This window comes from Sinomicrobium oceani (assembly GCF_900119185.1).
Lineage (GTDB): Bacteria > Bacteroidota > Bacteroidia > Flavobacteriales > Flavobacteriaceae > Sinomicrobium > Sinomicrobium oceani.
This window is the reverse complement of sequence record NZ_FPJE01000002.1, coordinates 197,659-313,001: the sequence shown is the minus strand read 5'-3', so window position 1 is coordinate 313,001 and position 115,343 is coordinate 197,659. Positions and strand designations below refer to the sequence as shown.

The 115,343-nt window shown below is 43.7% G+C and carries 104 protein-coding genes and 1 tRNA gene (1 of these 105 running past the window's edge); 77 read left to right on the top strand and 28 right to left on the bottom strand.

What is annotated here, in order from left to right; translation table 11 throughout:
- From BT112_RS02975 to BT112_RS02930, 12 genes are all read left to right on the top strand, one after another.
- Positions 1-340: the 3' portion of a hypothetical protein gene (locus tag BT112_RS02975; RefSeq protein WP_139275960.1), read on the top strand. It extends 923 nt beyond the left edge of the window; 340 of the gene's 1,263 nt are visible here — the last part of the coding sequence; its start codon lies beyond the left edge, outside the window; the stop codon is at positions 338-340.
- Between the two features lie 150 nt (positions 341-490).
- Positions 491-1,072, top strand: coding sequence for a YceI family protein (locus BT112_RS21560; protein WP_139275958.1), 582 nt, complete (start codon positions 491-493; stop codon positions 1,070-1,072).
- A 74-nt stretch (positions 1,073-1,146) separates the two neighbouring features.
- Complete coding sequence (locus BT112_RS02960) at positions 1,147-2,445, top strand: acetyl-CoA hydrolase/transferase family protein (protein ID WP_072315868.1); 1,299 nt, start codon at positions 1,147-1,149, stop codon at positions 2,443-2,445.
- Between the two features lie 217 nt (positions 2,446-2,662).
- A complete protein-coding gene (locus BT112_RS02955; protein WP_317039569.1) occupies positions 2,663-3,904 on the top strand; it encodes a PAS domain-containing sensor histidine kinase in 1,242 nt (413 codons plus the stop codon).
- Positions 3,882-4,940: a response regulator gene (locus tag BT112_RS02950; protein WP_072315867.1), complete on the top strand. Its 1,059-nt coding sequence runs from the start codon at positions 3,882-3,884 to the stop codon at positions 4,938-4,940. Before BT112_RS02955 ends, BT112_RS02950 begins: the two co-directional genes overlap by 23 nt.
- A 126-nt stretch (positions 4,941-5,066) precedes the next feature.
- Complete coding sequence (locus BT112_RS02945) at positions 5,067-5,909, top strand: universal stress protein (RefSeq protein ID WP_072315866.1); 843 nt, start codon at positions 5,067-5,069, stop codon at positions 5,907-5,909.
- A gap of 77 nt (positions 5,910-5,986) precedes the next feature.
- Positions 5,987-7,198 (top strand): GTP-binding protein, encoded by a 1,212-nt coding sequence (locus BT112_RS02940; RefSeq protein WP_245776969.1) that lies wholly within the window; start codon positions 5,987-5,989, stop codon positions 7,196-7,198.
- A gap of 22 nt (positions 7,199-7,220) precedes the next feature.
- Complete coding sequence (locus BT112_RS02935; protein WP_072315913.1) at positions 7,221-7,886, top strand: superoxide dismutase; 666 nt, start codon at positions 7,221-7,223, stop codon at positions 7,884-7,886.
- Positions 7,887-8,134: 248 nt separating this feature from the next.
- A complete protein-coding gene (locus tag BT112_RS21755; RefSeq protein ID WP_175545734.1) occupies positions 8,135-8,308 on the top strand; it encodes a hypothetical protein in 174 nt (57 codons plus the stop codon).
- A 170-nt stretch (positions 8,309-8,478) separates the two neighbouring features.
- Positions 8,479-8,652, top strand: coding sequence for a hypothetical protein (locus BT112_RS21750; protein WP_175545733.1), 174 nt, complete (start codon positions 8,479-8,481; stop codon positions 8,650-8,652).
- A 173-nt stretch (positions 8,653-8,825) separates the two neighbouring features.
- Positions 8,826-9,002: a hypothetical protein gene (locus BT112_RS21745; RefSeq protein ID WP_175545732.1), complete on the top strand. Its 177-nt coding sequence runs from the start codon at positions 8,826-8,828 to the stop codon at positions 9,000-9,002.
- A gap of 142 nt (positions 9,003-9,144) precedes the next feature.
- Positions 9,145-10,437, top strand: coding sequence for a lanthionine synthetase C family protein (locus BT112_RS02930; RefSeq protein ID WP_072315865.1), 1,293 nt, complete (start codon positions 9,145-9,147; stop codon positions 10,435-10,437).
- On the opposite strand, the gene BT112_RS02925 is transcribed toward BT112_RS02930, so the two are convergent.
- The 3 genes from BT112_RS02925 to BT112_RS02915 form a co-directional block, all read right to left on the bottom strand.
- Positions 10,431-11,507, bottom strand: a complete 1,077-nt coding sequence (locus BT112_RS02925) for a hypothetical protein (protein ID WP_072315864.1) — start codon at positions 11,505-11,507, stop codon at positions 10,431-10,433. The genes BT112_RS02930 and BT112_RS02925 overlap by 7 nt on opposite strands.
- Before the next feature lie 285 nt (positions 11,508-11,792).
- Entirely contained in the window at positions 11,793-12,335 is a 543-nt protein-coding gene (locus tag BT112_RS02920) for a hypothetical protein (protein ID WP_072315863.1), read from the bottom strand.
- Positions 12,336-12,434: 99 nt separating this feature from the next.
- Positions 12,435-13,043 carry a superoxide dismutase gene (locus BT112_RS02915; RefSeq protein ID WP_072315862.1) on the bottom strand — a complete coding sequence of 203 codons (609 nt, stop codon included), beginning with the start codon at positions 13,041-13,043 and terminating at the stop codon, positions 12,435-12,437.
- An 89-nt stretch (positions 13,044-13,132) separates the two neighbouring features.
- Between BT112_RS02915 and BT112_RS02910 the strand changes: the two genes are divergently transcribed.
- Positions 13,133-13,771 (top strand): helix-turn-helix transcriptional regulator, encoded by a 639-nt coding sequence (locus BT112_RS02910; RefSeq protein WP_072315912.1) that lies wholly within the window; start codon positions 13,133-13,135, stop codon positions 13,769-13,771.
- Positions 13,772-13,777: 6 nt separating this feature from the next.
- On the opposite strand, the gene BT112_RS02905 is transcribed toward BT112_RS02910, so the two are convergent.
- Positions 13,778-14,479, bottom strand: a complete 702-nt coding sequence (locus BT112_RS02905) for a Crp/Fnr family transcriptional regulator (RefSeq protein WP_072315861.1) — start codon at positions 14,477-14,479, stop codon at positions 13,778-13,780.
- A gap of 103 nt (positions 14,480-14,582) precedes the next feature.
- On the opposite strand from BT112_RS02905, the gene BT112_RS02900 reads away from it, so the two are divergent.
- From BT112_RS02900 to BT112_RS02855, 9 genes are all read left to right on the top strand, one after another.
- Positions 14,583-16,967 (top strand): heavy metal translocating P-type ATPase, encoded by a 2,385-nt coding sequence (locus BT112_RS02900; protein ID WP_072315860.1) that lies wholly within the window; start codon positions 14,583-14,585, stop codon positions 16,965-16,967.
- 71 nt (positions 16,968-17,038) lie between these two features.
- The gene (gene ccoS / locus BT112_RS02895) at positions 17,039-17,245 is read left to right on the top strand and encodes a cbb3-type cytochrome oxidase assembly protein CcoS (protein ID WP_072315859.1); all 207 of its coding nucleotides are present in this window, start codon (positions 17,039-17,041) and stop codon (positions 17,243-17,245) included.
- Between the two features lie 2 nt (positions 17,246-17,247).
- Complete coding sequence (gene ccoN, locus BT112_RS02890; protein ID WP_072315858.1) at positions 17,248-19,446, top strand: cytochrome-c oxidase, cbb3-type subunit I; 2,199 nt, start codon at positions 17,248-17,250, stop codon at positions 19,444-19,446.
- A 2-nt stretch (positions 19,447-19,448) separates the two neighbouring features.
- Positions 19,449-19,634, top strand: a complete 186-nt coding sequence (locus BT112_RS02885) for a cytochrome C oxidase subunit IV (RefSeq protein WP_072315857.1) — start codon at positions 19,449-19,451, stop codon at positions 19,632-19,634.
- On the top strand, positions 19,631-20,491 hold the full coding sequence (locus BT112_RS02880) for a cbb3-type cytochrome c oxidase N-terminal domain-containing protein (RefSeq protein ID WP_072315856.1): 861 nt from the start codon (positions 19,631-19,633) through the stop codon (positions 20,489-20,491). Before BT112_RS02885 ends, BT112_RS02880 begins: the two co-directional genes overlap by 4 nt.
- Before the next feature lie 129 nt (positions 20,492-20,620).
- Complete coding sequence (gene ccoG / locus BT112_RS02875) at positions 20,621-22,039, top strand: cytochrome c oxidase accessory protein CcoG (protein WP_072315855.1); 1,419 nt, start codon at positions 20,621-20,623, stop codon at positions 22,037-22,039.
- 475 nt (positions 22,040-22,514) lie between these two features.
- Complete coding sequence (locus tag BT112_RS02865) at positions 22,515-22,973, top strand: FixH family protein (protein ID WP_245776968.1); 459 nt, start codon at positions 22,515-22,517, stop codon at positions 22,971-22,973.
- A gap of 54 nt (positions 22,974-23,027) precedes the next feature.
- Positions 23,028-23,729, top strand: a complete 702-nt coding sequence (locus tag BT112_RS02860; RefSeq protein WP_072315853.1) for a sulfite exporter TauE/SafE family protein — start codon at positions 23,028-23,030, stop codon at positions 23,727-23,729.
- Between the two features lie 69 nt (positions 23,730-23,798).
- Positions 23,799-24,179 carry a group III truncated hemoglobin gene (locus BT112_RS02855; RefSeq protein WP_072315852.1) on the top strand — a complete coding sequence of 127 codons (381 nt, stop codon included), beginning with the start codon at positions 23,799-23,801 and terminating at the stop codon, positions 24,177-24,179.
- Positions 24,180-24,250: 71 nt separating this feature from the next.
- Here the strand turns inward: BT112_RS02855 and hemN are convergent, their stop codons facing one another.
- Positions 24,251-25,615 carry an oxygen-independent coproporphyrinogen III oxidase gene (gene hemN, locus BT112_RS02850; RefSeq protein WP_072315851.1) on the bottom strand — a complete coding sequence of 455 codons (1,365 nt, stop codon included), beginning with the start codon at positions 25,613-25,615 and terminating at the stop codon, positions 24,251-24,253.
- 294 nt (positions 25,616-25,909) lie between these two features.
- On the opposite strand from hemN, the gene BT112_RS21990 reads away from it, so the two are divergent.
- The 7 genes from BT112_RS21990 (at position 25,910) to BT112_RS02815 (ending at position 37,414) form a co-directional block, all read left to right on the top strand.
- Positions 25,910-26,119 carry a hypothetical protein gene (locus BT112_RS21990; RefSeq protein ID WP_217652324.1) on the top strand — a complete coding sequence of 70 codons (210 nt, stop codon included), beginning with the start codon at positions 25,910-25,912 and terminating at the stop codon, positions 26,117-26,119.
- Positions 26,094-27,458 carry a M16 family metallopeptidase gene (locus tag BT112_RS02840; RefSeq protein WP_245776967.1) on the top strand — a complete coding sequence of 455 codons (1,365 nt, stop codon included), beginning with the start codon at positions 26,094-26,096 and terminating at the stop codon, positions 27,456-27,458. Before BT112_RS21990 ends, BT112_RS02840 begins: the two co-directional genes overlap by 26 nt.
- Before the next feature lie 40 nt (positions 27,459-27,498).
- Complete coding sequence (locus BT112_RS02835) at positions 27,499-28,887, top strand: M16 family metallopeptidase (protein ID WP_072315848.1); 1,389 nt, start codon at positions 27,499-27,501, stop codon at positions 28,885-28,887.
- Between the two features lie 740 nt (positions 28,888-29,627).
- Complete coding sequence (locus tag BT112_RS02830; RefSeq protein ID WP_083564752.1) at positions 29,628-30,083, top strand: protein-disulfide reductase DsbD domain-containing protein; 456 nt, start codon at positions 29,628-29,630, stop codon at positions 30,081-30,083.
- A 938-nt stretch (positions 30,084-31,021) separates the two neighbouring features.
- Positions 31,022-34,357: a SusC/RagA family TonB-linked outer membrane protein gene (locus tag BT112_RS02825; protein ID WP_072315846.1), complete on the top strand. Its 3,336-nt coding sequence runs from the start codon at positions 31,022-31,024 to the stop codon at positions 34,355-34,357.
- 16 nt (positions 34,358-34,373) lie between these two features.
- Entirely contained in the window at positions 34,374-35,786 is a 1,413-nt protein-coding gene (locus tag BT112_RS02820) for a RagB/SusD family nutrient uptake outer membrane protein (protein WP_083564751.1), read from the top strand.
- A 62-nt stretch (positions 35,787-35,848) separates the two neighbouring features.
- On the top strand, positions 35,849-37,414 hold the full coding sequence (locus BT112_RS02815; RefSeq protein ID WP_083564750.1) for a TlpA family protein disulfide reductase: 1,566 nt from the start codon (positions 35,849-35,851) through the stop codon (positions 37,412-37,414).
- 174 nt (positions 37,415-37,588) lie between these two features.
- Here the strand turns inward: BT112_RS02815 and BT112_RS02810 are convergent, their stop codons facing one another.
- From BT112_RS02810 to BT112_RS02790, 4 genes are all read right to left on the bottom strand, one after another.
- On the bottom strand, positions 37,589-38,638 hold the full coding sequence (locus BT112_RS02810; RefSeq protein WP_072315844.1) for a hypothetical protein: 1,050 nt from the start codon (positions 38,636-38,638) through the stop codon (positions 37,589-37,591).
- 120 nt (positions 38,639-38,758) lie between these two features.
- The gene (locus tag BT112_RS02805; RefSeq protein WP_072315843.1) at positions 38,759-39,004 is read right to left on the bottom strand and encodes a DUF6520 family protein; all 246 of its coding nucleotides are present in this window, start codon (positions 39,002-39,004) and stop codon (positions 38,759-38,761) included.
- 165 nt (positions 39,005-39,169) lie between these two features.
- A complete protein-coding gene (locus BT112_RS02800; RefSeq protein ID WP_072315842.1) occupies positions 39,170-39,664 on the bottom strand; it encodes a MauE/DoxX family redox-associated membrane protein in 495 nt (164 codons plus the stop codon).
- A gap of 407 nt (positions 39,665-40,071) precedes the next feature.
- Positions 40,072-41,010, bottom strand: coding sequence for a helix-turn-helix domain-containing protein (locus BT112_RS02790; RefSeq protein ID WP_072315840.1), 939 nt, complete (start codon positions 41,008-41,010; stop codon positions 40,072-40,074).
- A 276-nt stretch (positions 41,011-41,286) separates the two neighbouring features.
- On the opposite strand from BT112_RS02790, the gene msrA reads away from it, so the two are divergent.
- The 7 genes from msrA to BT112_RS02755 all read left to right on the top strand — a co-directional run bounded on the left by msrA (position 41,287) and on the right by BT112_RS02755 (position 48,109).
- Positions 41,287-41,955, top strand: a complete 669-nt coding sequence (gene msrA / locus BT112_RS02785) for a peptide-methionine (S)-S-oxide reductase MsrA (protein WP_072315839.1) — start codon at positions 41,287-41,289, stop codon at positions 41,953-41,955.
- Between the two features lie 156 nt (positions 41,956-42,111).
- Positions 42,112-42,564, top strand: coding sequence for a peptide-methionine (R)-S-oxide reductase MsrB (gene msrB, locus BT112_RS02780; RefSeq protein WP_083564761.1), 453 nt, complete (start codon positions 42,112-42,114; stop codon positions 42,562-42,564).
- Between the two features lie 334 nt (positions 42,565-42,898).
- A complete protein-coding gene (gene pdxH, locus BT112_RS02775) occupies positions 42,899-43,546 on the top strand; it encodes a pyridoxamine 5'-phosphate oxidase (protein ID WP_072315837.1) in 648 nt (215 codons plus the stop codon).
- 77 nt (positions 43,547-43,623) lie between these two features.
- Positions 43,624-44,109, top strand: coding sequence for a SixA phosphatase family protein (locus tag BT112_RS02770; protein WP_072315836.1), 486 nt, complete (start codon positions 43,624-43,626; stop codon positions 44,107-44,109).
- An 8-nt stretch (positions 44,110-44,117) separates the two neighbouring features.
- Positions 44,118-46,214 (top strand): polyphosphate kinase 1, encoded by a 2,097-nt coding sequence (ppk1, locus tag BT112_RS02765; protein WP_072315835.1) that lies wholly within the window; start codon positions 44,118-44,120, stop codon positions 46,212-46,214.
- Positions 46,215-46,327: 113 nt separating this feature from the next.
- A complete protein-coding gene (locus tag BT112_RS02760; protein WP_072315834.1) occupies positions 46,328-47,233 on the top strand; it encodes a Ppx/GppA phosphatase family protein in 906 nt (301 codons plus the stop codon).
- Positions 47,234-47,266: 33 nt separating this feature from the next.
- The gene (locus BT112_RS02755; RefSeq protein ID WP_072315833.1) at positions 47,267-48,109 is read left to right on the top strand and encodes an alpha/beta hydrolase; all 843 of its coding nucleotides are present in this window, start codon (positions 47,267-47,269) and stop codon (positions 48,107-48,109) included.
- A 24-nt stretch (positions 48,110-48,133) separates the two neighbouring features.
- Here the strand turns inward: BT112_RS02755 and BT112_RS02750 are convergent, their stop codons facing one another.
- Together BT112_RS02750 and BT112_RS02745 are read right to left on the bottom strand one after the other, a co-directional pair.
- On the bottom strand, positions 48,134-48,451 hold the full coding sequence (locus BT112_RS02750) for an RNA polymerase sigma factor (RefSeq protein WP_072315832.1): 318 nt from the start codon (positions 48,449-48,451) through the stop codon (positions 48,134-48,136).
- A 352-nt stretch (positions 48,452-48,803) separates the two neighbouring features.
- Positions 48,804-49,634, bottom strand: coding sequence for a UDP-2,3-diacylglucosamine diphosphatase (locus tag BT112_RS02745; protein WP_072315831.1), 831 nt, complete (start codon positions 49,632-49,634; stop codon positions 48,804-48,806).
- A gap of 313 nt (positions 49,635-49,947) precedes the next feature.
- Between BT112_RS02745 and aroC the strand changes: the two genes are divergently transcribed.
- From aroC to BT112_RS02730, 3 genes are all read left to right on the top strand, one after another.
- Positions 49,948-51,012, top strand: a complete 1,065-nt coding sequence (gene aroC / locus BT112_RS02740; protein ID WP_072315830.1) for a chorismate synthase — start codon at positions 49,948-49,950, stop codon at positions 51,010-51,012.
- Between the two features lie 82 nt (positions 51,013-51,094).
- The gene (locus tag BT112_RS02735) at positions 51,095-52,633 is read left to right on the top strand and encodes a dicarboxylate/amino acid:cation symporter (protein WP_072315829.1); all 1,539 of its coding nucleotides are present in this window, start codon (positions 51,095-51,097) and stop codon (positions 52,631-52,633) included.
- Positions 52,634-52,691: 58 nt separating this feature from the next.
- Entirely contained in the window at positions 52,692-53,657 is a 966-nt protein-coding gene (locus BT112_RS02730) for a YpdA family putative bacillithiol disulfide reductase (RefSeq protein WP_072315828.1), read from the top strand.
- A 15-nt stretch (positions 53,658-53,672) separates the two neighbouring features.
- Here the strand turns inward: BT112_RS02730 and BT112_RS02725 are convergent, their stop codons facing one another.
- From BT112_RS02725 to BT112_RS02710, 4 genes are all read right to left on the bottom strand, one after another.
- On the bottom strand, positions 53,673-54,050 hold the full coding sequence (locus BT112_RS02725; RefSeq protein WP_072315827.1) for a hypothetical protein: 378 nt from the start codon (positions 54,048-54,050) through the stop codon (positions 53,673-53,675).
- 42 nt (positions 54,051-54,092) lie between these two features.
- Complete coding sequence (locus BT112_RS02720; protein ID WP_072315826.1) at positions 54,093-55,292, bottom strand: alanine dehydrogenase; 1,200 nt, start codon at positions 55,290-55,292, stop codon at positions 54,093-54,095.
- Between the two features lie 35 nt (positions 55,293-55,327).
- Positions 55,328-55,594, bottom strand: a complete 267-nt coding sequence (locus tag BT112_RS22040) for a hypothetical protein (RefSeq protein WP_245776966.1) — start codon at positions 55,592-55,594, stop codon at positions 55,328-55,330.
- Positions 55,595-55,991: 397 nt separating this feature from the next.
- The gene (locus tag BT112_RS02710; protein ID WP_072315824.1) at positions 55,992-56,276 is read right to left on the bottom strand and encodes a hypothetical protein; all 285 of its coding nucleotides are present in this window, start codon (positions 56,274-56,276) and stop codon (positions 55,992-55,994) included.
- 370 nt (positions 56,277-56,646) lie between these two features.
- On the opposite strand from BT112_RS02710, the gene BT112_RS02705 reads away from it, so the two are divergent.
- Complete coding sequence (locus BT112_RS02705) at positions 56,647-59,061, top strand: outer membrane beta-barrel family protein (RefSeq protein WP_072315909.1); 2,415 nt, start codon at positions 56,647-56,649, stop codon at positions 59,059-59,061.
- 12 nt (positions 59,062-59,073) lie between these two features.
- Here BT112_RS02705 and BT112_RS02700 read toward each other — a convergent pair whose 3' ends face one another.
- Complete coding sequence (locus tag BT112_RS02700) at positions 59,074-60,195, bottom strand: C1 family peptidase (RefSeq protein WP_072315823.1); 1,122 nt, start codon at positions 60,193-60,195, stop codon at positions 59,074-59,076.
- Positions 60,196-60,254: 59 nt separating this feature from the next.
- On the opposite strand from BT112_RS02700, the gene BT112_RS02695 reads away from it, so the two are divergent.
- From BT112_RS02695 to BT112_RS02665, 7 genes are all read left to right on the top strand, one after another.
- On the top strand, positions 60,255-61,097 hold the full coding sequence (locus BT112_RS02695) for a 1,4-dihydroxy-2-naphthoyl-CoA synthase (protein WP_072315822.1): 843 nt from the start codon (positions 60,255-60,257) through the stop codon (positions 61,095-61,097).
- Positions 61,098-61,255: 158 nt separating this feature from the next.
- The gene (locus tag BT112_RS02690; protein ID WP_072315821.1) at positions 61,256-62,158 is read left to right on the top strand and encodes a 1,4-dihydroxy-2-naphthoate polyprenyltransferase; all 903 of its coding nucleotides are present in this window, start codon (positions 61,256-61,258) and stop codon (positions 62,156-62,158) included.
- A gap of 28 nt (positions 62,159-62,186) precedes the next feature.
- A complete protein-coding gene (locus BT112_RS02685; protein ID WP_072315820.1) occupies positions 62,187-62,864 on the top strand; it encodes a metal-dependent hydrolase in 678 nt (225 codons plus the stop codon).
- 1 nt (position 62,865) lies between these two features.
- Positions 62,866-63,915, top strand: a complete 1,050-nt coding sequence (locus tag BT112_RS02680; protein WP_072315819.1) for an o-succinylbenzoate synthase — start codon at positions 62,866-62,868, stop codon at positions 63,913-63,915.
- Positions 63,916-63,919: 4 nt separating this feature from the next.
- Positions 63,920-64,873 (top strand): CPBP family intramembrane glutamic endopeptidase, encoded by a 954-nt coding sequence (locus BT112_RS02675; RefSeq protein WP_072315818.1) that lies wholly within the window; start codon positions 63,920-63,922, stop codon positions 64,871-64,873.
- Positions 64,874-64,895: 22 nt separating this feature from the next.
- Positions 64,896-65,990, top strand: a complete 1,095-nt coding sequence (locus BT112_RS02670) for an AMP-binding protein (RefSeq protein ID WP_072315908.1) — start codon at positions 64,896-64,898, stop codon at positions 65,988-65,990.
- Between the two features lie 138 nt (positions 65,991-66,128).
- Positions 66,129-66,202, top strand: a tRNA-Arg gene (locus tag BT112_RS02665).
- Positions 66,203-66,467: 265 nt separating this feature from the next.
- On the opposite strand, the gene BT112_RS02660 is transcribed toward BT112_RS02665, so the two are convergent.
- From BT112_RS02660 to BT112_RS02645, 4 genes are all read right to left on the bottom strand, one after another.
- Positions 66,468-66,875: a Fic family protein gene (locus BT112_RS02660; protein ID WP_072315817.1), complete on the bottom strand. Its 408-nt coding sequence runs from the start codon at positions 66,873-66,875 to the stop codon at positions 66,468-66,470.
- Positions 66,876-66,936: 61 nt separating this feature from the next.
- Positions 66,937-67,143 (bottom strand): hypothetical protein, encoded by a 207-nt coding sequence (locus BT112_RS02655; RefSeq protein WP_072315816.1) that lies wholly within the window; start codon positions 67,141-67,143, stop codon positions 66,937-66,939.
- A 516-nt stretch (positions 67,144-67,659) separates the two neighbouring features.
- Positions 67,660-67,998 (bottom strand): transposase family protein, encoded by a 339-nt coding sequence (locus BT112_RS22170; RefSeq protein ID WP_394333345.1) that lies wholly within the window; start codon positions 67,996-67,998, stop codon positions 67,660-67,662.
- Positions 67,999-68,150: 152 nt separating this feature from the next.
- The gene (locus tag BT112_RS02645; protein ID WP_394333344.1) at positions 68,151-68,387 is read right to left on the bottom strand and encodes an integrase core domain-containing protein; all 237 of its coding nucleotides are present in this window, start codon (positions 68,385-68,387) and stop codon (positions 68,151-68,153) included.
- A 344-nt stretch (positions 68,388-68,731) separates the two neighbouring features.
- Between BT112_RS02645 and BT112_RS02640 the strand changes: the two genes are divergently transcribed.
- From BT112_RS02640 to BT112_RS02550, 19 genes are all read left to right on the top strand, one after another.
- Positions 68,732-69,271 (top strand): RNA polymerase sigma-70 factor, encoded by a 540-nt coding sequence (locus tag BT112_RS02640; protein WP_072315813.1) that lies wholly within the window; start codon positions 68,732-68,734, stop codon positions 69,269-69,271.
- Positions 69,272-69,363: 92 nt separating this feature from the next.
- Positions 69,364-70,329 (top strand): FecR family protein, encoded by a 966-nt coding sequence (locus tag BT112_RS02635; RefSeq protein WP_072315812.1) that lies wholly within the window; start codon positions 69,364-69,366, stop codon positions 70,327-70,329.
- A 77-nt stretch (positions 70,330-70,406) separates the two neighbouring features.
- Positions 70,407-73,451 (top strand): TonB-dependent receptor, encoded by a 3,045-nt coding sequence (locus BT112_RS02630; protein WP_072315811.1) that lies wholly within the window; start codon positions 70,407-70,409, stop codon positions 73,449-73,451.
- Positions 73,452-73,463: 12 nt separating this feature from the next.
- Positions 73,464-74,819, top strand: coding sequence for a purple acid phosphatase family protein (locus BT112_RS02625; protein ID WP_072315810.1), 1,356 nt, complete (start codon positions 73,464-73,466; stop codon positions 74,817-74,819).
- 393 nt (positions 74,820-75,212) lie between these two features.
- Positions 75,213-75,827: an RNA polymerase sigma factor gene (locus BT112_RS02620; protein ID WP_072315809.1), complete on the top strand. Its 615-nt coding sequence runs from the start codon at positions 75,213-75,215 to the stop codon at positions 75,825-75,827.
- A 131-nt stretch (positions 75,828-75,958) separates the two neighbouring features.
- Positions 75,959-76,957 (top strand): FecR family protein, encoded by a 999-nt coding sequence (locus BT112_RS02615; RefSeq protein ID WP_072315808.1) that lies wholly within the window; start codon positions 75,959-75,961, stop codon positions 76,955-76,957.
- A 149-nt stretch (positions 76,958-77,106) separates the two neighbouring features.
- Positions 77,107-80,592: a SusC/RagA family TonB-linked outer membrane protein gene (locus tag BT112_RS02610; RefSeq protein ID WP_083564747.1), complete on the top strand. Its 3,486-nt coding sequence runs from the start codon at positions 77,107-77,109 to the stop codon at positions 80,590-80,592.
- 11 nt (positions 80,593-80,603) lie between these two features.
- Positions 80,604-82,091, top strand: a complete 1,488-nt coding sequence (locus tag BT112_RS02605; RefSeq protein WP_072315807.1) for a SusD/RagB family nutrient-binding outer membrane lipoprotein — start codon at positions 80,604-80,606, stop codon at positions 82,089-82,091.
- Positions 82,092-82,108: 17 nt separating this feature from the next.
- Positions 82,109-83,521, top strand: a complete 1,413-nt coding sequence (locus BT112_RS02600; protein WP_072315806.1) for a purple acid phosphatase family protein — start codon at positions 82,109-82,111, stop codon at positions 83,519-83,521.
- Positions 83,518-85,083 (top strand): hypothetical protein, encoded by a 1,566-nt coding sequence (locus BT112_RS02595; protein ID WP_072315805.1) that lies wholly within the window; start codon positions 83,518-83,520, stop codon positions 85,081-85,083. The genes BT112_RS02600 and BT112_RS02595 overlap by 4 nt, the downstream gene beginning before the upstream one ends.
- Entirely contained in the window at positions 85,080-85,943 is an 864-nt protein-coding gene (locus tag BT112_RS02590) for a glycerophosphodiester phosphodiesterase family protein (RefSeq protein WP_072315804.1), read from the top strand. The genes BT112_RS02595 and BT112_RS02590 overlap by 4 nt, the downstream gene beginning before the upstream one ends.
- Complete coding sequence (locus tag BT112_RS02585; protein ID WP_072315803.1) at positions 85,940-87,844, top strand: metallophosphoesterase; 1,905 nt, start codon at positions 85,940-85,942, stop codon at positions 87,842-87,844. Before BT112_RS02590 ends, BT112_RS02585 begins: the two co-directional genes overlap by 4 nt.
- Before the next feature lie 92 nt (positions 87,845-87,936).
- Entirely contained in the window at positions 87,937-88,506 is a 570-nt protein-coding gene (locus BT112_RS02580) for an RNA polymerase sigma factor (RefSeq protein WP_175545730.1), read from the top strand.
- 57 nt (positions 88,507-88,563) lie between these two features.
- Entirely contained in the window at positions 88,564-89,526 is a 963-nt protein-coding gene (locus tag BT112_RS02575) for a FecR family protein (RefSeq protein ID WP_072315801.1), read from the top strand.
- A 70-nt stretch (positions 89,527-89,596) separates the two neighbouring features.
- Positions 89,597-93,049 (top strand): SusC/RagA family TonB-linked outer membrane protein, encoded by a 3,453-nt coding sequence (locus BT112_RS02570; protein ID WP_083564744.1) that lies wholly within the window; start codon positions 89,597-89,599, stop codon positions 93,047-93,049.
- 21 nt (positions 93,050-93,070) lie between these two features.
- A complete protein-coding gene (locus BT112_RS02565) occupies positions 93,071-94,456 on the top strand; it encodes a RagB/SusD family nutrient uptake outer membrane protein (RefSeq protein WP_072315800.1) in 1,386 nt (461 codons plus the stop codon).
- Positions 94,457-94,481: 25 nt separating this feature from the next.
- Positions 94,482-95,438 carry a glycerophosphodiester phosphodiesterase family protein gene (locus tag BT112_RS02560; protein WP_072315905.1) on the top strand — a complete coding sequence of 319 codons (957 nt, stop codon included), beginning with the start codon at positions 94,482-94,484 and terminating at the stop codon, positions 95,436-95,438.
- Positions 95,439-95,529: 91 nt separating this feature from the next.
- The gene (locus BT112_RS02555) at positions 95,530-96,456 is read left to right on the top strand and encodes a glycerophosphodiester phosphodiesterase family protein (protein ID WP_072315799.1); all 927 of its coding nucleotides are present in this window, start codon (positions 95,530-95,532) and stop codon (positions 96,454-96,456) included.
- 716 nt (positions 96,457-97,172) lie between these two features.
- Positions 97,173-97,412, top strand: a complete 240-nt coding sequence (locus BT112_RS02550; RefSeq protein WP_072315798.1) for a sigma factor — start codon at positions 97,173-97,175, stop codon at positions 97,410-97,412.
- Positions 97,413-97,803: 391 nt separating this feature from the next.
- On the opposite strand, the gene BT112_RS02545 is transcribed toward BT112_RS02550, so the two are convergent.
- Positions 97,804-98,763 carry an aldo/keto reductase gene (locus BT112_RS02545; protein WP_072315797.1) on the bottom strand — a complete coding sequence of 320 codons (960 nt, stop codon included), beginning with the start codon at positions 98,761-98,763 and terminating at the stop codon, positions 97,804-97,806.
- A gap of 107 nt (positions 98,764-98,870) precedes the next feature.
- Here BT112_RS02545 and BT112_RS02540 point away from each other — a divergent pair, with 107 nt between their 5' ends.
- Positions 98,871-99,218 (top strand): winged helix-turn-helix transcriptional regulator, encoded by a 348-nt coding sequence (locus BT112_RS02540; RefSeq protein ID WP_072315796.1) that lies wholly within the window; start codon positions 98,871-98,873, stop codon positions 99,216-99,218.
- Between the two features lie 244 nt (positions 99,219-99,462).
- Here the strand turns inward: BT112_RS02540 and BT112_RS02535 are convergent, their stop codons facing one another.
- Positions 99,463-99,924: an Lrp/AsnC family transcriptional regulator gene (locus BT112_RS02535; RefSeq protein WP_072315795.1), complete on the bottom strand. Its 462-nt coding sequence runs from the start codon at positions 99,922-99,924 to the stop codon at positions 99,463-99,465.
- Between the two features lie 195 nt (positions 99,925-100,119).
- Between BT112_RS02535 and BT112_RS02530 the strand changes: the two genes are divergently transcribed.
- The 4 genes from BT112_RS02530 to BT112_RS02515 all read left to right on the top strand — a co-directional run bounded on the left by BT112_RS02530 (position 100,120) and on the right by BT112_RS02515 (position 104,428).
- Entirely contained in the window at positions 100,120-101,133 is a 1,014-nt protein-coding gene (locus BT112_RS02530; RefSeq protein WP_217652319.1) for a DUF1852 domain-containing protein, read from the top strand.
- A 29-nt stretch (positions 101,134-101,162) separates the two neighbouring features.
- Positions 101,163-102,191, top strand: a complete 1,029-nt coding sequence (locus BT112_RS02525; protein ID WP_072315793.1) for a methionine synthase — start codon at positions 101,163-101,165, stop codon at positions 102,189-102,191.
- Positions 102,192-102,212: 21 nt separating this feature from the next.
- On the top strand, positions 102,213-103,205 hold the full coding sequence (locus BT112_RS02520; protein ID WP_072315792.1) for a bile acid:sodium symporter family protein: 993 nt from the start codon (positions 102,213-102,215) through the stop codon (positions 103,203-103,205).
- Between the two features lie 140 nt (positions 103,206-103,345).
- Positions 103,346-104,428, top strand: coding sequence for an alkene reductase (locus BT112_RS02515; protein WP_072315791.1), 1,083 nt, complete (start codon positions 103,346-103,348; stop codon positions 104,426-104,428).
- A 117-nt stretch (positions 104,429-104,545) separates the two neighbouring features.
- Here the strand turns inward: BT112_RS02515 and BT112_RS02510 are convergent, their stop codons facing one another.
- The 4 genes from BT112_RS02510 to BT112_RS02495 all read right to left on the bottom strand — a co-directional run bounded on the left by BT112_RS02510 (position 104,546) and on the right by BT112_RS02495 (position 106,294).
- On the bottom strand, positions 104,546-104,734 hold the full coding sequence (locus BT112_RS02510) for a hypothetical protein (RefSeq protein WP_072315790.1): 189 nt from the start codon (positions 104,732-104,734) through the stop codon (positions 104,546-104,548).
- Between the two features lie 91 nt (positions 104,735-104,825).
- Positions 104,826-105,764 (bottom strand): HipA domain-containing protein, encoded by a 939-nt coding sequence (locus BT112_RS02505; RefSeq protein WP_072315789.1) that lies wholly within the window; start codon positions 105,762-105,764, stop codon positions 104,826-104,828.
- The gene (locus BT112_RS02500) at positions 105,754-106,089 is read right to left on the bottom strand and encodes a HipA N-terminal domain-containing protein (protein WP_072315788.1); all 336 of its coding nucleotides are present in this window, start codon (positions 106,087-106,089) and stop codon (positions 105,754-105,756) included. The genes BT112_RS02505 and BT112_RS02500 overlap by 11 nt, the downstream gene beginning before the upstream one ends.
- Positions 106,076-106,294, bottom strand: a complete 219-nt coding sequence (locus tag BT112_RS02495; RefSeq protein ID WP_072315787.1) for a type II toxin-antitoxin system Y4mF family antitoxin — start codon at positions 106,292-106,294, stop codon at positions 106,076-106,078. Before BT112_RS02495 ends, BT112_RS02500 begins: the two co-directional genes overlap by 14 nt.
- A 967-nt stretch (positions 106,295-107,261) precedes the next feature.
- On the opposite strand from BT112_RS02495, the gene BT112_RS02480 reads away from it, so the two are divergent.
- The 6 genes from BT112_RS02480 (at position 107,262) to BT112_RS02455 (ending at position 112,685) form a co-directional block, all read left to right on the top strand.
- Positions 107,262-107,705, top strand: coding sequence for a carboxymuconolactone decarboxylase family protein (locus BT112_RS02480; protein ID WP_072315785.1), 444 nt, complete (start codon positions 107,262-107,264; stop codon positions 107,703-107,705).
- Positions 107,706-107,715: 10 nt separating this feature from the next.
- Positions 107,716-108,471: an SDR family oxidoreductase gene (locus BT112_RS02475; RefSeq protein WP_072315784.1), complete on the top strand. Its 756-nt coding sequence runs from the start codon at positions 107,716-107,718 to the stop codon at positions 108,469-108,471.
- Positions 108,472-108,571: 100 nt separating this feature from the next.
- Positions 108,572-109,885, top strand: a complete 1,314-nt coding sequence (locus BT112_RS02470) for an NAD(P)/FAD-dependent oxidoreductase (RefSeq protein WP_083564742.1) — start codon at positions 108,572-108,574, stop codon at positions 109,883-109,885.
- A gap of 104 nt (positions 109,886-109,989) precedes the next feature.
- Positions 109,990-110,898: an oxidoreductase gene (locus BT112_RS02465; RefSeq protein ID WP_072315783.1), complete on the top strand. Its 909-nt coding sequence runs from the start codon at positions 109,990-109,992 to the stop codon at positions 110,896-110,898.
- Positions 110,899-110,910: 12 nt separating this feature from the next.
- The gene (locus BT112_RS02460) at positions 110,911-111,864 is read left to right on the top strand and encodes an SDR family oxidoreductase (protein WP_072315782.1); all 954 of its coding nucleotides are present in this window, start codon (positions 110,911-110,913) and stop codon (positions 111,862-111,864) included.
- A gap of 35 nt (positions 111,865-111,899) precedes the next feature.
- Positions 111,900-112,685, top strand: coding sequence for a helix-turn-helix domain-containing protein (locus tag BT112_RS02455; RefSeq protein WP_072315781.1), 786 nt, complete (start codon positions 111,900-111,902; stop codon positions 112,683-112,685).
- Between the two features lie 304 nt (positions 112,686-112,989).
- Here BT112_RS02455 and BT112_RS02450 read toward each other — a convergent pair whose 3' ends face one another.
- Positions 112,990-114,672 (bottom strand): S41 family peptidase, encoded by a 1,683-nt coding sequence (locus BT112_RS02450; RefSeq protein ID WP_072315780.1) that lies wholly within the window; start codon positions 114,670-114,672, stop codon positions 112,990-112,992.
- A gap of 155 nt (positions 114,673-114,827) precedes the next feature.
- On the bottom strand, positions 114,828-114,968 hold the full coding sequence (locus tag BT112_RS21735; RefSeq protein ID WP_175545729.1) for a hypothetical protein: 141 nt from the start codon (positions 114,966-114,968) through the stop codon (positions 114,828-114,830).
- Positions 114,969-115,343 lie beyond the last annotated feature (375 nt).

The following is a 115,343-nucleotide window of genomic DNA, read 5'->3' as shown; positions in this document are numbered from 1 at the left end:
CGAATTCTTCGGGATGTATGAGAGATCTTCAGGAAAAGCTGCCGGAGAAGCCGATACCAGGGTGTGGAACCAATACGGTGCAGAATTGTTATACCGCTTCGGGAATACAGAGAACTTCTACATAGGAGGGCGTTATAACCTGGCTTCCGGAGAAGAAGCACTGACCAACAATGATGTGGATATTACACGGTTCCAGCTCGGAGGTGGATGGTTTATGACCAAAAATATCCTTGCTAAACTGGAATATGTAAATCAGAAATACGACGGATTTGACTCCGGCAGTATTCTGAACGACGGAAAGTTTGACGGATTGATGGTCGAAGCCGTCATCAGCTTCTAAGAAAATTCCACGGGCTGATTACGGTACCTGCAAGGTGCCGGTACCGAATAAGAAGAGAGTTTGATTGAACCTGAGTTACCTCCGGATACCGCAATGTCACCGGTGTCCGACAGACCGGCACTCCGGGGGTAACTTTTAATCGCCGAAAATATGGAAATAATTTCACGTATAAGCCTGATCTTGGTATTCGTCCTGTTTTTTTCCGGCAGTCCTTTTTCCGAAAGAAAATGTGTGGTACGGATAGACCGCGGAAGCGAATTATACCTGAAAGGTTCTGCCAACGTCAAGGATTTTACCTGTAGGTACGACCAGCAACTCCTGGAAACATCCGTTCCGATCGTCTTTCGCAAAAAAGAAGGACGGATGATCTTTGATAAAGCCCTGATCCGCCTGGAAAACCGCGGGTTCGGATGCGGAGGGAGAGGGATCAATAAAGATTTTCACAGTCTGCTGCAAACCGAATCTCATCCGTATATCGATTTGAGGCTGCGGGAGGTTATACAGGAACCGGGCGAACTCAAAGCAAAAATTTCCATCACTATTGCCGGCGAACAGGGGGATTATGAGATCCCCGTGAAATTGCAGACCGAAGGGGTACTGAAATGCTCCGGTGTGCTGTCGCTGGACATCCGGGATTTCGGTTTAGAACCCCCGAAAAAAATGCTGGGACTTATTGTGGTCGATGAAAAGATAGCCATATACTTCGACCTGTCTCTCCGTATCGGATCTTAAGATGATATGCCATTGCTATCCGGATTTCAGGACATTTTAAAAAAAGAACAGACCGTTTTAAAACCTATATACACATGTTACATTACACTACAGCAGAAGAAGCCGTTGCACTGGTTACCTCCGGAAGCCGTATGTTTTTTCAGGGAGCCGCAATGACCCCCAACAAACTGATACGTGCTCTTTGCAACCGGTACAACGAACTGGAAAATATAGAGATCGTACAAATGCATACCGAGGGAGAGGCGCTTTATACCCAACCTCCGTATTGCGAAACTTTCCGGATCAACAGCTTTTTTGTAGGGGGTAATGTCCGTCCCGCAGTGAACTCCAGCTACGGCGATTACATTCCTGTGTTCCTGAGTGAAATACACCTTTTTTTCCGGCGGAATATTTTGCCGGTAGACGTAGCCTTTATCCAGGTTTCTCCACCGGACCAACACGGGTACTGCTCGCTGGGTACTTCCGTAGATGTCACACTACCAGCCCTGAGTGTCGCCAAAAAGGTTATAGCACAGGTCAACCCTAATGTACCTAAAACACATGGGGACGGCATTATCCATATCAATCAGATCGATGCCGCTATCTTTGCGGACGAACCCATACATTGTACGGAACTTACAGAGCCTTCTGCCATAGAAAAACGTATAGGGTATCACGTAGCTGGTCTCGTAGAAGACGGTGCTACATTGCAAATGGGAATAGGAGGAATCCCGAATGGGGTACTCAGCCAGTTGGGAAATCACAAAAGGCTGGGCGTACATACCGAGATGTTTTCGGATGGTATTCTTCCCCTGGTAGAATCGGGGGTGATTACCGGTGAAGAAAAAAACATAAAACGCGGAAAACTGGTAACCTGTTTTGCCGTAGGATCACCTGCACTGTACCGGTTTCTCGACGATAACCCGGTAGTGCATTTCAAAGAGGCCGCTTATACCAATGATACGGCCATCATCCGTAAAAACCCTAAGGTAACCGCTATTAACAGCGCTATCGAGATCGACCTTACCGGGCAGGTATGTGCCGATACTATCGGTGCCAGGCAGTATTCGGGGGTGGGAGGACAGATGGATTTTATCCGGGGAGCTTCCCTGTCCGAAGGCGGAAAAGCCATTATAGCATTACCTTCGATGACCGCAAAAAATATATCCAAGATCGTACCCTACTTAAAACAGGGTGCCGGAGTAACGACCACCAGGGCGCACGTACACTATGTCGCTACCGAATACGGGGTGGTAGACCTCTTCGGGAAAAACCTTAAGGAAAGAGCAAAAAGCCTCATATCCATAGCACATCCCGATCACAGGGAAGAACTGGAAAAAGCAGCTTTCGAAAGATTCGGCAGCAATGTGGTCGCATGTACCCGAAATACATAATGTGAATTTTTTAGATTAGTTTTATTACGTATTACCTGTAAACGGAGCGGGAGCAGACGCGTGTTTCTCCTGCTCCGTTTTTTTTGTGTAAAAAAGACATTCGGTTTTTGAATGTGCTTTAAATCCTTATCTTTGAAATCCCCCGAAAAGAATGGGACGGATAGTATATTTTATAAGTATCCGGTAAGCGTTTGTCTATTTTTAATACAGGTTAATTGTGATTAGATTTTTCCAGCAGGAAGAAGATATTTTCAGTATTCTTCTCGAAACCATTTCGGAAGGTATCCTGGTGGTCGATGGGGAGAAAAATATCGTAGCTGTCAACTCGACCCTCGAAAATATGTTTCATTATAAAAAGGATGAGTTGATCGGCCGGAAGCTGGATATCCTGATCCCGACAAATTACAGGCCGAATCACGATCAGCATTTTCACCATTATTACGACAAATCCAGTAAAAGAAAAATGGCTGCCGGGCGTAACCTCTGGGGAGTCCGTAAGGATCATACGCAGATACCGGTGGAAATAGGGCTCAACCCTTTTACTGTAAACGACAAGAAGTTTATAGTGGCTCTTGTGATGGACGTCACCGTAAGCCGGGAAGCCGAGAACAGGATCAGGCAACTCAATGAGGAGCTGGAAGAAAAGGTAGAAAACCGGACCAGCGAACTCCGGGACTCCATATTGCTGCTGGAAAAGGAAGTAAAACGCCGGACGGAAGCCGAAAACAAGATCAAAAATGCGCTGCAAAAAGAAAAGGAACTGAACGAACTGAAAACCAAGTTCCTTTCCCTGGTTTCTCATGAATTTAAAACCCCGCTGAGCAGTATACTGGTTTCGGCTACGCTTATCGGCAAATATACCGAGACGGGACAGCAGGAGAAAAGAGAAAAACACCTGGAAACCATAAAGAACAAGGTACGGTATCTCAACAATATACTCAACGATTTCCTTTCGGTAGAACGCATAGACTCCGGAAAGGAAAAATACAACTTTACATCGTTTCACATGACCAGGGTCTTTAACGAGGTGATCTATGATGCCAATATGCTGCTCAAAACGGGACAGCGGATTAATTTTCCGGATGATATCGATGATTATGTCATTTATCAGGACGAAAAGATACTCGAGCTCATACTGTCCAACCTGGTCCGCAATGCGGTTAAATATTCTCCCGAACATACCGAAATCGATATTTCCGTAGCACAACAGGGCGAATTTTTTATTTTCCGGATCAGGGATCACGGTATAGGGATTCCCCCGGAAGAACAGAAACATATCTTCAGCCGGTATTTCCGTGCCAGTAATGCGGTGATCGATCAGGGAACGGGAATAGGCCTTAATATTGTGAAAAGCCACCTGGAGAATCTCGGCGGAGAGATCAGCTTTGTCAGTGAAGAAGGAAAAGGAACAACATTTACGGTTAAACTACCAAATCATGAAGAAAATATTGCTCATTGAAGATGACCCGGTACTGCGGGAAAACACCGCAGAGCTGTTGGAATTATCCGGATATGAAATGATCACGGCCCCTAATGGAAAAAAAGGTGTGGTTCTTGCATCGGAAGCCCATCCGGATATTATTGTCTGTGACATTATGATGCCCGAACTGGATGGCTACGGCGTACTGGAGACGCTTTCGGCCAATCCCGAGACCCGTAAGATCCCCTTTATTTTCCTTTCCGCCAAGACAGAGCGTAAAGAAGTACGAAAAGGAATGGACCTCGGTGCTGATGATTATCTTACCAAACCTTTCGAGGAAGAAGAACTGTTGAGCGCCATAGAAAGCAGATTGGCCAAGGTATCACTCCTCAAAGAAAAAGATTTGTCCAGGTCTGCCGAAACCGGTGCCGACGATGATGAAGACGAGATCCGGGATATCCATGAACTCAAAAACTTTTTTACCGATGAAGGGGAATATTTTACCTTTGAAGAAGGCGAAACCATTTACACCGAAGGAAATCATGCCAACTATATTTACCTCATAGAAAAAGGGATGGTAAAAACCCATCGTATCGAAGAACTCGGTAAAGAACTGATTACCGATATCAGCAGGGACGATGACTTTTTCGGATATTATTCCTTTACGCAGAATATTCCCTACGAAGAGTCGGCTACCGCACTCCGGCAAACTTCGCTCTACGGTATCCGTAAAGATACCTTTGCCGAAATACTGAAAACCAATCATAAACTGGCAGTGGAGCTGATAGAATTTCTGGCAGGCGACCTTTCGGGTGTTAAGGAAAAGCTGTTGCAGATGGCCTACGGATCGGTTCGTAAAAAAACAGCCAATACCATTTTGCGTTTCGTAGAAAAACTACAGCATCAGTCCGATCGGGAGATCCGTATCTCGCGTAATGACCTGGCCAGTGTGGCCGGGATAGCTCCCGAGAGTTTTATCCGTACCCTGTCCGAACTCAAAAAAGAAGGCCTCATCGCTATAGAGGGCAGAAATATCAGGGTGCTGAATGTCGAAGGTCTTGAAAAAATGCGTTAAACCATACGGCAATTCCCGGGGATTGCTCCCCGGGAATCCCGAACTTCAAAATTACCGCAGTTGATATTTATCATATTTTATTCCTGTCTGTCCTGCTACTTTTGCTCGTGATAGATAAGAAATGCGATGAAAAATATCCTTATCCCTACGGATTTTTCCGATAATTCGTGGAATGCCGTAAAATATGCCATGCTTTTGTTCGGTACTTCCGAATGTCATTTTTACCTGTGTAATGTCGTAGAGCCCTACGTATATGCAGGTGGTGGTATGCCTTTGGTCGCTTTTCCGGAGGACTACGATACGGATGTCAGGGAGAGGTCGAGGATCAGCCTGGAAAAGATGGCAGCGTGGATGAAAGGGAAGTTTCCGGAGCATAATACAGACTTTACCGTGCTCTCCGAATACGAGTTTTTTATAGAATCGATACGGAAACAGGTTAAAGAAAAAAATATAGATCTTATTATCATGGGGACCAAAGGAGCTTCAGGTCTGAAAGAAATGACCGTAGGAAGCAATACCGGAGACGTGATTACCAAAGTAAAATGTCCCGTATTGGTGGTTCCCGAAGATGCGGATTTCCGTTTTCCCAAAGAAATCGTGTTCCCGACAGACTATAGCATTCCGTATTCTCCCCGGGTTCTTGATACCATGTTTTTCCTGGCCGACAAGTTTGCTGCCGGTATACGGGTATTGCACGTGGTGAAAAGCGAGCATGAAGTCCTTGGTGAAGAACAGAAGATCAATAAAAAATACCTCGAAGATTACCTCAGTGAACGCGAATACAGTTTTCATAAGCTGACACATAAAAACCTGGGAGAGGCCATAGAAGCATTTACCGATACGATGGATATCGACTGGATAGCCATGATGGCCAAAAAACTCAATTTCTTTCAGCAAGCGTTATTCCGGCCCACTGTGGCTAAAATCAGCTATCATACCCGTATGCCTTTTCTGGTACTGCACGAATAATAAGGTTGAATATTTTAATGCAACCATGTAGCATATTTTAGTGTAAAAGCATACATTTGCAATAAAGTTGCATTTGTATGAAAAATCAGATGACCGGAAAATTACCTGTTACCGTACTCAGCGGTTTTCTCGGCGCGGGAAAAACAACACTGCTCAATCACCTGCTTCATAACAAGGAGGGGCTTAGGGTTGCTGTTATTGTCAATGATATGAGCGAGGTAAATGTCGATGCCCGACTGGTTGAAAATGAGCATGTACTGTCGAGAACCGAAGAAAAGCTTGTAGAAATGAGCAATGGCTGTATCTGCTGCACACTCCGGGAAGACCTGATGGTGGAGGTGGAGCGCCTGGCCAGGGAGGGGAGATTTGATTACCTGCTTATAGAAAGCACCGGAATAAGCGAACCGGTTCCGGTAGCCCAGACGTTTTCGTATGCCGATCCGGAAAACGGAATTGACCTTTCGGCATTCAGCTACATAGATACTATGGTTACTGTGGTGGACAGCTATAATTTCCTGAGAGATTTCGGCACGGACGAGTTGCTTGCAGATCGCGAACTTACGGATATGGAGGGCGATTACCGCACGATTGTGAATCTGCTGACCGACCAGGTAGAGTTTGCCAATGTCATTATTCTCAATAAAAGCGATCTTGCCGGAGAAGAAACTGTGGGTCTGCTCCGGGCGGCTGTTGCCAGGCTCAACCCGGCAGCAAAAATTATCGAGACTTCTTTCGGACGTGTAAATCCGGCCGAGCTCCTGAATACCGGGCGGTTCGATTTCGAAGAAGCCCAGGTCTCGGCGGGCTGGCAAAAAGAACTGCAGCAGGACCATATTCCGGAAACGGAAGAATATGGGATCGGTTCTTTTGTATTCCGCGACCAGCGGCCGTTCCACCCACAACGTTTATGGCAATACCTTCAGGAAGAATATCCGGGAAACATCATCAGGGCCAAAGGACTGTTCTGGCTCGCATCCCGGCCCGATGAAGCCCTGACGTTCTCTCAGGCAGGCGGATCGTCGAGACTGGAACACGCCGGGGTATGGTGGTGTAGTATGCCCTTTTCCGATCGTATCGCTTACCCGGCTTACCTGGATAACAGGGACCGTATAGAAGAGCGATGGAGCAAACAATGGGGAGACCGTATCAATGAGCTCGTTTTTATCGGGCAGCATATAGACCATCACAAAATTACAGCCGATCTCCGGCAGTGCCTGCTTTCTGACGAAGAACAATGCCACCTTGAAAAAGGAGTTCCTTTCTCCGATCCTTTTACCGCATATCTTTAAAATCATAAATCCTGATATCATGATGAAAATCGTAAACACTTTTCTCGTTATTCTGCTCGCCCTTGTATATCATCAGGCCGAAGCCCAGTTTCAACAGGCCCCTTTACCGTATGCGTATGATGCCCTGGAACCTTATATAGATGCCCGTACCATGGAGATCCATTACAGCAAACATCACGCAGGTTATGTGGCCAAGCTCAACAAGGCCCTGGAAAAATCCGGAAAGTCACCCGCATCACTCGAGGCGATCTTTAAAGATATAACTGCTTATGATGCAGCTGTGCGTAATAATGCCGGGGGACATTACAACCATACGCTGTTCTGGTCTGTGCTTACCCCGTCCCGAACAAAACCTTCGAAAGCTTTACGGGCTGCCGTAGAACGCGATTTCGGGGGAATGGACAAACTCCGGGAAGCATTCCTCGGCGCAGCTTCGGGAAGATTCGGTTCCGGATGGGCATGGGTCATCGTCACCCCGGAGAAAACACTGGCTGTGACCTCCACACCCAACCAGGACAACCCGCTGATGCAGGATGTCCGCGAAAGAGGAACTCCTGTTCTCGGGGCAGATGTATGGGAGCATGCCTATTATCTGAACTATCAGAACAAGCGCGGAGATTATCTCGAAGCACTGTGGAATATCATCAATTGGGATGAAGTAAGCCGAAGGTATGAGGAATCCTTGTAAAAATCGCAGTTTGCTATAATCATTCACTGCTATGAATTTTAAGAAAAATCCCTGATTTCAGGGATTTTTTTTTGATGAGTAATTCGCTAAGTTTGAAAGCCTTCAAAAAATAAACACAGATTAATTAAAATAACCTGCTATGCAAATGGTCTCTTTCCGGATACGTAGATCTTTTGCCTTACGACAAAAAGGGGAAGCCGAAAACCTTTAACCGATCAGAGTAGGCATAACTTCAAAAATCACTTACCATGAAAAAATCGCTGAAAAACTTACAGCTGAAAAAAGAGATCGTGAGCAACCTGAACACCAAAGGTGTTAAAGGCGGCGCAGCTACGAACGGACCCCTTTGCGAAGACACCTATTTCTGTCCCACCAATGGTCCGCTGAATACTTGTCCTCCTCCGGGAATGCAATGTTATTAATAGATAATAGTAGACTGTAAATAGGGCTGTGTCCTTGTTTTTGCAAGGTACAGCCCTGTTTTTTTCAGGGGACCATGTGCTTGTTTTTACAAGCGATGTTGTTACCTGTACGGAAGGGAAAAGCCGGGCCCTTTCTCAAGTAAAAGACATAACTCCAAAAATTACCTACCATGAAAAAATCACTCCAAAATCTGAAATTGAAAAAAGAGATCGTAAGCAACCTGAACACCAAGGGTGTTAAAGGAGGCGCAGCTACGAACGGACCGCTTTGTGAAGACACCTATTACTGCCCCACCAACGGACCGTTAAATTCCTGTCCTCCTCCCGGAATAGATTGCTATTAACCGGTTGCAGGGCACTGTAACATGGCCTGTAACGGGTATAAAATGCGTTCAGGGCCCTGAACTAACAGTGGACGTTAAGGAGCAGAATATTTTGCTGCTGCCGGATCGCTGTAATCAAGGGGCCGCCGAAAACCTTTTGAAAAGAGTAGGCACCACTCCAAAAACAACGTACCATGAAAAAATCATTGCACAATCTGCGGCTTCGTAAGGAAGTAGTAAGTAATCTCAGTGGCAAACAGCTTAAAGGAGGAGCTCTTACGGATGGGCCTGCATGCGAGGATACTTATTTTTGTCCTACCAACGGTCCGATGAATACCTGTCCTCCTCCGGGGATGCATTGTTACGGATGATAACATGATGAGGCTGTCTCAAAAGTCAAGGCAGCCTCCTTTTTTTAGGGGAGATATCTGAGAAAAAATCAAATACGCAAATCTCCGAAGGTTACACATACTTTTCGGACCCTCTCTTCTTTTCATACCTAAAAGCTCAACCATGCCTTTACATCATAAATCCGGAGCCTCAGGTCCGGGATCAGAAAACTCAAAAGCAGCCGGTCCTCTGATAAATTCTGCGGAGTTTATCGATGAAAAACTTAAAGAAATAGCTGCCGTACTTGAAAAAGAATACACAACCGTAGCAGATATCGGAGTCCTTAACGGCCTCTCCGGGATAGCCCTTTTCCATTTCTACTACGCCCGGTACTCCGGGCAGGAATACCAGGCCGATCTCGGTACGGAGATTACAGGACGTATTTTTGACATCATCAACGAAGGTTATCTCATGCCTACCTATTGTTCCGGGATGGCGGGAGCCCTCTGGACCATAGAACATCTTCGCGAACAAAATTTTATCACCATACATTCGGACACCCTTTTACCTCCGCTGGAAGATTATCTCGGGTTGTGTATGGACGAGTACACCGATCCCAATTTTTACGACTTTTTACACGGTATGACAGGGATAGGATATTATTTCCTGATCCGTTACAGAATGACCGGTTCCGGCGTATTAAAAACCCGCTATGCCATAGTGCTCCGTAAAGTTATAGACCGCCTTAGAGACGAAGCTCATATATCCGGAGATCATGGCAAATGGGAATCCTGGTTGATCCGGGAAGAGAAACTGCTGGGATACAACCTCAGTCTGGCCCATGGGATGTCCGGTGTGATCAATTTTCTGTCCAGGCTGGTTGTTTTCCCGGAATTCGAATATGCCCGCCCGCTCCTGAAACAGGCCGTACATTATATCATGCAATGGGAGCACAGTATACCGGGAACTTCCGTATTCCCTGCCTGGATAACCAAAAACGGGGATAAAAGCCGGACGAACCGCCTGGGATGGTGTTACGGAGACCCTGGTATCGGGATTTCGCTCTGGCATGCAGGTAAAGTGCTGGGTGAAGCGGAGCTTTGCCGGAGAGCCGTCAGGACCCTCGAATATTCTGCCTTACGTAAAAATCCGGAAGAGGCGGAGATCCGCGATGCAGGATTGTGCCACGGAGCATTCGGGTTGATGCACATGTACCGGGTTATGGCCCGTGAAACCGGGAACAGGAAATTAGACCAGGCTGCCGCATTCTGGAGGGAAAAAGGAATGCAGATGGGCGTACATCCCAAAGGGTATGCCGGTTATATGCAGTGGCGTGGCGGAAATAAGCAGTCGTTCCAGGCAGAAGCCGGAGTACTGGAAGGTGTTGCAGGGATAGGGCTTGCCCTCATGGCCGAAACATCCCCTCGCTTTGCATGGTGGAACGAATGTATGCTTATCGGAGCCCCCGTTCAGTAAAGGGCTACACGATATACTGTGGCATGCGATGGCGTATGCCAGTTTCCTTCCAGGCGATACAGGCCGTTGTATTTTAACCGGAATATTCCCGTAACGGTTTTTTGGTCCGGACCTATTTCCCGGAACTCATAGGAGCCGTCCGGTTTTCTTTCGGTCTGCAGGTCTACCCGTCCCGTTCCCTCGTTGTAATAGCAAAAAGCCCGTACCGAATCGTCATTGTAGACTTTTTCTATAAAGATCCGCACAGGTTGTCCGTCCCGGATACCCTGGTATACACCGATGCGGATATGTTTTCCGGGCTCCGGGGCATATTGCGGTGTGGCTTCCGGTAAAAAAAGATACCTCCCATAAGCGCTCAACCAGGGTTTGAGGGTTTCAAAACCAAAGTCGTTTTCCAGATCGCCGAGTACATCCCCGGTGTTTTCGGTTCCGGAAGAACAGCTGTTCCGGATGAGCCGCAGTGAATTTCCCGTGAGCAGAATCCTATCCTGTAGCAGGTCGTCATTTTTAACGGAAGCCAGGCAGCCGGTATACCGGTGATATTGATCTGCATTGTCGTATGCTGTAGTATCGAGAGTTTTCAGAAAGCCCTCTAAAAGCGCCGTACGCTGCTGCACGGTCTGTTGCTGTAATTTTTTCAATCCCTGCACGGTAAAAAGGTCCTCCAGGGCAATCGGGCGTCCGCTGTGTGCGTCGAAGTTGTGGATTACCGAAAAAGGAGCACGGTATATCCCGGAATATTCCCCGCTTACGTCGAGAGAAAAATAACGATCGTTATTGGCATAGACCAGATATCCCAGTCTCACTACGCCCTGTCGTGATGTTCCCGCAGGCCAGATCCGCTCAAAAGGGGAGTATTCGAACTTTCCCGGAAGGGTTTCCAGCAGGGTGCCGTGAAGCCAGGTATTGATCCTGCCTGCGGCATCACTACTATCGGCAAGGTAAGGAAAACTGAAAAGCTCCCGGCTCCCGGGATGCACATCTTTCAGGGGGTTCAGCGTAAAATGCTGGGCGGGAAGCGATGTGAGGGTAAGACAGCAACCCAGCAAAAGGAGTAATCGTTTTTTCATGACCGGTGTATTTTGGTTAGTTGTCTATGAGCTGAAAACCATATATCAGTATATCCTGCGGTGACAGGGCACAGTATGGTCCCGTAGAAAACGAAGGCGGTGATAACGATATTACGGCTTCCGTTTTCAATCCATGTTCCGAAAAGAGATAAGGGGAATACGAATATACGAAATTCCGGCCGGATATCATTACGGTTTTTCGTAGTACGGATAGTGCACCGGAGAACTTTTTGACAAAAACGAAGAGCTCCGTAAGAAGGAAGCCGTATGGTGCCGTAGGCTGTGTCAGACCATCAGGGGGAGCAAAGTTTCGTCATGGGTCAGAAGCAGGTCGGTATAGAGATCTTCCGGTTTTTGTTCTGCCGGATCGTATAACCAGCCGAATATATTCACCAGGCTTTTGTCCTGGTATGCATTGTGGATCTCCTGTAGGGCACAGAGCTCCAGGACTTTTTGCATGACGCGAAGTTTCCCCCGGACTTTAGGGAGATACGATAGTGCTTCGGAATTGAAATACAGATCGGAATATGCCTGTTTAAGGCTTTCGCCCCATCCGGAAAATGTAAAATGAAGCGGGGAAATCAAAGGGGCATCCGAATGCGGAGACCAGGTATAGGTAACAATGATATAAGGTACCGGAAGAAATTCCCTTATCGTATCCGGACCGTTATAAGGAAAGAGCTGTCCGCGATGAAAGAGGGTATTGTTCCCGATATCGAGAAGAAGCACCTTATCCGGAATCATGGGGTACAGATCTTCGGGAAAAGACAATATGGCGCGACTGCAGTCGCGGACAATCCGGTCAAATAGATTTCGGTAGTATTCCATGGCAGAAATTGTGATGCGCAGATGGTAAAGTTGTTGTTTTACAAGGAGCAGGGGACCGGCAGGCGGAAAAGGCCGGTCCCCGTGAACAAGCAGCGCAGATCAGGAATGATTCCCGAATCGCTTCTCCACTTCGCTCCAATTGATAATGTGCCAGAAAGCCTCGATATATTCCGGCCTTTTGTTCTGGTATTTCAGATAATAGGCATGTTCCCATACATCCAGGCCGAGCAGTGGCAGTCCACGGACTTCGGCGACATCCATCAGGGGATTGTCCTGGTTGGGCGTAGAGGTTACCTTGAGTTTTTGATCCGATGTGAGAATAAGCCAGGCCCAGCCCGATCCGAAACGCGATGCGGCAGCCGTGCGGAAAGCTTCCTGAAATGCTCCGAACGATCCGAAATCGCGATCGATAGCTTCGGCAAGAGCCCCGGAAGGTTTTCCTCCGCCTTCGGGAGAAAGGACCGACCAGAATAAGCTGTGGTTGTAATGCCCCCCCGCATTGTTACGAATACCCGCCGAATATCCCGAAATACCGGTAAGCAGTTTTTCCAGACTTTGGGGCTGGATATTTTCTTCTTTGAGTGCGGCATTCAGTTTACTGACATAACCGGCGTGATGTTTGGTGTGATGGATTTGCATGGTCTCCGCATCGATATAGGGAAACAAGGCATCGTATCCGTACGGTAATTCTTTTAATTCGTATGACATGATTTTTCCGTATTTAAAATAAATAAACGTTCTTTACATGACAAATGTACTATATTTGTACAATAAACCAAATAAATACTTTGTTTATTATGATAAATGAAGCTGAAGTATATGACAAAGCCATTTGGATACTTAAAAATCAAGGACCTAAGAGTCTCAAAGAACTGGCGTCGGAGTTGGAAATCACCACTGAGGGCGCCCGTTTTCAACTGTTAAAGCTCTCCGGGGAAGGCCTGGTCACTTCCCGCAGCGTTTCCAGGGGGCGTGGCCGGCCGCAGCAGATATGGTCGCTTACCGGAAAGGGGCATGCCAAATTTCCGGATTCGCATCCCGGTCTGACGGTAAAACTTATTCAGCAGATCAGGGAAAGCCTGGGAGAAGAAGCCCTGGATAAGATCGTCGCGGCTACCGGTGAAGACAACCGGAAACGGTATGAGAAGCTTATGGATACACATACGACACTCGAAGACCGTATCCGTAAACTTGCTGCTATCCGTAGCGAAGAAGGCTATATGGCCCATTATGAAAAAACAGACAAGGGGTATCTTTTCCTGGAAAATCACTGCCCGATATGTGAAGCTGCCAAAGCGTGTCAGAAATTCTGCAGTACTGAATTAAAGACCTTTCAATCCGTGCTGGGCGACCAGGTCGTCGTACGGCGTATAGATCATATCCTGGCAGGTGCCCGGAGATGTGCATACCACATCGGTGCGGAGACTGTGGATTAACGCAGATCAGGAGGTGATGCCTTCCTGACCGTTAGATATCTTTTCGAGTCCCGGTACCGTAGCAGGTTTTATTTTCTTTCCTTCCGTTTGTATAAGGCCGTCCCGGGTGAAACCCGAAAGCATACGTATCAGCGATTCTGTAGCCGTGCCTACCAGTCCGGCAAGTTCCTCCCGGGTAAGCTGTGCCCGTAGAAAGCCATGTTCGTCGACACCAAAAGTACGATAGAGGTAGAGGAGGGTATCGGCAAGGCGCTGTTTTACCGTTTTCTGAGCCATATTTACCGTAGAATTGTTGGCATTTTTAAGATCGTGGCATACGTCCCGTATCATCTCGGAAGAAAACTCCCGATTGGTCTCCATAGATCTCAGGATCTCTTCCCTGGGCAACAGGCAGATCTCCATATCGGTAACGGCAATAGCACTGAGGTTAACTTTTTCGTTACTCATAATACTGCGCTGGCCGAGCAGGTCTCCCCGGGTGATCAGTTTTACGATCTGCTCCCTGCCGTTGGCACTCAGTTTGGTGAGCTTGCATATACCATTTTTAATGCAATATACGCCCTTGAGGAACTCGCCTTCGGTAAAAAGGACCTGTCCTTTTTTAACACTTTCCGATGTGCGACAGACGGTCATCTGCATCAGTTCATCTTTCGTGAGTGCATTCAGCGCACTAAACTGGCGTACTATACATTGCTCGCACCTATCCATAACCTTCACTTGAAATAGGGTGTAAAATTACAAAATATAAGCTGACAAATATCATGTTATTTCCGATAGCGGTTTTTCACTTTTGTGATCAAATCAGACGGATATGGAACATGACGAAAAAAACTGTTTTCACTGCGGTACACCCTGTGAAGGAGTAGAGATTACGCAGGACGACAAGAATTTCTGTTGTACGGGATGTAAAACCGTATATTCCATACTCGCGGGGAATGGTCTGGAAAGTTACTACGAACTGGAGAACACTCCCGGATCGCGTCCTAAAGAAATAAATTCCAGGTATGACTTTCTCGATACCCCGGAGATCGCCGGTAAATTCCTGGAGTTCGACGAGGGGACCATACATATTACGCAACTTTATATCCCCGGAATACACTGCAGTTCCTGTATATGGATCCTTGAAAACCTGAAAAAACTGCATGGAGGTATCCGGGAATCCCAGGTAGATTTCCCGAAGAAAAGCATCCGGATTACATTTGACAGTCAGGCTGTTTCGCTCAAGGAAATCGTGGTATTACTGGCTTCTATCGGATATGAACCGAATATCAATCTGCAGCATCTCGAATCGGGAAAATCGGGTAGCGATAAAACCCTGCTGTATAAATTGGGGATAGCCGGTTTTGCTTTCGGTAACGTCATGCTCCTGTCCTTTCCGGAATATTTCGAAATGGAAGAGTTCTGGCTGGAACAGTACAAGCCGTTTTTCCGGTGGCTGATGTTTGCGTTATCGCTTCCTGCCGTGTTTTACGCCGCCTGGGATTATTTTGTGTCTTCCTGTAAAAGCATACGATCGGGAATGCTGAATATCGATGTGCCTATAGCTTTGGGGATAGCAGTAATGTTCATCCGGAGTGTTGCAGATATAGCCTTCGGGTACGGTTCCGGTTTTTTTGACAGTCTCACCGGGCTGATCTTTTTTATGACCATAGGGAAATACCTGCAACAGAAAACGTACGATTTCCTTTCGTTCGAGCGCGATTACAAATCTTATTTTCCGGTTGCAGTAACCAGGATATCCGGCTCCAGGGAAGAAACCGTGCAGGTCAACGACCTTAAAAAAGGCGATCATTTCCTGGTTCGTAACGAAGAGCTCATCCCGGTGGATGGCCGATTGCTCAGAGGTCATGCCCTTATCGACTACAGTTTTGTAACCGGCGAGGCCGATCCGGTAGTAAAATCTGCCGGCGATAAACTGTTTGCCGGAGGAAGGCAGTTATCCGGTTTGCTCGAGATCGAAGCCACGAGCTCGGTATCCAAAAGCTACCTCACCCGGTTGTGGTCGGACCGCACTTTCGGAGAGAAAAAAGAAGATCGCTACAAGAGTCTGACCAACACCGTAAGCCATTATTTCACCCCGGTAATCCTCCTTATCGCCATACTGTCTTTTGCCTACTGGTTTTTTACCGGGTATACCGATGTGGCATTCAACGCTTTTACGGCCGTACTTATCATAGCATGTCCTTGTGCGCTGGCCCTGGCGGCTCCGTTTGCCCTGGGAAATCTCGTGCGGATATTCGGCAATACGAAATTTTACCTGAAGAATGCCTCTGTCCTGGAGAGACTGGCTCATATAGACACGGTCATATTCGATAAAACAGGAACAATTACCCGGGGCAATACATCGGCTATTGCCTACGAAGGCAACACGCTCGATGCGGATGAAGAGCGTATGCTGAAAAGTACGTTGCGAAACTCATCGCATCCGTTGAGCAGACAACTCTATGCCATACTGGACAGCCATGGTATCCTCACCCCCGACGCTTTCGAAGAGCACAAAGGAGAGGGCATAGAAGCTTCCTATACCGAGAAACACATCCGCATCGGTTCTGCGCGCTTTGCCGGAAAAGAAGAAGATCCCGATGCGGACCGGCATACCAGTGTACACATCACTACCGATCATGGGTACCGCGGAAAATTCACGTTCGGGAATATGTACAGAGAAGGCGTCTCACTGCTTTTCGACAGGCTTTCCCGTCAGTATCGCCTGGCCATACTGAGCGGTGATAACGACAGTGAAAAAGGAAAGCTGGAAAAACTGTTGCCTCCCGGGGTGCAGATGCTTTTTAACCGTAAGCCTCAGGACAAGCTCAACGATGTGAGGCGGTACAGGGACGCGGGCGCCCGGGTAATGATGATAGGAGACGGACTTAACGATGCCGGTGCCTTGCAGCAAAGCGATGTCGGCGTGGTCATTGCCGAAGATACCAATGCCTTTTCTCCGGCCTGTGACGCCATACTCGATGCGTCCCGCTTCCGGGATATCCCCGAGTTTATAACCGTGGCACGTAAAGGTATAAGAGTATTGAAAGTAAGTTTTGTGCTGTCCTTCCTGTACAATATCGCAGGGCTCTCTTTTGCGGTCACCGGAAGATTGTCGCCCGTAGTGGCCGCCATACTGATGCCGCTGAGTTCCGTGACTATTGTAGTCTTTGTTACACTGCTTACCAATTTTATAAGCAGGAAGCTAAAATAAGGCGAACATGACTTTTATCATGTTTTGAGCGGGGACAGGACAGTAATTTTGACGACATAAACAAACCCCCGATGAGTGTTATATATATCCTGATAACGGTGAGTATCATAGTGGCCATAGTATTCCTGGCGGCCTTTATCACTGCGGTAAAAAGCGGGCAGTACCAGGACAGTTACACACCTTCGGTACGGATGCTTTTTGAGGATGAGGTGGTCAGGGACGAGAAGAAACGGGAAAAAGAAAAAGAAGAGCTTACAACAGTTAATAAACAATCATAAATATGGAAATAGAGCAATTTTACTACGATAACAAAATTGTGCGCAGGTTCTTGCTGGCTACGATGTTCTGGGGCATCATCGGGATGGTCGTCGGACTGTTACTCGCATTTTTGTTTTTGTTCCCCAACCTCACCGAGGGCATTTCCTGGTTGAGTTTCGGGCGTTTAAGGCCATTGCACACCAATGCCGTTATCTTTGCATTTGTTGGGAATGCTATTTTTGCCGGGGTATATTATTCCCTGCAACGCTTGCTCAAGGCGCGTATGTACAGCGATTTTCTGAGCAATTTCAATTTTTGGGGATGGCAGCTGATCATAGTTGCCGCGGCGATAACACTTCCGCTCGGATACACAACTTCCAAGGAATACGCCGAGCTCGAATGGCCTATTGATATTGCCATAGCACTGGTATGGGTCGCTTTCGGGGCCAATATGATCGGAACTATTCTCAAACGTCGTCAGCGCCACCTTTATGTGGCCGTGTGGTTTTACCTGGCTACCTTTGTCACCGTAGCGGTGCTCCATATTTTTAACAGCCTCGAAATCCCGGTAAGCGCCCTGAAGAGTTATTCGGTCTACGCCGGCGTGCAGGATGCCCTCGTACAGTGGTGGTACGGACACAATGCCGTAGCCTTCTTTCTCACTACGCCGTTCCTGGGCTTAATGTACTACTTTGTGCCCAAAGCAGCCAACAGACCCGTATATTCCTATAAATTATCTATAGTGCATTTCTGGTCCCTGATCTTTATTTATATCTGGGCCGGTCCGCACCACTTGTTGTATTCTTCCCTGCCCGACTGGGCACAGAACCTGGGGGTTGTGTTTTCCGTGATGCTCATCGCACCTTCATGGGGTGGTATGATCAACGGTTTGCTCACCCTGCGCGGTGCATGGGATAAAGTCCGTACCGATCCTGTGCTGAAATTTATGGTGGTAGCCATTACCGGATACGGTATGGCGACCTTCGAAGGCCCCATGCTGTCCCTGAAAAATGTCAATGCCATAGCACACTTTACCGACTGGGTTATCGCGCACGTCCACGTAGGGGCACTGGCATGGAACGGGTTCCTGACCTTTGGTATGATCTATTGGCTGGTACCGCGAATGTTCAAGACCAAACTGTATTCCAATACCCTGGCGAATTTCCACTTCTGGATAGGAACACTCGGGATCGTTCTTTATACCCTTCCGATGTATGTAGCCGGATTTGCACAGGCTTCGATGTGGAAACAGTTCAATCCGGACGGAACGCTCCTTTACGGGAACTTCCTGGAAACCGTTACACAGATCATCCCGATGTACTGGATGCGTGCCATCGGTGGGTCCCTGTATATTCTCGGAGCCCTGGTCGGGGTGTATAATGTACTGGTAACGATGCGCAAGGGAAGCCAGGTTACCGACGAACTGGCCGAAGCCCCGGCCCTGCAAAGGGTGTCCAAAGGAAAAGTCGCCGGAGAAGGTTTTCATACCTGGCTGGAGCGTCGCCCCGTGCAGCTCACCATACTCGCTACCATAGCCGTGCTTATCGGTGGTATCGTAGAGATTGTTCCGACACTGATGGTAAAATCGAACATTCCCACGATAAGCAGTGTAAAACCGTACACCCCGCTCGAACTGGAGGGAAGGGATATCTATATCAGGGAAGGCTGCGTAAGCTGTCATTCACAAATGATCCGTCCTTTCCGAAGCGAAGTAGAACGCTATGGCGAATATTCCAGATCGGGAGAATACGTCTATGATCACCCGTTCCTTTGGGGAAGTAAACGTACCGGCCCGGATTTGTTTCGGGTAGGAGGAAAATATTCGGACAACTGGCACTTCAATCACATGTGGGACCCGCAAAGTACTTCATCCGGTTCTATAATGCCGAGTTATAAATGGCTTATCCTGAGTAAACACGATCGCAGTGCTACCGAAAGTAAGATGGAAGCCATGGTATCGCTCGGAGTTCCTTATACCGAAGAGGATATTGCAGGAGCACAGCAGAGCATGAAAGCACAGGCCCGGGCGATAGAACAGAACCTGTACAACGATCCGGACTTCGTAAAGTCTTATGAAGAAGACAAAAAGTTTGCCGAAGAACGCGGCGAAACGTTCGTAGAAATGCAGGATCGCGAGATCGTAGCCCTGATCGCTTACTTACAGCGACTGGGAACCGATATCAAGATCAAAGACCCGGGTATCACCGCTAAAAACGAATAGACATGTTAAAATTCATCAAAGATCACCTGGCCACTATAGATGGTGTTCAGATATATCCCATCATATCGCTGTCCATTTTCTTTCTGTTCTTCCTCGGTTTGTTCTGGTGGGTGTTCACAGCAAAGAAAGCGTATATAGAATCCGTAAAACAGATTCCTTTCGAATCTAAAGAAAACGAAGCATTATGAGGTCATTTTCATCCTATCTCCGAATTATTGTCATTGTCGCCCTTGTTTTCGGCGCTGCGGAATATTTTATCGATTCCGGCGACAAGCCTGCCTTTATCGAATATCCGGCAGTACTGTTATTCCTGCTGACCTTTACCATAATTCTGGTTGCGGTAGAAGCTGTTCTTTCCGCTTTGCGAAGATTGACAGAGGTTATGATGACCGAGGAACAACGACAAGCCGAGGAAGCCAAAGTACCCTGGCATAAGGTATGGCTCAAAAAACTCACGAAAACCAAACCGCTGGAACAGGAAGGGGAGATCTTACTGGATCACAATTATGACGGTATTCGCGAGCTCGACAATTCCTTACCGCCATGGTGGCTTTACGGTTTTTACCTCACCATAATCTTTGCTGCGCTTTATCTGGTTCGTTTTGAAATTATGGACGGTCCGGACCAGGAAGAGGAATATCGTACCGAGGTGGCACAGGCCGAAGAAGCTATAGCCAGATACAGGGAGACAGCCAAAGACCTGGTCGATGCCAATACGGTAACGCTGCTCACCGAAGCAGATGACCTGGAAGCCGGAAAAGCGATTTTTCAGACCAACTGTGTGGCTTGTCACATGGCCGATGGCGGGGGTGGTATAGGACCTAACCTTACCGATCCGTACTGGATACTCGGGGGCGGTATTAAAAACGTCTTTCACACCATCTCCGAAGGTGGACGGTCCGGAAAAGGGATGATCGCGTGGAAACAATCGCTGCGTCCCCTGGAAATACAGCAGGTGGCGAGTTATGTGCTTTCGATGGAAGGAACTACGCCTGCCAACCCCAAGGAACCTCAGGGCGATCTCTGGGAAGCTAAAGAAGAATAAAGAAATGGGCTGCCCGGGGGTTTTGTTAGTTATGGCGCCTACAGGTTGCGCCGTATATTCCTGAATTGCTATTTATAATCAGGGCAGCCCATTATCATATCACCTTATAGGAGGTAAAAACAGAAACAGATGACACCGCAAAACGAAAATTTCAGGGATTCTATCGGGACGATCAATGAAGAGGGAAAGAGGGCCTGGGTTTTTCCGAAAAAGCCTTCGGGGCGATATTATAAGCAGAGAACCGTAGTCAGTTATATCCTCCTGATATTTCTGTTCCTGGCCCCCTTTATAAAAATAAACGGTAACCAGCTCCTGTTGTTTAATATCCTGGAGCGGCGGTTTCATATTTTCGGGCTCCCTTTCTGGCCTCAGGATTTCTATCTCTTCGTACTTTCTATGATTATAGGAGTGGTTTTCCTGGCCCTGTTTACCGTGGCTTTCGGAAGGATATTCTGCGGATGGATCTGCCCGCAGACCATTTTCATGGAAATGGTATTCCGGAAGATAGAATACTGGATAGAAGGAGACCGCGGTGCGCAGATGCGGTTAGACAGGCAGGAATGGAACGGGGAGAAAATACGTAAAAGAATACTGAAATGGAGTGTGTTTCTGGTGGTGTCCTTTCTCATAGCCAATGTATTCCTGGCCTATCTTACAGGAAGTGATGTATTGATCAGTGATATCAAGGATGGTCCTTTATCACATCTGGGAACTTTTATTCCGTTACTTATTTTTACGGCGGTATTCTATTTTATATTCGCCTGGTTCCGCGAACAGGTTTGTATCATAGCCTGTCCTTACGGAAGATTGCAGGGGGTACTGCTCGATGAAAAATCGATTGTGGTGGCCTATGATTATAAAAGAGGAGAAGGGGAGCAGGGAAGGAAGAAAGTCCGTAAGAACGAAGACCGGAAAGCCCTGGGATACGGGGATTGTATTGACTGCCTGCAATGTGTACAGGTTTGTCCTACGGGAATAGATATTCGTAACGGTACCCAGCTGGAATGTGTAAACTGTACGGCCTGCATCGATGCCTGTGACCACATGATGGAGAAAGTGAACTTCCCGAAAGGGCTTATCCGCTATACCAATGAGGAAAATATCAGGACGAAGGCCCCGTTCCGGATGACCCTGCGAATGAAAGGTTATGCTGCGGTGTTGGTCATCCTTACCGGGATCCTTACCGGCTTACTGCTGATGCGAAGCGAAGTGGAAGCCACCTTGTTGCGCGTACCCGGGCAACTGTACCACAGGGAAGAAGGAAATATCATAAGTAACGTATATACTTTTAAAGCCGTAAACAAGACCAGCAGTACCCTGGATAGTGTCAGTTTCAGGCTGCTTTCGCACGACGGAAGTATAGAACAGGTGTCCGGGCCCTTGTTTACGATACCCGGACAGGGATTTGCGGAAGGTACGCTGTTTATCCGGTTGCCGTTGTCCCGGCTGGAAGGAGAAAAAACGATACTCCGGGTCGGGTTGTTCCGGAAGGATAAACAGATAGAGACCGAAAAGGTCAGTTTCCAGGGACCCGCACATTATCGTTAACATACTCGTAGTATAAAGATTGCAGTTGGTTTGTTTTTTTGGTCATCTCATTCGAAGTTAACCTTATGGACTTCGAATACATACGGAGTGATTTAGTAGTTACGCCGCTGTTCCGGATACCCGGATAGGTTTATGGTCTGAAAATTTGATCTGTTTGAGGGGAACAGCGGTTTTTTTAATGAAGGTGCAGTCTGGTAAGTAAACTACCCCGGTGCAAGCACACGAGGCATTCATACCAAACAAAATTTTAATTTCGAGGCAAGCCTCGGGGTATAAAACCTTTTGGCGGCGCCAATAAAAGGTAAAAAACAAGTAAAAAAGAACAGATGAAACCCTCATAGAGGGATTTAATATGGCCAAGGTAAATACCTCCACATAAGGAGATGAATAAAGTAAACGTTTTTTAAGGAATGGTGATTCCTTTTGTGGTTGTGTAATTACTTAAAAAACAAATGTTTAATTTGATTTTATTCGCATGAAACGTATAAAAATACATTGGGGTACGGCTATAGTTTTAGCCTTTATGGGGTTTATAGCCTTTATTCTCTCTTTTGTCATCCGGATGAATACCCAGAAAAAATATGACCATGAACTGGTCACGGAAGCCTATTATGCCAAAGAGCTGTCTTTCCAGCGGGATATGGACAGAGAGAAGTTTACTGTCGATACCGGGATGGAGCCTCGTATAGAAGCTACAAGGGGCGGGATATTCATTTATTTTCCGGAAGGCATCGACCCGGCAAAAGTATCCGGAAAAATAGGGTTGTACCGCCCTTCGGACCGAACTATGGACTTCGAAGTACCGGTACAAATGACCACATCGCCCGTAGTCCTGATCCCTTCGGAAGCCCTGCTTCCCGGACGCTGGAATGTAGAGGTCGACTGGCAATACGGGGACGATACATACCTGTCGCATCGTAAACTCGTTTACTGATCGTTTTCACCCCGTCATCACGAAGATAATGATCGTTAAAAAACAACAGAAACCATGTGGATAGCTGCCGTTATATTGGGAATAGCCGGAGGATTTCACTGTGTGGGCATGTGCGGACCTATAGCGTTGATGCTACCCGTAGACCGCGACAATGAAATAAAGAAGGCCTTGCAACTGGGAAGTTATCACCTGGGACGTATCCTGACCTATACCCTGATCGGGTTGCTTTTCGGGGTGCTCGGACTGGGATTTCGACTGTTCGGCATCCAGCAGCAGTTATCGATAGCTATCGGGGCGGTGATGATCCTTCTGGTCCTGCTGCCCGGTATAAAACTTCCTTCGGGCGTGCTGACACGTTGGTACATGAAGGGCATTACCCGGGCAAAGAACCGGCTGGGGCGTGCCATGCGAAAAAAATCGCCGGGAACGTTCCTGGCAGCCGGACTGCTCAACGGGATGCTTCCCTGCGGGATGGTCTATATGGCCGTATTGGCTGCTATGACCGCCGATGAGGTCTGGCAAAGCGGTTTGTATATGGCTTTTTTCGGACTGGGAACCATGCCTTTGATGACGGCTTTTATCTACCTCGGAACGATCATGAAGCAAAAAGCCCGTACCCGGTTGCAAAAGCTCATTCCCCTTTTTGTAGTGCTGATGGGCTGTCTTTTTATACTGCGCGGACTCGGGTTGCATATTCCTTATCTTTCCCCGGGGCCCGTACTGCATGAAGCCTCGTACCAGGTGCAATGTCATTAACAGGGTTTTGTGGGATATGCATGATGACCATCTCGCTAATGATCTTAATTTTGCAGATAAGAACTAACTATGGAAGATATAAAAAACCGTGAAGATATAGCCAGGCTCGTTGTTGCGTTTTATGAAGAAGTCCGTAACAACACGGAAATAGGTCCGTTTTTTAACCGGGTTATCACCGACTGGGAGGAGCATTACAAGCAACTGACCGATTTCTGGGAGTCCAACCTCTTTCATCGCGGGACGTACAAGGGGAATCCTGCCATGGCCCACAGTGGTATGGATAAAGCATCCGGACACACGGTAGAAATGAAACATTTCGGAACGTGGATGCGGTTGTGGATAACCACTATAGACGAAAAGTTTAGCGGGGAACTTGCGGAACGGGCCAAAAATAATGCACGCAAAATGTCTACCTACCTGTTCCTGGCTATTTACAGGGGCCGCTCCTGAAAAAAATGGCCGGGAGTACTCAGAACAGTGAGAAGTACTCCCGGCCAGGAAACAGAAAACTGCAAAAATACTCAGACGGTAGAACTGAACAACCGGGTTCCCGGTTTATTTCGCTGCAATCTCAGGTCGAACGCCATACAGATATTCCGTATAAACGGACGTCCTTCAGGGGTGACTGTGATGGCTTGGTCCGTACGATGTATAAGACCATCCTGCAAGGGTTCTTCAAGCTTTTTCAGGACTTCGCTGATACCGTCAAACTGCATATCCGGGTTTTTCCATGAGGTATGGAACCCGCACATCAGGTTGAGGATATGCCGGCGGATAACAAGGTCCTCGGTGTCGAGGATGTGACCCCGGTGTATGGGGAGTATGTCGTTTTGAAGAAGACCGGTATATTCTTCCACGCTTTTTACGTTCTGTGCAAAACCGTACCAGCTATCGCTGATCGCAGATACGCCCAGACCGATCATCAGGCTGGTCGCTGTAGTCGTGTACCCCATAAAATTGCGGTGCAGCCTTCCGTTGTCCATAGCTTCGGAAAGCGGATCGGAAGGCCATGCGAAATGGTCCATACCGATTTCGGTATACCCGGCTTCTTCCAGGCGCTTGCGTGCGGTCTCGTAGAGCTTTCGCTTCGCTTTACCCGTAGGCAGATCTTCTTCCCGGAACCCCCGCTGTCCGTTACCGCCCATCCATGGTACGTGGGCATAACTGTAGAGCGCGATACGATCGGGTTTCAGGAAAATAGTCTTTGCTATAGTGTCCGAAACGTCATCCTGCGTCTGGAAAGGAAGCCCGAAAACCAGGTCGTGCGAAACGGAGGTGTACCCGGTACCCCGTGCCGCTTCGGTGACATCCCTGACGTTTTCGAAAGGTTGTACCCGGTGTATGGCCCGCTGCACGTGGGGTGCATAGTCCTGTATACCAAAACTTACCCTGCGGAACCCGAGGCCGTACAGGGTTTCGAGGTGCCTGGTCGTTGTATTGTTCGGATGTCCCTCAAAGCTGAATTCGAAAGTTTCCGTACGTTCGGCGTACTTAAAAATACCATCGATGAGCATTTTCAGGTGCTCCGGAGTAAAGAATGTCGGCGTTCCCCCGCCGAGATGGATCTCCCGGATACGGGGCACATGCGAAAGGGTACGGGCATACAGTTTCCACTCCTGCAGTACCGATCGTATATAAGGTTCCTCTACTTCATGTCTTTTCGTAATGCGTTTATGACAGGCGCAGAAGGTGCAAAGACTTTCGCAGAAGGGAAGGTGGATGTAGAGACTTATTTCCTTGGGCGAATCTCCATGCGAAAAAGCACGCTTAACGGTACGTATCCAGCCTTCCGAAGAAAAGCTCCCGAGGTCCCAGTAGGGCACCGTAGGATAGCTGGTGTACCGCGGTCCGGCCACGTCGTATTTTCCGATCAGGGAATCATTCATGTTCACTTGTTTTGTCGCAAAGCTACGGCAGCCTTACATGTTGAGGGATGATATTTGTCATGAACCTGTTATTTCTCCCGGAAATAGGCGTAACGAAGAGGTACAGGCCGGTCGGCGTACAGCATATAAAGCAACAGGTGCCGGATCACCGTAAGCATACCCTCCCGCACAAAGCATATGTAGCGTTAAAATATGTAACATTTAACTTTTTCGGACGTCTTTTATGTGAGGAGCTTTTCCAGGCATATAGGATCTTTTTCCTATATTAGTGAGTGTGAAATGATTGGGTGCCGTATGGCATTGAAAAATGAAGGTTGCAGCGATACCGGTGTCATTTCTCGTAGCGCGCTTACCGGTAGCGGGAGATGGGACGGACTCCAACGGAGCAGGAGGTTATACGATGATTATTCGGATACAGCATACACCAAGTTGAACTTTAATATTATTCTTTATGAAGCTAAGCCTTACGTTTTTATTGATGTGCTTATTTTTTATTTCCTGTAAAAAGAGCACGGAAACCCCGGAAGAAAAAGCCCCTGAGGCTTTTAAGGTCCCGGTAGAATACTACAAACTGGATAACGGACTCAAGGTTATTCTCTCCCCGGACAACACGTCGCCCACTGCTATTATTGCGGTGTACTACAACATCGGTTTTCGTATCGAGCCGAAAGACCGTACGGGGTTTGCCCACCTGTTCGAACACATGATGTTCCAGGGGTCTGAGAACCTGGGGAAAATGGAATTTATCAATCTCGTACAGAAAAACGGTGGCGTGCTCAACGGTTCCACCCGTTTCGATTTTACCAATTATTTCGAGATCGTTCCGTCCAACAAACTCGAAACCATGCTCTGGGCCGAAGCCGACCGGATGAAAGGACTGGACATCACCCAGGATAACCTGACCAACCAGCAGGGGGTGGTCAAGAACGAGGTCAAAGTCAATGTGCTCAACCAGCCTTACGGAGGCTTCCCGTGGCTCGATATGCCACAGTATGCTAATGAAAACTGGTATAATGCCCATAATTTTTACGGGGACCTGGAAGACCTGGATGCAGCCAACCTCCGGGATGTGGAAGACTTCTTTAAAACCTATTACGCTCCTAATAACGCAGCACTTGCGGTGGTGGGCGATTTCGATAAGGCAGAGACCAAAGCCTGGATCGAGAAGTATTTCGGCGGAATCCCGGCAGTAGAGCTCCCGGCACAACCCGATATTACGGAACCCGTGCAGCAAAAGGAGAAACGGTTTGTAAAAGATGATCCGCTGGCCAATAAATCCGCTATAGCCATAGCCTATAAAATGCCCGAAAGAAATACTCCCGAATACTATGCGATGGGATTGCTCGACCAGATCCTGGCACAAGGCGATAACGCGTTGCTCAAACAGAAACTGGTAAACGAAAAGGGATATACTTCCGGTATCAGCGGGGGCATCAATTACCTGGGTAATATGTTCAATTATAAAGGCCCTATGATCTGGATGTTCAACTTTACCTACGACAACGAAACGACCGAAGACGAGGTGGTAGGTGCCGTAGACCAGGTGATGGATAGTGTCCGGGCAGGGATAACCCAAAAAATGCTCGACGGGGCTATCGTAAAAATGCGCTCCGGGCTGTATGACGAACTCGGGGGAACTTTCGGACTGGGAAGGGCCGACCTGTTATGTAGCTTTGCCTTGTTTGACGATAACCCCGCACGGATCAATACGCTGGAAGACGAGTTTAAAAAAGTGACGCCGGAACTGATGAACAAGACTATAGCAAATTACCTGAAACCTGCCAACAGGACGATACTCCGTGTGAACCCGCTATTGGCCGGCGACAAAGAATCCGGAAAGTAAAACGGGCATGACCATAGAACAATACTAAAAAATAATACAGATGAAAAAATATATTCTCCATATCATAGCAGCAGTCTTTGTACTTACGGCCTATGCCCAGGAAAAAGAGCAGCCCCCGAAAGGAGGAGCACCCAAAGATTTTACGTTGCCCGAAAAACAGGAAGTAACACTGGATAACGGGCTGAAGCTCGTTATGATCCCTTACGGAGCTATTCCCAAAGCCACGATTAATATCATGGTAAAGACCGGAAATATCCACGAAAAGGAAAATGAAATATGGCTCAGTGATCTTTTGGGCAATCTTATGCAGGAGGGAAGCACGTCCAGAAATGCCCTTGCCGTGTCCGAAGCCATGGCTTCTATGGGTGGCGACCTGGGAATTTCGGTATCCAGCCATGCCACGACATTGCGTACGGCGGTCTTGTCTGAATTTGCTCCCGAAGCCATCGCTACTATGGCCGATGTATTGCTACACCCCGCCTGGCCGGAAGCGGAACTTCCCCGACTGAAAAACGATATGAAGCGCAACCTCAGTGTGCGTATGTCCAGGCCCCAGGCCCAGGTGACCAAAGCATTTTACGGCGCCCTCTATCCCGATCATCCTTACGGCAGGGTATATCCCACGGATGATATGATCGATAGCTATACCATAGACGGAATTAAGAAGTTTTACAGTGAAAACTTCGGAGCCGGACGTACGGTGATCTACGTTGTCGGAAAGTTTGATACCGGGGCGGTGGAAAAAGCGGTAAAAGATGCTTTCAGCTCCTGGACAGCCGGGCCGGAAGTCTCCTATCCCGAAGCACAGGCCGTTACCGGGCATTCCGTAAAGATTATCGATCGTCCCGGCGCCCCGCAGTCTACGATAATGTATGGCTTGCCTTCGGTAGATCCCTCCAATCCGGATTACCTCGCTATGGATATTACCAACTCGCTCCTGGGCGGTTCTTTCGGATCGCGGATTACGAGCAATATCCGGGAAGATAAAGGGTATACCTATTCGCCATACAGCAACCTGGACAGCCGTTATAAAACAGGAGTGTGGTACGAATCTGCCGATGTTACCTCCGAATTTACGGGGCCTTCCATTGGCGAGATCAGGAAAGAGATCGAAAAGCTGCAGAACGAAGCGCCGACCGAAGAAGAACTGGAGGGAATCAAAAACTACGAATCCGGGCTCTTTGTATTACAAAACTCCACTCCCGGGGGAATGATCAGCCAACTCAGTTTCCTCGACCTGCACGAACTTCCCGAGTCCTGGCTCCAAGAGAAGGTAAAGAACATCTATGCCATTACCCCGGAAAAGGTACGGGAAATGACCAAAAAATATATCAGACCGGAGGATATGACCCTGATTGTAGTGGGCGATAAGGAAAAGATCAAAGACCAGGTGGAAGAGACCATAGCCCCGGAGAAACTCAAAAAATAAGAACAGGACCCGTTGTGCATGATAGTTCGAAAGGCGTCATCCTGAGCCCGGTCGAAGAATCTTAACTGACAGAAAAAGATGTTTCGACTGCAACATGACGTAAACAATGACTTTTATTCATAAGGCACAACAGCTTAGTAGAATATTCCGGTATTTGACGGAAAACCATAAAGCAGGGAGGACATCCCTGCTTTTTTTATGGGGTAGTGCAGTGCCGGTCTCCGGTACATTCTGTATGCCCGGCCCTGAGGTATGTATCTGATCTCCGCTCCGGGTATGACAATCCGGTAAATTTTATGTTAAGAATTAAAAGGTTTTACGTATCCCGAAAGAAAAGCTTAAAAAAAAGCCAAAAAAACTGTCTTTTTCAAACGGATAATTATTGTGTAGATAAATGGCTGTAAAAAAAAGAGATAAGTGTCTTTTGATTTTGTCATTAAACGCGGAAACAGTCTGTTTTTCGGTGTCTCGCCCGGGTTATCCTGTCAACAATTCAACCCCGGTGTTATCTTAGGGTTAAATGATCGTTGTCATAATTGTGAAGCTTTTTTCAAAGATATAACAAGCGTATATGATCATTTTTTTACTCCTCATGGTAGTAAAGGTTATTTGAGTTAGAATTGTGTTAAGGCGTAAGTGAGGTCATGTCCTTACGCCTTTTAACTCACCGTTATTACTGCAGGGAGACAAAGTCGGGCAGGCTTATAATCTAATTTTATCAATTACATAAAAACAAACCGATGAGAAAGTATATCTGTCTTTGGTGTATGATGTGCTGCTGTGCCATAATGGTTTCGGCCCAGGGGAACGATCCGGTAGCATGGGAATTCTCTTCCAGGAAGATTGCGGATCAGAGGTATGAAGTGCATATTTCCGCCCTGGTCGAATATCCGTGGCGTATTTATTCACAACATACCGATGAAGGCGGACCGCTGCCTACCGTGATCGCTTTCGAGGACAATAAGGCGGTAGAACTGCAGGGCGTGGTCGAGGAAGAAGGAAGTCTTATCGAAAAATACGAGGAGATATTTATGGTCGATGCCCGCTATTACCAGGGAAAAGTGGATTTTGTGCAGCAGGTAAAAGTCGATAAAGAAATCCCACAGGACCTGGCAGGGAGTGTGACGTTTATGGCGTGTTCCGATGCGCAGTGCCTGACACCGCAGGAGATCAGGTTTAAGGTGAGATTACATTAGGCTTCGGTACGATTTTCTTCGAAAATCACTCGGCCTGCATAAAAATGATATAAACGAAACCGATAATTCATAAAATCCTGAAACCAAAAAGAACACACCAACACCAATACTATAGTTGCCGGAAGACCTTGACATCATGCCGGAAGTTGTTGAGGTCTTTCTTCTGAATGACACCCACCGATTGCTCCTTTTCACTTGACATTCCTACACGTTATGGTATGGGCTGAGAAAGCTTTGATGAAAAGTCATGCTCAGTGCGGATCATAATCACCCCGCTATAATAGACTTCAGGCAACCCACCCCTTGAGAAGTAAACTACCTCTGTGCAAGCACACGAGGTATTCATACGAAACTGAATTTAAATTTCGAGGCAAGCCTCGGGGTATTAAACCCTTTGGCGGGCCAATAAAAATTAAAAACGACGAACTAAAAGCCAACAAACCAAACAAGGACTAAAGTAAAGCCCCCGAAGGCATTACCATACCCTGCAATTGCTGTGCAAAACGGTTTTGAAGAGGAGGTCATAACCACAATGATCTCAAGCGACCAGCCTCCTAAGAACCACAAACTAAAAAACTAAAAACTAACAAACTAAGAACTAACAAACTAAAATGCGAAACACTACAGTGACTTAAACAAAAAGCCCCGGCGGTATCGCTACCATATCCAACTGTGCTACGGTTTTGAAGAGGAGGTCATAACCACAATGATCTCAAGTGACAAGCCTCCTAAGAACCACAAACTAAAAACTAACAAACTAAGAACTAACAACTAACAAACCAAAATGCGAAACACTACAGCGACTTAAACGAAAGCCCCAAAAATCATGATCATCTGCTATGGTGCATAAGAAAAGGGAAAGTACGGCCTTCCACAACGCATAACTTCCCCTTCTTAGGATTCATTAGTTAATTACGAACCAACGAATACACAAATATATGAAAATTAAGCAAATAAACTTAAAGTTTTCCTGGTATGGAAAAACAATACTTTTTGTGATGAGGGCTTTTATAGGTTTGTTCTGTATGGTTGCATTCGGATTTTCGTCAAAACATGGTCTTTCCCAAACCACCGTAGTTATTGATGTCGATACCACGATGACCGTATACCAGGTATTCAGCCTGATCAAGAAGCAGACGGGGAGCACCTTTCTCTACGATTACGAAATGTTTAAGGGCGCTCCGGCGATCCGCCTGCAAAAGGGCAGGATCAGGACCGGGGACCTATTGGATAAGATCAAAGGAACCGGAGATTTCCGGTATGCCTATACCGAAGACAAGACAGTGATCTTTTCCAGAGCCAAAAAGAAGATGCCCACAGCAGTTACAGAGACTACCCCTGATGCCCAGCAACTCCGGGTAAGCGGAACAATTACCGATCCCAATGGTATGCCCTTGCCCGGAGTTAATATTATCGTCAAAGACGCCAAAAGAGGAACCATGTCGGACCCCGACGGAAAATACGACATCCGGGTAAACCCTTCGGATGTGCTGGTGTTTTCGTATGTCGGGTTTAAGAAGCAGGAACAGGCGGTAAACGGACAGGAAGTCCTCGATGTGGTGATGGAGGAAGATGTGAGTGCCCTGGATGAGGTGGTGGTGAATGCGGGGTATTATACGGTGAAGGAAAAGGAAAAAACGGGTAGTATAAGTAAAATAACATCTCAAGATATAGAGACTCAGCCAGTAACTAATGTTTTGGAGGCAGCAATAGGTCGTATGCCCGGAGTGCAAATTACACAAAATACCGGAGTACCTGGTGGAGGATTTACCGTACAAATTAGAGGCCAAAACAGTTTAAGGACGGACGATGGAGCTAACCAACCCTTATATATTGTGGATGGGGTTCCTTTTTCGGCCACTTTTGTAGGAGGAGCTTTAAGTAATATGATAGGTGGGTCCAACCCTTTAAACAGTATCAACCCGTCAGATATAGAAAGTATCGAGGTATTAAAAGATGCTGATGCTACAGCTATCTATGGTTCGCGGGGTGCTAACGGAGTAGTGCTCATTACTACTAAACAGGGATATGGAAAGGAAGGCAAAACGAGGATAGATATCGATATACAATCCGGGATAGGAAAAGTGGCCGATTTTTTGGATATGTTGAATACAGAACAATACCTGGAAATGCGTAGGGAAGCTTTTGCCAATGACAAGATGGAGCCGACAGAATCCAATGCCCCGGAACTCCTGGTTTGGGATCAAAATCGTGATAACGACTGGCAAAAAGAATTAATAGGAGGAACAGCATATATTACCAACCTACAAACGTCAGTTTCGGGAGGTAATGATCAAACCTCTTTTCGCCTTGGGGGTGGGCTTTATAAGGAAACTACCGTGTATCCGGGAGATTTTGGTTATAAAAGAATATCTGGATCGCTTAACCTGAATCATTGGTCTAAAGACCGTAAGTTTCAGATGATGTTTTCTATAAATTATGTTTCGGGTAATAACGAGCTGTCTTATAATGATGTGACTCGCTATGCTATACTACTTCCCCCAAATACCCCTGAGTTTTTAGATGATAACAACGAATTGGTTTGGCCGGAGGCGATGACATATAATCCGTATGCGTTTTTAAGGCAGAAATATAATGCAAACACGAATAATTTAGTTAGTAATCTTCAGCTTAACTACCAGCTTATTCCGGACCTATATCTGAAGACACGATTGGGCTATACGAAGCTTGACCAAGATGAAATTTATATTAATCCTAAAAGTACATTTTACCCAGCCTCTACTGCTCAATCAAGTTCGCAATTTAACGATACCAAGATCAAGACCTGGATCATAGAGCCCCAAATAGAATACATTAAAGATTTTGGCAACAGCAAGCTAAGTATTTTAGGTGGGGCGACTTTTCAGGAAGATTTAAGAAAAAACTCCCGGTTCAATGCTACAGGTTTTTCCAACGAAGCCTTGTTGGAAAGCATAGAAGCGGCATCATCTATTACATCCCCACCAAATCTTTCCAATGACATACAATACCGGTATAGTGCTGTTTTTGGAAGAGTCAATTATACGCTAAAAGACCGGTATATCCTAAACTTGACCGGTAGGCGGGACGGAAGCAGCCGTTTTGGCCCAGGCAAACGCTTTGCAAATTTTGGGGCAGTCGGAGCTGCCTGGATTTTTTCCAATGAGAACTTCTTACAAAACTTCTCATTTCTCAGCTACGGGAAACTCCGGGGGAGTTATGGCACTACCGGGAACGACCGTATTGATGATTATGGATACTTAGACAGTTGGGGGCCATCGCAATACCCGTATAAAGGAGAGAACGGGTTAGAACCCACTGGGCTTTTTAACCCTGATTATGTCTGGGAACGGAACGTAAAATTAGAAGGTGCACTGGAATTAGGCTTTCTAAACGACCGTATTTTTATCCAGGCAAGCTATTACCACAACCGATCCGATAATCAATTGTTAAGAATGCCTTTACCGTCAAGTGTGGGGTTTTCGAGTGTTCAGGGCAATTTGCCGGCCACGGTACAAAATACGGGATGGGAAGTGGAATTTAACAGCACCAATATCAAGGACCAAGATTTTACATGGGCCAGTGCATTTAACCTAACGGTCCCACGAAATAAACTTATTGATTTTCCCGGTATAGAAAATACCTCTTACGCCAATCAATATGAAGTGGGCAAATCGCTGTATGTACAAAAATTGTATCATTTTCTTGGTGTTGACCCTGAAACCGGGACCTATCAGGTTGAAGATCTAAATGAAGACGGGGTCTTATCTCCTACATTTGACTATCAGGGTCTTAAAGAAATTGCACAGGATTTTTATGGTGGTTTTCAGAACAATTTTACTTATAAAAACTGGCAGCTGAACATTTTTTTTCAGTTTGTCCGCCAAACCGGCAGAAATTATCTTTTTGGTGGTTTCTCCCCCCCTGGATACAGGTTAAACAACCAACCAGATATAGTGATGGACCGATGGCAAAACCAAGGTGATGTTTTGGATATTCAAAAGTTTACCCAATCAACTGCTTCCGAGGCGGGCCAATCCTATTATCTTAATTTAAGAAGGAGTGATGCCATGATTAGTGATGCCTCCTTTATCCGTTTAAAGAATGTATCTATTCATTATATGTTGCCGAAAACAACTGCTCAAAAAATTGGGATTAGAAATTGCCGCTTTTATATACAAGGTCAAAACCTATTAACTTTTACAAATTTTCTTGGCATGAACCCTGAAAATCAAAATCTTGCTTCTCTTCCTCCCTTGCGAAAAATCCTTGGTGGAGTACAATTGAGTTTTTAATTCTAAAAATTTTGTGATGAAAAATATGCTAACATATTCATATATAAAAGAAAATGATTCAGTGAAATATCTTTTATCACTGGTAGTTCTTTTTATGAGCTGTGAGGATTTCGTTGAAATTGACCCTCCCAAAGAGCGTTTGGTAAGATCCGAGGTTTTTGCCGATGATGCTACAGCCCAGTCAGCCATGACAGGGGTTTATAGTTATATGATGAACAGAACGTTTTCAAGCGGGCACTATTCAAGAAGTGTTAGTTTCTTAAGTGGATTGTCTGCGGATGAGTATGACAATTATAATACCGCCCTCGATCCATTTTCAGAAAATTCGCTTTCTCCTTCTGGTTTTGCAGCTAACCTATGGTCTGATCCGTATGCGGTTATTTATAGGACCAATAGTATTTTAGAAGGAATTATAAACGAAGAAGCCAGAGTTAGCGAAGACGTTAAACAACAACTGGAAGGAGAGGCAAAATTTGTTAGAGCCTTTAGTTATTTCTATCTGGTTAATCTCTTCGGGGATGTACCCTTATATACTTCAACTGATTTTTGGACCAACGCCCAAGCCGAACGTAGTCCGGCAGGACAGGTTTACCAACAGATTATAACAGACCTTGAAGATGCAAAAAGCCTCCTCTTGGAGGATTATACCATATCCGGAGGGGAACGAAGCCGCCCCAATAAATATGCAGCCATAGCCTTATTGTCCAGGGTGTACTTATACTTAGGCAATTGGAATCTGGCCGAAACTCTGGCTTCTGAAGTGATTCAATCTGAAGCTTTATATAGGTTGGAGGCGGATTTGAACCAGGTGTTTTTGGCTAATTCGTCGGAAGCCATTTGGCAGTTGGTTCCTGTCGAACCCGGGTACAATACGAATGAAGGACGGTACTTCATCTTGAATTCTTCACCCATTAATAGTACCAGCAAACTGGAATTAAATGACGCTTTATTAGCCTCTTTTGAGGAAGAAGATCAAAGACGGAAACACTGGGTAGGAAGTTTTTCTGAAGGAACTAATACATGGTTTTTCCCTTATAAGTACAAGATAGCTATCGGGGGAACTCTAACAGAGTATTCCATGGTATTGCGGTTGGCAGAACAATATTTAATTCGAGCAGAAGCAAGGGCAATGTTAAACATTCTTACTGGTGTTAATAGTGCGGTCTCTGACATCAATACCATACGCCATCGGGCGGGGCTCGGCGATACTCCTGCAGAGAGTCAGGCAGAATTGCTGAATGCTATTTTGCAGGAACGTCGTATCGAGTTCTTTGCCGAATGGGGCCACCGTTGGCTGGATTTAAAACGTACAGGAACGATTGATGAAGTTCTCGGAATAGTTAAAACTAATTGGGAGCCTACGGATGCACTCTACCCCATTCCGGAGCAGGAAGTACTTAATAATCCCAATATTGTTCCCAATCCATAATAAGATATTGGCAAGATGAAAAGCTTTTTCATCAGTAATGTACTCTAAAAAAATAAAAATATATGACGAATAGAATATTAAAAAAAAACATCAGCCTATTCTTATTTTGTGGGTTGGGCAGTTGTTATGTACAAGCACAGGAGTTCTCTTCTGATAAGGTCTATATCTCGGGTCATGTGGTCAACGAAAAGGAGACTATAGGAAAAAGTATAGTGAAAGTTTATGGCTCCAGATTAACAATAACCCCACTTAGGGAAGAAAGAACAGAGGGTTATGATGACAGCCTGAATACCAAAAACCATTTCTCTTTTGAGTTAGACCATGAAGACTTGTTTCACCCCAATGCCAGCAAGTTGAGCAAGGTCAATATTGCACTTATACCAGAGAATAGGGAGTATCAAAGGGTGTTAGAAGAATATCCTGTGGAACCGGGCGACAGCATCTATATCACCTTAGAAACAGGTAAAAAAAAGGAAAATGGAAAAGTAATTTTTACTGGCAGGGGGGCAGCAAAATACCAATGCCGGAGGGAAATAGAAGAAGAGTTGTTAAGAGAAAAAACTCTGAGGATGAGTAACCATAATAGTAAAAGGACTATCGAAGATTTCAAAAAGGTGTATCAATTTCAAAAAGAAAGGGAAAAAAAAGCCTTGAATATATTGCGAAAATATAAAAATTCAATAAGTGAAAGGGCTTATGCACTACTGAAAGCCGATATTATGTCCAGAATATTACAACGTAAGTTGGCTGTTTTTTTTAGTCATTATAAAACAGGCAATATTCCAAAGGAAGAGTTACTGGAATTCGTGGGTTATACAGATACAGATGATTTTGAGGTTAAGATATTTTACGATAAAGAAGACCCTTATATGGCTGTTTTGTGTCCTAACTACCCCAGTTATTTACTGACCCGAACAGCCTTGGAGCTGTATATAAAAAAAGAAGGGAGGACTCCTTTATTCCAGGAGGTGGTAGAAGCTGTGATTGATAACTATTTCGGGATTACTCGGGAATGTATGTTGAGGATATTGGTGAGTTCTCATTTTGATCCTTATCCTTTTTTTACTTCTAACTTTGAAAGAGTTACAAGTAATATATATGATAGTGTAATTGATACTGTAATGGCGGTGGTAAAAACTCCTTTTATACGGGAAAAAATTGAAAGCAGATACCGTATCAAAAAAGGGATGTCGGCCTATAATTTTGCCTTTACCGATTCTTCGGGCAAACTTGTGAAGTTGGAAGATTTTCAGGGAAAAACGGTTTTGCTGGATGTTTGGGGGACGGGTTGTGGTGGTTGTGCCGTTTTGGCAAAATATATAAAAGACCATATAAAACCTGAATTTGGGGATAATGACGACTTTGTCGTGGTTAGTATCAATACCGACAAAAAGAAGGAACGATGGCTTAAGAGTCTGGAATCTGAGTTGTATTCGGAAAAGGAAGATGTTAATCTATATACCAATGGGGAAGGAATTGACCATGAAATTGCCAAATATTACGGAATAAGTGCCCTGCCCTTTTCCCTGCTTATAGATAAAGACGGTAAAGTAGTATCGTTTTTTTCTAAGGATAAAGACCCGGAAGAAAACATTGAGTTAATACGTAATACAATTGGAGAATATTGAAAATAGTATGAATATGTAAGGGACTATTTCCAATGCTATTGTATCTTTGTCAAGTACAGAGTATATAAAGGGTTGGTTTTGATAATTGTATGTTTCGCAACACAAATATCTTCAACCCTTTTTAATTTTTTAAAAAAGTTTAAATCACTTCATGATTAATATTTTCATATCCTACTAAGATTTAAGCTTAAACTGGTCTATAACCAGGTATTCGCCTTGTAAACTAATAATATGATTGTTAAACACTTTGAACTCTCGGAGCTTTTTGTTTTCGTATGCAGGGAGATAAAAGCTATAGAGGTATTTACTGTTGGTATTCGCCAGTTCATAAACATCAATAACGGCATGACGTTTAAAGGCTCTTTTATCTTCGTTTTTTGCCATGATGACAGACCGTATATATAGCCTGCCGTTATAAACACTGTTTTGTTTGTTGACAAACAATGCCGGGGCTGACAGTACCATTTTGTTTTCGGAATGGATAGTGTCCATTTTTAGTTGGGCATGGCCTATGGGGGCGATGGTATTTCCTTGGTATATAAGATTGAGGCTCGTGTCAAGGCAGGTAAACCGGTTATTATAAAAGTTGACATAAAGGGTTTTTTCAGTAACGGGATCGTATGAGAGCATCCCGTCTGAAGAAAAAATAATCCCATTTTGTTGTTCCAAAATATATTTTGTTTCCAATATAGGGAGAGAATCCAATATAATTTTGGCCAACATGTAGGATTTTTTTTCTATATCATGAGTTCTTGCGATGATAATATTTTTGGGAATGGGAATGGGGTGGTGAAAGGGTTTTTCCGGGTGGTAGATATTATATGGGCCAGGGCCGGGAAAAGTGCCTTGCAATATAGTAGGGCTTATGCCTTCTATAAGGAATACGTCCGGGTAATTCACAAAAATTTTAACGGCTTTCCAGGCTATACGGATACTATCGGGTACGTTTAGATCCTTATACAGTCCATCATTTAAGTTATAACCTGTCGTAAAGAGTTTTCCTGAATAACCCTGATCTCCTAAAAAAATGTTTTTTTCAGTCAATCCCGCAATATAATGGAACTCGTTCCTTAATTTTAGTATTTTTCTATTTTTAACAACCAATGGGCTATCGGTAAAGGTTCTGGAAAAATCATAGTTTTCTGGCGTATCTCTTTTGGAAATCACAAACAATCCGCCAATAACAGCAACGACGGTAAGCAGACAGTATATAATATAGCGCATTTTTGGGTATATTTAACTGATTAAACAATGTCATTGTTCTATAGACAAACCTTAGATGGTCTTTTTAATAAAAACAGGGTTGGCAGTTTTTTTGCCAACCCGTCTTATTAGACTTACCTACTAAAAAGGTTCATAAGCAGGAAGGATGGGAGTTGCATTAGGATCTTGACATTCCTCTAGTGTCTCATATGCAGGCACCACACAATCAGTAATTCCGGTAGTGGCACATCTTAATATACATTCTCCTTGATCGTTTTTGGCATAAAGATTAGCCGGATCAACAGAAGTATTATTTATACTTGCAAATGCACCTACAATAGCAAAGGCGAATGCAGACAATACCATTAAAAATTTAGACTTCTTCATAATTGAAAAATTTAAGAAGGTTGATGTTAGACGACCTACTTTGGTTTATACAGGTGTTCGGTTCTTTATCTTCCTGTATTGTTGCAACATGAGGGGGTAGCTATTTCCCTCATCATTTACCGGGCCCGGTAAATATCGTTACCCTGTTTATGACATAGGGCTTATTTATTTGAACTGATATTCGGAGGTTGAAAGGGTTGTAGTATCTTTTTTTGTTTGTTTAAGAGAGAGTACAATGCCTAATAATGCCAATAAGATAAAAGCAATATTAAAAATAAGATGCTCGGTCCATCCCAACTTTTCCAGTACACCCCCGCAGGAGCAGGGAATCTTTTCACTAAAACTAAGAATAGCGATAATATAGGCAGTAAACATAACCATCAACGTGAAGGCGCCGTACAGGCCAGCAAGTCGGGTTCTCGTCCAAGCCAACATCAAGGCTACAATAACCTCGATGATGGGGATAAACCAAGCGGTAAAACCTGCAATATTGGTAAGCAAAGGTGATTGGCCTATCTGTACGGTAAACTTCTGTACATCCATGAGCTTATTTACGGCCGCATAAACAAACAGCAGGATAAACAAATAACAAATAATCTCCACAATCACATTTCTATGCTTTACAAAAAACCGAGGGATCATTAAAACAGCATTTTTCATCTTTTGGGGCGAATTAAAAGGTTGTTTTTATCGTTTCGGGGTCAGGAGTCATGGTTGCCGGCAAAACGCTAAACCTGTCCGGGCTTTCGCACAACTCCTAACGCCAAAACTGCTATAGTAAATGGTTGGTTAGTTTTTTTTCTTACGAAGCATACGGGGTAAAATGGTGTACGGGATTTTACCCCTATGCTTCGGCGGGGAATTCCCCGGATGTCAAAATTCTTTTCATTTTCATCATTTCTTTTCTCCTTTTTGACTATGGTAAAGTTCTGCATATTAGGAGGTTTCCAAGGTGGCCTAAACGAAATATTTAGGTCGCTGATCGGAAAAAACTATCGCTTAAACAGTAGCTAATCGGAAATTTCTCACAGAATATATCTGGTGTTTTCCGGCACCAGTCCGCATAACTACTGCTGTTCGCGATATTCCTTGGGAGTACAGCCAAAATGTTTACGAAAAGCCCGGTAAAAACCCGATTTCGATTCAAATCCGAGCTGCTCGGCGATAGCTATATTGGTGAGATCGGTATTTTGGAGGAGCTCTCGCGCTTTTTCCATCCGGAGTTCGTTGACGTATTCGTTGATAGTTTTGTCGAAGTACGCTTTGAAATCGGTTTTTAGGCGTTGCTGATTTACGCCCAGCAAACGGGCCATTTGCTGTATGGTGGGCAGGTTATCGCCGATGTGTTGTATAATATAATCGGCGAGGGAGCGGACATGCCCGGCCTGGGGCGGGGCAGCGGCCGGGGTGGAGACTGCGGGGGGATTTCCGGCAGCAGGGGGTTTTGGCGGTTGGGATGTACTTGTTACGGTATGATCTGCTATCGTTTTCCCGGATTTGTAAATTTTGAGAGCAGATACGGAAGTATAGCCGGAACCATCTGCGGTAAAACGACAAAAGGCCGGACAGTATAGCTGCGGATCGACGGCAAACAAAAGTTTAAAAGCAAAGTCCACATCTGGGTATCGGTTCATGCCGGGCCGGAGGTTCTGCCATTGCTCCCGGGAACTATCGGTAAGGAGCTCTTCGAGGGAAAGCCCCAGGATCTCGTCGGATTGGCGTTGCAGGATACACAGGGTATCTTCGTTGACATGCGCGATACGGATTTTGGGATCGAGTATAAATTCCATCCGGGAATACGGAGCGTGCAGGAGCGAAAGCGGGTGTCGTGCAAGCGGATTCTCGGCGGTATCCGATAGGGTATTGATATACATAGCCATCGTGTTAAAGCCGTCCGGTTGTTCACCGTTGGGTTGCCGGGCGGCATAATGCAGACGGTACGACATATTGCCGAGGGTCATCTCATTCAGTACGTGGCCAAGCCATTGCAGGTGTTCCGCTTTCATAATTTTCGGGGTTTGGTCGGTTGTTGTTGTTCATGAATATTGGTTTAGGTGTATGGTAAGCGTTAAAATTATAAAAGTCCGTTCGTTTAGACTTATCTATAAGGGATTTCTTCTTATCTGTGAGGGATTTTTTGTGTAAATATTGAAAAATGTCGTATTTACGGCGCTGTAGTGATCTGTTTAACACTATTTAACCGAAAAAGCAATAGCGCGATCATACTATGGCACAAATTATGTTACATAATATACGATAACAAGGATCTAAAAAACAACATGATGAAACGTAAATATCATAGCAAGGCCCTGATGCTGTTACCTTTGCTGTCTTTGGCATGGGTAGGTATGGCTTATACGGCCGGGGCAACAGAGCGGAAGCACCGTACGGAGCATACGGAAGACCAGGTTAAAGTACAGAAAGATACGGCCACCTTTGCAGCCGGATGTTTCTGGTGTGTGGAGAGTCAGTTTCAGCAACTGGAAGGGGTAAAAAAGGTCGTATCCGGATTTACCGGGGGTACGGTGAAGAACCCGGGCTATAAACAGGTAACCACGGGAAAGACCGGACATGCCGAGGCGTGTAATATTGTGTATGACCCGTCCGTGATAACGTATGACGAATTGCTCGAAGCCTTTTTTGTAGCACACGATCCCACCCAACGGAACCGGCAGGGGAACGATGTGGGTACACAATACCGTTCCGCTATTTTCTATCACGATAAGTCCCAGAAGGAAAAAGCGGAGTATTACATCCGTAAACTCAATGAAGCCAAGGCCTATGACAAACCTATAGTTACCGAAGTCTCGCCGTTTACAAAATTTTATAAGGCAGAAGATTATCACCAGGATTATTATAACCAGAACAAATCGGAACCTTATTGCCAGTATGTCATACAACCCAAACTGGAAAAGTTTCGTAAGGTTTTTAAGGAGAAGTTAAAACACTAAATCTCAGGTCTCCGGATAGGCCGGGAGGCGGGATATATGCCTTGGCCCGGTTCTGAGACCTTATAAAATGTATCTGACGTGAAAACAATAAAAAAACTCTGGTTAGCCCCCGTTTTAATATGCGCTGCGCTCACCATAACCCATGCACAGGACACTATGGACACCAAACACAAAAACAATCCGTACTATTCCCGTACGGACACCACACCTCTGAATGTAAGTGATGCGGAATGGAAAAAGATCCTGTCTCCGGAACTGTATGATGTAGCCAGGAAACAGGGGACAGAACGGGCTTTTACCGGGAAATACTGGGACAGCGATACCAGGGGAACCTACTATTGCGCGGTATGCGGTAACCTGTTGTTCCGTTCCGATGCCAAATTTGCCAGTAGTTGCGGCTGGCCGAGCTTTTTTGAGACCGAACGGGAGAACAGTGTAATTTATAAAGAAGATAACTCCCACGGGATGCAGCGTATAGAAGTAGAATGTGCCCGGTGCAATTCGCATCTCGGTCATATCTTCGACGATGGCCCGCCACCTACCTACAAAAGGTTTTGTATGAATTCTGTTTCCCTCGACTTCGAGCCGGATCCTAAGGCCCGGAAGTAGCCGTAAAAGTATAGACCGTTATTTTGGTCGGGGATGTGGCAGTCGCGCTGCGGATAGGCTATACCTGTAGTTAAGGCTATAGCCGACGCGGAAGCGATTGCCCCTGCCTTTGTTTTCTTCCTGATGGCACGAGGATGTATATCGGAAATGAAAGGTAGTGCAATGCCCTGAAAGCACAAACCGCCGTCATCTGCATGGCGGATCATCTTCGCAATTCAACTGCTGCATGTTTATAAATTCCCGGGAAAATCCGCTTTCAAATATTGCAGGGCATACCTGAAATATGGGGCGTAAGCAATATCTTTGTACAGGAACTTTCCTAAACGATATAGCAATGCAACAAGATCTGAGTAACTACAGAAAATCCTACGAGAAAAAAGAATTACTGGAAACCGAAGTTCCCGAAAATCCGATGGAGCTTTTCCAGACCTGGTTTTATGAAGTGGAAAAACACGGCGGCGTAGACGAAGCCAATGCGATGACGGTTTCCACTATCGGGCTGGATGGTTTTCCGAAGAGCCGGGTGGTATTGCTGAAAAAATACACTCACGAAGGTTTTATCTTTTACACCAATTACCATAGCGAGAAAGGGCGGGCCATAGCGGCGTACCCCAATCTATGCCTGTCTTTCTTCTGGCCCGATATGGAGCGGCAGATTATCATCAAGGGAGTGGCCGGGAAAATTGCAGAGAACCTGTCAGACGGGTATTTCGAATCGCGTCCGGACGGAAGTAAACTCGGGGCCCTGGCTTCGCCGCAAAGCGAGGTGGTTTCCGGAAGAGAAGAACTCGAGGACAACCTGAAAGCACTGGAGGAAAAATTCAGGGGAAAAGAAATTCCACGACCGGAACATTGGGGAGGGTATATCGTAAAACCTGTATCGGTCGAATTCTGGCAGGGGCGTCCCAACAGACTCCACGATCGTATACGGTATACGCTGCAAAACGGGCTGGATTGGAAAAAGGAACGGCTTGCGCCTTGATAAATTGCAAATAAAAGCTTATCATTATATCCCGAACGCCGGTGGCCATACCGCAGTGATGTTCAAAAAAAGTTTTTATGAAGCAGTTAACAATAGTCAGGCATGCCAAGTCCTCCTGGGATTATAACGTAGGAGACCGGGACAGGCCTTTAAAAGAACGTGGAATTAACGATGCCATCCTGATGGCTTCCCATATAAAAAATAAAATATCCCTCCCGGACGCCGTGTTTTCGAGTCCGGCAAGCAGGGCGTTACAAACCTGTACCATTTTCCTGAGGATGATGGATATCCCCGAAGAACGCTTGCAGCTAACCAACGAATTGTACGATTTTTCCGGAGCTTCCATGCGTCGTTTTATCAAGACGTTAAGCGACGATTACGAAAAGGTTATGATCTTTGGTCACAATCATGCATGTACGGATGTTTCCAATAATTTTGGTGATAGCGAAATAGAAAATCTGCCCACGGCGGGGATGGTACATCTTACTTTTGAGGCAGATAGCTGGAAAAGTATACAAAACGGGAAAACGGCCCTGACGGTTTTTCCGAAGGATTTGCGATAACAACATTTATGGAAGAAATACAAAATCAATATATAAACAGGGAACTGAGCTGGTTACAGTTTAATGCCAGGGTATTGCAGGAAGCCGCAGACGAAACCGTACCGCTTATCGAGAGGTTGCGGTTTTTGGGAATATTCTCCAATAACCTGGACGAATTCTTTAAGGTCCGGTACGCTACGGTAAAGCGGATTGCACTGGCCGGAAGAAAAGGGAAAAGTGCCCTGGGCGGGGAAGTGGCTAAGGACCTGCTCGAAGATATTACCCGTATCGTTATAAAACAGCAGGCCGAAAGCCAGAATATCCTGAGGTATATTGAAAAGCAGCTGGAGAAAAAGAATATTTTTATTATCGATGAGACCGAGGTTTCGGAATCCCAGAAACAGTTTATCGTAAATTACTTCGTGCAGAAAGTCAGTCCCGCACTGGTGACTATCATTCTCAACGACCTGGCGGAGTTTCCATTGTTGAAGGACAGTGGGGCCTACCTGGCGGTGAAGATGGTGATGAAAAAGGAAAAAGCACCCGGAAGGCTCAAGAAGATGTTTTCGACAGCACCCAACGAAATCCGATATGCACTGATCGAGATCCCGAAGGATATCGATCGTTTTGTCGTATTGCCCAAAGAAGGCGATAAGGATTATATCATAATCCTGGATGATCTCGTGCGGTATTGTATGCATACCATTTTTAATATTTTCAACTACGAGTCGCTTTCGGCACACATGATCAAGATTACCAGAGATGCCGAACTGGATATCGATAACGACCTGAGCAAGAGTTTTATAGAGAAGATCTCCAGCAGTGTTAAAGGCCGTGAGATCAGTGAGCCGGTGCGTTTTGTTTACGACGATAAGATCGATAAAGACACATTGCGCTTCCTGAAGCATAAGATGGGCATAAAGAATACGGATAGTGTGATCCCCGGCGGACGTTATCACAACAGGAGAGACTATATGAGTTTCCCCAGTCTCGGGCGTGAGGATTTGTTATACGATAAGGTGCCGCCGCTTCCCGTCGAAGGGTTAAGCCTGCAGGGAAGTGTGCTGGAGAGGATCGCCAAAAAGGATTACCTTCTTTTTGCACCTTACCATACGTTCTCTTATGTGATACGTTTTCTGCGGGAAGCAGCACTGGACCCCAAGGTAAAAACTATAAAAATCACCGTTTATCGCCTCGCCAGGGCTTCACAGGTGGCCAGCAGCCTGATCAATGCCGTAAAGAACGGAAAACAGGTTACGGTGCAAATCGAATTGCAGGCCCGTTTTGATGAAGAAGCCAATATCGAATATGCAGAGCAGCTGCAAAGCGAAGGCGTAAAACTGATTTTTGGTGTAGCCGGACTCAAAGTGCACAGCAAGATATGTATGATAGAGCGGGAGGAGCACGATAAAATAAGACGCTACGGTTTTATCAGTACGGGGAATTTTAACGAATCTACGGCCAAGATCTATACCGATTACACGCTTTTTACCGCCAATCAGGCTATACTGAAGGAAATGAACCTTGTATTCGATTTTTTCGAAACCAATTATAAAATCAATAAATATAAGCACCTGATCGTCTCTCCCCATTATACCGGTAAGGTATTTTCCAAGCTTATCGATAAAGAGATCGCCAGTGTAAGATCCGGAAAACCCGGATATCTGAAGGTAAAGATGAATAGTCTTACCAATTACAAGATGATCGACAAGTTGTACGAAGCGAGCAGGGCAGGGGTGAAAATACAGATGATCGTCAGGGGAGCATGCTGTCTGGTGCCCGGTGTGGAAGGGATGAGCGAGAACATCGAAGTGATAAGTATTGTCGATAAGTTTCTGGAACATCCCAGATTGTTTATCTTTGGAAACGGAGGAAATCCGAAAGTGTATATTTCTTCAGCAGACTGGATGACCCGGAATATCGACAACCGGGTAGAAGTGAGTTGCCCTGTATATGATGAAGAGATCAAAAAAGAACTGATAGATACCTTCGAGATCGGGTGGAGTGACAATGTGAAAGCCAGGGTGATATCCGGGAAACAGGATAATGCCTACAGGGAGAACAACCTTCCCAAAGTGCGTTCCCAGTTTGCTACATACGATTATTATGTACAGAAATTGAAATAGAAGTTTAAGCGTATATGGGTATGATAAGCAACGGTTTATGCCTCCGGAGTGAAGATTGCTGAAGGAGTTTGGTACCGTTGATACGAAAATATAACTGCGCGAACAGGTACTATATGATTAAGATACGAAAATTTGCTGCGATAGATATCGGCTCCAATGCCATCAGGTTATTGATAAACAACGTCATCGAAGAAACGGGAAAAGAACCTCAGTTCAAAAAAAGTTCCCTGGTACGGGTGCCTGTCCGGTTGGGACAGGATTCGTTTACGGTAGGTGAGATATCAAGGAGTAATGCGGTTCGTATGATCGATGCCATGAAGGCTTTTAAGCTGCTGATGAAGGTGCATAATGTGGAGAACTACATGGCCTGTGCCACATCGGCCATGCGCGAAGCTAATAACGGAAATGAACTTGCCGAGGAGATCGAGAAAAAATCCGGGGTACATATCGAGATCATAGACGGGAAAAAAGAAGCGGCTATTATTGCCTCTACCGATCTCCATGAATTTATCGATTCGGAAAAGTCTTACCTCTATGTCGATGTGGGTGGGGGAAGTACCGAATTTACCATATTTACCAAAGGAAAAATAGCCACGTCCAAATCGTTTAAGATCGGAACAGTACGTCTGCTGAATGATATGGTCGAAGAAGGCGTCTGGAAGGAGATCGAGAAATGGATTAAAAAGAGCACCAGAAACCTGAAGAGTCTTTCGTTAATAGGCTCGGGGGGTAACATTAATAAGTTGTATAAAATGTCCGGAAGAAAAGCCGGAGAGCCTTTATCCTATATCTGGCTGAATGCCCAGTACCAGTTTTTACAGAGTATCAGCTATGAAGACCGTATATCCGAACTGGGGTTGAATCCGGACCGGGCGGATGTCATTATCCCGGCGACACGGATCTTTTTATCCGCGACCAAATGGAGCGGGGCAAAGAAAATCCATGTTCCCAAGATCGGGTTGTCCGACGGTATCGTCAAATTGCTTTACTATACCGATAAGGATAACATAAAAATTTGAATGTAGAAAGACCACCAACCACACCATTGTACGATGTATATTCCTAAGAAATATGTTTGGCTTTTAGGGCTGTTTGTTCTTCTTTCCGGGCCTGCGGGAGGACAGTCCAATGCCATGAGGCCTCCGGACGATTTTGATGTGGTCCGGGAGAAGGTCCCGAAAGGGAAGGTAGAAACGGTCGAATATATGTCCGGAACCGTCGGAGGAAAAAGGAGAGCAACCGTTTATACCCCGCCGGGCTTTTCGGAAGACAGGAAATACGGGGTGCTATATCTGCTTCACGGTATTGGCGGAGATGAGAAAGAATGGTATTATCACGGGAATACCGACGTTATTTTCGATAATCTTTATGCCGAAGAAAAATTGAAACCGATGATCGTAGTGATGCCCAACGGACGTGCGATGAAAGACGACCGTCCGGGAGATCATATCTTTGATGAAGAAAAGATCAAAGCCTTTTCCGATTTCGAAAATGACCTGCTTACCGATCTCATTCCTTTTATTGAAGCGAATTATCCGGTGTATACCGACCGGGATAACCGTGCCCTGGCCGGATTATCGATGGGAGGCGGGCAGGCGTTGAACTTCGGATTGGCACACCTGGACACTTTTGCCTGGATCGGGGCATTTTCGCCGGCGCCAAATACGAAAACCCCGGAAAAACTGGTACCGCGACCCGGTAAGGTCATCCGGAAATTACGACTGCTCTGGATTTCCTGTGGGCATGAGGACGATCTTATGCCTGTCAGCGAACGTACCCATCATTACCTCGAGGAAAAGGGAGTTCCGCATACCTATTACGTAGAGCCCGGAAAACATGATTTTGTAGTGTGGAAAAATGACCTCTATCAGTTCTCACAATTGCTTTTTATGTAAAACGAATATTCCCCGGAGAGCCTTTTAGGGGATATACGGACTATCGCAAGGGGTGTCTCCGCATACTAATGTACGCAAAGCTCCGTAGGTGTATTTAACGGACACTTCTATAATAACCGTGTCGAAAATGTCCGGGGAGATATCTTTGCTTCTTTCACGAATCTCCAGGTAGATCTCACTCACGACGTTTTTACTGAGCTCTTCCGATTTCAGAAAAGAAAGCACAAACCGGTAAACTTTCGGATAATACATCGTACACATCTCTTCGAATGTGTCATCGTCTTCAGGGAGGTATAATTCCAGGACGTCATGAGCATAAGTATTTTCCTGCTGGTTTTTCATCGTTTATAATTTTAGTGGTTGTACGCGTTACACCACCTGTAATTTTTACACGTATTACGATCCGAAATGTTATACGCCCGTAGGGTTGATCTTCTACAGGGACCAGGTTCGGGTAAAAATTACAATGATGTGCTGTATTTAGGAGAGATTTTTAGTGAAAATGTTCCGGATCAGACAGAAGAAGTTATTAAAAACAGCTCCGGAAGCACAAGTTTATTGGTGTCTATGTGTTTGAATATCAGCTTATTTTTATGAATTCGGATTTCAGGACCGGTTGTTGATAACTTCGCGAAGAAATAATCCTGAAAATGAGGGTATAGGGAAGTGGTTTGAGGTTGAAGGCGGTAAAATTTTATTTCTTGCCGGTAATGGTTATGGCGGCCAGCAGATCTTTATAGCTCATGGATTTAAGATCTTCATCGGTATAGAACGGGCTTAGTTTGTCTTCGTTAAAACTATAGAGTTCCCAATGTTTTTTATGGTATTCCAGGGCAGTCAGGTTTTCTACCCAATCCCCGGAATTCAGATAAAGACAGGTTCCGTGTTTATTGACCTTACGGATCATTTTCGGTTGGTGAATATGTCCGCATATCACATATTTATACCCGTTTTGTATGGCGAGATCGGCAGCTACTTTTTCGAAATCGTTAATGTATTTAACCGCTTTCTTTACACTGTTCTTTATTTTTTTGGACAGCGAGTATTTTTCCTTTCCCATTTTTACCAGCCCCCAGTTGATAAGCCCGTTGAGCAGTATGAGAAAATCGTATCCCCATCCGCCGAGTTTTGCGATCCACTTGGTATGCTGTATGGAAGCGTCGAATACATCGCCGTGAAAGATCCATGCTTTTTTTCCGTCGAGTTTCAGCGAAAGCTTATCCACAATAGCGATATTGCCCATGGTGACATCACTGAATTTCCGTAGCATTTCATCGTGGTTTCCCGTGATATAATATACCTGGGTGCCTTTGGTAGAAAGGTCAATGATCTTTTTAATAACCTGGAGGTGTTTTTTAGGAAAGTAACGTTTGCGGAACTGCCAGATATCTATAATATCACCATTTAAAATAAGTTTTTCGGGGTTTATACTGTTCAGGTATGAAAGCAATTCCCCTGCATGGCATCCGTAAGTGCCAAGATGAACATCCGATATGACAACAATTTCTACTTTACGCTTTTTCAAGTCGGAAAATTTTTGGTAAAGAAAAAAAATCCTTGTTAGTAAAAGATTACCTGGTAATTAATTATTTATGAGGATATTGTTAAGGGAATGTAACCGGGGCTTCGATACATTCCGGCCGGTGGCCGGAACACTCAGCCACCTTTGCTTTTTCAGATGGATATTATATGGTTACCACCCCCCAGGCTCTCACCAGGCGGCTGAGTGCCAGCCCCCCCCCCGGGAGCTGGTGTACCGAAGCCCCGATCCCGCCAAATTCCATTTTAATCTTGAATAATTAATTATTAACATTTACATTTGTTCAAAATCAATATAAATGGCAGGAAATTCCTTTGGAACGATATTCAAACTTACCACATTCGGAGAATCACACGGAGAAGCTTTAGGAGGAGTTATAGACGGATGTCCGGCCGGACTGGAGCTCCGGTTAGACGAAATACAACACGAACTCAACCGGAGAAAACCGGGGCAGTCCGCTATCGTAACTCAACGAAAAGAACCGGATGAATTTCGCATACTTTCCGGAGTTTTCGAAGGAAAGACGACAGGTGTTCCCATAGGTTTTGTCATAGAAAATACCAATCAGAAATCGCACGATTACTCACATATCAAGGATAGTTACCGGCCGAGTCATGCCGATTACGTTTACGATCAGAAATACGGATTGCGGGACTATCGCGGAGGCGGGAGAAGTTCGGCCCGTGAAACGGCATCACGCGTGGTGGCCGGGGCAGTAGCCAAACAACTGCTTAAAGATATCCGTATAGATGCTTATGTGTCTTCGGTAGGCGATATATTTCTCGAAAAACCCTACCAGGAGCTGGATTTTTTGGAGACGGAAAACAACCCTGTACGTTGTCCCGATCCCGAGGTCGCAGCCAGGATGGAGGACTATATCAAGGAGATCCGCAAGGAGGGGGACACGGTCGGAGGCACCGTAACCTGTGTCATCCGGAATGTGCCTGTAGGATGGGGAGAACCTGTTTTTGACAAACTTCATGCCGATCTGGGAAAAGCCATGTTATCGATCAATGCCGTGAAAGGATTTGAATACGGAAGCGGTTTTTGCGGAGCTAAAATGAAGGGAAGCGAACACAACGATCTGTACAATCCGGATGGTACGACCAAAACAAACCTTTCCGGCGGGATACAGGGAGGTATCAGTAACGGAATGGATATCTATTTCCGTGTGGCCTTTAAGCCGGTGGCTACGATCATGCAACGGCAGGATACTATAGACAGGGACGGAAATATCGTAGAAATGCAGGGAAAAGGAAGACATGACCCCTGTGTTGTACCCCGCGCAGTCCCCATCGTGGAGGCTATGGCCGCACTGGTGCTCGCAGATCATTATCTGTTGAGTAAAAATTCGAAAATTTAACTGAAGACCAAACGGACGGTTCCCCCTTCTCCGGAAACCAAAAAGGGGGCTTACACACTATTGCACTAACTGAAAATAACTTATGAAGAAAAAAATAGCGTTACACTGGCAGATCGTCATAGGGATGGTTCTCGGAGTCGTGTTTGGCCTTGTGATGGCCAACATCGGGAAACCGGACCAGGAGGTATTGGACAAGGCAGCCGGTTATAACACAGCATTGACATCATCGCTTTCCAGGCAAGCCGACTTAGAGGAAGACCTGGAAGCATTACGCATACGTTTTAAAGAGGGGCAGACCGGGGGTATGGCCTACCTCGTACAAAAAGAAAATATAGCGCAGGAACTCCGGGAGCTGGATAAAAAAATAGCATCCGATCATGAGGCACTGCGGGAATTGCCGACAGAGCCCACGGGAAAGACGTTTATAGAGAACTGGATATATCCTTTCGGGGAACTTTTTATCAACTTGTTGAAGCTCATTGCTATTCCGCTTATCATCGCATCGCTTATCAAAGGAGTGGCCGATTTGCAGGATATTTCAAAACTGTCGAGTATCGGTATACGTACCATGGTGTTGTATATTATAACCACCATTTTTGCGATAACCATTGGCCTGGGGGTTGCAAATATCGTAAAACCCGGCTCGGGCATATCACAGGAAACCATCGAGAGACTTACCAGTAATTCCGGGAATGCGGATATGGTCAACCAGCGGATCAGTGATAGTCAGAGCAAAACCAAAAATTTTGTAGAGTTTATCGTAGATGTCGTTCCCGATAATATTTTCGGAGCCATGGCCGATAATAATCAGATGCTCCAGGTGATTTTCTTTACCATCATGCTCGGCGTCTGCATGTTACTCATAGGCGAAGAAAGAGCCAAACCGCTTAAGGATTTCTTCGACAGTCTGAACGATGCCATCCTGAAAATGGTTGATCTCATTATTAAAATAGCACCCATTGCCGTATTTGCATTACTTGCCAATGTAGTCGCCGGGACCAATGATGTCGAAGTCCTCCTGGCCTTACTGAAGTATTCGCTGACGGTCATAGGGGCGCTGGTATTGATGGTTGTTGTGTATATGACCATTGTAGGGTTGTATGTAAAGAAGAATCCGTTGTGGTTTTTACGCCAGATAAGCCCTGTGCAATTACTGGCCTTTTCTACCAGTTCCAGCGCGGCAACGCTTCCGGTAAACATGGAAAGGGTTCGCGACTATGTCGGGGTCGATGAAGAAGTAAGTAGTTTTGTGCTTCCTATAGGAGCAACGATCAATATGGATGGTACCAGCCTGTACCAGGCAGTCGCTACGATCTTTATTTGCGAAGCCCTGCATTTTGATATTACATTTGCCGACCAGCTGACCATTATTTTCACGGCCTTACTGGCTTCTATAGGAACGGCAGGAGTTCCGGGGGTTGGGGTGGTCATGCTGATCATCGTACTGCAGTCCATTAATTTTCCCGCAGATAAATTACCGCTCGGTATAGCGCTTATTCTTTCCGTAGACCGGATACTGGATATGTGCCGTACGGTAATCAATGTTACCGGCGATGCTACCGTAGCTACCGTGGTGGCGAAATCGGTAGGTAAACTCGGGGAACCGGAATATGAGGATTAGTAGGAGTAAACACCCTTCGGTATGGTAAGGGTTGTGAATACCAACATCAAAACATGCTATGAAAGAATATGATGTTCTCATTATCGGGGGCGGTCCTATAGGGATTGCCTGTGCTTTGGAAGCCAAAAAGAACGGGCTGCGTTACGTCGTACTGGAAAAAGGCTGTATAGCCAATTCCCTGTATAACTACCCGTTGAACATGACTTTCTTCTCTACGTCCGATAAGCTCGAAATAGACGGTATTCCTTTTATCAGTATAAAGAGTAAACCCCAGAGGGCAGAAGCCCTGGAGTATTACAGGCGTATCGTGACTTCGAACGACCTGGATCTGCGTTTGTTTGAAAAGGTGATCGATGTCTGCAAAGCGGAAGGGGTATTTACGGTGACATCTTCCAAAGCCGTGTATAAAGCTGCACAGGTTATTGTAGCTACGGGTTTTTATGATATTCCCAATCGTATCGGGGTGCCGGGTGAAGACCTTCCCAAGGTCTCACATTATTACAAGGATCCGCATTATTATGCCGGACAGAAGGTTGTCGTGGTAGGAGCCAGTAATTCTTCCGTAGATGCAGCTTTGGAAATATATCGTAAAGGAGGTGACGTAACCATGGTTGTACGCGGAGGGGAAATAGGAAGACGCGTAAAATACTGGGTGAAGCCGGATATTGAAAACCGTATTGCCGAAGGTTCTGTACAGGCATATTTTCTCAGTGCGATCAAAAAGATCACCCCCGGGGAGGTTATCATCGATACCCCGGAAGGTGAAGTGGTACTGGAGAACGATTTTGTGCTTGCCCTTACGGGCTATATGCCCGATTTTGCTTTCCTTCGGAAAATAGGTGTCGATTTGTCCGTCGACGGAAAATATTATCCTTCCTATGACCCCGAAACCATGGAAACCAATATTTCCGGTTTATACCTGGCCGGTGTGATTTGCGGAGGAATGGATACCCACCTGTGGTTTATAGAAAATTCACGGATACACGCCAAACTGATTATCAGGAGTATACTGGGGGATTCTTAAACCGGTTTTTCGGGCCTATGGTATCGGGGTGATGGTGCTGATCCTGGCGATACTATCGCAATTCCGGACGAAAAGCTCTACTTTTCCTGTTTTCAGGGTCCCTGCTATGGTGTACGTCTTGCAGGAGTCGAGGTGCGTATCGCTTTCGGAAAAAATCACATCACCTTCGGTGAATACCGAAACCGAAATACCTGTAGTATCTATACGGTTTGTTTTGAGGCTCTGTAACGCTTCGTTTTCATAGATCAGGGTTTTGTTCCTGATATCCTTCAGGACCCGGCAGTTGGGAGCATAGCAAAACTCCGTTCCTTTTTCCCTGAAAATATAAGCTACGATTACAGCTCCTATGGCCAGTCCTATGAGGTAATAGCCAAACCTTCTCAATATATCCATAACGGATGATTAGTTATACGAAAGCAAAATGATCTTCTGTACTCAGAAGATCAGAAGGTTGATGTCGCTATGCGACAGGTTGAACCATTCTGCTACCGTTTTGTTCGTTAAAATTCCGTGGTAAAAATACAATCCGTTTCGTAAACCGCGGTCAAATCGAAGGGAATTTTCAAGTCCGCCTTCATCCCCGATTTTCAGAAGATATGGAGTGAAGATGTTACTGATAGAAACCGAAGCGGTACGGGAGTATCTCGCCGGGATATTGGGTACGCAGTAGTGGACAACACCGTGTTTTTCGAAGGTGGGTTTGTCGTGTGTGGTAACTTCACTGGTTTCGAAGCACCCTCCCATATCGATGCTTACATCAATGATCACGGCCCCGTTTTTCATGTTTTCAACCATGGTTTCGGTTACGATAACAGGTGCGCGGTTGGTTCCCCGGACTGCTCCTATTACTACATCACAACGCCGCAGGGCTTTGAAAAGGTTTTTAGGCTGTAGGGTAGACGTGTGCATGGGGCGTCCGAGATGGGTTTGTATACGGCGCAGGCGGGTAATGGAGTTATCGAATATTTTTACATTAGCTCCCAGTCCGAGTGCCGACCGGGCTGCAAACTCGCCTACGGTACCCGCACCGAGAATAACCACATCAACCGGTGGTACACCGCTGATATTTCCAAACATCAGTCCGTTACCGTTATTGGCATTGGTCATCAGTTCGGCTGCGATAAGCACGGAAGCTGTCCCTGCGATTTCACTCAGGGAGCGAACGGCAGGATAATTACCGTCTTCATCGCGGATATATTCGAAAGCAATGGCCGTGATCCGCTTTTTGGCCAGTTCTTCGAAATACTTCTTGTTTTGTGTTTTGATTTGCAGTGCGGAGATCAGTATGGTCTGCGGATTGATCAGTTTAAGTTCGTCCCGGGAAGGCGGTTCTACCTTGAGGATGATGGGGCAGGAATAGATCTTTTTAACATCGTTGGTAACCTCGGCCCCGGCCTCACTGTATTCGCGATCCGTAAAATTGGCGCCCTCTCCTGCATTCGATTCGATAATGACCCTGTGCCCATGGGCCGTAAGCGCATTAACCGCATCAGGAGTAAGACATACCCGCTTTTCCTGGTATGCAATTTCTTTGGGGATACCGATAAACAATTCTCCCTTTTGTTTCAGGACTTCCAGCATTTCCTCCTGGGGTAAGAGCTGTTGCCTGGTAAATGGCGATGACGCTACAATCATAATCTTAACACTACAAATACTTGTAAAGTTAAAAATTATTCGGAGAAATCATCTTCTTCCACCTCATACTTTTTCAATTCTTCATCGAGTTTCTTCATGTCGATGCCGTGTACAATCTTATCAAAAAGTTTAAGACGGATAAGATAGACAATCGGGATGATGATGAGCATTATGGGGATGATATAGTAAATTTCGACTTCATCTACATACTGTACATCGACATTTATAGTTCCAAATAATTGAAAAGCATACATGGCAATGGGGATAAGTATGATGTGATACCACCAGTGCCTACAGGTCAAGAACCATAAAAGGAGTAAATATAAAGGGACAAATTTCCCAATAAATAGCCACGCAGCAGTATATACGCTTCCATAATTAGGGCTGTTAAATTTATACAACCATGTGTCCCATGTTTCTTGTTGAGGGAAGTTTTCGTAAAAATAAAAAATATAAGGAGATATTGCTATTAAGAAGGCAACTACAGTACCCAAGAACAAAGATCTCCTTATATTTCTTTTTCCTATCCTTTTGTCTTTTCTCATTTTAGTAAATCGCAGAGCAGATAATATACGAAGAAAGGAAAAAGGAATTATATAATCAAATTATTTATCTGAATTTGATAGTAAGATTATAATTTATTAATTATTGAGGTTTATAAAAAAGTGACCTCGGCTATGCCTTAAGGATCTAATTTATCTACCCAATAATTCCGTTTGGCGGAACAATAACATCTTTTTTGTCGATGAGTACATAAATTTCATCTGTATAGCTGATAATTCCATTCGGAGGAACTACTACATCCTTCTTGTCAATAAATACGTATGTATTATTGCTGGAATCGATAATACCATTTGTAGGAGGTCTGAGATTTTTATTGTATTTGTCCATAAATGTAATGCTGTCGGTATTATTGATTTTATTAACAAATAATAAACCGCATACAAAAGCTAAAGTTGCTAAAGAAAAAAATGTTGATTTCATGATATTTTGCTTTTTGGTTATTTAGTTGTAGCAAACGTACCAAAAAATAAAATGTTGTCAATTAATACTTTCACCGTAACTTTATTACTTTTTGTCGATAAAAAAATGTTGATTAGCCTTTTTTTTGTATGAAGTATGGGATGTACAATATTACATAAATATCTTTAATAAGATATACTGTTTTTAGTTAATGTTATTTCTTACATATCGGGATTATTGTTTCGGGTACGGCTGCTTATATGCCTGGGCTGTAATTGTATTAATTAAAGGTATTCTTCTTACTCTATTTAATATGTTTATTCTCTCAAATCGGATAAAGTGTTTTGTTTTACCGATAAAAGGTATATTTTTGATGGATAAAATTGAATGCATGGACAAGTTGCGTGACATAAGCTCTGTACGACTGCTACTTTATATTTTTGTTTTTCCTCTTGGTATTTCCGCACAGCAGCATGCTGTAAAAGGAATGGTTAAAGATGAAGAGGGGAAAGTCCTTTCTTACGTTAATATGGTCTTACTCCAAAAATCCGATTCCTCTGTTGTATCCGGGACATCGACCGATGATACAGGAAGATTTTTTATAAAGGGACTAAAGGAAAATAGTTATATATTAAAAGCAAGTTTTATTGGCTTTCAAAGTCTCGAAGTATTTTTTCAGGTTAACGGAGATAAGGATTTGGGGACGCTTATTATGCAGCCTGCCACAGAAGAGCTGCGTGGAGTTACTCTTACATCGGACAGGCCCCTGATAGAGCGGAAGAGCGACCGGTTGGTGTTTAATGTGGAAAATACATCTTTTTCTGCACAGTCTTCTTTTGATATCCTCAGGAATACACCAGGTATATTGCTGCTTAATGATCAGGTATTGGTACGTAATTCGCCAGCGGTGGTGTATATTAATGATAAAAGGGTGTATTTATCAGGAGAAGAGTTAAAGAGTTTGCTGGAGAATTATTCGGGGAGTAATGTACGTAGTGTAGAGGTGATAACAACACCTCCTGCCCGTTATGATGCGGAAAGCGGAGCCATAGTAAATATAGTAACTTCCAAGAGTATTTCCATAGGATATAAAGGAAATGTAAATACACGGTGGACAGAAGCCATTTTTCCCAAATATAATATAGGAACGGATCATTATTTCAAGAATGATTTTCTGGATCTGTTTATAGGATATAGTTACAACCCGAGAAAGGAATACAAGCACGACAATAGTTATTTTAATTTTTTTGATTCTGCAGAGAACCCTGATCAGCGATGGGAAACAGATTTTGAAAGAATTACAAGGTCATATGCACATAATGTACATGCCATAACAGATTTGACGCTTAATGATAAGAGTTCACTGAGTTTAAGTGCTAATATTATGTATTCACCGGATAAGACCTACGATAATTCGTCGGTTACTAATATTTTTAATGTGGGGGGAGATCTGGAATCTTATTTTCTGACCGATGGTGATCTCGAAAATGATCGTTCCAATCTGGATTTCTCTCTGGATTATAGTTATAAAATGAATGAGAAAGGAGCAAGGATGAATGTAGCAAGTAGTTATATCTACTATGATGACCGGCAGCAACAATTGTTATATACCGATTATTTTGGTGCAGATGGGGATATAACCAGCGATAATTATTTTGATTTTCTGGCCAAACAGCGGAATAATATATTTACGCAACAACTGGATCTTTATTTACCTTCGGACTGGGGGACGTTAGAAACAGGACTTAAATATTCTTCGATCAACAGTAATAGTAGTGCAGTTTTTGGAGGAGATACACCTCCAGAAGATGCGGAGAGTGACCGTTTTAAGTATGGCGAAAATATTTTTGCAGCTTATGTGGGGCTTGACAAAGAATGGGGAAAGTGGTCGGCAAGTATAGGTCTTCGGGGGGAATACACCGATGTTGAAGCTAATTCTATAGTTCTTGGCGAGGTGAATACGCAGGCTTATACCGAATTGTTTCCAACGGTGAGTATCAAGAGAAATTTTAATGAAAATCATCAGTTAGGGGTAAGTTATAAGCGAAGTATAGATCGTCCCCGTTACGGAAGTCTGAATCCTTACCGGTATTATTTGAATGAGCGGCAGTATGAGGAGGGAAATCCCGGGTTGACACGAGCTATTGATAATAAAATAGCTATTGACTATACGTACAAAAAGAAGTATATATTCTCTTTGTACTACCAACATACCAATAACGAGATCAATCTATTGACTTTTCAGGACAATGAGAACAGGGTGATCAGGGCAGGGCAGTACAATATTGATGAGGGGTTGCAGTATAGCCTTGACTTTACCTATTATGCCTATGTAAAGAAATGGTGGTATATATACACTTATATGTCTGCCTTTTATTTGGAAAGAACTTTCCCGGCTCTCCAAAGTGATATTCCTGTTCAGAAACTAAATACAATGGGATATTACGGAAGGGTATACAATCAGTTTACATTGTCAAAAGATCGAACTTTTATGGCAGATCTTTCTCTTTTTTATATCTCAGATTACATGCAGGGGTCATTTATTTTCCAAAACCGGTTTTCTACAGAGGTAGGACTGACTAAAAAACTTTGGAATAACAGGGTTCTCGCTTCGCTGAACGTAGCCGATATTTTTAACACCCAAAACATCTGGTTGAGATCCAGGTATCAGAACCAGGATAACGGATATATAGCAAGGCCGGAGACCAGGACGGTCTCGTTAAGTCTGAAATACAATTTCGGGAATTATCGCCTGAAAGACAACGAAAGAGACACTACTCCGGATGAACAGGGCAGACTGGAGTAGTGTCCGGTATATTTAAAGCTTTAACGACTTGCGTGTGGCTTTCGACAAACCGTCTTTGTGCAGCATCACCGATATGGCTTTTAAGCGGATGTAGGGTACGCTCATATTGATGTAGCCTTCGGAATCACCTACCCGGTTTTTATCTGTTCCCCAGGAATTCTTTACTTTATAGTACACGTGTCCTTCCTGGTCCTTAACCTTTCCTACGATATGCATCAGGTGATCGTCTGTTGTATGGTAATTCTCAAATTCCTGCTGGCGGTATTCCTGGGAAATACGCTTTTCCTCTTTTATAGTACTCAGCATGGTTTTGACGTCATTTTCGTCCGCCGGGATCACCGCAACACCATTTTTCTGGGAGAACGTAGGTTCGCTGACATCACAATCGAGTGCAAGGGTATAGCCGTTTTCGAGCGCGTGATCTATGACGGCTACAAATTCGTCCAGGGGAAGATTGTAATAGCTGCCATTCGAAAAATTGTCCGGAATGTCCAGAACAAAGTCCGAATAAAAAGGACGATGAGTGAACGATGTGACGGAGACATAATCTTCCGGCCGGATACCGGTCATTTTCAGGAATGATTCCGGGGTGTATTGTTTACCCTCATAGGTGAATTCCGAAACGTTTTTTCCCAGATAGACATCCAGGACACTTTCTATGGCCTGTTTCCATTTCGGGGACAGCGTTTTGGCCGGATTTTCCACATAGACTTTCAACATGCCTTCCAGTACGGAGACCATCTCGATATGGTTGTGCTTTTCCTGCCCGTTTTCCAGTCCGGTGTACACACGTTGCGGAACCATACCGTAACGGGCTATACTGTTGATCACATCGTGGGAAAGTCCTCCCTGGCTGAACTGGGCTTTTCCCTGGCGCATGATATAATTTCGTGCTTTCTCCGGGTAGGTATTCCGTACATTGTACATTTCGGAAATATCGATCTGTTTTCCCGTGGTCCGTATAATTTCCGATTCGAGGAAAGACGATGTGGAAAAGCTCCAGCATGTTCCCGTAATGCCCTGACTTATTACCGGGGTGGCTTCGAGGTCTGTAACCGTTTCAAAAGTATAGTGTTGACCAAAAGATAATGCGGAGAAACAGAGTGCTGCCGCAGAAATAAGAATCTTTTTCATTAGAGGGTTATGGGTTAAAAAGAGTAAAAAGAATTATTTTTACGCAAAATAATAAAATTATGAGTAAAGCAGATTGGAAAGTTGTTAAAGAATACGAAGATATCACTTATAAGAAGTGCGGGGGGGTAGCGAGGATCGCTTTTAACCGTCCTGATGTACGTAATGCTTTTCGCCCGAAAACGGTAGGGGAACTTTTTGAAGCGTTTCTCGATGCCCGGGAGGATACTTCTATCGGGGTAGTCTTATTGTCTGCCGAGGGGCCGTCCACCAAAGACGGGGTGTATTCCTTTTGCAGCGGGGGCGATCAGAATGCCAGGGGGCACCAGGGCTATGTAGACGATTCCGGGATGCCGAGACTGAATATACTCGAAGTACAACGACTGATCCGGTTTATGCCCAAGGTGGTTATCGCCGTGGTTCCGGGATGGGCCGTAGGCGGCGGGCACAGCCTGCATGTGGTCTGCGACCTTACCCTGGCCAGTAAAGAACACGCGATCTTTAAGCAAACCGATGCGGATGTCACGAGTTTTGACGGGGGATACGGATCGGCCTATCTCGCTAAAATGGTAGGGCAGAAGCGTGCCCGGGAGATTTTCTTCCTCGGCCGTAATTATTCCGCACAGGAAGCATTTGAGATGGGGATGGTCAATGCCGTAATTACTCATGAGGAGCTGGAAGATACGGCCTTCGGCTGGGCTCAGGAGATCCTGGAAAAATCACCGACGTCTATCAAAATGCTGAAATTTGCTTTTAATGCTACCGACGACGGTATGGTGGGACAACAGGTATTTGCGGGGGAAGCCACCCGCCTGGCTTATATGACCGAAGAAGCCAAAGAAGGACGTAATGCCTTCCTGGAAAAACGAAAGCCCGATTTCAGTAACATCAAATGGATCCCGTAATCCATAAGACCGAAACCGGATATTCGGAGAAACAATGACCGGTAATACATAGAAAAACACCGGTGCTTGCCTGCGGAAAACTCAGGCTTGAAGCCGAAGTCTTATCGAACTGTATTCCACCCGGGGCAATGTCCGGGGACTATTAGAATATATTGTACATGACAAAAACAAAGGCATTTATATCAGCGGCACGGCTCAGAACGTTGCCGCTTTCCCTATCCGGGATTATCACGGGTACCGGGATCGCCGCTTCAGCAGGATTTTTTAACTGGCAGATATGCATTCTTGCATTGCTTACTACAGTAGGATTCCAGGTATTGTCCAATTTTGCAAATGATTACGGGGATGGCGTAAAGGGGACGGACAATGAAACCCGTATCGGTCCGCAGAGAGCCTTGCAAAGTGGCGCGATTACCCCGTCCGAAATGAAAAAGGCGATGTTGGTGACGATAATGGTTACCATGCTTGTTGCCGTACTACTGATCTACGTATCCTTCGGAAGGGATAATTTTCTGTACTCGATGTTGTTTTTTATTCTCGGGATTGCTTCGATCGTAGCAGCCATTAAATACACGGTAGGTAAATCGGCCTACGGCTATAACGGGCTCGGCGATGTCTTTGTATTCCTGTTTTTCGGACTGCTCAGTGTGGCGGGAAGTTATTTTCTGTATGCCAGGACGCTCGACTGGATGGTCTTTCTGCCTGCAGCTGCCATCGGTTTTCTGAGTACGGGAGTGCTTAATCTCAATAATATGAGGGACGAGAGCAGTGATGCGGCATCCGGGAAAAATACACTCGTAGTAAAAATAGGAGGAAAACGGGCCAAAAAATATCATTATACCATCCTCATTGCCGGATTACTGCTATTTTTACTTTTTGCTGTCCTCCAAAGTTTCTATATTTATCAGTACATATTTCTTTTGGCTTATATACCGGTATTGAAGCACCTGAATAAGGTGAGGCACAACACCGAGCCGAGAGCGCTGGACCCGGAACTGAAGAAGCTGGCTTTAAGTACGTTCTTATTGTCCGTTCTTTTTACCATCGGTCTTTTGATATGATTACGAACCCAAATAAAACAGACAAGACATGAAGATCACATTTTACGGCCATGCCTGCCTCGGGATAGAGGTTAATGATATTCACATCCTGGTAGACCCCTTTATTACCCCGAATAAAAAGGCTTCCCATATTGATATTAACCAGATCAAAGCCGATTATATACTGGTAACTCACGCTCATGAAGATCACGTCCATGACGTGGATACGATTGCGAAGAAAACAGGGGCTATGGTGATCTCAAATTTTGAAATAGCCAATCACTACGGGGATAAGGGGATCGATGTACATCCGATGAACCACGGCGGTAGCTGGGATTTCGAATTCGGAAAAGTAAAATACGTGAATGCCATACACACCTCGTCGTTTCCGGACGGAAGTTATGGCGGAGAGCCCGGCGGATTTGTCATAGAAGGAGAGCATAAAAACATATACATTGCCGGAGATACGGCATTGACGATGGATATGAAGCTCATCCCGATGTATATAAAACTGGACCTTGCGATCCTGCCTATAGGAGATAATTTTACGATGGGTGTGGATGATGCCATAATAGCGTCGGATTTTGTAGCGTGCGATAAGGTTTTGGGCTGTCATTACGATACTTTCGGGTATATCGAAATCGACCATGAGGAAGCCAAGCGTAAATTCTTTGATCAAGGCAAAGATCTGATGCTGCTTTCCATAGGAGAGAGTATAGAGCTGTAATATGAAAGCATCTTACCGGAAGCATATACTTCGTTTTAAAAGAGCAAGTGGTACCTCCAGGGGAGTGCTGCACGAAAAGGAAACCTGGTTTATCCTGCTCAACGATGATAACACCGGCAAAACCGGTATCGGAGAATGTGGTATATTACGCAGTCTCAGTGTGGATGACCGTGAGGATTACGAAGATCAGTTGCGTTGGGCCTGCGAAAACATTCATCTGGGAACAGACGGTTTATGTGCTGCGCTCAAAGAATTTCCCTCCATACAGTTTGGTATAGAACAGGCTTTCCTGTCCCTGAGGTCATCCTCCCCGTTTTTGTTATACCCGTCTGCATTCACCGGGAAGAAGGCGCCTATTGCCATTAACGGTCTGGTGTGGATGGGAGACCGGGAATTTATGGCACAGCAGATCCGGGAAAAACTGGTGCAGGGCTTCGATTGTATAAAAATGAAGATCGGGGCCATAGATTTTGAAACCGAACTCGGATTATTAGGGGCGATCCGAAAAGAATTTTCGGCTTCCGATATCGAGATCAGGGTAGATGCCAACGGTGCGTTTACCGCTGGGAATGCCCTCGAAAAACTTCAGCGCTTATCCGAACTCCGTTTACATTCTATCGAACAACCCGTTAAACAGGGACAATGGGAACTCATGGCCGGATTATGTGAAAAAAGCCCGCTCCCCATTGCGTTAGACGAAGAATTGATCGGGATCTTCGGAATTCCCGAAAAGCAGCAACTTCTACAAGCGATAAATCCGCAATACATTATCCTTAAACCGAGCCTTGTAGGCGGGTATCGCGGGAGTGAAGAATGGATACGGCTCGCCGATAAGCAGAAGACGGGATGGTGGATTACCAGTGCCCTGGAAAGTAATGTCGGGCTGAATGCCATTGCACAATGGACGTACAAGCTAAACAACCCCATGCCGCAGGGATTAGGAACAGGGAGTCTCTACACCAACAATATCATAAGCCCGCTGGAAGTTTCGGGAGGGACATTGCGCTATAATAATGAAAATCAATGGGATTTAACGGTTTTGAAAAATTAAATATATGTATATAGAACAGGCGTTTAAAGGCAGACACGAACTATGGAGGTATATTCTCGGTGTCTTTGTTACTTTCGGCGGAAGCCAGATCATAGGTAGTTTTATTCTCGGCGGAGCCCTGGTATTAAAGACCATGAGCGGGGAGTCCGTAGATTTATCCAACCCTATGGATATTCTGCGTATTTATGATCCGAATATCATGCTTGTCCTTATGCTCGTTCCCTTCGCATTGGGGTTATTAGGTTTGTACCTGTGGATGAAACCCGTACATGGCGTACCTTTTAAAGTGTTGCATTCCGCAAGGGAGAAGCTCGACTGGAAAAAAGTGTTTTTCTCATTTGCGATCTGGGGACTCATCAGTATACTGTTCATCTGGATAGGCTATGTTATGGCACCGGAAGACTATCAATGGAATTTCAAGCCTGTTCCGTTTGCCATTATGTGTGTGCTTTCTGTAGTGCTTATTCCGCTGCAAACCAGTTTCGAAGAATATATTTTCCGGGGATACCTCATGCAGGGTATCGGTGCTTTTGCCCGGAACCGCTGGGTACCTCTCGTGATTACTTCGTTGATATTCGGGCTGATGCATATAACAAATCCCGAGATCGGAAAGATAGGGTATATTGCACTGGTAGCTTATATAGGTATCGGTTTTTTCCTCGGAATTATTACCCTGATGGATGAAGGGCTGGAACTGGCGCTCGGATTTCACGCCGCCAATAATCTTTTTATCGCACTCTTTGTCACGGCCGACTGGACTGCTTTCCAGACCCATTCTATGCTGAAGGACATATCTGAGCCCTCCGTAGGAGTTGAGATTTTCTTTCCGCTCCTTGTGGTATATCCGATATTAACACTGATATTCGCCAGGAAATACGGCTGGACGGGATGGAAGGAAAAACTGTTCGGAAAAGTTGTTCCGCATGTTCAGGAAGACTATGTACAATCGGAAATATAAATACAACGCAAACCCCCGGAAGATGACAAATACCGCAGGATTATCCATCACATACAAAAATATCCATAACCGGTTTAAGCTGGATGGAAATTATTTTAGCAGGGAAGATCTGAGCCTGGTTGCCTATAACTTTATAAAGGAAGGCGAACCTTACCAGAAAGCCATAGGGGACTTTCTCCTGGACTGGATAGACGACAAGGATACCATCACAGCCTTTACTTCCGGATCTACCGGAAATCCGAAGAAAATACAATTGGAGAAGCAGTCTATGGTCAATTCCGCACTGGCCACCGGCGATTTTTTCGGAATATCTGTAGGGGACAGGGCGCTGTTGTGTTTGCCGGTAGCTTATATTGCCGGAAAAATGATGCTCGTCCGCGCCATGATCCTGGGGCTGGAAATCGACCTGATCAGGCCGGTATCCGCACCCCTGGAGGAAACGTGCAACGGTTATGATTTTGTCGCGATGACTCCCATGCAGGTTGAACATTCGGTAGCAGCCCTCGATCGTATAAAAACACTGATCGTAGGCGGTGCCCCCATGTCCGGAGCGCTGAAAGCAAAACTGACGGAGACGTCCTGTTCTGTCTACGAAACCTATGGTATGACAGAGACAGTGTCTCATATAGCCGCCAAAAAGATTACAGGTAATGACGGAGAAGCAGCTTCCTGTTTCCATGCATTACCGGGAGTCGGAATCAGTACGGATGAGCGGGGATGTCTGGTAATCGATGCTCCCGAAATTTCCGGAAAACAGGTAGTGACCAACGATCTTGTAGAGCTCGTCGCGGAAAACACATTCCGCTGGCTCGGACGTTATGATCATGTGATCAATTCCGGAGGTATTAAGCTTATTCCCGAACAAATAGAGGAAAAGCTGCGAAGCATTATACCGGGCAGGTTTTACGTGTCCGGAGTGAAAGATGCCCGACTCGGGGAGAAACTGGTGCTGTTTGTCGAAGAAAGCTCCAATCCGGGATGGACTGCTGAAGCGGTAGAGAAAGCGATCCGGACGTTGCATTCGCTTGGAAAATATGAGGTACCGAAGGAAATACGGTTGGAGAAAAACTTTAGGGAAACCCAAAACGGGAAGTTACTAAGGCATAGAGATTTGTAGCAAATGCTCGATTTTTCCGGACATTTTCTGTAGCATACTGTTGTTTTATATCGTAATCGGTTATATATTTGCACCGCTTTTAAGGAAAAGCAAACAGTATTGGAATTATGATTGATAAAACCGGTACTGTAGCATAATGGTCGCGTAGCTCAGCTGGATAGAGCATCTGCCTTCTAAGCAGACGGTCACAGGTTCGAATCCTGTCGCGATCACATCAAGCAGGATACCCCGCTCGCAAGAGCGGGGTATTTTGTTTCACGTCGAAAGCCAAGCTTGCTTGAGATTTCGGAGTGAAACAAAATACACGCAGCCCGAAAGGGCTGAGGGGTATCCTACTTGCAGTAGCGAGTGCCCTCAGGATGTGCGATAGCAAATCCTGTCGCGATCACAAACTGAAAATTAATACCTCACAAATTACGATGAGCGATATTTCAATAGATTTACCGCCTTTTTTATGTATTTTACTCCCTTCTTTTGTTACGTTTGATTGCAAAAATTATAAATGCAGAGATTATACTGCATACACGCAGCCCGAAAGGGGATCATTCCCATTTGTTGTGGACTACGCAAAAAGATCATTTGAGTTTCTTTGGGAGACTTATTCCCTGCAGGCTTTCCTTCATAGATAAGCAGTTCTGTATCTAATAAAGAATAGGTATTCCCCTCCAAATGGCTGGAGTTCCATGACAAGTCAATCAATAATCGGTTTAAGATCTGCTGTGCATACGTTCCTGCTGGTTGATTGTCTCCTTGTGTTTTGCCTATTTTTACTAATCTGTCTTTATCTTCAGATGTCAGATAGTTATCTACATTAGGTCGGTAATTTTCCAAAAAATCCCTGTGATAACCAACAGGTATTCTTTTGAGCTTCGGATTGGGAAACAAAGGCAAGTATTTTTTTACTTTCGGGAGATAATGGAATTAAATCTTTTAATTGATTTTAAGGCTATGTCTGCTGCTCTTTCGGAGAGTACCGTCTTGCCCGTGCTTCTCCAGATACAAGGATCTGATTACTATCTTTAAGATCTTTAAGTCCCCGTTGTAAAGTTCGTTTTTCAATTGGAAAATCCAATCTGGTTAAAATTTCATCAATGGATAAGCCGTCCTTGGTTAATAAAGCTAAGATAGCATTTGTTTGCCGTTCTTTTTTCATAGCTTATATGATTTAAAACTTGTGACAACAGTACTTTTTTTGTCGCAAAAGCAAGTATCACGACATTTTTTGTCACAATTCCTGTATTGTGACAAAAAATGTCGTAAAATAGAACCAAACCAATTCTGACTTGTTGAGACAATTTTCATAGATAAAGTACTATAAAAAGTCTGATATAAGGATGTGACTGGGCCTATATGATTTAACGTAAATGATACTCCTGTAAGAATAGATCGCACGACTTTAGTGCTGCAAATAAATTCAGGCTGTTACAATTGAAGTAACTATATTCTTCCATTTTCAACTTTTAAATACATAAAAGACTATACTAATATATAGTTTTAAAATCATTTTTTTCAAGGCTGTAACCTCTTCAAATCTTCTCCAAAATATCCGGAAATGAGTCCTTTTCTCTTCACCAAGAAGCAATTCAAATGAAACTAAAACCTTGTTAATTTATTGATTTATAATATTTTGTGTTTTTCGAAGCTCTTTTTAATTTGAATTGAAATGATATCAAATGACCATTTGCTCAGAGAGGATACAGGCCTGTTTGGCACTGGTCTCCAAAGAAAATCTGCTTAATACCGTATCTACCCGTTTGGTTCGTATAGAATAACGTTCAATACCGGGAGTTTGTTCAGAGAATACCTTTTGAGGGCATTTCGGGTTCGTACAGATAAATTTCCGAGTTTTCTGCAGTAAACAAGTCTTGTATTCCAAGATGGGCAGATCGGTTGCTTGTCTGATATAATGACTATGCACACGCTTACTATACGCTGTACATTGAGGACAAGATGATCCTTTGGTTTTAACATGAGCATATAAAACAACTTTAGAGGGCGTATACCCTATTTTGGCAAGATGAATCTTAGGAAGTTTGAAAAGCTTTTTTAAGGGTATATATTCATGATTATTAGCTACTTAGATATGGTGAATAATGATCAAAAACGAAACAATAGACTCCTATAATTTACAGTTTTTTCTGTGAAATTTACTTTCAAAAACTATTCGATATTCCCCCAAATTTGATGAAGAACCAAAACGAACCGAAGTATCCAGCCCAGGCTTTGGTGCTTTCTTTGCGTATTGTAATACTCAAAATAATCTCGTAATGCTCTATAACACTCTAGTCCATCGCTGGCCGGAAACAGGTAAACGTGTTCGTACTTGACACTACGCCACAAGCGTTCAATAAAAATAGTGTCGATCGCCCGCCCTTTACCATCCATACTAAGCTTAATACCCTGGTCAGGGTATGGCTACACCAGGAATTACCGATTGAATACACTGCTATCTCTGCTAGAAATCTTTTCGAATGCTATTTAATCGCGGCTTATATTATTAGTGATCCTTCTGACATGAAAAAAAATAAATTTGGCTTAGTAATATTAAGGTCCGCTGGGAAAATTGGTTACCCGACGGACTTATTACATAACTTGCTCCGTACAAGATTAAGCCATGTAGAAAGAAACAATGCGATGCGTCCTGTTTGCTTCTTAAAGAATTTTCTTTTACAATAATTTAATTTCTCCCTAACGATCCTGTTGGCCAAAACATATAGTTTTAAGATTCCAAAGAAAAACCCATGCAGGATGAAATCCTTTACAAACAAATCCAGGCAGGCAGGGAAGAAGCACTGGGTATTCTTTTTGATAAATACTTTTCCAGGCTGTGTTTCTATGCCCGGCATTTTACCAGATCAAAAGAATTGGCGGAGGAAATAGTAGCTGATGTCTTTATTAAGATCTGGGAAAACCGGAAAAAGACAGACATTCTTAATGTCAGAAGTTACCTCCATACCAGTGTAAAGAACAGGTCGCTTCAAATTGTCGAAAAAGAAAAAATACATGGTTCGACAAACGGGGGACACAGCTATCCGGACTTAAAAACGACTGATCACGAGTCCCATACCATTTCACGGGAATCTTTGGAACAGGTAATGGCTGTCATTCAGAAAATGCCCGAACAACGCCGGACTGTTTTTCTTTTGAATCGGGTTAATGGTTTGAAATATAGTGAGATATCAGCTGCGCTGGATATATCTATACATACGGTGCAGAATCACATGGTGAGTGCGATCCGTTTTCTCTATGAAAACCTGTCTAAAGATTATTCTTCCAGATAAACTTTATTTAACCTTTTGTTAAAGAACTTCGGTAGTAGGTTCTTGCCCGGAAACCGGTCTTTATAAATGAGAGACCTAAATTGCCATAGGACATGCAAGACAAATTCTGGGAACTGACCACCAAATATTTTTCCAATGAAGCGGACGAAGCGGAAATTCATATGCTTTCCGAATTGCTCGAAAAAAATGAGGATTATCAAAAGACTTTTGATGAACTGGCATTGCAGTGGAACATGGCCGGAAATATATCGTATGCCGCTTTTGATAGAGAAAGTGCCGGGTTGAAGGTTAATACTGCGATTGCCCAGAAGGAAAATCAGGACAAAGGACGGAAAAAGCTGTGGTGGAGTGCGGCAGCCGTTTTTTTATGTTTATTGGGGCTTGTCCCGGCAATTCTGTTCAGGTCTGACCGGTGGACTACATTTACAACTACCGAGAATCAACATCTTAAGGTTTTGCTCCCCGATAGTTCTTCTGTATGGCTTAACCGGAATGCTTTGCTCGCCTATAATTTTGATGAAGAGGGTGTGCGCAAGGTGCGGCTGAAAGGAGAAGCCTATTTTGAAGTGGCCAGGGACTCTCTGCGGCCGTTTGTTATAGAAAGTCCGCACCTGATAACAAGAGTGCTGGGCACTTCTTTTAATATAAATACCGGAGGGACAGGTGAGCAGGTGAGCGTTATTGAAGGGAAAGTTGCTGTAAAGAACCACAAAGGAGACCAAGTATTACTTCGACAAGGTGACCGGGCAGAATACCTGCAAACTTCTGGCAGGTTGCAAAAAGTAAAAGTGCATAATATCCACAATACGATTGCGTGGAAGGATGAAATATTTGACTTTGACAATATTCCCATGGGTGATGCCATGGATTACCTGAGCGAAGCTTATGACGTTTCTTTTGAGTATGCGAATGAAAGCATAAAAAAATGTATGATCACCGCTTCCTTTGAAAAACAATCCTTAAAAACCATCCTTAATATCATTTGCCTTTCTGTACACTGCGAATACCGGGTGGTCCCAGGGGAAAAGAAGATTGTAATATCAGGGGAAGGATGTTAAAAAAAACCGGAAAATATTGGAACTATTTTCCGGCTAAAACCAATAATTGATTTTTTAAACTAAATGCAATTTCAAAAATGAGAAAATTAATTTTTAGAAAAAAGAAAATTCCTGTCATTTTTTTATGGTTGGCGGGGTGTAGTACGTTTTTTTACAGCGGCCCCTTATACGCTTTTAACACCGATCCGGACATTCTCCAGGAACGGGTTTCGCTGACTGTGGACAACCAAAGTCTCAAATATTTTTTAAATATCATAGAACAACAGCTGGAAATTAAGTTTGTATACAGCGAAAGCAGGATAGACCTGAATAAAAAGATTTCCCGGAAATTTAATCGGGAACCTCTCGAAAATGTCCTCCATAGCAGTTTACCTGGATCTGTCGGGTATGCGGTAAGCGGGAGAAATATTATATTGAAACCCAGGATGGCCGGGAGAGAAGATCCGATAGGCAAAGGAGTCATCATAGGAAATATAAAAGGAAAGGACAATGACGAAGTGCTTCCTTATGCCACTGTTGTCATCCGTGGGACTTCGAAGGGAGCTGTGGCAGACGAAAGCGGTAATTTCAGGTTTAGTGGCCTCGACGAAGGTGTTGCCATTCTGGAAGTTACTTATGTGGGCTATGAGAAGCAGGAAAAAGAAATCATTATAAGAAACGGGGAAACCGGCCGGGCAGATTTTATACTTACCCCGTTATTTGACAAGTTGGAAGGCGTAACCGTAACCGGTATCCGCCGTGGGGAAGTAAAAGCCCTTTCGCAAATGAAGGCTGCCGAAAATATAAAATATGTGATGTCCCGGGAACAAATGGAACGCTTCCCGGATATAACCCTGAGCGAATCCCTGCAAAGGGTCCCCGGAGTAGCTGTGGGGTATAGTTATGGACTTGCCAGAGACATCATTATAAGAGGGCTTGGCCAGGGGTTGAGTTCCATTACCATTAACGGAACCCGGTTACCTTCCACCAGTGCCGGGTCTCGTACTACCGATCTTAACGGGGTACTATCGGATGTAGTTGAAGCCGTGGAAGTGGTAAAGACATTAACCCCGGATATGGATGCCGACGGAACCGGGGGGACGGTGAATATCATCACCAAAAGCCCGCCTCTGAACTCCAGGACACTCGATGCAAAAGCCTCTGTAGGATACAATAACCTGGTGGATAAGGCCAATTATGAAATCGGGGCCACTTACGGACAGCGGTTAAAAAAAACCGGATTTGTTGTGGGTGCGAATTACCTGAGAACCTGGCGGGGTGAAGACCGGGTAGAAAAAGGATATGATACGTATGAATTTGACGGAAGGGAACAGTTAATGCTTGGAGAGTATGACCTCACGGGGTATATGATCAAAAGAGATAATGCAGGGATAAATGCAGAGTTCGACTACTACCCCGATGACAATTCCAGATACTATATAAGGGGATCATATAATAAATACTATGAAATTCAGAACAGGTTGCGTAGGATCACCGGCATAGGGGAATATGCTTCAGTAAACCAAATCAGCGGTATTCGGGTTTCCCAGTTCGGGAACTGGCGGGATTATCACCGCGACCTTACAGTCATTTCCCTTGGAGGGAAGACCTCCTTTTCTTCATGGAATGTAGATTTCGACCTGACCTATAGTGGTGGAAATTACGATCAGCCTATTTATTACAATGCTACTTTCGAGAGAAACGGCATGTCGGGAGTGCTGGATGTCTCTAACCCCAGGGCTCCCCAGATCGACTATACGGAAGCTGATCCTTACGATCCTTCCCAATACACGACCAGCCGGTATATTAACCGTCATGATTCTTCGAGGGATCATGACGCTCAGCTTACTTTTAATATTTCTAAATCGTATACTATAGGTGATATTTCCGGTGAGTTGAAATTCGGCGGACGGTTCCGGTATAAATACAATGACCGCTCCAGGAACTATTTTCTCCACGACCTCAAGGAAGGGGAATTTGTTCTGGCTGACTATCTTTCCGGTTACCGCAAAGATGATCATTTCGATAATAATTATGTGCTCGACAATTTTCCGGATGCCGAAACCCTGGATAATTTTTACCAAAACAACAAAAACCTGTTTGCAGACAATGAGACCTATACCCGTCAGAACACGGATCCTGACTCCTTTTTCGGGAATGAATACCTCGGTGCCGGGTATGTTATGACCAAACTGAATTTTAATAATTTTGAAGTGGTAGGGGGAGTGCGCTACGAACAAACGGGATTTCATTATAAGGGAAACCAGGTGAATTTTGATGAAGATGGTAATTATTTGAGCACCAGGAAAGTTGATTCGGATAAAACATTTGACGGTTTTTTTCCTTCATTGAATATAAAGTACACGTTCAAGGAGAATACCAATTTCCGGTTTGCAGTAACAAGGTCGCTTTCCAGGCCTGGTTATTACGACCTGGTACCTTGGGAAGAGGTTTTGAACAGCCGGGAAGAGATAAATATGGGTAATCCCGGACTTACGCAGGCTACCTCGGTAAACTGCGATCTGCTTTTTGAACACTATTTTCAATCCGTAGGGCTGATATCCGGTGGTGTTTTCTATAAAAAGATCAAAAATTACCTTTATGAATCCAATTACATTCAGGAAGGCGGCACATATGATGGCTGGGAGGTGGAACAGGTGGTAAACGGTGCCAGTGCTACTGTAAAAGGGTTGGAACTGTCATGGCAGCAGCAGCTTACTTTCCTCCCCGGATTCCTCAATGGCCTTGGGATCTATGCAAATTACACTTATGTGGATTCGAAAATGGAGGTCCCCGGTATTGAGCAGCTAAGGACCGTAAAACTCCCCGAAATGAGGCCTCATGTGGGCAATATCTCCCTTTCCTACGAAAAATACGGTTTTTCCGGGCGGGTATCCATGTATTTTTATGACACTTATATCACCGAATTAGGAAGCAATGCCGACCAAGATGAACTGGAACGAGGCAGGAAGCAGATAGATATTTCAGCATCCCAACAATTAAACAAGAAGTGGAGTGTTTTTGTAAGTCTCAGCAATATTACCAATGCCCCGATCTCCTTTAAATTCGGAAATGGACGTCCTTTTGACGATATGTATTATTCTTCCTGGGGGAATCTCGGAATACGGTTTAATCTCAATTAAAAACTATAAATCATGTATAAAATTCAACTATTATTCGTTTTTCTGGTCAATATTTTTTGTGTCGCTGTAAATGGACAGGAATTTCTGCCCGGTCCTTTTCCCGACCGTATCGTATTGACGTGGAGTGATGATCCGCGAACTTCACAGACCGTAAATTGGAGGACCGACGGACAGACCCGCATCTCCTACCTGGAAGTAGCCGAGGCCGATGCTTCCCCGGATTTTCCCTCAGGAGCGAAACGTATACAAGCGGAGACATCATTTCTTGAAGTGGATGGTGTCAGTGCCAATTACCACACAGTGAAGATTAATTCTGTGTTACCGGGAACTTTATATGCTTACCGTGTAGGTCAGGAGGAGTCATGGAGTGAATGGTATCATTTCAGTACGGCCCCCGAAAAAGACCAACCGTTTTCATTTATCTATTTCGGGGATGCACAGAACGACTTAAAACCTATGTGGTCCAGAGTCATCCGACAGGCCTACAGTGCGATGCCTGAAGCCCGTTTTATGCTGCATGCCGGAGACCTGATCAACAGGACGCATAATGACAGGGAATGGGGAGAGTGGCATTACGCCGGGAGTTTTATTCACGCTATGATACCAAGTGTTCCTACTCCGGGAAACCATGAATACAATCGTGATGATAACGGGAATTTACAACTGGATGTCCACTGGCAGAAAACATTTCACATGCCGTCCAATGGCCCCGAAGGCCTGGAAAGTTCTGTTTATTACCTGGATTACGGCAATTGCCGGATTATCTCTTTGAATTCCCAGGAAATTATCCTGGATGAGACTTCCAGGGAAAAACAGGCAAAATGGCTGGACAAAGTACTGTCTGAGAATAAGAAAACATGGACGGTCATCACCTTTCACCACCCCATTTTCTCTTCTAAGGAAGGGAGGGACAATCCTGAATTCAGAGAGACATTCAAACCTCTTTTTGACAAATATAAAGTGGACCTTGTTTTACAGGGACATGATCATACGTACGGAAGAGGACGAAACCTTCCAGTGGGTGTAACTAATACGGATGCCGAATCAGGGACCATGTATGTAGTATCCGTAAGCGGACCTAAAATGTACAATCTAACCACAGAACGCTGGATGGACAGGGCCGCAAGTAATACACAACTCTATCAGATTATATCTATTGACGGGAGCACACTTTCTTTTGAAGCTTATACCGCAACGGGACAGCTATATGATGCTTTTGATATTGTTAAGGGCAATGGTAAAAAGCAATGGAAGGAGCGAGTACCACAGAATACCCCGGAAAGCACAGCTTTACCGAAACACTATCTGGAAAGACTTTCTAAAAAGGAGATAGAGGAATATCACAAGGTATACTCCGAACAGGATTAATGAGATTATACGATTATAGAAAAATACAAGAGGTTGCCTATTGAGATAAAGGTAACCTCTTTTAAAAGTTAACTGATTAAAACAGATATATCTGTTCCAGTTTTTTAGGGATAAAAAATCTAAACCGATTTCAGTTCCCAGATAATTTTGGATGGATCCTAAAATTTGCATAAAAGATAAGAAAGGTTTTCTTCATTTCGTCCCGTTCTATGCTGTTTTTTATTTATAATGTCCTTTAGTCGGATGTATTTACCAAAGTAAAATGAACGTTCCGAAAAGCTCCGTAATTTTCTTAGTTATGTTTAGTGCATATCTTAATTCTAGCTTAACCTTTTTGTAATACGGTATTTTTATACATTCACTAAACTTGTTGTTCAATTTTTTCATACCTCAATGAAAAGAAACTACAAGGAAACGGATGATGCTTCATTATTACTCCTGATTAAACAGAATGAGGGAGAGCATGCCTTTCGGGAACTTTTTTATCGATATCAGGACAGATTATATCGCTACAATCAGAAGATACTCCGTAACCATGAAGCCAGCGAGGAAATTTTGCAGGATGTTTTCGTTAAAGTATGGAATTACCGTCATCAGATCGATGAATCCAGGGATTTTTCTTTCCTCCTTTTTAAGATCGCAAAAAATACCATTATCAATTATTTAAAATCCCAAAAGGCAAAACAACAACTTTCTACGGAAACTATAAGTACGCTGGCAACTCATATATGTCCTGAAGAGACCATGATCTGGGAACAATATGTCATGATGCTGGATCAGGCCATAGCAGAACTTCCCGAACGTTGCCGAATTGTTTTTAAAAAGAGCAGGCTTGAAGGCAAATCCTATGAAGAGATCGCAGACGATCTCGGTATCTCAAGGAATACTGTCCGCCTACAGATCATTAAGTCATTAAAGCTTATCAAAAGTTATTTTAACCATCATCCGGAAATGGATGTTGTATTTACTCTCCTGATCGCCTTTAGCATTGTTATTTACAGTTTTTAGGGAATTATAGACCGGTGGGTAATCGGATAAATATCCCGAACTGAAGCTTTTCCCGGAAAAAAATAAAAAAATCTGAAAATGGAATAGACCTGTTCTGTTGTTTTACTGTACTTATAATAAAACACCCAGAGTTGGAATCAGATAGAAACGGGATATTGCAAAAATACTTTTCAGGACGATGTACTTCGGAAGAGAAACAGTTTGTCGAAGAGTTTATACTAAATAAAGATAATGTTCTGTTGGAAGGTTACCTCAGTTCCGAATGGGTGGCGTGTGCGGAAAAAAGAGGGAATCCGGTATCAGGAGCTGACGATCGCTATAAGCGTATCAGTAAGAGGATACATAAAAATCGAGGTACGGACAGAAGGAGAGTATGGAGTGTGGCTGCTTCCATAATCGCATTGCTTGGGATTACGACCTATTTTTTAATGCACTTGTTTTACCCGGTATCCGGGAAACAGATTATTGTTAGCACAGGGGCCGGGCAGCAGAGAGAAGTGATCTTACCAGACAGTACCGTAGTGTGGCTTAATTGTGTGTCGTCAATTACCTATCCGGAGTATTTTAGTGGAGACTACAGAGAAGTAAAAGTTAAGGGAGAAGCTCTTTTTGAAGTTACCAAAAACCCGCATAGACCTTTTGTCGTAAATTTTAATGAGCATTATACTAAAGTTTTGGGAACCGTGTTTACGGTAAGATCTTATCCCGGAGAATACGCAGATATGGTAACCCTTGTCGAAGGTAGTGTAGCAGTGGGGGAAAAACAACCTGATGATCTGAAAGAATATACGGTATTGATTCCCGGGGAACGTATCACCATTTCCGATAGTATTGAAAACAACTTCTCCAAGAGTAGAATACAAGAGGTAGCGTCAGTCGCTTCCTGGAAGAGCGGGGAACTTCGCTTTTATAAAACACCTTTGGATATGGTAGCCAAAGACCTTGAACGATGGTATGGCAAGGATATCGTACTGGAAAGGCAAGGACAGCATGCCGTAGATGACAATATGACCCTAACCTCGATTATTAAGCCCGGCACAAGGCTGGAAGAAGTCCTGGAAATATTAAGTCTTACTCACAGGATATCGTATACCAGAACAGAAAACAAAATAGTAATAACTTCTAAATAAAGTATATGGGATAAACTTACCTGGGTAACACACGGATAGTCCTGTAGAAAAACAGCGAAAGTGGTACCAGCACTTTCGCTGAGAAGTTTTCTACAAAGGATTACTTATTTCTAAATGAAACAAATAATACAGAAAATTTCATCAAAATTATGAAAAAAATAATAATGCGCTTTCGCGCCGGAATACTTTTTATAAGTATATTCTGGCTGAGCGCTGGTTTTCCCGTGAAGGCGGAAAACAGGCAGTCTGACCTCGATAAAATCAGAATCTCGGTCTCCTTCCTGGAAATTCGCCTTGCAGAAGCTCTCGAGACCATAGGAGAGAAGAGCAACCTGGGAATCACCTTTAACGATGCCGATATTCGTTCGGACAAAAAAGTATCATACAAAGCCGTAAATACATCGACACAGAAAGTACTTAAAGATGTATTGCATGGAACAGGACTCCATTTCAGGCTGCATGGAGAAAATATCATCATTTATAAAGACCAGGGACAAGCCATAAAAGGGACGGTATATGACAGCGGGAGTGGTGAACCGTTGATGGGGGCCACCATTAGTATTCCCGGGACAGGTTCGGGAACGACTTCCGGTTTTAACGGGGAATTTTCTTTGGTAACAGAAGAATTTCCGTTGAAAATCCGTATTTCCTACCTCGGATATGAAACCCGGGAGGTTGTAATCTCTTCACCTAATGATAATCTTGAAATCACGCTTGTCGCCGTTAACGAGGAACTCAAAGAAGTGGTAGTTACCGCATTGGGAATTTCCCGTGAAGAGAAAAGCCTGGGATATGCGGTTGGTGAAGTAAGCGGAACCTCTATGAACGAGAGCAAAAGGATGAATATCACCAACGCACTCGCAGGTAAAGTTGCCGGAGTACAGATTCGAAATGTGAGCTCCGATCCGGGTTCGTCCTCACTGATAACCATTAGGGGTGCCTCTTCCATAAACGGGGATAATCAGCCCTTATTTGTAATAGACGGAATTCCGGTAAACTCCAATAACCAGAATGCAGAGTCGTCGGGAGAAGGATATGTGGATTACGGAAACACTTCCATGGATATCAGTCCCGATGATATTGCCGAGATCACGGTGCTGAAAGGAGCGGCAGCCGCGCTTTACGGTTCGCGTGCGGCCAACGGGGTAATCCTGATCACCACCAAAAAGGGCAGGAGCGGAAAAAAAGGGCTGGGAATAAGTTATAATTCTGCCGTAAAAATCGACAAAGCCTGGCTGTATCCCGACTTTCAAAATGAATTTGCAGCGGGATCGGACATTCTTGCCGTAGACGAGAATGGTATTCCCGTAGCTACGGGAACGGCTACCTGGGGGCCGCGTATCGAACCGGGAGTACAGGCAGTACAAACCCTTCCGGGAGGTAAAACTACTGTAGCGGAACTCAAGGCATATCCCGACAGGTACAAAGATTTTTTCGAGGTAGGATATACCCTTACCAATAATATATCGGTAACCGGGAATTATGATAAAGGAAGTTTTAGACTTTCTTACACCAATCTGCAGAATGAGGGAATTGTTCCGGGAACCAACTACAAGAAAAATGGTTTTAACCTGAATTCCACCTATAAAATAGCTGATGACCTCACTGTTTCTGCAATGGCCAATTTTAGTATTGCCGACAGTGATAACAGACCTACACAGGGTAAATCCGGAGAGAGTGACAACGCTACCGAAGTAGTTTATCGTTTGACTCCAAATACCAATATCAAAGACTATAAATCGTATTGGGAAAAAGGACTGGAAGGGTTGCAGCAAAAAACACTGGACGGTGGTGACAACCCGTATTTTACTGCTTTTGAACAACGAAATCAATTCCGGAGAAACAGGTTATTCGGGAAATTACAGCTGAATTATAAAATTAATGAAACCATGAACCTGCAATTCCGCTCGGGGATAGATACCTACCAGGAACAGCGGGTTACCAAAAGAGCTTTCAGCAGCCTGGAATTCCCCAACGGAGCTTACGGCAATAAGATTATGGGGTTCACCGAGACCAACCTCGATGCGCTGTTTACCTATACTCCGAAAATAGAGGGCGATTTTGATGCCAGCATATCGTTAGGAGCGAACCGGATGGACCAGAAGCAGTATTATACCCGGGCATTCTCCGGTCAGTTGGAGATTCCGCAGTTTTATAATATTTCCAACGCTGCTGCCGGATCTGTAGAGAATAGTGACGGGCATAGCCGCAAACGTATTAATAGTGTGTACGGACTTATGCAACTGGCTTATGGGGACTTCCTGTTTCTCGACCTATCGGCCCGGAATGACTGGTCCAGTACCTTACCCCCGCAGAACAATTCTTATTTTTATCCTTCTGCTTCTCTGAGTTTTATTTTTTCGGAGGCTTTTCATTTGAATTCCCGCGTGTTTTCCTTCGGAAGATTCCGGATGAGCTGGTCCGAGGTAGGAAACGACACCTCTCCTTACCAGTTGACCAATACGTATGGATTTGACGACTGGGGAGACCTGAAGCTTGCTCAGAACAATCAGACACTGAAGAATAACCATTTAAAACCGGAAAAAACAAGGGTGATAGAACTCGGTTTCGACCTGCGGTGGTTGCAAAACCGCTTAGGACTGGACGTGGCTTTGTATCGCAACAAGACGTTCAACCAGATCATAAGTCTTCCGATTGCCCAGAGTTCCGGGGGGACCTCCAAGGTAATTAATGCCGGCGAAATACAGAACCAGGGTATAGAAATCACACTGAATGCCACACCTGTAAAAAGTACTGATTTCTCCTGGGACCTTTCTGCCAATTTCAGTAAAAATGAAAACAAGGTCAATGCTCTGTATGGCGATATGGAAAGCATACAGCTGGGATCTGCGACCGGTATTTACCAGCGTTTGTATGTGGACGGGGCCATAGGTGATTTTTACGACCAGCGCACTCCGTTAAGGGTAGCATCGGGCCCGGATAAAGGACGATATATACTGGAAGACGGTATGTTTGTAAGGGATAACAGTTGGGTGAAAACCGGGAACAGTACGCCTGATTTTACGATGGGGATGACCAGCATCTTTAACTACAAAAACTTCAGGCTTGCCTTTACTGTTGATTGGAGCCAGGGAGGAGAATTTTATAACTACACGGCCAAAAACCTGATGTCCGACGGACGTATAGGGTTTACTACTGCTTACCGCGATCCGCAGAGCGGAGGGCTTAGCTTCGAATACGCCGGGATGCCACGTACCGACGGTGCCGTAATTCCGGGTGTTATCCTGAACGAAGACGGCACGTACCGGGAAAATGATGTGGTACTTCCGGCTCCGTATTATTACGGGGAATACTGGGATTACGAGGAATTACATATGTCAACCGCCACTTATATAAAACTTCGGGAACTCAGTTTCGGATATACGTTCAGGAATATCCGGTGGGCCGATAATCTTTCTGTCGATCTTATAGGCAATGATCTTATCAGCTGGTTTGCCTACAAGACCAAACATAACCGCGATGGTTTTGTGACCGGAGATTACGATAAAGGTTACGATCCCGAAACCCAGAATTACCTTTCTTCTGCCGGCCCTCTGGGTATTACCCAGGGAGTGTCTGCCTGGCAATTACCGGCTACCCGAAGTATAGGAATCAAATTAAGTGCTAATTTCTAAATTGTCTAACCATGCTGAAAAAAAGTTTATTTCTGGTCATAGCCCTGCTGGGCCTGGTCAGATGTACCGATAATTTCGAAGAGATCAATACCAATCCGAATGATCCGGTAAATGTGGATGCTGCCTACCTGATGAGTTCGGTTATCGTAAATACGGCTTATAACCTTACCGATGAGAATGTAAGTGGAGTCATGGGAATTCCTTCGAGATATATTACCCGGGTTATCCATAACGGGGATGACACCTACAGGTGGGATGCCGAAAGCTGGGGGTTTGCTTTTAATAACCTGATCAACAACGAAGACCTTTTACGACAGGCAAGAGCAGAAGGGGATATACATCTCGAAGCTATCGGGCTTATCATGAAAGGATATTTGTTCGGTATACTTACCGACACTTTTGGCGATGTTCCTTTTGAAAATGCTTTCGGGGCTCCCGAAGAAAATTATACTTCCGCCTATAGCAGGCAGGAAGATATATACAATACCATACTCGAATATTTCGACAGGGCCAATACCCTCTTACAGGAAGATGGGCGTTTATCGCTTTACGCCGCTTTTGACCCGATGTTTGAAGGAAATGTGCTCAAATGGAGAAAGCTGGCCAATTCACTGCATCTTCGTTACCTGTTACGGATTTCTCAAAAGAATGAAGAAGCCTTTGACACTATACAGATGATACTTAATAATAATGACAGGTATCCGCTTATTTTATCTAATGACGATAATGCTTTTCTGCCGTATCTCGGTGTGAGGAATACAGATTCTTCTCCACTGGGCTCCTATGACGGAGATTTTTATGACAGGAGACCCAGTAAGGTATTTGTGGATTTCCTGCTCGAAAGAAACGACCCCAGGTTGCCGGTCTGGGTGCGCCCGGTGGCCAATCCGGATGCCGGGACCGTGGATAATAATGAATATGTGGGATTACCCCTGGCAGTTTTTGGCGCTACAAATTACAACGGAACCACTAACCATCTCAATTATGAATCCAGTAATTATTCTGAGTTCAGCAGTGTATTTCACGATGACAGCAATTCCTTGTTTAATGCCGTGATCTTTCCGGCCTGCGAAACCTATTTTATCCTTGCCGAATTGGTGGAGGTACACAAGCTAAACTATGGTGGGACCTCAGCCGGGGAACTCTACCTCGAAGGAATCCATACCTCCATGTCGCAATACCGGGTGGAGGCAGAAGCTGAAGCAACCGATTATTATACTCAGCCTCTGGTGGCTTACGACGGAACCCTGGAGCAAATCCTTGCTCAAAAATGGGTGAGTATGCTGTTTGTGGGCGGGTCGGAGACCTGGTTTGATCACAGGCGGACCGGGTATCCCGTTTTTCCTTTCGGGGATCTTTCCATCCGTGACGAAATACCATTCCGGATGCCTTATCCTGCTGATGAAGCCAGCTATAATGCAGAAAATTATGAGCAGGCTATTGAGAACCAAGGCTGGTCCGATGATAGTAATTATGAAAAAATGTGGTTATTGAAATAAAATAAATACACTTCAAAATGAAAATATCCTATATCTTTTTCGGAATGCTTATTGTTTTTTTGACAGGTTGTTCCGACAGTAAAACAAAAAATCCACATGACCATGTCCATTCCGGGCATGACCATTCCCCGTACAGTGCCCAGGATACCATATGGAGCCATAAACTTATCTTTCCCAGCAAGGTGCCCGACAGGATTATTCTTAACCTTACGGAACACCCGGAATCGTCCATAGCGGTGAACTGGCGTACCGATCAGCAGACAGACAGTGGTTTTGTACAGATAGCTGTGGCTACCGACGGGCCTGAATTTTTGCTCGACGGGGTGAGAACCGTAAGAGCAGAAACCGAGGTTTTCGAAAACAAAAATGAAAAACATAACGAACCTTTGGTTAAAGCCAATTATCACAGTGCGGTAATCGATGACCTGAATCCGGCTACCACATATGTCTACCGTGTAGGTTACGGAGGAGACGATGACAGGCTGTGGAGTGAATGGTTTCAGACTACCACAGCCTCAAACCGGGATAACGATGCCTTTGGTTTTATCTATTTTGGCGATGCCCAGAACGAATTGAAATCCATGTGGAGCAGGGTTATCCGGAGTTCTTACGCCAAATTTCCGAAAGTGAATTTTATGTTGCATGCCGGTGACCTGGTCAATGATAGAGACAGTAACCTGGAGTGGGGCGAATGGTTTTACGCGGGCAGTTTTATTCACGCTACCATACCGGGGATCATGACCCCCGGCAACCACGAATACCGGAAAGAAGTCCTCAGTTCACTGTGGCGCCCCCAGTTCAACCTGCCGCAGAATGGCCCGCTCGATGAAATAAGGGAAACCTGTTATTATGTCGACTACCAGAATACCCGGATCATCTCCATAGATGCCGTGTCTTTTGACGATAAGGAACATTCCAGGAAGGCACAGGGGCAATGGCTGGATTCCATTCTGACCAACAACCCGAAAAAATGGTCGGTCATATTCTTGCACTATCCCGTCTTGTCAGTAGCCAAAAAACGGGGAGAAGACAATTTAAACCTGAAAACAGTATTAAAGCCCATTATAGACAAGTACAAAGTAGATTTGGTGCTTACGGGGCATGACCATACCTATGCCCGTGGAGAGGTTAAGAACCTGGGGACCGGAATCACCGCAACGGACGATACAGGAACGATCTATGCCGTATCTGTGAGCGGCCCCAAAATGTACGATTCGGAGAAAGCCGACTGGATGCAGAGAAGGGGAGAATATACCCAGCTATTCCAGATTATTACGATAGAAGGAGATCAACTTTCATATACTTCCTATACGCCTTTAGGGAAGGTATACGATGCTTTTGAACTGGTTAAACACAACGGTAAAAAAGAACTGATTAACAAAATACCTAATACTCGGGAGCGGATGAAGAAAGATTTTATCCGGGAATGAGGAAATTGTTAAAATACCTGGTAGTGCTGCTTCTTTTGTCTCTTTTTATTATCGGGCTTACGGCCTGGTATCATATGAGAGACCGGAACCCCGGTTACGCCTATGACAAGATATGGGAAACTCAAGTTTCACTTATTCGTGCCGGATTTGCCAAAAGGGAAATAAATCCGGAAGTGCCCGATACTTGGGAAGATCTCAACGGGAATGGAATTTACGAACCCGGACAGGGTGAGGAATTCCGGGATGGCAATAATAATGGAAAGTTTGATGCCGTGTACATGGCCGGTTTTCATCAGAACCGGCCTGCTATGGCCATTCACGATACCTTATGGGCAAGAGCTATGGTATTAAACTCGGGGGGTAAGAAAATCGGCCTGGTCGTACTCGATGCCATCGGGGTTTTTAATGACCAGGTTATTGCCGTAAGGAAGAAAGTAGCAGAAGAAATTCATCTGGATTATGTGGGCGTCATAAGTACTCATACCCATGAAGCTCCCGACCTTATCGGGTTATGGGGAAAATCCGCCTATCTCTCCGGGGTAGACAAGGATTATGAGCAAAAGGTGATATCCGGTGCTGCAGCAGCGCTTGTAGAAGCTGCCAATAAGCAGGAAGAGGCCTGGGTAACTTTTGCACAGGATACTACAGATACTCTCGGATATCTCGTTGACGATTCCCGTAAGCCTCGGGTGTTTGACAACGGGTTGCGTTTAATGCATTGGAAGCGGCAAAAGGATAGTACTACACTGGGGACTGTTGTTGCCTGGGCTAATCATCCGGAAACCCTCTGGAGCCGTAATACCCGGATCACCTCGGATTTTCCTTATTATATCCGTCGCGGTATAGAAACCGGCATATATATTAAAGACAGTCTTATCGAAGCCGGAACAGGAGGTGTGGCCTTGTATATTAACGGCGCCATAGGCGGTTTGATGCATACTTCACCACGATTCGGAATTCCGGGGATTGCCGGAGATACAATTTACAAAAAGGCCTCGTTCGATAAGGCAAAGGCACAGGGGGAAAAGATAGCCCTGCATGCTTTGAGATTGTTACGGGATACGGGACGGACAAAACATCTGGAAGAAGCCTCACAACGCCTGATTTCGAGGTCTGTCACCCTTCCGGTAGCCAATCGGAATTTTCAACTGGCAGGAGCAACGGGCTTGATTAACCGGGGATTTTCCGGACTTTTTAAAATGCGTTCAGAAATAGCATACTGGCAATTCGGACCGGCCGGTTTTCTCTTCGTGCCCGGGGAGATCTATCCGGAGATCGCTAACGGGGGTGTGGAAGCCCCGGAGGGTAATGATTTCGGTATTTCCCGGCCGTTGCAAACGCACCCTTTAAGAAATCTGATGGATGATGAATACAAATTTGTAGTGGGGCTGTCCAATGATTTTATAGGATACATCATACCCAAAAGCGAATGGGATGAATACCCCCCTTATCTGTATAACGATCATAAATCTCCTTACGGGGAAGAAAACGCACTCGGGTCTGAAACGGCGCCGTTATTATATAAACATTTTTCAGAGATCATAAAAGGAGCACGGAAATGAAAAAAAGCATATTGATTATCCTGTGGATGCTTCCGTTGTTTGTAATAGCACAGCAGACCCTGACAGATTTTACCTATGTAAAGAAACACCTGGCCGATCCGGGAGATGAGGTAATCCTGGTCGCGGCACATCGTGCCATGCATACCCGGTATCCGGAAAATTCCCTTGCCGCGATTACCGATGCCATAGCGCACGGAGTGGATATTGTGGAGATCGATGTGAGGGTAAGCAAAGACGGTATCCCGGTATTGATGCACAATGAAACGGTCGATCATATTTCTACCGGTTCCGGGAAGGTCAAAAAGATCCGTCTTTCCGAACTCAGAAAACTTCAGCTCAGGGATGATCGAGGAAAAGTAACCCGGCACCGCATTCCCACTCTGGAAGAAGCGCTTAATCTCGGAAAGGATAAAATAGTTTTTGACATCGACCTGAAAGTGAATACCCGCGATCTGAAAAAGGTGGCGGCAGTCGTGAAAAAGTGTGATGCCGTAAACTCCGTGTTCTTCTACGACAGTGAGTATAACAAAATTCGGCGGGTAGATCGATTATTGCCCGGTGTATTGAGAATGACCAAAGTGCATAATGATAACAAGGCAAAAAAATACCTGGGAGCTTTGCTTCCGGATATTGTTCACCTCGGAAATTCTGCCGTAGACAGGGAAGTCAGTTTTATAGAAACCGTGAAGCGGGATTACGGGCTTCCCGTTTTTGCCAATGCCCTGGGTGATATCGATGAGGCAGCCCTGGAGGATGTTCATGCATATGATTCCCTGGTCGAAAAGAAAGTAAATATAATACAGACGGATGCCCCGGTATTGTTATTACAGTACTTGCGTCAAAAGAATAAACACCGATGAAAAATTATATAAGTATATTTTTTTTTCTGGTCTTTGGTATATTGTGGAGCCAGGAAGAGCATTTTCAGGTATTTCCTTACATACAGCAGGGAGCAACAGACCGTATGCATGTGCTGTGGGAGACCAGGATACCGGCAACTTCAGAAGTATGGTATGGTGAAGCACTTCCCGATTCGGAGGTGGCTAATACCTCACTTTCAGTAATTTCGGATAGTTTGGGTACGATGCACGAGGTCGTTCTGAAAGACCTGAAACCCGAAACCAATTATTTCTGGAGAGTAGTCAGTATGGCCGGGAAAGATACCCTTGTTAACAGTAAGGTCTCTTCCTTTAAAACCGGGATTCCGGAAAGCTCGGATTCAGCTTTTATGTTTGCCCTGGTGGGTGATACTCAAAAGGGAAAAGATGAAGAAGCCTGGGAGCGTATGGCAGGCCTGATCTGGGAAGACCGTCCCAATTTTGTACTTCACGTAGGTGATCTGGTGAGTGACGGCGACAGCAAGGAAGACTGGACCGGGGAATTCTTTCTTCCTGCCAGGCAATTGCTCTCCAGGATACCTATGTTCACGGCCTTGGGCAATCATGAGCATGACGCGCCGGATTACTATCGCTATTTCGTACATCCCGCCCCCGAATATTATTATACTTTTACATACGGTAACATACAATTCTTCGTACTGGATACCAACCGGGATGTCTCCGAGGGCAGCATACAATACAACTGGCTGGAAAAAGAACTATACAACTCCCGGGCATTGTGGAAGGTTGTCGTACATCATCATCCGCCGTATACTTCCGAAGAAAATGACAACGGGGATACCTATAAAGAATTGTCTGCTAACGGTTCCGAAGAGGTCCGTGATCTTGTACCGCTTTATGAACGCAGCGGAGTAGATTTTTGTGTTTTTGGTCATGTACATATGTATGAGAGAACCTGGCCCATAACCGGAGAGAGGGTGAACGAAAAAAACGGTGTGGTGTATATCAATTCCGGGGGCGGAGGGGGAAACCTGGAACACTTTGCCCCCACCCGTACCTGGTTCAGTCTCGAACAACAATCCGTCCATCACTATTGCACATTTGCCGTACATGACAGTACCATCGTTTTTAAGGCCATAGACGAAAACCGCAATGTGTTTGACAGTAACGTATACACCAAACAAGAAAAAAACAGGATAATCGCGCCACCGGCACCGGAAATCATATCCGGCTTTTTTGTGTTTGAAGATACTGTTTCGGTAAGCTTTCAACCTGTGGATAATCGTTTTCCGGTGTATTATACCCTGGATGGTACTATACCGGATAACTTAGATGGTATAGAATACAAAAAGCCCATACGGTTGGATAAGGATACGGAACTTCGGGCTGTTGTGTATTCACCGGAAGGAATTTCCGGACGGGTAGCAGAAAAGAAATTTCTCAAAGCCAGGCGAAAACAGCCTGTGGAGTCATTATCTGAAAAGTTAAACCCTGGGATACGATGCTCGTATTACGAGGGCAACTGGAAACAAATACCCGATTTTTCCAGGATTTCTGCTTTAAAAACAGGAATAGTCCCGGGTATCGACTTGCAGGAACTATATCCACGTAGAGATTACTGGGCGGTTAAATATGAGGGTTATATAAAAGCAGAGGAATCCCGGCTGTATAAATTTTATACCGGGTCGGATGATGGCTCACAATTGTATATAGATGATGTACTTGTAGTGGATAATGATGGAGATCATTCTTACCTGGAAGCATCGGGAGGTATCTTTTTGGAAAAAGGATATCACAGAATAATTATTCAGTATTTCGAAAGCTATTCCAAAGAAATTCTGACCGCAGGCTATCTGGATAATGATGGAAATAAAATTCCATTTCGTTCTTCTGATTTTTTTACAAAAGAAAGGCAAAAGTAGATTTTTAAAAAGCGGTAACAAGTATGGTAGATACTAAACTTTAAGATTATTTAATATCACATCACGGAGAAAGAAGAGTGCTTCTTATATATTTGGAAGCATTTATTCTCCGTGATGTGAACGTAATAGAGCGAATAATAAAAGGTGATCAAAAGGCTTTTCGGAGTTTTTATGAAAAAACATTTCCTAAATTATTTTCTTTTACACTGAAGCACACTTCAGATCAAGAGTTGGCCCGGGAGATTGTACAAGATGCTTATGTTGTCATATGGGAAAAAAAGAATGCGATCAAAGCTCTTCAGGAAGTATTCGAAGCTTATCTTTTTACATATGTGCGACACCGGTGTATCCGTGAATATAAAAGGAAAATCACAGAAGCCGAAGCATTGTTGAGTTATCGGGAAGAAATTTCACGGATGGTCTTCGAAGAATCTGTTATCAACCTCCCTGACATTAACAAAATTCTTAATGTGCTTCCCAAACGTCAGCGTATTGTACTTGAGTTGGTGAAATTACAGGGATTGTCTTACAAGGAAACAGCTGCAAAACTCAATATTTCAGAAAGAACGGTAGAAACACATCTCAGAAAAGCCTTTACCACACTTCGTCTTGAGGTGGAAACCATGCATCTTAGCTTACTTTTTTTGTTAATATTTTCTTAACATTCGAAAGTACGGGAAATGTGTGTGTGTTGGCTCTTTATGCAAAAGGGTTCAACCATGCAACACACGGAACGTATAGATTATTTGTTACGTCGTCTTAAAAATGAAAAAATAACCCAGGAAGAACTGGGAGAATTAAAACATTTTTTCAAGGATGAATCGTTGACAGACCACTACTTCAAGGATTCTTATGATAATTTTTCAGGCGAATATCGGATAGGTAGTGACTATTCCCGGGAAATGGTATGGGAAGATATCGCATCGAAAATCGACAAACGAGAGGGGGGCTGGGGTAAGGCCCTGAATGCATGGAAGTGGCTGGCAGCCGTTTTAGTTGCTTTTATCGGGTCTGCTGTTTTTTTCAATTCATACCATACACCGCATTATATTACGGTAGAGAACAGTTCAGGAAAACTTCGTGAAATACGCTTGCCGGACAGTTCCCTGGTATTTCTGAATTCCGGGTCTGCTTTACGCTATTATACAGATTTTAAAAGTAACAGAGAATTATTTCTCGAAGGAGAGGGTTTTTTTAATGTTACCAGGGATACCATGCATCCCTTTTCGGTAAGGACCGGTGAAATTGTAACCAGGGTACTGGGAACATCCTTTAATATAGATACCAAAGATTCCGTAATCAAAGTGGTTGTCAATACCGGTCTGGTCCGGGTCTTTAATTCAGAGCAATCCTATAAGCTCAACCCCGACGAAATGATCGAGTACGATCCATATTCCAGGGTGTTCCGGGAAAACAGGACCAGGGCCCCCTTTCACAATTTATGGACCGTAGAGAAAGCGTCTTTTGCAAGTGTTTCGCTTGGTGAACTTTCTGAAGCATTCGAACTTTTATATGACACCAGACTGGTTTTTGAGGAAGAATCCCTCAAAGACAAGCAACTGTATTCCTTTTTTATTCTGAGGAATGAATCCGTCCATGACCTTGTAGACCGGATTAATTATATAAACGAAGTCCAACTTAAAATCAGAGCCAATGATATTATAGTACAACCAAAACAATAAAAAAGGACCTGCTGCTACAGGTCCCCGAATAAAGCATTGAATTCCATATAAATCAACACTTAAAAAATTTATGAAACAATTAAAAAAACTGCGTTTCCGTTTTTCGGTTTCGCTGATCATGATTTTGCATTGGGGATATTCCTTTTCCGGTACTCCTGATGCTCCTTTTCTTCAAATAACTTTTGAAATGAAACAGGTCCCCCTGACTAAAATTTTTGATCAGTTGGCAAAGTTAACACAATTTGAATTTACCTACGGAGATTATATAGCGAATAATACCGCCCTGTATGATGTGAATTTTATAAATGAAAATATAGATGAGGTCCTTGAAGATTTATCTCTAAAGGGAAGCTTCCGGTACAGAATAGAAGGAAAACATATTATTATCGGAAAGATTGCCTACGAAAACAAACAAACGATACAGCAGCATATGATACGGGGAAAGGTTACTGATGCTTCCGGACAACCCCTTCCCGGAGCTACTGTAACCGTAAAAGGCACTTCTGACGGGGTTTCTACCGACTTTGACGGTAAATTTTCGATAGAAGTTTCTGCTTCCGTTGCCGTATTGGAGGTAAGTTATATTGGTTTTAAGACCAAAGAGGTACAGACAGGTAAAAAAGATTACCTGGAAGTAAGCCTTCAGGAAGATACCCAACTTCTCGATGAAGTGGTACTCATAGGTTACGGAGAACAGTCCAGGGCCAAGGTTGTCGGAGCTGTGGGAAAGATAAAGAGTGAAGAGCTGCAAAAAGTAGCTTCTGTATCGCTGGATCAGCAAATTGCGGGGAAAATGTCGGGAGTGGTCATTAATCAGTCCAATGGTCAGCCAGGTGCGGACTCGCAGATTATTATCCGGGGTATGGGAACTTTGACAGCAGGTTCCAATCCGCTTATAGTGGTAGACGGTTATCCCCTGACGGAGGGCAGTTCTCTTACGGCGATCAATCCCAACGACATTGAAGATATCAGTGTTTTAAAAGATGCGGCCTCGGCAGCAATATACGGCTCCAGGGCAGCCAATGGAGTTGTATTGGTGACCACCCGGAAAGGAAGTCTTAACCAGGAAAGGAAAATTACCCTGGATACTTATATCGGTTTCCAGGAACAAAGCTCGGGAGTGGACCTGGTAGACGGGTATCAGCTCGCACAGTTTCTCACAGAGGCCAGGAACTGGGGTTATGTGTCCAAAGATCCTGCCAACAGGAGTGAGACCGACCCTAACGCGGTTAGAGTAACCAAAAAAATCGATGGTAAGAACATTGACGGAAGGGAATTATACCTGGATTATTTGCAGCCTTATCTTGACGGAACATCCGGACTGATAAATACCGACTGGATGGATGAAGCTTTCAGGACAGCCCCTATGTATAATTACGATCTTTCTGTCTCGGGAGGAAACGGAAAGACACGCTACTACACCTCGCTCGGGTATCTGAGCCAGGAAGGCGTAGTGATCGGTACCGATATGAAACGTTATTCCGCATCGCTTAACCTGGAGACCAGGCTGTCCGATAAGGTTAAACTGGGAGTCAATATAAAACCTACGTTTACCCGTCAGAATGCTTTTGATCAAAGTAGCCGTAGTTCCGGGGCATTGGCATTGATTCCGCTGAATTTTCCATTTTATACTCCAAATAAGGAAGATGGAAGCCTGAATATCAGCGACCAGTTGATTAACGAACAACGCGAAATCGAAGGTGTTCGGATCAATGGTACCCCGGTTGAAAACCTTGTGGCTACCGCAACAAAAGTACGGGATGAAAAGGATCGCTTCAGAGCTTTCGGAAACCTTTTTCTGGATGCGGAGATCTTTCCGGGACTGAAATATACTTTTACTCTTGGAGGAGATTACGATAACTACACCCGTAATTACTACTATCCTTCGGATGTAGGTTCTTACCGGACTCCTGCTCCGCGTAGTGATGCCGATGCACAACAGCAGAAACAAAGCAGGTACAATTATCTAGTGGAGAACACGCTTAATTATAAATTACAGTTCGAAGACCATTTATTTAATGTACTTGCCGGTCATACATTTCAGAAAGAGCGTATAGACTATACTTCCATTACTGCTACCGGTTTTGCAGATAATAACATTAAGGGAATAGCGGGAGGCAGTTCGTTTACGGTGAACCATAATCTGGATATCTGGACACTAGAATCCTATTTTTCGCGTATTCAATACGAATATGCCAATCGTTACCTTTTTTCGGCAGCTATCCGGGCAGATGGTTCTTCCAGGTTCGGAAGTAATAACAGGTGGGGATATTTTCCTTCCGTTTCCGCCGGATGGGTATTTAGCGAAGAAGCATTCTTTCCGTCCAATGACGTGTTAACTTTCGGTAAGGTTTCCGGGAGCTGGGGACAGACCGGGAATAACCAGATCGGCAATTACAGCTCTCAGGCCCTGGTTACCGATTCCAATTATGTATTTGGGCAGGCTCTCGCCCCCGGATATATTACCACTTCGGCACCAAACCCTGATCTTGGATGGGAAGTGGCTTCGTCCATGAACATAGGTCTTGACCTGGAATTGTTCAGAAAATTGAGCTTAAGTGCAGCCTATTACAAGACCAATACCCGAGATCTCCTGCTCGATGTCCCCGTTCCGCAACAGACAGGTTATAATACGGTTCTCGCTAATATCGGGGAAATGGAAAACAAGGGATTTGAGTTCCAGGTATCTGGCAGCGGGTTTTCTCTGGGGGCACTGAATATAGGCTTCAATGCCAATCTTACTTCGTATGAGAATAAAGTCCTTGCCCTTGGGCCCGGTCAGGAAGAAATAGCAACAGGGACAGACCAGAATTTTGTAACCAAAGTAGGTCATCCCATAGCTGAGATCTATGGCTATGATGTGGTCGGAATATATAAAACACAGGAAGAAATCGATAATTTACCTCATTTACCGGGAACTTTAACCGGTGATTACGTAGTGAGGGATGTCAACGGAGACGGGGTTATTGATGTGGAAGACAAGGTTTCCAAGGGCTCGTATATGCCCGATTTGACCTATGGTTTTGGGGCCAGCCTGGAGTATAAGGGATTGTCTTTTAGTTTTGACTTTACAGGAGTGGCCGGAAGAACCCTGCTCGATGGCGATATGTCTTCGCTTACGGAAGCCGGGGAAGGTTTTGCGGTTCCCACACAATACTATTTTAATAACCGCTACCATCCCGTTAATAATCCGGATGGATTCCTGGGACAACCCAATTTCGGAAACTTCTCAAACTCCAGAAAACTGTTGAGAAGTTCTGTAGTTGCGGAAGAAAATAACGGGGATTATCTACGCCTGCGAAATGTACGGCTCGCTTACGATTTTTCAAAACCCGTTCTCGACAAGCTGCGGCTTTCCAATCTGCAGATATACATCTCGGGGAACAACCTCTTTACCTGGACAAAATACCGGGGATGGAACCCTGACGGGACTTCAGGTAATATCCTGACCTCCGGTTTTAATGACGGATCAAACTATCCGATCGCAAGAACCTATGTCGTAGGTTTAAGAATCTCATACTAACCCGAAGAAAATCAGAAAACAATGAAATACAACATATATTTATTGATGCTCATAACACTATGGATGACTTCCTGTAGTAATGAGCTCGAACAGTCACCAAATACTACTAAGGTAGCCGATCTTTTTTACGCTAATGAAACCGAACTGGAAGAAGCAGTACAGGCCGTATATGCCACTTTACAGTTCACGGGAAATTTTAATACCGCTATGCCGGCCATGGGAGAACTCCCGGGAGAAGATGCCTACGATGAAACGCCGGCTAATGATGGTGGGGTCTACGGTCAACTTGATGATTATAATGTTATAGCCCAGAACGGGCTGATTGCCGATATATGGGAGGATCATTACAAGGGGATTCAAAGAGCTAATATAGTTATAGATCGGATAGCGGATATACCTTATGAAGATGATGCCGTAAAGAATTCCAGGATCGGGGAAATGAAGTTTATCAGGGCATTATACTATTTTGATCTGGTCCGGATCTTCGGCGATGTTCCCCTGATCATTGAAGAAGTGACTGATCCGCAGCAGTATTTCGGCCAGGAAAGGACCGTAGTAAACGAGGTTTATACCCAAATTATTACGGACCTGGAAGAAGCGATAGAACTTTTACCGCGTCGTACGGAAGGTAATAAAATGAGAGTGGTAAAAACAGCTGCGGAGACCCTTCTGGCTAAAGTACACCTCACCCTGGAGAATTATACAGAAGCAAAAGCGCTTCTGATAGAGGTGATAAATTCAGGAGATCATGATTTACGTCCTGTATCTGAAGTTTTTTCCCCGGACAATGAATTGAACAAGGAAATCATATTTGCCGTACAGTTTGCCTCGGGGATCAATTCCAATAGTGAAGGTTCGGATGCCTATAGGATGTTCAATCCTACGGGAAGGGTAGTGGGCAATCTTACGGGGACCAAGGGGCATGGCGTACTCAAAGCAGATTTTTATACCCTTTACCAGGATAGTGATGCCCGTAAGGATGTGTATGTCGGTGTGCTGGAATCCGGGCTTGCCTATAGCAACAAGATTGCCGTGCCTTCTACAGTAGTAGATGATGCGGAGAGCGATTGGGTGGTTTTGCGCTATGCAGATGTACTGTTAATGCTTGCAGAAATAGAAAATATTACCGATAATCAGAATGAAGCTATATCCTATCTCAATCAGATAAGAAACAGGGCAGGTATCGGGGATTATAGCGGTTCCAGTAACAGAGCGTCAGTATTTGAGGAAATAGATTTACAGCGCAGACTTGAACTGGTTTGGGAAGGGCATCGCTGGTTCGACCTGCTAAGGCAGGGCAGGACTGGAGAAGTACTGGGAATTACCGATCAGAACAAGCTACTCATACCTTTACCGGCCAGCCAGATAGCTGCAGATCCGGCATTGAAACAAAATCCGGGATACTAAAGATTGAGTAAAAAAATATATAATGATGAAAAAAAGATTAGTCAGTGTTTTCGTTTTGATTTTCATTCTCGTAAACTGCAAGAACAATAAAGAGAATCATAATACAACACAGGAGAAAACAGTACCGGTAAACGAAGAGAGCCGTTCCTATACCCAGATACATGAGATCAGAGATAACCTGCTGCATCCGGATAACGGGCAGGTTATTGTAGTAGCTCATCGGGGGGACTGGAGAAATGCTCCCGAAAATTCCCTGCCTGCCATACAAAGCTGTATTGATATGGGGGTAGACATGGTTGAAATAGATGTCAGAGAAACCAGGGATGGCCATTTGGTGTTAATGCATGATGGTACCATAGACCGGACCACCACCGGAAAAGGAAAGGTAAGTGAATGGAGCTTAGATAGGCTTAAAACACTGCGTTTACGCGATGGCCTGGGAGTACCAACCCCCAATCGTATTCCAACGCTGGAGGAAGCGCTTAATCTATGTAAAGGAAAAATTATGGTTAACCTGGACAAGAGTTACGATATTTTCGACAAGTGCTTCGAAGTGGCTCAGCGCACAGGTACTCTGGATCAGGTCATCATTAAGGGAGCCAGGACTAATGAAGAGGTCCGTGAGCAGTTCGGGAAATACCTGGATAAGGTAATGTTTATGCCCATGGTCAGGCTTTCCGACCCGAAGGCCGAAGAGATCATAAACGGTTACATGAAAAATGACATACCCGTAGCCTTTGAATTTACAGTACCCAGTGATACGATAGCTCTGATCAAAAGATTCGGGGAAATACGATCACAAGGAGCCGGTATCTGGATCAATTCGCTCTGGCCGCAACATAACGGTGGTCACGATGATGAAAAGGCTTATGCCGATCCACATGTCTATGAGTGGTTTACCGATAACCATATTAATATCATTCAGACGGATAGACCCGCCATACTCCTGAAGTATTTACGGAGTCGGGGATACCATCATTAAAATTCTATCTGTGTTTTTTGAGGAATTCCGGGAATCCTCTCAGGGGGAACTTTCCGGAATTCTATCTAAATCATTAATTAAAACTCGAAAAATGAGCAAAAACCTATTTTTTATTGCATTCCTGCTGCTATTTTCCCGGTATGGTTTCGGGCAGGATACAGCGCAACTTACCACCAGGACCGACAGTATTCTTTACCGGTTGAAACATCCTGTAAAAAATGAAATCCTGGTGGTATCTCATCGCGGGGACTGGCGTTATGCTCCGGAAAACAGCCTGATGTCTATACAACGATGTATTGATCTGGGAGTGGATATCGTGGAAATTGATGTGCGTCTTACCAAGGATGGGCACCTCGTTGCTATGCACGATAAGACAGTAAATCGTACTACCGATGGAAAAGGAAAGGTGAGTGATATGACACTGGAAGAAATAAAAAAACTGAGACTTAAAAATGCCTGTGGTGTGAAGGGCTCCCGGCAACAGGTGCCCACACTTGAAGAGATAATGTTTCTCGCGAAAGACAAGATTATGGTAAACCTGGATAAGGTGGAAGGGGAAACTGTCAAGGAAGCGTATAAAGTCTTGAAAGAAACCGGTACGGTCGGTCAGGTTATCTTCAAAGGAAGAGAAACAGCGGATATGATGCTGGAGAAATTCGGGGATATCATGAAAGAAATTATCTATATGCCCATTCTTATAGATAATACCGAAAACGCTTCCGGATTTGTTGATCGTTATAATGAGCTATTGTCACCGATAGCTTACGAGGTTACTTTTTCAGGTACGGATACGGAGAACTTTAAGCAGATAGCACGTTTGAACCGTATGGGGATTACAGTACTGAATATTCCGTTATGGGATGCCTTAACTGCAGGACATACTGATGAAAAAGCATTGTTGGAAGGAGCGGACGAGGCCTGGGGATGGCTTATTAAAAATGGTGCGAATGCAATAATGACCGACAGACTTAACGAATTATTAAACTATTTGGAAGGTAAAGGACTCAGAAAGCATTAGGTATTATAAAACTGATAAGAACAGGTATTTCATAGGTTTTTTTTGTACTTCCGATAATTGTATCTTTTATAGTTTTGTTTTCCTGTGTAAATTTGAGGGGGTAAATTGAGTAATCACTATTTTTTGTTCGTTACAGTGTCCGTTGAAAAAACAAACCCCCATAAACACAGTGTTTATAGGGGTTAATTAGTGAAGTCCGAAAGAGATTGTTCTTCCTATCGGTAATCCGAGTACCTCACGTGGTCCGAAATGAGGAAGAGTCTTTACGTGACGCTCAAAAAGAAAAAAGGACTTGCTCCGGGACTATTAACGCGATAAAAAACAGAGCTTTCACCAAATTGCCCCATAAAAACCATAGTGAAGCGATACAGTGCTTTCCTAAAACCTGGGTGAGGCGGAAAAGAAAATTTTAGGTAGCACTTAAATAGTTGTGGAGAATACTACTATGAAATATGATTAAAATTGATTTGGAAATAAAGGAATTTTACAAAAAACAATTAACAAACGCTTAAAACATTATTAACCGTAGCATCATTCTGGCCTTTATAGAGCAGTATATTCCTGTTTCAGGAACTTCTACTTGTATGTACCAAAACTTTTAAGCAGTTGTACCCTGATTCCAAAATAGAAATTTCTTGAGCAACACCAAAGCAGATATCAATTCAGATTCATTTAAATAAGTTCTGGAAAACAATAGTTCCGGTGCATTTGAATTATTGTTCAAATTATACTATGACAAATTGTACTACATAGCCAAAAGCTATGTCAGAAATGAGCAGGATGCAGAGGAAATTGTGCAGGATGTTTTTATGAAATTATGGCATAGAAAAGATAACAAAGAAATATGGACCAATAATTATTTGTTTACCGCGACCAAGAACGCATGTTTAAATTACCTGAAACATCGAAAGGTGGTTGTAGATAAAGCACGTAACTATTACGACAAACAACTTTAAGAATTTGTTTTTTTGTCTTTCATGTTTTATCCATATTTCAGGATTCGATCATAAAGTAATTCAAGTAATTCTATATTATTAATAAGTTTAGTTTAGTTAAAATATGGAAGGTTTTGAACCATAATACATCCAAAATTGTAATAGCCACTATTTCATCTTCCTTTACAGTTGATATACATTACCGTCAACAATTCGGATAAAAGACTTTTTTGGATCAAGTAAATTTCTGATATACAGTATGATATAGTGATTAGGGATCATCCTCTCACGATTTATTTAATTGGAGAAGCCTTCTATTCCAGTTTTCCTTATGGAGCGGATTTTTGGATCGAAGTGCCTTATCCAATACATCGGGTAAGGCTACATAGCAAGGAGAATCATTATCCTGTGATTATTGCACAGTAGCTAATAAATCGTGAGGATAACCTAAGGATACATTGCTTAAATTATCTAAACTAATGATTTGTTCTTGTGTTAATGGAATGGTTGTTGCCTGTAAAGAATCTTCAAAATGAGAAAGTTTACGGGCTCCAATTAAAGGAAATACGTTTTTTGATAATACCCAGGCAAACGCAATTTGTCCAGCAGTGGCGTTTATTTCTTTGGCTATAACAACAAGTTCATCAATGATTTTTTTTGTTCTGTCGTCCTCTGTATATTCAGAATCACTTCCCAAATTTAAACGGCCGGATGCTCCATTTCTGTATTTTCCAGTTAATTGGCCACCCGCTAATGGTGAATAAATCATCGTCCCCAAACCAAATTCTTCTGCCATAGGATGAAACTCCCGGTCTGCCGTTCGCTGCAGTAAATTGTATTCTATTTGCAGGGCTGTTAAATTTGTCCGGCTTGCAATGGATGCAACCTTCCAGGCAGGAAAATTAGTTAAACCGGTATATAGAATTTTTCCTTCTTTTACTAAATCTTCTAAACCCCTTATAATTTCTTCCATAGGGGTCACACCATCATCGAAATGCGGCATATAAATATCAATATAATCGGTTTTTAGTCGCTTCAAACTTGCTTCTACGGCTTGTTTCATCGATTTGCGGTGATTTCCATAATTACTTTTGGCAGGATTGATTTCACTGCTTTTTGTATACTTTGTACAGATAATACAATTATTTCGTTGGTTTTTCAAAAAGTCTCCAACGATTTCTTCCGCTTCACCAAATTGATACAAATCAGATATATCAATAAAATTTCCTCCCGCATTTGCATAAGCAGAAAGTATTTTTTTAGATTCTTCTGGTGTAGCACCGTACCCCTTTCTGGTTCCAAAGTTCGCAGCCCCTAATATAACTTCGCTTGCATATAAGCCTGTATTAGAGCCAAATAATTTATACTTCATAGTGATTATTTTATGGTCACAAAATTACAACCCTTAAATACCAGGGTCAAGTACGGATAAATTTGTCCGTATTATAATTGTTATATTTGATTGTTAATTGATTTGATATGTACGAAAGAAAAACGCCTGTAACCGTAGATTGTGGCCTTCATTTATTTATGGAAGTAATGAATGGTAAATGGAAGATCAATTTAGTGTGGTGTGTGTATAATGGAATAAAAAGACCAGGTGAATTACAAAGAAAAATACCAAATGCTACCAGGCGGGTATTGGAGGGACAGTTAAAACAATTAGTTAATCACGGTATCCTTTCAAAAAAAAATTATGATGTAAAACCTCTAAAAGTTGAATATAATTTAACTGAATTGGGAGAATCATTAATTCCAATTATTAAGTCTACAGCAAAATGGGGAGAAGAAAATAGAGAAAAATTGGAAAAATTAATAGTGGAATAAAAAACGCCGATATCTGCTATAGGGGCAATTAAGATGCAATTACCTCACAGCAAGCTGTTTAATTATTGGTAAATAAGTGATTTGAATATTTTAAGCAGTCAGTATATCAGCCAAAAGCTTTAAATCCTTTATTAATTGGTTCGAGTTTTGTACCATAGCGTTCAGCAAGAAACAATTCAAACAAAACTAAAACCCTGTAAATTTGTTGGCCGAATTGTTAAGATTCACTAATTCATATTACCATTTAAAGTGGCACAGCGTAGTCGTGTTTTATAACTCCCATAACAAAAGTACTATGCGCACTTCCAATATTTCTAATTGAACCTAAATCATTGAGCACAAAATCTTGATAATGTTTCATATCCCTCACCATTACCTTTAATCTAAAATCATAATCCCCCGAAATATTATAACACTCACAGACATACTTGGAAGCCGTGATATCCTTAACAAATTGATGGCCTATTTCTTTGGTATGCTCTTTTAACGTAATATCACAGAAAACGATAAGTCCCTTTCCCACTTTTTCCGCTTCCACCAATGCCACATATTTCTTGATGATTCCTTCCCTTTCCAAACGTCTGATTCTTTCATAAACAGGAGTTGGAGATAGATTAACCTGTTTTGCAATTTCTTTTGTGGTTAATTTTCCGCTTTGTTGAAGCAATTCTAATAGCTTCAAATCAATCTGATCTAAATCTGACATAGATGAATTTTCTATTGAGCAATCAAATCCATACGGTTAAAAGATGATTTATCTTTTAATTCTGAATGAATAGATATTTACTCTGAATTTAAGTTCAAAGTTAATTAATTAATCCTTTATTTCGAGATTTGCAGGAAATTAAAATTGGATAATTAGGCAAGGGTAGTTTAATTATACCATTCGACAACAAACCAAATGGGAACCATGAAAGATACTCAGACTACAATCAAGGATGATTTTACGTTCACACTAAAGAGCACTTGTTTAAATGAAAACTATCACCCCGCAAGTCAAACCCGTCTAACAACCAATTTTGCAAATTTAGCCAGAGGAGCTAATCGCCAACAAAACTTACGCAATGCCTTAAATATGATTAACAATCGGTTCAATGCATTGGCTCATTTGGATAATCCAAAAGGCGATCGTTACCAGGTAGAACTTGAAATCATCACCGTAACGATGAGTATCGATGATAAGAATGGTGTTAACGATCTGCCAATGATTGAAGTTTTAAAAACGAATATTTTTGACCGTAAGACCGGCCGGCATATCGAAGGTATTGCCGGAAATAATTTTTCTTCTTATGTGCGTGATTACGATTTCAGTGTGTTATTGATCGAGTACAATAAAAACAAATCCAGTTTTTGTGTTCCGGAAAATTTTGGTGATTTGCATGGAAAACTTTATAAGTGCTTTGTAAGTTCAGACACTTATAAAGAGCACTTTAAGATGTCACCGATCATTTGTCTAAGTGTATCGAGCAACAAAACGTATACCCGAACGGCGTATCAGCATCCGGTTCTGGGGGTAGAGTATCTGCAGGATCAGTATTCTCTCACTGATGAATATTTCTCTAAAATGGGCTTAAAAGTTCGTTTCTTCATGCCCCCGAACAGTGTGGCACCAATGGCTTTTTATCATTCCGGAGATCTACTTGCTGATTATACCGATCTTGGACTCATCAGCTCAATAAGCACGATGGAGACTTTCCAGAAGATCTATCGCCCTGAGATTTACAATGCAAATTCGGTGGCCGGGAAAATCTATCAACCCAGTCTTAAACATGAAGATTACTCACTGACTCGCGTAGTGTATGACCGCGAAGAGCGCAGCCGGCTGGCTGTTGAACAGGGTAAATATGCTGAAGAACATTTTATTAAGCCTTACAAAAGTGTTTTAGAACAGTGGTCTTCTAATTTCTCTCATTAATCAGTACAACATTTTATAATTACCTTATTATGAAAAGATTATTACCAACCTCGACAGTTGGAAGTTTACCCAAACCTGCCTGGCTTGCACCGCCCGAAAAACTATGGTCGCCCTGGAAATTGGAAGGCGATCAGTTAACCGAAGGAAAACAGGATGCTTTACGCATTTCTCTGCAGGAACAACAATGGGCAGGCTTGGATATCGTATGTGATGGCGAGCAGACACGTCAGCATTTTGTAACCACATTCATCGAGCATTTAAGTGGTGTGGATTTTGAAAATCGTAAAATCGTAAAAATTCGTGACCGCTATGATGCGAGTGTCCCCGTGGTAGTAGATGAGGTAGCGCGTCAAAAGGCAGTTTTTGTTGAAGATGCCAAATTTTTGCGTAAGCAGACGAATAAGCCTATCAAATGGGCACTACCCGGACCGATGACTATGGTAGATACCTTGTACGATGACCATTATAAAAGCCGGGAAAAACTGGCTTGGGAATTTGCAAAAGTACTTAACGAAGAAGCAAGAGAACTGCAAGATGCAGGGGTAGATATTATCCAGTTTGATGAACCTGCATTTAATGTGTTCTTTGATGAAGTGAACGATTGGGGGATGGCCACACTGGAAAGGGCCATTGAAGGTCTAAACTGCGAAACTGCGGTACACATTTGCTATGGCTATGGAATAAAGGCTAATAATGATTGGAAAAAGACCTTGGGTTCGGAATGGCGTCAATACGAAGAAATTTTCCCTAAAATTCAAACGTCAAATATAGATATAGTTTCTTTAGAATGTCAAAACTCACGGGTACCTCTTAATTTAATGGAACTCATTCGTGGCAAAAAGGTGATGGTTGGTGCAATTGATGTGGCTACCAACGCTATCGAGACCCCCGAAGAAGTTGCCAATACACTTCGCAAAGCTCTTGAGTTTGTAGCTATCGAAAATCTTTACCCTTGTACAAACTGTGGTATGGCTCCTTTGTCCCGAAGCGTGGCAAGGGGAAAGTTAAGTGCTTTAAGTGCAGGAGCAGAAATTATACGCAAAGAATTTGCGGTTTAGTACTAATATATCAAGAGTGCATTGAAGAAATTATTAGTAGTATTGAGTAAAGCAGGTTTCGACGGTTTCCTGTTAATGATAGGCACCATGATTCTGCTGGCCTATTTTTTGCCGCAGCCCGGACTGGTCAAAGAACCTGTTTCGCTGGAGGAGATAGCCAATATAGGTGTGTCGTTTATTTTCTTGTTTTATGGTGTACGGCTGAGTGTGGAGAAACTAAAAACCGGGCTGGCCAACTGGAAAATGCATATAGTAGTGCAGTTGACAACCTTTTTGTTTTTTCCGCTTATCGTTTTGGCGTCCCGTCCCTTGTTCGCGGATACCGACTTCGAGCTACTTTGGTTAGGGGTCTTCTTTCTGGCGGCTTTGCCGTCCACAGTTTCCTCTTCCGTGGTGATGGTTTCCATCGCCAGGGGCAATATTCCTGCAGCCATTTTCAATGCGAGCATTTCCAGTTTGATCGGAGTAGTGGTTACTCCGTTATGGGTTGGACTGTTCATCGCTTCTGCTACAGGCGATTTCGATGTCACTGATATCGTCATAAAGTTGGCTCTTCAAGTCTTATTGCCTGTTATCATCGGTATCGGCCTTAATTCCCGTTTTGGCACCATTGCCGAAAAATATAAGAAACAGCTCAAATATTTTGACCAGGCAATCATCCTCACCATCATTTATACCTCGTTTTGCAAGTCATTCTCCGAACATCTCTTTGAAGGCTTCACCGCCCTTGAACTTGCCGGACTCGCTGCAGGGATGATAGCCTTGTTTTTTACCGTTTTCGTTTGCATCGGGCTACTCAGCCGCTTGTTTGGCTTTTCAAATGAAGATCGTATCACGGTTTTATTTTGTGGGTCTAAAAAATCATTGGTACACGGCACCGTCATGTCAAAAGTGCTCTTTCAGCACAGTACCATCACCGGTATCGTATTGTTGCCACTCATGCTTTACCATGCCTTGCAATTGATTGTAGCCAGCATCATCGCTCAGCGTATGGCCAGACGAAAAGAAGTATAATTTTTTAAAAATATCTCAACACATGGCGCTGATGGTATGCATCAACACCAAGTCCGGCCATCGCTCAAAAAAGTGAATTTGTAAATAAGGTTTAACTGCCGGAGTTTGGGCAACGATAACCATTTTAAAAAAATAACGGTATGAAACTTTTAGAAAAAACACAGTTAGGCGATGTTATCCTAAAAAATAGAATGGCCATGGCAGCGATGACCAGAGGCCGTACCGACATAAATGGCTTAGTGGGGGATATGACCATAGAATACTATACCCAAAGGGCAGGCGCAGGTTTGCTCTTTACCGAAGCCATCAGGATCAGTGAAGAGGCTACCGGCAGCCCGTTCACTCCGGGTATTTTCACAGGCCGGCAAATAGAAGCATGGAAGAAGGTTACCACTGCGGTACACGATAAAGGCGGTGTTATTATAGCACAGCTTTGGCACACCGGCCGCATGGGGCATTCTGTAGACAGGAAGGGCAAGCTCCCTTTTGCGCCATCGCCCTTGCCTATTCGGGGAATGCAGCATTTCACCTCCCGGGGCAGGAAGGATTACGAGGTGCCTCGGGAAATGACGATCCCGGAAATCGAACAGACTATAAAAGACTTTGGTCAGGCCGCAAAAAATGCTATGGCGGCAGGTTTTGACGGGGTTCAGCTTCATGCTGCCAATGGCTATCTTCCCAACCAGTTCTTAGCTGAAAGTGCCAACCAAAGAACGGATGATTACGGCGGCAGTATCCCTGACAATTGCCGATTTGTACTGGAGGTGATGAAAGAACTGATCGGTGCGGTGGGAAGTGAAAAGGTGGGGATTAAAATTTCTCCATTCAATCCCTATGGCGATATAGTGCTGGATAATCCTGCCGACACTTATATGTACTTAATTGAAGAACTGAACAAACTGGACTTCTCCTATGTGGAACTCATGAGGTACAGCCCACATTCCGCTTCGCCTGAAAATTATGGAGCTGATAATGAAATTGAATTATTTGGCAGGAAGATTCGACAGACCGTTATTGCTAATGCAGGATATGACAAGGTTTCTGCCGAAGCAGAACTTGAAAAAGGCATTGCCAAGCTAATTTCCTTCGGCAAATTATACATCGCAAACCCTGACCTGCCTGAACGATTTAAAAAAAATGCCTCGCTTAGTGAGCCGGACAGCGCAACAATTTATGGCGGCGGGAAACAGGGTTATATCGATTATCCACCATGGAAAGCATAAAACGCCACACCAATAAAAGCAAACCCGGTTGTAAAAGCTAATATTCCTGAACAAAATCAAAAAGGAGTTGCCCGGAATCAAGACCTCATTTTTTTTTCAATCGGTTTCTGGCTACTCTCAGGCTTTCTTTTTGACAAGCATTGCCTTGGCTATATCAGAAGAGGTCATACCCAGTTTTATAAAAGCAAGATGTTTGAGCTCATTTTTGGACAAGTCCGGGAATTTACCGGAGATATTCTTATAAAAATCGGGGTGGATCTTTTTAAAATGAACCATGAAATCTTCCCAATCTTCAAGACCGGGCATAAAAAAAGAGCATTTTTCTGAAAATGCCCTCTATTTATCTTTACAACCGCTCAACATCAATAATCACGTCCACCTACGAGACTTTGCCCCGTTAAGTGAGTCGTTCATATCTTGTTTCCAAAATATCTTTGTAAGCGACTTTCATATCATTTGATAAAAAAGAATTATCAACCCATTTTATGGCTTTAGACTTATTTTTGAACATACGATTAAAAACACCTTGTATTTGTCTGTCGGTTAATCCAAGCCCTTGACCTAAATGCTCAAAATGGGCTTTTTTTAGTTTTTGTTTCTTTCCCTCAAGAGTGAGCGCCAACTCTTCGGTATCTTCGGGAAGAACAATAGACACGTTTAACAAATCGTAAGCAGGAGCCAATATCCAACCTGAAGGGCTTTCTATCATAGAAAAGTTTTTCAAGTGCATATCATTGTTTCCTGTTAGAAAACTAAAGATGGCCAATTCGAAATAGAAGATTTTATCCAACAAAGTATTATTAGAATAGCTGTCCAGGGCTTTGCCAACTTTTTCCATAGAACTTTTGTACTTATCAAAAGCTTCTGTTATTTGAAACATATCCAACATATGGATTTTATCTCTCTTTTCAGTTCTATCCATACGTTTTGTAATATAAGACAGTTCGCCCGAAGACAATTTTATCAGACTTGAAGGCACAACCCGTATGCCAAAAGCTTCCGCAATCCGCATAGTCAAATGTTCGTTCTCAGGCATTTCCGGAAATTGATGGGATGGTGGTTTAAATATATACTGGCCGCCAAGCGCACCCACAACGATTAACCGTGTGTCGGTTTGTTCTTGCGTTTCTTTTATCAAAGACATTGATAATTTAGGTTGTACACCTGATACAGCAACACTGCGCTCAACAACACTCTTTGCCAATTCGGCCATTTGGTCTATCGTATAGGGTATTATTGGAGGAGGAGTTGTACCAAAGAATTCCATAGAACATTTTTTATGAAAATCAGTGTCGTTTTCAAGAGGCTCATAACAATATAGACATCTATTTTTCATCGTCATTAGTTTTAGGTACAACGCTTACTGCCCCGATACAATTCTGGCAACAGGCTAATAATAACCCCATACGATCATTACGGTTTATTTTCCAGTTTTTTGATGCGATATCCAATAACCAACCTTCTGGGATTAAACCTTCAAAAAAGGGAAATAATTTATTATCAGTATAAGCTTCTTTCTTAACAGGCATGGTAAAGGTTATAAATTCAGAAGGATGGGTTTCTATATAAGCGGCATCGTACTGAAAAATATAATCACCTTCGTCAGTTTCCGTGATAGTTCCTGCTAAATAACCTTTATAATATACGTTACCTTGTCTCATCGTTCAATACTTTACTGTTTACAGGGGCTAACTCATGCCCAAACATAGCCAGGACGAGATTAACCTTTTCCATATTAAGCTTGGTCTTACCTTGTTCTATTTTTCGTACCACAGTTAAAGCAACACCAGCTCTGTCGGCAAACTCTTCTTGTGTGAGCCCAACTTCTTTTCTTCGTTCTTTAACAAATTCTGCTAATGGTTTCATCTTATATTTATATTGTAGTTATATGCTTTTACATATAATTTAAATAAAAAAGATGTGATGATATGCTTTTGCATATAAAATCAGGGATAGGTTTTGAAATTAAATGAAGAGGTTAAGTATAAGAAAGAGATAATCTGTGGGGCAAAAAGGGCATTTTGCAGCCAATTAAGGAAAGTTTAAACGAGTTCACTATTTAAAAAGTCAAGGCAGCCTCTTTTTTATCCGGATAAGTATCGGGAACAAAACTCAAACACCTTAATGTCATAATGTTAAATGAATTTTTAAACATCCTCTTTTTGTTTAATTCCCTTTTTTTAGAAAAATTCTTATTTTTCTTTTAAAACTGTAAATACTAACAAATTTATAACCGGTTCGATTTTTTTTGGAGAGTTAACTTGATTGGATTCAAACCTTGAATGAATTAGATTCTCTAACATATCAATTCTCATATTTCGCTTACCTTCGTAAGTAGTAAAATATATGAATGTCTGTAATTTTTTTTTAAAGATACCGGTGTAGGACAGACTACCGAATTTGCTCTTGATCATTGGCGGGGATGACCGGTACTTTTGCCTTTGAACGCCAGGAGCAAACTAAGTTTTGTATCCAGGCTGTAGAACCATCGGTGGTCATTCGAAGAAGTCATGATCATAGAGACTTTATTAAATAAGTTTCCGTTTATGGAACGCTATTTAAGATTAGAATGGTGTATCAAAAAGCCTGTGTGGCGGCAGAACGAAGAATTCGCTTTTTATATGAGTTTTCGAGAGAAGAATTATACCTGCATTTTGCCAATAATTATCCGCAATTTATTCAGCGGATTCCGCAATATTTATTAGCTTCCTTTTTAGGATTTACTCCGGAATATTTAAGTGAAATCCGCAACAAGCTACGTTCTTAAACCAGTTTAAGTTTTTCCTCTTCATGGTTTACCAACTTTGTACCAACAAATTAAAACAATGAAATCATGGAAAAACGAATCAACATTCAGACCGCAGAACCACAAGCTTTCAAAGCGATGTTAGGATTGGAAGGTTACCTTTCAAAAGTATCCATTTCCAAGACCTTAAAAGAGCTTATCAAAATCAGAAGTTCTCAATTGAACAACTGTGCCTTTTGTATTAACATGCATGCCAAAGATGCCTTGGCCAACGGTGAAACCCAACAACGTATTTTTCTATTAAGTGCATGGAGAGAAGCCCCGGATCTTTACACAGCGCAGGAACAGGTTGCTTTAGAAATGACTGAGGAGATTACTTTAATTCATCAGCAAGGATTACGTACGGAAACTTATCAGAGAGCCTTAAAGCATTTCACAGAGAATGAAATTGCACAACTTATTATGGCTGTAGTTACGATCAATAGTTGGAACCGTATAGCCTTAAGTACACATTTACAGGTAGAGGATTAAACAGGTAGTGATGGCGGGGATTTTAATAACAGGAGGAACCGGTACGTTGGGGAAAAAGTTGTGCCAATTGTTGGATGCCCAAAAGACATCCTACATCATAGGGACCAGAAAAGAGTGTAACGACCCTGCTAAAGTAACTATGGATTTAATTCAAAATACCGGAGTGAGGGAAGCCGTGGCAGGGAAAGAACTCATTTTTCACCTGGCTACCGATATGAAAAAAGATACCGAGGCCACCCAAAACCTTTTAAAGGCTTTGGGTGGTCAATCGAAGGTACACTTGGTATATATTTCCATCGCAGGTATAGAAGATATTCCGTTTTCGTATTACCGCCAAAAGTTGGCCTCAGAAAATGCTATTAAGCAATCCGGTATACCCTATACCATTGTAAGAGCTACACAATTTCATGAGTTCGCCCATAGTATTATAACCAATCTCCTTAGATACCGTATTGGTATTCTGCCTAAAAAAATTGTGCTACAAACCATAGATGTTTCATTAGTGGCCAAAGAACTTGTAAATGTGTCTCAAAAAACACCTGAAAATAAAATCTATGAATTAGGGGGTGCCGAAATTTTAAAATTGGGGCAAATGGCAGCTATATGGTTAAAGGTAACCGGTAAACGCCGATGGATTTTAAATATACCGATTCCCGGTAAGCTGGGTAAAGCCTTGCGGAATGGTGCATTAACCACCAGATATAGAAAAAAGGAAAGTTCCGGATTTCAGCAATGGTTGGAAAATTATCTACAAATAGCAGAATAGCGATTTAAGCGTCCGTATTATTACTTACGTAAACTCACAATTTTATAAATCCGTATGTGTGTATTAGCTACTTCATGGTATCAATAAAAAAGTATAGTATATGAAACGTTCTCCATATAAAATTAAACTAATGGTAGTGGGTGGCGGTTTTGCCGGATTAACGTTGATAGAAAAACTAAAGGGAAATTCGCATTTTGAAATCACTTTAATAGATAGAAACAATTACAATTATTTTCCACCCTTATTATACCAGGTAGCTACAGGGTTTTTAGATCCGGCCAGTATCAGTTATCCGTTTCGCAAATTGTTCAGAAGTTCGGATATCCGATTCAGAATAGGTTCCGTAACTTCTATAGACCCGAACAGTCAAACGCTATGGTTAGATCAGGGAGATGAATTGGAGTATGACATACTTGTGTTAGCCGCCGGGGCCCATACGAATTTTTATGGAAATAAAAATATAGAGCACTACAGTACGCCAATGAAAACCATAGACGATGCCCTTAAAATGCGCAATAAACTATTGGGGTTATTTGAGAGAGCTGCGGTGGCCAAAACCGAAGAGGAGCGCAAACGCTTGCTCAACGTTGTAATTGCAGGGGGTGGCCCCACAGGAGTGGAGGTAGCCGGCATGTTGGCTGAAATGAAACAGAATGTATTGCGTAAAGATTATCCGGAACTCCGGAATGATTTGGGTACGGTGTATTTAGTCGAAGGAGCTCCGAATCTGTTACAACCCATGACGGATAGGACCCATAGTAAAGTACTTCAAATTATGAGAAAATTAAAAGTACATGTATATCTCAATACCCTGGTATCCGATTTTAACGGCAAGGAAATAATTTTAAATTCAGGGGAAAAAATTGCCGCGGAAACCCTTATCTGGGCGGCTGTGATTTCAGCTAATTTATTTCAAGGTATTCCCAATGAAGTACTCGGTAAAGGAAACAGAATTCAGGTAAACGGAATCAATCATGTACCGGGAATACCCAATGTATTTGCTTTGGGCGATATGAGTATACAAACCTCAGATGGTCATTATCCTTTCGGGCATCCTCAGGTGGCACAAGTAGCCATACAACAGGCAACACATTTGGGTAACAATTTAAAGCGATTGGCTAAAGGGGATGCTATGCGCGATTTTGTGTACCAACCCAAAGGGGATTTGGCCATTATAGGACGTAGCAATGCTGTTGCTGATTTAATTTCCGGTAAGCTTCATCTACATGGATTGGCCGCTTTGTTCATTTGGTTGTTTGTACACTTAAGAGGATTGGTACAATACCGGAATAAAGTAGTAACCCTGTACCATTGGGGGGTAGCCTACCTTACCAATGACATCTCATTACGCATGGTTTTTAATGATAACCAAGCGAAATCAAGTCCTGAAAAAGAAACTGTTGACACATTGTAAAATGGTTGTTCTTTGAACCTCACAACAAAAATAGATTGGACTTCACAACAAAAGAGCAAAGTCTGGTTATTCCGAAATTTGCCCTGTAAACAAATACTATTAAGATGTGGACGACAAAAGATATGCCTGACCTTACGGGTAAAATAGCGTTGGTAACCGGGGCCAATACAGGCATCGGTTTTGAAACCGCTAAAGCACTGTATAGTGCCGGAGCCTCAGTGACCCTGGCGGTTCGCAGTGAAGCAAAGGGAATTGTGGCAAAAGAGCAAATAGCAAAAGAAGACGGAAAAGGAATACTTGAAGTAGCGCTATTGGATTTGGCCGGTCTTGATCAGGTTGGGGAATTTGCAACACAATTTCAAAAGCGACATGCACAACTGGATATACTGGTCAACAATGCCGGAGTGATGATTCCGCCTCCCTCACTCACCGAAGAAGGATTTGAATTGCAGTTCGGGGTGAATTTCTTAGGGCATTTTGCACTCACGGGATACTTATTTCCTTTACTGAAACAAAGTGCGAATGCCCGGGTAGTAACCCTATCCAGTGGTGCAGCCATAAGAGCTACCGGAATTGACTTTGCTAATTTGCGATTGGAGCAACCCTACGATGCCTGGCGGGAATATGCAACCAGCAAATTGGCTGATTTGCTTTTTACCTATGAATTCAACCGAAAGTTAAAGGAAAATAGCAGCACGATCTTATCGGTAGCGGCACATCCCGGGGTTACCAAAACCGATTTGCAACGCAATATTTCAGAAGCCGAATTACAAACATTATTAGCGGAGTTTAAAGAAGTGATGGAGCCGTGGCAGGGGGCTTTGCCCACATTATTTGCAGCTACCGATGCTTCTGTAATTGGAGGAACGTTCTATGGTCCTGATGGGGAAAATGAATACATTGGCTATCCGGCACCGTCAAAACACCATACGGCTGCTATGGCAGATAGACAATTAGCTGCGGACTTATGGAGCTATGCAGAGAAGATGACAGGAATTCGATATACTTTTTAAAATAATCAGTCTATGAAAAAAGAAACCGTATTAGTTACCGGTGGCTCCGGATTTTTAGGAGTGCACACTGTGCTACAATTATTACAATGGGGATATACCGTACGTACTACTGTACGATCTTTAACTAAGAAAGATAGTGTGTTACATGCGTTAAATGAAGGGGGAATCACAAATGTATCGGCCTTATCATTTTACGAAGCCGATTTAACTTCCGATAAAGGATGGAAAGAGGCCATAAGTGGATGCGATTATGTATTGCATGTGGCTTCACCTTTCCCTGCTTCGGATCCTGAAGATGAAATGGAGTTGATTATACCCGCCAGGGATGGTGCTTTGCGCGTATTAAAAGCAGCACTGCAGGCCGGAGTAAAACGGGTGGTGCTTACTTCTTCTTTTGCAGCGGTAGGGTATAGTCCAAAACCGGATGGACATCTATTTACCGAAGAAGACTGGACCAGTCCTGGGGATGTGGAACAAGCTTATATCAAATCCAAGACCCTTGCTGAAAAGGCAGCTTGGGACTTTATAAATAATGCAGGCGTAGGTATGGAGTTAACGGTTATTAATCCGGTGGGGATTTTTGGCCCTATACTGGGAAATATTAGTTCTGCGTCTGTAGACGGAGTGATAAAAAAAATACTAAACGGGGATAGTAAAGAAAGTCCTGCTTTTACGATGGGTGTGGTTGATGTAAGGGATGTTGCCGATTTACATATTAAGGCGATGCTTGCACCTAAAGCGGCAGGAGAACGTTTTATAGCTACCGCTGATGAAATTGTAAGTTTTTATGATGTAGCACAACTTATAAAGCAAAACCGCCCGGGGCAGTCCGCCGCTGTTGCGGATATGGAGCCTATACCCAAGCAGTTTTATAATGGCATTTCTAATCAAAAAGCAGTTACTGCCTTGCAATGGCACCCGCGTAGTACTCAGGAAGCTCTGTTAGCCAGTGTAGACAGTTTGTAAGTTTTTTGTAAATTCACCTATCATTTAAATAGTTTGTGCGCGTACATAATATTCAATCATGTCATTTAGGACCGGAGATTTCCCCGGAGCAATTCATTTCAGAACATTTTTTCCTGTATCTGTTAAAAGGTTCTATGAAAGCCTATGACGGCAATAGAGAATACCAAATGGTACCGGGTGATTATTGTATGGCCCGGAAAAACCATTTGGTACGTTATACCAAATACAAGGACAATGGCGCATTTGAAAAGATTATTATAACTTTTGATGCTCCCTTTCTACAGCTCTTTTTAGAAAGACATCCTTTGAAGGAGTTACCTCCGGTTCCTGCAAGTACAGATTCTTTTGTATTGGTACCCAAACAGAAATTGGTCGATACCTATATACAGTCCTTAGCACCTTATTATAACGGACAGGAAACACTGAATACCACCTTTGCCGATATTAAACGGGAGGAATTGTTACTCATATTGTTACAAAATGCTCCTGAACTTAAAGCTATTTTATTCCATTTCGGAATTCCTGAGAAATTAGATTTGGAGTCCTTTATGTTAAAGAACTTTCGGTTTAATGTGCCATTGGAACGTTTTGCTTTTTTAACAGGGCGAAGTCTCTCCTCCTTTAAACGCGATTTTCAAAAAGTGTTTGGGAGGTCACCCGGTGCCTGGTTAAAGAAAAAAAGACTGGAAGAAGCTTATTTTTTACTGAGCAAACAAAAACGTAAGCCAAGCGAGGTGTATTTAGAGGTGGGTTTCGAAGATCTCTCCCACTTTTCTTTTGTATTTAAAAAGGAATTTGGGAAAACCCCGGGTGAGGTTTAGGTGTCATATACGATAGGAATCGTTGATAATTTTCTTATTCTCGGACCGAAATAATTGACACCTTTAAACGTGTTTATTTTTGGCTTTGAGAAATATTACGAGGATTTTCTTTTAGTATTCACCAGTATTAATGAATTAGCAAGGGGACAATAAAGATGCAGTTGCACACCAACTGCTTGTTTCACCATTTATCGAACGGTTACTGTGCTGAAGTCATACTGTAAATCCTTACTTAAAAAGAGAGGTTTTTAGACACTACCTTTTGCCCCGATCAGCATCACACCTAAAAGAAACGGCTTCGTATTTACTGTTTCGCAAACTCAATGGCCTGCTCCAGTATTTCATCTTCCCCATGAGCTACCCCCCGGAGTGTTGGCTCCACTTCAATATCTATTTTAACGCCATTTCTTTGTGCTTCGGTACCGTCCGCATAGCATATCCCTACACCTGTAATTTGCGTTTCCACACCGCTTACTATATTAAACCTACTGACATTTCCGTCTGCTCCGGAAGTCTGACTTCCAATAGTGGTGGTATTGTTTCCGGTTTGTAAACACATCACTCTGAATTCACATTGACTTTGGCAACGTTCATTAACCAATACGACGACCTTGCCCTGGTACCGTAATTTTTTATCACTACCGACTTTGTTCAACTCTTCTAACCAAAAAAATCGCCCGGGATAATCAAAATCAGGTAACAATACCTTATAATATTCTTTTTTAGGAGAGGTGATATAATTCACCAAATCATAGAGAGACGCTGAAGAAGACTTCCTCACATCGATAATAATGGCCTCGGTATCCTGGAGCACTCCCATCATTTCTTTAATGTCAATACCTTTTAATAACGACGCATCTACATAGGCTATATTTTCATCAAGGATATTGTACGCTTCTTTTTCAATTTCGTTTTTTACTTCTTCGTCCTGCTCTGCGCCCCATATATCCTTGGATAAGTATCTTTTTATAGTCTTCACATGCTTTTCATCGTTTCTTATATATTCTATTTTAATGGAATCATCAGGTCCGTTAAAAACATAATAATAAGCGTTGAACCTTTTTCTTGAATTATTAGACCCACTTATATATTTTTTCTTTTCCTCAAAGACATCCCCTATATTTCGATTGTTAACTTTCGTTATAATGTCACCGATTTTTATATCATCCGATTTCACCAGAGAATCGTTATAGGATTCCGTAACCACAGCACCGTTATCAAATAGCTTAATGTTAAACGGAACATAATACCTGCCAAAATACTTTAGTGTCCCTTTGGTAAATAAATTGGCATGACTGTCATCTATGCTGATAACCAGTTCTAACATGGCCAATGAAAAATCCTGTTCCGATTCCGGGTTTAAAAACCTGGGGATCATCTCTGATAAGGTATCATCCCAATCCGTATCCATCTGGTATTTATACGGGAAAAAATACTCTACGATATTCCAATAGCGAAACAGTGACAACAACCGCAGGTTCTCGTTATTCCAGTCGAAGTCTTCATAGTCTATTTCATTTTCAACAGCGAGGGCACCTTCTCCTGCACCCTCTCTTGGTTTTGCGTAATATTTTCCTCCCAGATGCCTGTTCTCTTCGATATACCGCAGTTTTTCGGAAAGTGCTGCGGTAAAGAGTTGCTTATCGTTCAGCCAGCTTAAATCGAAATTTTTATCAAAATACACGACATCGTCCTTATTGGTTTTGCATGACTTACAGGGATTTACCATGCCGAGATTTTCTATCCAATCCAGGTACACTCTGGATAGCGCTTCTTTGTCTGTCGCTTGTTTAACCTTGGGCAGGATGTCAAAGAGTTCCTCGTCCCAATGGTATGCTCCATCGGCCACATTAGGATGATAGTATTTCAAAAACCCCCATATCCGGGCGGTACTGGCCAGTTTTTCGGTTTCGTCCAGTAGTTCCTGTGCGATGACTCCCGAAGCACAAAAAAAAGCTGTTAAAAGAGAAAGGAATAGTTTATTCATAGCTTTTACCGTATTTTTTATATTTTTTTAATCAATTAGCAAAGATATCCGCTATTAGGTTTTTTCACGCCCCGTTGCGATATCATTATAAGATGACCTGTCTTTTAAGGTGCGATAGCTACCCCGATAGGTTCCTCCTCGTTATATGTGTGTATTCAAAGAGAGGGGTGTTCGATCTTCAGGGGATGATAGGTAGTTTTACCGAATCTCCAGAACCTCCAGGACCTGGATGAGATGAAATGGTTGCAGTAAGCTGCCCCGCTGTCCGAACGTATAAGAAAAGTAGGTGTGTTCATCTTGCCAAATTTGGTCATAAGATATGAAATTAGGAGTAATTATGGATGTTCAGGCAGGATAAATAACTCATGTAAAGGCCTGCCCGTTATGTACAAGAGATGGTGAAACCGGGAATAAACCGGGATCCTGCATGTGAATATCTTTGTCAGTCTTAGCTGAAATCATTACCGGTTTTACGGGATTACTGTTGTACGTGTTTTCGGCTTAAAAATGTGGTTTTTACGTTTAATATCAATGCGTTTTATCTTTGTTATTCGTCTTTCTTCCTTTGTTGTTTGTCTAAAATATTTTGTTTTTAATGATGTTATTGTAATTTTTACGGAAATATTTTTCGAATAAAGCAGATATATCTGTAATCTACCTCACTTATTGTA

Coding starts and splice junctions, on each gene's coding strand:
- BT112_RS02470 (WP_083564742.1), top strand. CDS start 108,572: ATGAAACGTTCTCCATATAAAATTAAACTAATGGTAGTGGGTGGCGGT.
- BT112_RS02915 (WP_072315862.1), bottom strand. CDS start 13,043: ATGTCATACGAATTAAAAGAATTACCGTACGGATACGATGCCTTGTTT.
- BT112_RS02600 (WP_072315806.1), top strand. CDS start 82,109: ATGAAAATATCCTATATCTTTTTCGGAATGCTTATTGTTTTTTTGACA.
- BT112_RS02450 (WP_072315780.1), bottom strand. CDS start 114,672: ATGAATAAACTATTCCTTTCTCTTTTAACAGCTTTTTTTTGTGCTTCG.
- BT112_RS02610 (WP_083564747.1), top strand. CDS start 77,107: ATGAAAAAAATAATAATGCGCTTTCGCGCCGGAATACTTTTTATAAGT.
- BT112_RS02790 (WP_072315840.1), bottom strand. CDS start 41,010: ATGAAAGCGGAACACCTGCAATGGCTTGGCCACGTACTGAATGAGATG.
- BT112_RS02960 (WP_072315868.1), top strand. CDS start 1,147: ATGTTACATTACACTACAGCAGAAGAAGCCGTTGCACTGGTTACCTCC.
- ccoG (WP_072315855.1), top strand. CDS start 20,621: ATGACACCGCAAAACGAAAATTTCAGGGATTCTATCGGGACGATCAAT.
- aroC (WP_072315830.1), top strand. CDS start 49,948: ATGGCAGGAAATTCCTTTGGAACGATATTCAAACTTACCACATTCGGA.
- BT112_RS02860 (WP_072315853.1), top strand. CDS start 23,028: ATGTGGATAGCTGCCGTTATATTGGGAATAGCCGGAGGATTTCACTGT.
- BT112_RS02460 (WP_072315782.1), top strand. CDS start 110,911: ATGAAAAAAGAAACCGTATTAGTTACCGGTGGCTCCGGATTTTTAGGA.
- BT112_RS02925 (WP_072315864.1), bottom strand. CDS start 11,507: ATGAAAAAACGATTACTCCTTTTGCTGGGTTGCTGTCTTACCCTCACA.
- BT112_RS02810 (WP_072315844.1), bottom strand. CDS start 38,638: ATGCGCTATATTATATACTGTCTGCTTACCGTCGTTGCTGTTATTGGC.
- BT112_RS02510 (WP_072315790.1), bottom strand. CDS start 104,734: ATGCCCGGTCTTGAAGATTGGGAAGATTTCATGGTTCATTTTAAAAAG.
- BT112_RS02465 (WP_072315783.1), top strand. CDS start 109,990: ATGTGGACGACAAAAGATATGCCTGACCTTACGGGTAAAATAGCGTTG.
- pdxH (WP_072315837.1), top strand. CDS start 42,899: ATGCAACAAGATCTGAGTAACTACAGAAAATCCTACGAGAAAAAAGAA.
- BT112_RS02475 (WP_072315784.1), top strand. CDS start 107,716: ATGGCGGGGATTTTAATAACAGGAGGAACCGGTACGTTGGGGAAAAAG.
- BT112_RS02590 (WP_072315804.1), top strand. CDS start 85,080: ATGAAAAAAAGCATATTGATTATCCTGTGGATGCTTCCGTTGTTTGTA.
- ppk1 (WP_072315835.1), top strand. CDS start 44,118: ATGGAAGAAATACAAAATCAATATATAAACAGGGAACTGAGCTGGTTA.
- BT112_RS02760 (WP_072315834.1), top strand. CDS start 46,328: ATGATTAAGATACGAAAATTTGCTGCGATAGATATCGGCTCCAATGCC.
- BT112_RS02530 (WP_217652319.1), top strand. CDS start 100,120: ATGGGAACCATGAAAGATACTCAGACTACAATCAAGGATGATTTTACG.
- BT112_RS02695 (WP_072315822.1), top strand. CDS start 60,255: ATGAGTAAAGCAGATTGGAAAGTTGTTAAAGAATACGAAGATATCACT.
- BT112_RS02950 (WP_072315867.1), top strand. CDS start 3,882: ATGAAGAAAATATTGCTCATTGAAGATGACCCGGTACTGCGGGAAAAC.
- BT112_RS02755 (WP_072315833.1), top strand. CDS start 47,267: ATGTATATTCCTAAGAAATATGTTTGGCTTTTAGGGCTGTTTGTTCTT.
- BT112_RS02905 (WP_072315861.1), bottom strand. CDS start 14,479: ATGGATAGGTGCGAGCAATGTATAGTACGCCAGTTTAGTGCGCTGAAT.
- BT112_RS02865 (WP_245776968.1), top strand. CDS start 22,515: ATGAAACGTATAAAAATACATTGGGGTACGGCTATAGTTTTAGCCTTT.
- BT112_RS02635 (WP_072315812.1), top strand. CDS start 69,364: ATGCAAGACAAATTCTGGGAACTGACCACCAAATATTTTTCCAATGAA.
- BT112_RS02555 (WP_072315799.1), top strand. CDS start 95,530: ATGAGCAAAAACCTATTTTTTATTGCATTCCTGCTGCTATTTTCCCGG.
- BT112_RS02885 (WP_072315857.1), top strand. CDS start 19,449: ATGTTAAAATTCATCAAAGATCACCTGGCCACTATAGATGGTGTTCAG.
- hemN (WP_072315851.1), bottom strand. CDS start 25,615: ATGAATGATTCCCTGATCGGAAAATACGACGTGGCCGGACCGCGGTAC.
- BT112_RS02920 (WP_072315863.1), bottom strand. CDS start 12,335: ATGGAATACTACCGAAATCTATTTGACCGGATTGTCCGCGACTGCAGT.
- BT112_RS02575 (WP_072315801.1), top strand. CDS start 88,564: ATGCAACACACGGAACGTATAGATTATTTGTTACGTCGTCTTAAAAAT.
- BT112_RS21990 (WP_217652324.1), top strand. CDS start 25,910: ATGGCATTGAAAAATGAAGGTTGCAGCGATACCGGTGTCATTTCTCGT.
- msrA (WP_072315839.1), top strand. CDS start 41,287: ATGAAACGTAAATATCATAGCAAGGCCCTGATGCTGTTACCTTTGCTG.
- BT112_RS02835 (WP_072315848.1), top strand. CDS start 27,499: ATGAAAAAATATATTCTCCATATCATAGCAGCAGTCTTTGTACTTACG.
- BT112_RS02655 (WP_072315816.1), bottom strand. CDS start 67,143: ATGAAAAAAGAACGGCAAACAAATGCTATCTTAGCTTTATTAACCAAG.
- BT112_RS02570 (WP_083564744.1), top strand. CDS start 89,597: ATGAAACAATTAAAAAAACTGCGTTTCCGTTTTTCGGTTTCGCTGATC.
- msrB (WP_083564761.1), top strand. CDS start 42,112: ATGGACACCAAACACAAAAACAATCCGTACTATTCCCGTACGGACACC.
- BT112_RS02670 (WP_072315908.1), top strand. CDS start 64,896: ATGACAAATACCGCAGGATTATCCATCACATACAAAAATATCCATAAC.
- BT112_RS02945 (WP_072315866.1), top strand. CDS start 5,067: ATGAAAAATATCCTTATCCCTACGGATTTTTCCGATAATTCGTGGAAT.
- BT112_RS02565 (WP_072315800.1), top strand. CDS start 93,071: ATGAAATACAACATATATTTATTGATGCTCATAACACTATGGATGACT.
- ccoN (WP_072315858.1), top strand. CDS start 17,248: ATGGAAATAGAGCAATTTTACTACGATAACAAAATTGTGCGCAGGTTC.
- BT112_RS21755 (WP_175545734.1), top strand. CDS start 8,135: ATGAAAAAATCGCTGAAAAACTTACAGCTGAAAAAAGAGATCGTGAGC.
- BT112_RS02540 (WP_072315796.1), top strand. CDS start 98,871: ATGTACGAAAGAAAAACGCCTGTAACCGTAGATTGTGGCCTTCATTTA.
- BT112_RS02545 (WP_072315797.1), bottom strand. CDS start 98,763: ATGAAGTATAAATTATTTGGCTCTAATACAGGCTTATATGCAAGCGAA.
- BT112_RS02595 (WP_072315805.1), top strand. CDS start 83,518: ATGAGGAAATTGTTAAAATACCTGGTAGTGCTGCTTCTTTTGTCTCTT.
- BT112_RS02605 (WP_072315807.1), top strand. CDS start 80,604: ATGCTGAAAAAAAGTTTATTTCTGGTCATAGCCCTGCTGGGCCTGGTC.
- BT112_RS02935 (WP_072315913.1), top strand. CDS start 7,221: ATGAAAATCGTAAACACTTTTCTCGTTATTCTGCTCGCCCTTGTATAT.
- BT112_RS02830 (WP_083564752.1), top strand. CDS start 29,628: ATGAGAAAGTATATCTGTCTTTGGTGTATGATGTGCTGCTGTGCCATA.
- BT112_RS02750 (WP_072315832.1), bottom strand. CDS start 48,451: ATGAAAAACCAGCAGGAAAATACTTATGCTCATGACGTCCTGGAATTA.
- BT112_RS02640 (WP_072315813.1), top strand. CDS start 68,732: ATGCAGGATGAAATCCTTTACAAACAAATCCAGGCAGGCAGGGAAGAA.
- BT112_RS02805 (WP_072315843.1), bottom strand. CDS start 39,004: ATGAAGAAGTCTAAATTTTTAATGGTATTGTCTGCATTCGCCTTTGCT.
- BT112_RS02720 (WP_072315826.1), bottom strand. CDS start 55,292: ATGATTGTAGCGTCATCGCCATTTACCAGGCAACAGCTCTTACCCCAG.
- BT112_RS21735 (WP_175545729.1), bottom strand. CDS start 114,968: ATGAACACACCTACTTTTCTTATACGTTCGGACAGCGGGGCAGCTTAC.
- BT112_RS02675 (WP_072315818.1), top strand. CDS start 63,920: ATGTATATAGAACAGGCGTTTAAAGGCAGACACGAACTATGGAGGTAT.
- BT112_RS02515 (WP_072315791.1), top strand. CDS start 103,346: ATGAAACTTTTAGAAAAAACACAGTTAGGCGATGTTATCCTAAAAAAT.
- BT112_RS02480 (WP_072315785.1), top strand. CDS start 107,262: ATGGAAAAACGAATCAACATTCAGACCGCAGAACCACAAGCTTTCAAA.
- BT112_RS21745 (WP_175545732.1), top strand. CDS start 8,826: ATGAAAAAATCATTGCACAATCTGCGGCTTCGTAAGGAAGTAGTAAGT.
- BT112_RS02535 (WP_072315795.1), bottom strand. CDS start 99,924: ATGTCAGATTTAGATCAGATTGATTTGAAGCTATTAGAATTGCTTCAA.
- BT112_RS02560 (WP_072315905.1), top strand. CDS start 94,482: ATGAAAAAAAGATTAGTCAGTGTTTTCGTTTTGATTTTCATTCTCGTA.
- BT112_RS21560 (WP_139275958.1), top strand. CDS start 491: ATGGAAATAATTTCACGTATAAGCCTGATCTTGGTATTCGTCCTGTTT.
- BT112_RS02910 (WP_072315912.1), top strand. CDS start 13,133: ATGATAAATGAAGCTGAAGTATATGACAAAGCCATTTGGATACTTAAA.
- BT112_RS02680 (WP_072315819.1), top strand. CDS start 62,866: ATGAAAGCATCTTACCGGAAGCATATACTTCGTTTTAAAAGAGCAAGT.
- BT112_RS02495 (WP_072315787.1), bottom strand. CDS start 106,294: ATGAAACCATTAGCAGAATTTGTTAAAGAACGAAGAAAAGAAGTTGGG.
- BT112_RS02700 (WP_072315823.1), bottom strand. CDS start 60,195: ATGAAAAAGATTCTTATTTCTGCGGCAGCACTCTGTTTCTCCGCATTA.
- BT112_RS02500 (WP_072315788.1), bottom strand. CDS start 106,089: ATGAGACAAGGTAACGTATATTATAAAGGTTATTTAGCAGGAACTATC.
- BT112_RS02585 (WP_072315803.1), top strand. CDS start 85,940: ATGAAAAATTATATAAGTATATTTTTTTTTCTGGTCTTTGGTATATTG.
- BT112_RS02855 (WP_072315852.1), top strand. CDS start 23,799: ATGGAAGATATAAAAAACCGTGAAGATATAGCCAGGCTCGTTGTTGCG.
- BT112_RS02825 (WP_072315846.1), top strand. CDS start 31,022: ATGAAAATTAAGCAAATAAACTTAAAGTTTTCCTGGTATGGAAAAACA.
- BT112_RS02710 (WP_072315824.1), bottom strand. CDS start 56,276: ATGAAATCAACATTTTTTTCTTTAGCAACTTTAGCTTTTGTATGCGGT.
- BT112_RS02900 (WP_072315860.1), top strand. CDS start 14,583: ATGGAACATGACGAAAAAAACTGTTTTCACTGCGGTACACCCTGTGAA.
- BT112_RS02525 (WP_072315793.1), top strand. CDS start 101,163: ATGAAAAGATTATTACCAACCTCGACAGTTGGAAGTTTACCCAAACCT.
- ccoS (WP_072315859.1), top strand. CDS start 17,039: ATGAGTGTTATATATATCCTGATAACGGTGAGTATCATAGTGGCCATA.
- BT112_RS02620 (WP_072315809.1), top strand. CDS start 75,213: ATGAAAAGAAACTACAAGGAAACGGATGATGCTTCATTATTACTCCTG.
- BT112_RS02735 (WP_072315829.1), top strand. CDS start 51,095: ATGAAGAAAAAAATAGCGTTACACTGGCAGATCGTCATAGGGATGGTT.
- BT112_RS02690 (WP_072315821.1), top strand. CDS start 61,256: ATGACAAAAACAAAGGCATTTATATCAGCGGCACGGCTCAGAACGTTG.
- BT112_RS02725 (WP_072315827.1), bottom strand. CDS start 54,050: ATGGATATATTGAGAAGGTTTGGCTATTACCTCATAGGACTGGCCATA.
- BT112_RS02625 (WP_072315810.1), top strand. CDS start 73,464: ATGTATAAAATTCAACTATTATTCGTTTTTCTGGTCAATATTTTTTGT.
- BT112_RS02815 (WP_083564750.1), top strand. CDS start 35,849: ATGACGAATAGAATATTAAAAAAAAACATCAGCCTATTCTTATTTTGT.
- BT112_RS02940 (WP_245776969.1), top strand. CDS start 5,987: ATGAAAAATCAGATGACCGGAAAATTACCTGTTACCGTACTCAGCGGT.
- BT112_RS02770 (WP_072315836.1), top strand. CDS start 43,624: ATGAAGCAGTTAACAATAGTCAGGCATGCCAAGTCCTCCTGGGATTAT.
- BT112_RS02840 (WP_245776967.1), top strand. CDS start 26,094: ATGTGCTTATTTTTTATTTCCTGTAAAAAGAGCACGGAAACCCCGGAA.
- BT112_RS02820 (WP_083564751.1), top strand. CDS start 34,374: ATGAAAAATATGCTAACATATTCATATATAAAAGAAAATGATTCAGTG.
- BT112_RS02730 (WP_072315828.1), top strand. CDS start 52,692: ATGAAAGAATATGATGTTCTCATTATCGGGGGCGGTCCTATAGGGATT.
- BT112_RS02800 (WP_072315842.1), bottom strand. CDS start 39,664: ATGAAAAATGCTGTTTTAATGATCCCTCGGTTTTTTGTAAAGCATAGA.
- BT112_RS02705 (WP_072315909.1), top strand. CDS start 56,647: ATGGACAAGTTGCGTGACATAAGCTCTGTACGACTGCTACTTTATATT.
- BT112_RS02880 (WP_072315856.1), top strand. CDS start 19,631: ATGAGGTCATTTTCATCCTATCTCCGAATTATTGTCATTGTCGCCCTT.
- BT112_RS21750 (WP_175545733.1), top strand. CDS start 8,479: ATGAAAAAATCACTCCAAAATCTGAAATTGAAAAAAGAGATCGTAAGC.
- BT112_RS02930 (WP_072315865.1), top strand. CDS start 9,145: ATGCCTTTACATCATAAATCCGGAGCCTCAGGTCCGGGATCAGAAAAC.
- BT112_RS02630 (WP_072315811.1), top strand. CDS start 70,407: ATGAGAAAATTAATTTTTAGAAAAAAGAAAATTCCTGTCATTTTTTTA.
- BT112_RS02685 (WP_072315820.1), top strand. CDS start 62,187: ATGAAGATCACATTTTACGGCCATGCCTGCCTCGGGATAGAGGTTAAT.
- BT112_RS02505 (WP_072315789.1), bottom strand. CDS start 105,764: ATGAAAAATAGATGTCTATATTGTTATGAGCCTCTTGAAAACGACACT.